Source organism: Streptomyces sp. NPDC051218, assembly GCF_044455475.1.
GTDB lineage: Bacteria > Actinomycetota > Actinomycetes > Streptomycetales > Streptomycetaceae > Streptomyces.
The window spans coordinates 510,261-622,489 of sequence record NZ_JBITEU010000001.1 but is presented as its reverse complement, the minus strand read 5'-3'; the positions used below and the strand labels follow the sequence as shown (position 1 = coordinate 622,489).

At 71.1% G+C, this 112,229-nt stretch carries 100 protein-coding genes, 1 other RNA gene and 1 pseudogene (1 of these 102 only partly in view); 47 read left to right on the top strand and 55 right to left on the bottom strand.

Annotated elements, in window-relative coordinates:
* Window positions 1-212 precede the first annotated feature (212 nt).
* From ACIBCK_RS02880 to ACIBCK_RS02850, 7 genes and pseudogenes are all read left to right on the top strand, one after another.
* Window positions 213-782 carry a Uma2 family endonuclease gene (locus ACIBCK_RS02880; RefSeq protein ID WP_399387209.1) on the top strand — a complete coding sequence of 190 codons (570 nt, stop codon included), beginning with the start codon at window positions 213-215 and terminating at the stop codon, window positions 780-782.
* Window positions 783-930: 148 nt separating this feature from the next.
* The gene (locus ACIBCK_RS02875; RefSeq protein WP_399387208.1) at window positions 931-1,815 is read left to right on the top strand and encodes an AraC family ligand binding domain-containing protein; all 885 of its coding nucleotides are present in this window, start codon (window positions 931-933) and stop codon (window positions 1,813-1,815) included.
* Between the two features lie 19 nt (window positions 1,816-1,834).
* Window positions 1,835-2,614: pseudogene (locus ACIBCK_RS02870) on the top strand (DMT family transporter); the annotation flags it as partial.
* A 130-nt stretch (window positions 2,615-2,744) separates the two neighbouring features.
* Window positions 2,745-3,154, top strand: an RNA gene (gene rnpB, locus ACIBCK_RS02865) — RNase P RNA component class A.
* Window positions 3,155-3,398: 244 nt separating this feature from the next.
* Complete coding sequence (locus tag ACIBCK_RS02860; RefSeq protein ID WP_399386283.1) at window positions 3,399-4,544, top strand: hypothetical protein; 1,146 nt, start codon at window positions 3,399-3,401, stop codon at window positions 4,542-4,544.
* Window positions 4,541-5,716, top strand: coding sequence for a hypothetical protein (locus ACIBCK_RS02855; RefSeq protein WP_399386282.1), 1,176 nt, complete (start codon window positions 4,541-4,543; stop codon window positions 5,714-5,716). The genes ACIBCK_RS02860 and ACIBCK_RS02855 overlap by 4 nt, the downstream gene beginning before the upstream one ends.
* 233 nt (window positions 5,717-5,949) lie before the next feature.
* Window positions 5,950-6,837 (top strand): hypothetical protein, encoded by an 888-nt coding sequence (locus ACIBCK_RS02850; protein ID WP_399386281.1) that lies wholly within the window; start codon window positions 5,950-5,952, stop codon window positions 6,835-6,837.
* A 281-nt stretch (window positions 6,838-7,118) separates the two neighbouring features.
* Here ACIBCK_RS02850 and ACIBCK_RS02845 read toward each other — a convergent pair whose 3' ends face one another.
* Entirely contained in the window at window positions 7,119-8,060 is a 942-nt protein-coding gene (locus ACIBCK_RS02845; RefSeq protein WP_399386280.1) for a glutaminase, read from the bottom strand.
* A 226-nt stretch (window positions 8,061-8,286) separates the two neighbouring features.
* Here ACIBCK_RS02845 and ACIBCK_RS02840 point away from each other — a divergent pair, with 226 nt between their 5' ends.
* Entirely contained in the window at window positions 8,287-8,781 is a 495-nt protein-coding gene (locus tag ACIBCK_RS02840) for a hypothetical protein (RefSeq protein WP_399386279.1), read from the top strand.
* 7 nt (window positions 8,782-8,788) lie between these two features.
* On the opposite strand, the gene ACIBCK_RS02835 is transcribed toward ACIBCK_RS02840, so the two are convergent.
* Window positions 8,789-9,523: a DUF883 C-terminal domain-containing protein gene (locus ACIBCK_RS02835; protein WP_399386278.1), complete on the bottom strand. Its 735-nt coding sequence runs from the start codon at window positions 9,521-9,523 to the stop codon at window positions 8,789-8,791.
* 172 nt (window positions 9,524-9,695) lie between these two features.
* On the opposite strand from ACIBCK_RS02835, the gene ACIBCK_RS02830 reads away from it, so the two are divergent.
* Window positions 9,696-10,706: an aminoglycoside phosphotransferase family protein gene (locus ACIBCK_RS02830; protein WP_399386277.1), complete on the top strand. Its 1,011-nt coding sequence runs from the start codon at window positions 9,696-9,698 to the stop codon at window positions 10,704-10,706.
* Here ACIBCK_RS02830 and ACIBCK_RS02825 read toward each other — a convergent pair.
* Both ACIBCK_RS02825 and ACIBCK_RS02820 read right to left on the bottom strand, forming a co-directional pair.
* Complete coding sequence (locus tag ACIBCK_RS02825) at window positions 10,679-11,449, bottom strand: SAM-dependent methyltransferase (RefSeq protein WP_399386276.1); 771 nt, start codon at window positions 11,447-11,449, stop codon at window positions 10,679-10,681. The genes ACIBCK_RS02830 and ACIBCK_RS02825 overlap by 28 nt on opposite strands.
* Window positions 11,450-11,516: 67 nt before the next feature.
* Window positions 11,517-12,074, bottom strand: coding sequence for a DoxX family protein (locus ACIBCK_RS02820; protein ID WP_399386275.1), 558 nt, complete (start codon window positions 12,072-12,074; stop codon window positions 11,517-11,519).
* A gap of 137 nt (window positions 12,075-12,211) precedes the next feature.
* Between ACIBCK_RS02820 and ACIBCK_RS02815 the strand changes: the two genes are divergently transcribed.
* Entirely contained in the window at window positions 12,212-12,535 is a 324-nt protein-coding gene (locus tag ACIBCK_RS02815) for a nuclear transport factor 2 family protein (RefSeq protein WP_399386274.1), read from the top strand.
* 433 nt (window positions 12,536-12,968) lie between these two features.
* Here ACIBCK_RS02815 and ACIBCK_RS02810 read toward each other — a convergent pair whose 3' ends face one another.
* The 3 genes from ACIBCK_RS02810 to ACIBCK_RS02800 form a co-directional block, all read right to left on the bottom strand.
* On the bottom strand, window positions 12,969-13,871 hold the full coding sequence (locus ACIBCK_RS02810; RefSeq protein WP_399386273.1) for a PhzF family phenazine biosynthesis protein: 903 nt from the start codon (window positions 13,869-13,871) through the stop codon (window positions 12,969-12,971).
* Between the two features lie 118 nt (window positions 13,872-13,989).
* Window positions 13,990-14,454: a lamin tail domain-containing protein gene (locus tag ACIBCK_RS02805; protein ID WP_399386272.1), complete on the bottom strand. Its 465-nt coding sequence runs from the start codon at window positions 14,452-14,454 to the stop codon at window positions 13,990-13,992.
* Between the two features lie 178 nt (window positions 14,455-14,632).
* Window positions 14,633-15,436, bottom strand: a complete 804-nt coding sequence (locus ACIBCK_RS02800) for an SDR family oxidoreductase (protein ID WP_399386271.1) — start codon at window positions 15,434-15,436, stop codon at window positions 14,633-14,635.
* Window positions 15,437-15,689: 253 nt separating this feature from the next.
* On the opposite strand from ACIBCK_RS02800, the gene ACIBCK_RS02795 reads away from it, so the two are divergent.
* Entirely contained in the window at window positions 15,690-17,324 is a 1,635-nt protein-coding gene (locus ACIBCK_RS02795; protein ID WP_399386270.1) for an alkaline phosphatase D family protein, read from the top strand.
* A gap of 49 nt (window positions 17,325-17,373) precedes the next feature.
* On the opposite strand, the gene ACIBCK_RS02790 is transcribed toward ACIBCK_RS02795, so the two are convergent.
* A complete protein-coding gene (locus ACIBCK_RS02790; RefSeq protein WP_399386269.1) occupies window positions 17,374-18,375 on the bottom strand; it encodes a Gfo/Idh/MocA family protein in 1,002 nt (333 codons plus the stop codon).
* A 117-nt stretch (window positions 18,376-18,492) separates the two neighbouring features.
* Between ACIBCK_RS02790 and ACIBCK_RS02785 the strand changes: the two genes are divergently transcribed.
* The 3 genes from ACIBCK_RS02785 (at window position 18,493) to ACIBCK_RS02775 (ending at window position 22,273) form a co-directional block, all read left to right on the top strand.
* Window positions 18,493-19,854, top strand: coding sequence for a Bcr/CflA family multidrug efflux MFS transporter (locus tag ACIBCK_RS02785; RefSeq protein WP_399386268.1), 1,362 nt, complete (start codon window positions 18,493-18,495; stop codon window positions 19,852-19,854).
* A gap of 59 nt (window positions 19,855-19,913) precedes the next feature.
* Window positions 19,914-20,978, top strand: a complete 1,065-nt coding sequence (locus ACIBCK_RS02780) for a serine hydrolase domain-containing protein (protein ID WP_399386267.1) — start codon at window positions 19,914-19,916, stop codon at window positions 20,976-20,978.
* A gap of 275 nt (window positions 20,979-21,253) precedes the next feature.
* A complete protein-coding gene (locus ACIBCK_RS02775; RefSeq protein ID WP_399386266.1) occupies window positions 21,254-22,273 on the top strand; it encodes a small ribosomal subunit Rsm22 family protein in 1,020 nt (339 codons plus the stop codon).
* Here ACIBCK_RS02775 and ddaH read toward each other — a convergent pair.
* Both ddaH and ACIBCK_RS02765 read right to left on the bottom strand, forming a co-directional pair.
* Complete coding sequence (gene ddaH / locus ACIBCK_RS02770; RefSeq protein ID WP_399386265.1) at window positions 22,262-23,086, bottom strand: dimethylargininase; 825 nt, start codon at window positions 23,084-23,086, stop codon at window positions 22,262-22,264. The two genes, ACIBCK_RS02775 and ddaH, sit on opposite strands and share 12 nt — an antisense overlap.
* A 163-nt stretch (window positions 23,087-23,249) precedes the next feature.
* Entirely contained in the window at window positions 23,250-23,432 is a 183-nt protein-coding gene (locus ACIBCK_RS02765) for a DUF6243 family protein (RefSeq protein WP_399386264.1), read from the bottom strand.
* A gap of 138 nt (window positions 23,433-23,570) precedes the next feature.
* Here ACIBCK_RS02765 and ACIBCK_RS02760 point away from each other — a divergent pair, with 138 nt between their 5' ends.
* Window positions 23,571-24,203 carry a TetR/AcrR family transcriptional regulator gene (locus ACIBCK_RS02760; protein ID WP_399386263.1) on the top strand — a complete coding sequence of 211 codons (633 nt, stop codon included), beginning with the start codon at window positions 23,571-23,573 and terminating at the stop codon, window positions 24,201-24,203.
* A gap of 40 nt (window positions 24,204-24,243) precedes the next feature.
* On the opposite strand, the gene ACIBCK_RS02755 is transcribed toward ACIBCK_RS02760, so the two are convergent.
* Window positions 24,244-25,146: a glycerophosphodiester phosphodiesterase gene (locus ACIBCK_RS02755; protein WP_399386262.1), complete on the bottom strand. Its 903-nt coding sequence runs from the start codon at window positions 25,144-25,146 to the stop codon at window positions 24,244-24,246.
* A gap of 170 nt (window positions 25,147-25,316) precedes the next feature.
* On the opposite strand from ACIBCK_RS02755, the gene ACIBCK_RS02750 reads away from it, so the two are divergent.
* Entirely contained in the window at window positions 25,317-26,060 is a 744-nt protein-coding gene (locus ACIBCK_RS02750) for a bifunctional DNA primase/polymerase (RefSeq protein ID WP_399386261.1), read from the top strand.
* 13 nt (window positions 26,061-26,073) lie between these two features.
* Here ACIBCK_RS02750 and ACIBCK_RS02745 read toward each other — a convergent pair whose 3' ends face one another.
* The 7 genes from ACIBCK_RS02745 to ACIBCK_RS02715 all read right to left on the bottom strand — a co-directional run bounded on the left by ACIBCK_RS02745 (window position 26,074) and on the right by ACIBCK_RS02715 (window position 33,483).
* The gene (locus tag ACIBCK_RS02745) at window positions 26,074-27,012 is read right to left on the bottom strand and encodes a hypothetical protein (protein WP_399387207.1); all 939 of its coding nucleotides are present in this window, start codon (window positions 27,010-27,012) and stop codon (window positions 26,074-26,076) included.
* Complete coding sequence (efeU, locus tag ACIBCK_RS02740) at window positions 26,915-27,913, bottom strand: iron uptake transporter permease EfeU (protein ID WP_399386260.1); 999 nt, start codon at window positions 27,911-27,913, stop codon at window positions 26,915-26,917. Before efeU ends, ACIBCK_RS02745 begins: the two co-directional genes overlap by 98 nt.
* A gap of 22 nt (window positions 27,914-27,935) precedes the next feature.
* Entirely contained in the window at window positions 27,936-29,222 is a 1,287-nt protein-coding gene (efeB, locus tag ACIBCK_RS02735) for an iron uptake transporter deferrochelatase/peroxidase subunit (protein ID WP_399386259.1), read from the bottom strand.
* 17 nt (window positions 29,223-29,239) lie between these two features.
* Window positions 29,240-30,409: an iron uptake system protein EfeO gene (gene efeO / locus ACIBCK_RS02730; RefSeq protein WP_399386258.1), complete on the bottom strand. Its 1,170-nt coding sequence runs from the start codon at window positions 30,407-30,409 to the stop codon at window positions 29,240-29,242.
* Window positions 30,410-30,530: 121 nt separating this feature from the next.
* A complete protein-coding gene (locus ACIBCK_RS02725) occupies window positions 30,531-31,379 on the bottom strand; it encodes a heme ABC transporter ATP-binding protein (RefSeq protein ID WP_399386257.1) in 849 nt (282 codons plus the stop codon).
* Complete coding sequence (locus ACIBCK_RS02720; RefSeq protein ID WP_399386256.1) at window positions 31,376-32,470, bottom strand: FecCD family ABC transporter permease; 1,095 nt, start codon at window positions 32,468-32,470, stop codon at window positions 31,376-31,378. Before ACIBCK_RS02720 ends, ACIBCK_RS02725 begins: the two co-directional genes overlap by 4 nt.
* A complete protein-coding gene (locus ACIBCK_RS02715; protein WP_399386255.1) occupies window positions 32,467-33,483 on the bottom strand; it encodes a hemin ABC transporter substrate-binding protein in 1,017 nt (338 codons plus the stop codon). Before ACIBCK_RS02715 ends, ACIBCK_RS02720 begins: the two co-directional genes overlap by 4 nt.
* A 155-nt stretch (window positions 33,484-33,638) precedes the next feature.
* On the opposite strand from ACIBCK_RS02715, the gene ACIBCK_RS02710 reads away from it, so the two are divergent.
* The 3 genes from ACIBCK_RS02710 (at window position 33,639) to ACIBCK_RS02700 (ending at window position 37,313) form a co-directional block, all read left to right on the top strand.
* The gene (locus ACIBCK_RS02710) at window positions 33,639-35,057 is read left to right on the top strand and encodes an HtaA domain-containing protein (protein WP_399386254.1); all 1,419 of its coding nucleotides are present in this window, start codon (window positions 33,639-33,641) and stop codon (window positions 35,055-35,057) included.
* A gap of 81 nt (window positions 35,058-35,138) precedes the next feature.
* Window positions 35,139-36,593: an HtaA domain-containing protein gene (locus ACIBCK_RS02705; RefSeq protein WP_399386253.1), complete on the top strand. Its 1,455-nt coding sequence runs from the start codon at window positions 35,139-35,141 to the stop codon at window positions 36,591-36,593.
* 60 nt (window positions 36,594-36,653) lie between these two features.
* Window positions 36,654-37,313, top strand: coding sequence for a PhzF family phenazine biosynthesis protein (locus tag ACIBCK_RS02700; protein ID WP_399386252.1), 660 nt, complete (start codon window positions 36,654-36,656; stop codon window positions 37,311-37,313).
* Between the two features lie 104 nt (window positions 37,314-37,417).
* Here ACIBCK_RS02700 and ACIBCK_RS02695 read toward each other — a convergent pair whose 3' ends face one another.
* Window positions 37,418-38,074 carry a heme oxygenase (biliverdin-producing) gene (locus tag ACIBCK_RS02695; protein WP_399386251.1) on the bottom strand — a complete coding sequence of 219 codons (657 nt, stop codon included), beginning with the start codon at window positions 38,072-38,074 and terminating at the stop codon, window positions 37,418-37,420.
* Window positions 38,075-38,212: 138 nt separating this feature from the next.
* Window positions 38,213-39,070, bottom strand: coding sequence for a type I methionyl aminopeptidase (map, locus tag ACIBCK_RS02690; protein ID WP_399386250.1), 858 nt, complete (start codon window positions 39,068-39,070; stop codon window positions 38,213-38,215).
* 60 nt (window positions 39,071-39,130) lie between these two features.
* Between map and ACIBCK_RS02685 the strand changes: the two genes are divergently transcribed.
* Window positions 39,131-39,364, top strand: a complete 234-nt coding sequence (locus ACIBCK_RS02685) for a hypothetical protein (protein WP_399386249.1) — start codon at window positions 39,131-39,133, stop codon at window positions 39,362-39,364.
* Between the two features lie 30 nt (window positions 39,365-39,394).
* Here the strand turns inward: ACIBCK_RS02685 and ACIBCK_RS02680 are convergent, their stop codons facing one another.
* Together ACIBCK_RS02680 and ACIBCK_RS02675 are read right to left on the bottom strand one after the other, a co-directional pair.
* Window positions 39,395-40,660, bottom strand: a complete 1,266-nt coding sequence (locus tag ACIBCK_RS02680; RefSeq protein WP_399386248.1) for an MFS transporter — start codon at window positions 40,658-40,660, stop codon at window positions 39,395-39,397.
* 73 nt (window positions 40,661-40,733) lie between these two features.
* Entirely contained in the window at window positions 40,734-41,354 is a 621-nt protein-coding gene (locus ACIBCK_RS02675) for a hypothetical protein (RefSeq protein ID WP_399386247.1), read from the bottom strand.
* 79 nt (window positions 41,355-41,433) lie between these two features.
* Between ACIBCK_RS02675 and ACIBCK_RS02670 the strand changes: the two genes are divergently transcribed.
* The 3 genes from ACIBCK_RS02670 to ACIBCK_RS02660 are packed head-to-tail and all read left to right on the top strand — an operon-like array spanning window position 41,434 to window position 43,540.
* On the top strand, window positions 41,434-42,510 hold the full coding sequence (locus ACIBCK_RS02670) for an exo-alpha-sialidase (protein WP_399386246.1): 1,077 nt from the start codon (window positions 41,434-41,436) through the stop codon (window positions 42,508-42,510).
* Window positions 42,511-42,547: 37 nt separating this feature from the next.
* Window positions 42,548-43,252 carry an NADPH-dependent F420 reductase gene (npdG, locus tag ACIBCK_RS02665; protein ID WP_399386245.1) on the top strand — a complete coding sequence of 235 codons (705 nt, stop codon included), beginning with the start codon at window positions 42,548-42,550 and terminating at the stop codon, window positions 43,250-43,252.
* 12 nt (window positions 43,253-43,264) lie between these two features.
* Complete coding sequence (locus tag ACIBCK_RS02660) at window positions 43,265-43,540, top strand: hypothetical protein (protein WP_399386244.1); 276 nt, start codon at window positions 43,265-43,267, stop codon at window positions 43,538-43,540.
* Here the strand turns inward: ACIBCK_RS02660 and ACIBCK_RS02655 are convergent.
* Window positions 43,530-44,333, bottom strand: a complete 804-nt coding sequence (locus ACIBCK_RS02655) for a site-2 protease family protein (protein WP_399386243.1) — start codon at window positions 44,331-44,333, stop codon at window positions 43,530-43,532. The genes ACIBCK_RS02660 and ACIBCK_RS02655 overlap by 11 nt on opposite strands.
* A 218-nt stretch (window positions 44,334-44,551) precedes the next feature.
* On the opposite strand from ACIBCK_RS02655, the gene ACIBCK_RS02650 reads away from it, so the two are divergent.
* On the top strand, window positions 44,552-47,941 hold the full coding sequence (locus tag ACIBCK_RS02650; protein WP_399386242.1) for an AfsR/SARP family transcriptional regulator: 3,390 nt from the start codon (window positions 44,552-44,554) through the stop codon (window positions 47,939-47,941).
* 23 nt (window positions 47,942-47,964) lie between these two features.
* On the opposite strand, the gene ACIBCK_RS02645 is transcribed toward ACIBCK_RS02650, so the two are convergent.
* The 3 genes from ACIBCK_RS02645 to panB form a co-directional block, all read right to left on the bottom strand.
* A complete protein-coding gene (locus ACIBCK_RS02645) occupies window positions 47,965-48,792 on the bottom strand; it encodes an ABC transporter permease (RefSeq protein WP_399386241.1) in 828 nt (275 codons plus the stop codon).
* A complete protein-coding gene (locus tag ACIBCK_RS02640) occupies window positions 48,789-49,808 on the bottom strand; it encodes an ATP-binding cassette domain-containing protein (protein WP_367041265.1) in 1,020 nt (339 codons plus the stop codon). Before ACIBCK_RS02640 ends, ACIBCK_RS02645 begins: the two co-directional genes overlap by 4 nt.
* Window positions 49,809-50,045: 237 nt before the next feature.
* Window positions 50,046-50,933 carry a 3-methyl-2-oxobutanoate hydroxymethyltransferase gene (gene panB, locus ACIBCK_RS02635; protein WP_399386240.1) on the bottom strand — a complete coding sequence of 296 codons (888 nt, stop codon included), beginning with the start codon at window positions 50,931-50,933 and terminating at the stop codon, window positions 50,046-50,048.
* 155 nt (window positions 50,934-51,088) lie between these two features.
* On the opposite strand from panB, the gene ACIBCK_RS02630 reads away from it, so the two are divergent.
* The 4 genes from ACIBCK_RS02630 (at window position 51,089) to ACIBCK_RS02615 (ending at window position 55,881) form a co-directional block, all read left to right on the top strand.
* Window positions 51,089-52,681, top strand: coding sequence for an MFS transporter (locus tag ACIBCK_RS02630; RefSeq protein WP_399386239.1), 1,593 nt, complete (start codon window positions 51,089-51,091; stop codon window positions 52,679-52,681).
* Between the two features lie 56 nt (window positions 52,682-52,737).
* Window positions 52,738-53,337 (top strand): TetR/AcrR family transcriptional regulator, encoded by a 600-nt coding sequence (locus ACIBCK_RS02625; protein ID WP_399386238.1) that lies wholly within the window; start codon window positions 52,738-52,740, stop codon window positions 53,335-53,337.
* Between the two features lie 174 nt (window positions 53,338-53,511).
* A complete protein-coding gene (locus ACIBCK_RS02620; RefSeq protein WP_399386237.1) occupies window positions 53,512-54,534 on the top strand; it encodes an endonuclease/exonuclease/phosphatase family protein in 1,023 nt (340 codons plus the stop codon).
* A 123-nt stretch (window positions 54,535-54,657) separates the two neighbouring features.
* The gene (locus ACIBCK_RS02615) at window positions 54,658-55,881 is read left to right on the top strand and encodes an MFS transporter (RefSeq protein WP_399387205.1); all 1,224 of its coding nucleotides are present in this window, start codon (window positions 54,658-54,660) and stop codon (window positions 55,879-55,881) included.
* A 72-nt stretch (window positions 55,882-55,953) separates the two neighbouring features.
* Here ACIBCK_RS02615 and ACIBCK_RS02610 read toward each other — a convergent pair whose 3' ends face one another.
* From ACIBCK_RS02610 to ACIBCK_RS02600, 3 genes are all read right to left on the bottom strand, one after another.
* The gene (locus ACIBCK_RS02610; RefSeq protein WP_399386236.1) at window positions 55,954-57,711 is read right to left on the bottom strand and encodes an NAD+ synthase; all 1,758 of its coding nucleotides are present in this window, start codon (window positions 57,709-57,711) and stop codon (window positions 55,954-55,956) included.
* A 113-nt stretch (window positions 57,712-57,824) separates the two neighbouring features.
* Window positions 57,825-59,492 carry a multicopper oxidase family protein gene (locus ACIBCK_RS02605; protein WP_399386235.1) on the bottom strand — a complete coding sequence of 556 codons (1,668 nt, stop codon included), beginning with the start codon at window positions 59,490-59,492 and terminating at the stop codon, window positions 57,825-57,827.
* A gap of 134 nt (window positions 59,493-59,626) precedes the next feature.
* On the bottom strand, window positions 59,627-60,082 hold the full coding sequence (locus ACIBCK_RS02600) for a DUF6153 family protein (protein ID WP_399387203.1): 456 nt from the start codon (window positions 60,080-60,082) through the stop codon (window positions 59,627-59,629).
* A gap of 185 nt (window positions 60,083-60,267) precedes the next feature.
* Between ACIBCK_RS02600 and ACIBCK_RS02595 the strand changes: the two genes are divergently transcribed.
* Together ACIBCK_RS02595 and ACIBCK_RS02590 are read left to right on the top strand one after the other, a co-directional pair.
* On the top strand, window positions 60,268-60,966 hold the full coding sequence (locus tag ACIBCK_RS02595; RefSeq protein ID WP_399387201.1) for a DUF998 domain-containing protein: 699 nt from the start codon (window positions 60,268-60,270) through the stop codon (window positions 60,964-60,966).
* Window positions 60,963-61,769 carry an alpha/beta fold hydrolase gene (locus tag ACIBCK_RS02590; protein ID WP_399386234.1) on the top strand — a complete coding sequence of 269 codons (807 nt, stop codon included), beginning with the start codon at window positions 60,963-60,965 and terminating at the stop codon, window positions 61,767-61,769. Before ACIBCK_RS02595 ends, ACIBCK_RS02590 begins: the two co-directional genes overlap by 4 nt.
* 62 nt (window positions 61,770-61,831) lie before the next feature.
* Here the strand turns inward: ACIBCK_RS02590 and ACIBCK_RS02585 are convergent, their stop codons facing one another.
* From ACIBCK_RS02585 to ACIBCK_RS02570, 4 genes are all read right to left on the bottom strand, one after another.
* On the bottom strand, window positions 61,832-62,896 hold the full coding sequence (locus tag ACIBCK_RS02585; RefSeq protein ID WP_399386233.1) for a LacI family DNA-binding transcriptional regulator: 1,065 nt from the start codon (window positions 62,894-62,896) through the stop codon (window positions 61,832-61,834).
* Between the two features lie 160 nt (window positions 62,897-63,056).
* Window positions 63,057-64,694 (bottom strand): sugar ABC transporter substrate-binding protein, encoded by a 1,638-nt coding sequence (locus ACIBCK_RS02580; protein ID WP_399386232.1) that lies wholly within the window; start codon window positions 64,692-64,694, stop codon window positions 63,057-63,059.
* Window positions 64,695-64,743: 49 nt separating this feature from the next.
* Window positions 64,744-65,607 (bottom strand): carbohydrate ABC transporter permease, encoded by an 864-nt coding sequence (locus ACIBCK_RS02575; protein ID WP_399387199.1) that lies wholly within the window; start codon window positions 65,605-65,607, stop codon window positions 64,744-64,746.
* A gap of 89 nt (window positions 65,608-65,696) precedes the next feature.
* Window positions 65,697-66,551, bottom strand: coding sequence for an ABC transporter permease subunit (locus ACIBCK_RS02570; RefSeq protein ID WP_363208375.1), 855 nt, complete (start codon window positions 66,549-66,551; stop codon window positions 65,697-65,699).
* Window positions 66,552-66,908: 357 nt separating this feature from the next.
* Here ACIBCK_RS02570 and ACIBCK_RS02565 point away from each other — a divergent pair, with 357 nt between their 5' ends.
* Complete coding sequence (locus ACIBCK_RS02565; protein ID WP_399387198.1) at window positions 66,909-67,880, top strand: hydroxyacid dehydrogenase; 972 nt, start codon at window positions 66,909-66,911, stop codon at window positions 67,878-67,880.
* A 126-nt stretch (window positions 67,881-68,006) separates the two neighbouring features.
* Here ACIBCK_RS02565 and ACIBCK_RS02560 read toward each other — a convergent pair whose 3' ends face one another.
* Together ACIBCK_RS02560 and ACIBCK_RS02555 are read right to left on the bottom strand one after the other, a co-directional pair.
* Window positions 68,007-68,630 (bottom strand): DUF305 domain-containing protein, encoded by a 624-nt coding sequence (locus ACIBCK_RS02560; protein ID WP_399386231.1) that lies wholly within the window; start codon window positions 68,628-68,630, stop codon window positions 68,007-68,009.
* Window positions 68,627-69,292, bottom strand: a complete 666-nt coding sequence (locus ACIBCK_RS02555) for a DUF3105 domain-containing protein (protein ID WP_399386230.1) — start codon at window positions 69,290-69,292, stop codon at window positions 68,627-68,629. Before ACIBCK_RS02555 ends, ACIBCK_RS02560 begins: the two co-directional genes overlap by 4 nt.
* A 295-nt stretch (window positions 69,293-69,587) precedes the next feature.
* Here ACIBCK_RS02555 and ACIBCK_RS02550 point away from each other — a divergent pair, with 295 nt between their 5' ends.
* Window positions 69,588-70,949 carry a glutamine synthetase family protein gene (locus tag ACIBCK_RS02550; RefSeq protein ID WP_190081258.1) on the top strand — a complete coding sequence of 454 codons (1,362 nt, stop codon included), beginning with the start codon at window positions 69,588-69,590 and terminating at the stop codon, window positions 70,947-70,949.
* A gap of 150 nt (window positions 70,950-71,099) precedes the next feature.
* Here ACIBCK_RS02550 and ACIBCK_RS02545 read toward each other — a convergent pair whose 3' ends face one another.
* The 3 genes from ACIBCK_RS02545 to ACIBCK_RS02535 are packed head-to-tail and all read right to left on the bottom strand — an operon-like array spanning window position 71,100 to window position 72,592.
* The gene (locus ACIBCK_RS02545) at window positions 71,100-71,534 is read right to left on the bottom strand and encodes a VOC family protein (RefSeq protein ID WP_367041241.1); all 435 of its coding nucleotides are present in this window, start codon (window positions 71,532-71,534) and stop codon (window positions 71,100-71,102) included.
* A 55-nt stretch (window positions 71,535-71,589) separates the two neighbouring features.
* Window positions 71,590-72,021: a VOC family protein gene (locus tag ACIBCK_RS02540; protein WP_399386229.1), complete on the bottom strand. Its 432-nt coding sequence runs from the start codon at window positions 72,019-72,021 to the stop codon at window positions 71,590-71,592.
* A 58-nt stretch (window positions 72,022-72,079) separates the two neighbouring features.
* Window positions 72,080-72,592: a pyridoxamine 5'-phosphate oxidase family protein gene (locus ACIBCK_RS02535; RefSeq protein WP_399386228.1), complete on the bottom strand. Its 513-nt coding sequence runs from the start codon at window positions 72,590-72,592 to the stop codon at window positions 72,080-72,082.
* Window positions 72,593-72,710: 118 nt separating this feature from the next.
* On the opposite strand from ACIBCK_RS02535, the gene ACIBCK_RS02530 reads away from it, so the two are divergent.
* Window positions 72,711-75,722, top strand: coding sequence for a bifunctional [glutamine synthetase] adenylyltransferase/[glutamine synthetase]-adenylyl-L-tyrosine phosphorylase (locus tag ACIBCK_RS02530; protein ID WP_399386227.1), 3,012 nt, complete (start codon window positions 72,711-72,713; stop codon window positions 75,720-75,722).
* Here ACIBCK_RS02530 and ACIBCK_RS02525 read toward each other — a convergent pair.
* A complete protein-coding gene (locus ACIBCK_RS02525; RefSeq protein ID WP_399386226.1) occupies window positions 75,710-76,336 on the bottom strand; it encodes a TetR/AcrR family transcriptional regulator in 627 nt (208 codons plus the stop codon). The two genes, ACIBCK_RS02530 and ACIBCK_RS02525, sit on opposite strands and share 13 nt — an antisense overlap.
* A gap of 434 nt (window positions 76,337-76,770) precedes the next feature.
* Here ACIBCK_RS02525 and ACIBCK_RS02520 point away from each other — a divergent pair, with 434 nt between their 5' ends.
* Window positions 76,771-78,219: an APC family permease gene (locus ACIBCK_RS02520; protein WP_399386225.1), complete on the top strand. Its 1,449-nt coding sequence runs from the start codon at window positions 76,771-76,773 to the stop codon at window positions 78,217-78,219.
* A 215-nt stretch (window positions 78,220-78,434) separates the two neighbouring features.
* On the top strand, window positions 78,435-80,015 hold the full coding sequence (locus tag ACIBCK_RS02515) for an amidohydrolase (RefSeq protein WP_399386224.1): 1,581 nt from the start codon (window positions 78,435-78,437) through the stop codon (window positions 80,013-80,015).
* A 21-nt stretch (window positions 80,016-80,036) separates the two neighbouring features.
* Here ACIBCK_RS02515 and ACIBCK_RS02510 read toward each other — a convergent pair whose 3' ends face one another.
* The 3 genes from ACIBCK_RS02510 to ACIBCK_RS02500 all read right to left on the bottom strand — a co-directional run bounded on the left by ACIBCK_RS02510 (window position 80,037) and on the right by ACIBCK_RS02500 (window position 83,712).
* Complete coding sequence (locus tag ACIBCK_RS02510; protein ID WP_399386223.1) at window positions 80,037-80,927, bottom strand: phosphatase PAP2 family protein; 891 nt, start codon at window positions 80,925-80,927, stop codon at window positions 80,037-80,039.
* A 75-nt stretch (window positions 80,928-81,002) separates the two neighbouring features.
* On the bottom strand, window positions 81,003-82,037 hold the full coding sequence (locus ACIBCK_RS02505) for a LacI family DNA-binding transcriptional regulator (protein WP_399386222.1): 1,035 nt from the start codon (window positions 82,035-82,037) through the stop codon (window positions 81,003-81,005).
* 25 nt (window positions 82,038-82,062) lie between these two features.
* Window positions 82,063-83,712 carry a glycoside hydrolase family 13 protein gene (locus ACIBCK_RS02500; RefSeq protein WP_399387196.1) on the bottom strand — a complete coding sequence of 550 codons (1,650 nt, stop codon included), beginning with the start codon at window positions 83,710-83,712 and terminating at the stop codon, window positions 82,063-82,065.
* A 218-nt stretch (window positions 83,713-83,930) separates the two neighbouring features.
* Between ACIBCK_RS02500 and ACIBCK_RS02495 the strand changes: the two genes are divergently transcribed.
* From ACIBCK_RS02495 to ACIBCK_RS02475, 5 genes are all read left to right on the top strand, one after another.
* Window positions 83,931-85,631: a SpoIIE family protein phosphatase gene (locus ACIBCK_RS02495; RefSeq protein WP_399386221.1), complete on the top strand. Its 1,701-nt coding sequence runs from the start codon at window positions 83,931-83,933 to the stop codon at window positions 85,629-85,631.
* 89 nt (window positions 85,632-85,720) lie between these two features.
* On the top strand, window positions 85,721-86,647 hold the full coding sequence (locus ACIBCK_RS02490) for a metal-dependent hydrolase (RefSeq protein ID WP_399386220.1): 927 nt from the start codon (window positions 85,721-85,723) through the stop codon (window positions 86,645-86,647).
* Between the two features lies 1 nt (window position 86,648).
* Window positions 86,649-87,719 (top strand): PDR/VanB family oxidoreductase, encoded by a 1,071-nt coding sequence (locus ACIBCK_RS02485; RefSeq protein WP_399386219.1) that lies wholly within the window; start codon window positions 86,649-86,651, stop codon window positions 87,717-87,719.
* Window positions 87,720-87,795: 76 nt separating this feature from the next.
* Window positions 87,796-88,500, top strand: coding sequence for a TetR/AcrR family transcriptional regulator (locus ACIBCK_RS02480; protein ID WP_399386218.1), 705 nt, complete (start codon window positions 87,796-87,798; stop codon window positions 88,498-88,500).
* Window positions 88,497-89,015 (top strand): GNAT family N-acetyltransferase, encoded by a 519-nt coding sequence (locus ACIBCK_RS02475; RefSeq protein WP_399386217.1) that lies wholly within the window; start codon window positions 88,497-88,499, stop codon window positions 89,013-89,015. The genes ACIBCK_RS02480 and ACIBCK_RS02475 overlap by 4 nt, the downstream gene beginning before the upstream one ends.
* Window positions 89,016-89,018: 3 nt before the next feature.
* Here the strand turns inward: ACIBCK_RS02475 and ACIBCK_RS02470 are convergent, their stop codons facing one another.
* The 3 genes from ACIBCK_RS02470 to ACIBCK_RS02460 all read right to left on the bottom strand — a co-directional run bounded on the left by ACIBCK_RS02470 (window position 89,019) and on the right by ACIBCK_RS02460 (window position 95,256).
* The gene (locus ACIBCK_RS02470; RefSeq protein WP_399386216.1) at window positions 89,019-90,935 is read right to left on the bottom strand and encodes a hypothetical protein; all 1,917 of its coding nucleotides are present in this window, start codon (window positions 90,933-90,935) and stop codon (window positions 89,019-89,021) included.
* A gap of 21 nt (window positions 90,936-90,956) precedes the next feature.
* Window positions 90,957-91,448: a tetratricopeptide repeat protein gene (locus ACIBCK_RS02465; protein WP_399386215.1), complete on the bottom strand. Its 492-nt coding sequence runs from the start codon at window positions 91,446-91,448 to the stop codon at window positions 90,957-90,959.
* Window positions 91,449-92,130: 682 nt separating this feature from the next.
* The gene (locus ACIBCK_RS02460) at window positions 92,131-95,256 is read right to left on the bottom strand and encodes an alpha-N-acetylglucosaminidase (RefSeq protein ID WP_399386214.1); all 3,126 of its coding nucleotides are present in this window, start codon (window positions 95,254-95,256) and stop codon (window positions 92,131-92,133) included.
* A 111-nt stretch (window positions 95,257-95,367) separates the two neighbouring features.
* Between ACIBCK_RS02460 and ACIBCK_RS02455 the strand changes: the two genes are divergently transcribed.
* The gene (locus tag ACIBCK_RS02455; RefSeq protein ID WP_399386213.1) at window positions 95,368-95,826 is read left to right on the top strand and encodes a hypothetical protein; all 459 of its coding nucleotides are present in this window, start codon (window positions 95,368-95,370) and stop codon (window positions 95,824-95,826) included.
* A 29-nt stretch (window positions 95,827-95,855) separates the two neighbouring features.
* Here the strand turns inward: ACIBCK_RS02455 and ACIBCK_RS02450 are convergent, their stop codons facing one another.
* The 3 genes from ACIBCK_RS02450 to ACIBCK_RS02440 form a co-directional block, all read right to left on the bottom strand.
* Complete coding sequence (locus tag ACIBCK_RS02450; RefSeq protein ID WP_399386212.1) at window positions 95,856-97,364, bottom strand: DUF1996 domain-containing protein; 1,509 nt, start codon at window positions 97,362-97,364, stop codon at window positions 95,856-95,858.
* Between the two features lie 101 nt (window positions 97,365-97,465).
* Complete coding sequence (locus tag ACIBCK_RS02445; RefSeq protein ID WP_399386211.1) at window positions 97,466-98,116, bottom strand: LuxR C-terminal-related transcriptional regulator; 651 nt, start codon at window positions 98,114-98,116, stop codon at window positions 97,466-97,468.
* Window positions 98,101-99,372, bottom strand: coding sequence for a sensor histidine kinase (locus ACIBCK_RS02440; protein ID WP_399386210.1), 1,272 nt, complete (start codon window positions 99,370-99,372; stop codon window positions 98,101-98,103). The genes ACIBCK_RS02445 and ACIBCK_RS02440 overlap by 16 nt, the downstream gene beginning before the upstream one ends.
* Window positions 99,373-99,602: 230 nt before the next feature.
* Between ACIBCK_RS02440 and ACIBCK_RS02435 the strand changes: the two genes are divergently transcribed.
* Complete coding sequence (locus tag ACIBCK_RS02435; RefSeq protein WP_399386209.1) at window positions 99,603-101,792, top strand: MMPL family transporter; 2,190 nt, start codon at window positions 99,603-99,605, stop codon at window positions 101,790-101,792.
* Between the two features lie 261 nt (window positions 101,793-102,053).
* On the opposite strand, the gene ACIBCK_RS02430 is transcribed toward ACIBCK_RS02435, so the two are convergent.
* The 6 genes from ACIBCK_RS02430 to ACIBCK_RS02405 form a co-directional block, all read right to left on the bottom strand.
* Window positions 102,054-103,043 carry an NAD-dependent epimerase/dehydratase family protein gene (locus ACIBCK_RS02430; RefSeq protein WP_399386208.1) on the bottom strand — a complete coding sequence of 330 codons (990 nt, stop codon included), beginning with the start codon at window positions 103,041-103,043 and terminating at the stop codon, window positions 102,054-102,056.
* A 102-nt stretch (window positions 103,044-103,145) separates the two neighbouring features.
* Window positions 103,146-103,742: a winged helix-turn-helix domain-containing protein gene (locus tag ACIBCK_RS02425; RefSeq protein ID WP_399386207.1), complete on the bottom strand. Its 597-nt coding sequence runs from the start codon at window positions 103,740-103,742 to the stop codon at window positions 103,146-103,148.
* A gap of 347 nt (window positions 103,743-104,089) precedes the next feature.
* Window positions 104,090-105,109 carry a glutamine synthetase gene (gene glnII / locus ACIBCK_RS02420; protein ID WP_399386206.1) on the bottom strand — a complete coding sequence of 340 codons (1,020 nt, stop codon included), beginning with the start codon at window positions 105,107-105,109 and terminating at the stop codon, window positions 104,090-104,092.
* Window positions 105,110-105,279: 170 nt separating this feature from the next.
* Complete coding sequence (locus ACIBCK_RS02415) at window positions 105,280-105,750, bottom strand: hypothetical protein (RefSeq protein ID WP_399386205.1); 471 nt, start codon at window positions 105,748-105,750, stop codon at window positions 105,280-105,282.
* 125 nt (window positions 105,751-105,875) lie between these two features.
* Window positions 105,876-106,244 (bottom strand): arsenate reductase family protein, encoded by a 369-nt coding sequence (locus ACIBCK_RS02410; protein WP_399386204.1) that lies wholly within the window; start codon window positions 106,242-106,244, stop codon window positions 105,876-105,878.
* 88 nt (window positions 106,245-106,332) lie between these two features.
* The gene (locus ACIBCK_RS02405; RefSeq protein WP_399386203.1) at window positions 106,333-106,677 is read right to left on the bottom strand and encodes a hypothetical protein; all 345 of its coding nucleotides are present in this window, start codon (window positions 106,675-106,677) and stop codon (window positions 106,333-106,335) included.
* 354 nt (window positions 106,678-107,031) lie between these two features.
* Between ACIBCK_RS02405 and ACIBCK_RS02400 the strand changes: the two genes are divergently transcribed.
* From ACIBCK_RS02400 to ACIBCK_RS02390, 3 genes are all read left to right on the top strand, one after another.
* A complete protein-coding gene (locus tag ACIBCK_RS02400) occupies window positions 107,032-107,337 on the top strand; it encodes a hypothetical protein (protein WP_399386202.1) in 306 nt (101 codons plus the stop codon).
* Between the two features lie 94 nt (window positions 107,338-107,431).
* Complete coding sequence (locus ACIBCK_RS02395) at window positions 107,432-108,379, top strand: alpha/beta fold hydrolase (RefSeq protein ID WP_399386201.1); 948 nt, start codon at window positions 107,432-107,434, stop codon at window positions 108,377-108,379.
* A gap of 186 nt (window positions 108,380-108,565) precedes the next feature.
* Window positions 108,566-109,909 (top strand): DUF2252 domain-containing protein, encoded by a 1,344-nt coding sequence (locus ACIBCK_RS02390; protein WP_399386200.1) that lies wholly within the window; start codon window positions 108,566-108,568, stop codon window positions 109,907-109,909.
* Here ACIBCK_RS02390 and ACIBCK_RS02385 read toward each other — a convergent pair.
* Window positions 109,906-111,048 (bottom strand): haloacid dehalogenase-like hydrolase, encoded by a 1,143-nt coding sequence (locus ACIBCK_RS02385; protein ID WP_399386199.1) that lies wholly within the window; start codon window positions 111,046-111,048, stop codon window positions 109,906-109,908. The genes ACIBCK_RS02390 and ACIBCK_RS02385 overlap by 4 nt on opposite strands.
* Window positions 111,049-111,267: 219 nt before the next feature.
* Here ACIBCK_RS02385 and ACIBCK_RS02380 point away from each other — a divergent pair, with 219 nt between their 5' ends.
* Both ACIBCK_RS02380 and ACIBCK_RS02375 read left to right on the top strand, forming a co-directional pair.
* Entirely contained in the window at window positions 111,268-112,134 is an 867-nt protein-coding gene (locus tag ACIBCK_RS02380) for a helix-turn-helix domain-containing protein (protein WP_399386198.1), read from the top strand.
* 5 nt (window positions 112,135-112,139) lie between these two features.
* Window positions 112,140-112,229, top strand: the 5' portion of a protein-coding gene (locus ACIBCK_RS02375) for a VOC family protein (protein WP_399386197.1). 375 nt of this gene lie beyond the right edge of the window; 90 of the gene's 465 nt are visible here — the first part of the coding sequence; its start codon is at window positions 112,140-112,142; its stop codon lies off the right edge, out of view.

The window sequence follows — 112,229 nt, the reverse complement described above, 5'->3', positions numbered from 1 at the left end:
CCGTTCGCATCCCGTTCATGAGGCCAGTAGAAACGTTGCCGCTGCGGCAAGGTCAAGCGACGAGAGGGCGGGACCCGCCGGGCGGCCGAACCCCGACCCCCACCCGTGATCCTGTGCCACGATCGAGGGAACAACTCCCGATCTCTTGGACGGCGGATCAAGCGATGTCCCAGTCTGACGAGCGACCGAGGAAGGGGCGTGACATGACTGCCATGGCACACGAGCCGCTCGCACAGGCAGAGGTCCTGCTCGAGGGCTTCCTGGCCCTGGACACCCCGGAGGGTTTCCGGGCGGAGCTGATCGAGGGGGAGATTGTCGTGACGCCGCCGCCGGACGGGGACCACGAGGACTACATCGGCCTGGTCGTGAACCAGGTGATCAGGCGCTCCAAAACCGACATGCAGTTCTCCGGGAACAAGGGGCTGCAGCTGAAGAGCGGGGGCGCCTGCCCGAAGAACCACGCGATCCCGGACGGTACCTTCGCCCCCATGGGGCTGCGGCTCTTCCGAGGCGCCGAGCCCTGGATGCCCTGTGACGGCGTAGCCCTGGTCGTCGAAGTAACCTCCACCAAGCCTCAGTCGGACCGCGAGGCCAAGCGGCGCTGCTACGCCCGCGGCGGTATCCCCCTCTACCTGCTCATCGACCGCGAAGGCTCTTCGGTGACGCTGTTCCGCGACCCGGAGGGCGACGACTACCGCGAGCACTGCACGCTCCCCTTCGGTAAAGCGGTGGCCCTCCCCGCACCGTTCGACTTCGAGCTGGAGACCGTGGAGTTCGACTGAGGACCTGCCCCTCCCCCCGGGCATGAAATCCGGCCGCGCAGGCGTTGCACCCCTGAGCGCGGCGACGAGGGGGAGCGGTATGGCGGGTGAGGGCGGGGCACCGCACGGTGGTCGTGAGCACGCGAGGCGCGGTGGTCTTGAGCAGGCGATGCGCGGCGGCCGTGAGCACGCGGCGCACGGTGGTCGTGAGTACGCGGGGCGCGGTGGTCGTGAGTACGCGGCCTGGGCCCGTGCTCGCCTCGAACCGTGTGCGCCGCCCCTGGATCTCCTCACCGCCCGCTTCGACCAGCATCGCTACGCCCCGCACTACCACGAGGAGTTCACCGTCGGCGTCTGCGTCGGGGGCTCCGAGATCATCGACTACCGGGGCGGACGGCTCGACGTGGGGCCGGGAACCATCGTCGTGCTCGCCCCGGGCGAGGTGCACACCGGCGGCCCGGGACGCCGGGGCGGATACGCGTACCGGGCGATGTACCCCGCGCCGCACCTCCTCGCCGACGGCACCCTGACCGCACCGAACTTCCGCGACCCGGTACTGAACGACCCCGAACTCGCCGCGGCCCTGCGCACGGCCCACACCGAACTCAGCGGCGGCTCCGGCCCGTTGGACCCGCTGGAGGCCGAGTCGCGGCTGCCCTGGCTGCTCACCGCCCTGGCCCGCAGGCACGGCAGCGCCCGGCTCCTGCCCGACACGGTGCCCGGCGCCGACCGCATCGCCCGTGCCGTACGCGACCGGCTCGCCGACGAACTCCTCGCCCCGCCGTCCCTCGCCGAACTCGCGGCGCCCCTCGGCCTCTCCCGCTACCAACTCCTGCGCGCCTTCCGTACGTCGACGGGGATGCCGCCCTACGCCTGGCTCGCCCAGCACCGCGTGACCCGGGCCCGTGCGCTCCTCGACGCGGGGCTGCGGCCCGCGCAGGCGGCCTCCCTGGTGGGCTTCGCCGATCAGGCGCACCTGACCCGGTGGTTCCGCCGGGTCCTCGGGGTGACCCCGGCGGCGTACCGCAACAGCGTTCAAGACAGCGGGCGCTGAGCGGCCGGAAACTGCCCGCATGACTGCACGCGGCTGGTTCCTCTTCTCCCTGATGGGCGTCCTCTGGGGCATCCCGTACCTGATGATCAAGGTGGCGGTCGAAGACCTCTCACCCTCGATGGTGGTCTTCACCCGCTGCGCGCTCGGCGCCGCGCTGCTGCTGCCGTTCGCCCTGCGGCAAGGGGGCCTCACCCGAGTCCTGCGCACCCACTGGAAGCCGATGCTGGCCTTCGCCTGCATCGAGATCCTCGGCCCCTGGTGGACCCTGACGGACGCCGAACGCCGCCTCTCCAGCTCCACGGCGGGCCTCCTGATCGCCGCCGTGCCGATCATCGGCGCCGTCCTGGCCCGCTTCTTCGGCGACACGGAACGCCTCGGCGCGCGCCGTCTCGCGGGCCTCGGCCTCGGTCTCGGGGGAGTGGCCGTCCTGACCGTCCCGCACCTCACCGGCGGCGACGCCTGGTCCCTCACGGAGGTCCTGCTGACGGCGCTCGGCTACGCGATCGCCCCGTTGATCGCGGCCCGGCACCTGAAGGACGTCCCGACGTTCCAGCTGATCGCCCTCTGCCTGGCCCTGGCGGCCGCGGTGTACGCCGTACCCGCGGCGATGACCTGGCCCTCCACCGTCCCGGACGCCAAGACCCTGGCCTCCCTGGCGGGCCTCGGCGTCATCTGCACGGCGCTGGCCTTCGTCGTCTTCCTGGAACTCATCCGCGAGGCGGGCCCGACGCGAGCGGTGGTCTTCACCTACGTCAACCCGGCGGTGGCGGTGGCGGCAGGCGTCGCCTTCCTCTCCGAACCCCTCACGGCGGGCATCGCGGCGGCCTTCACGCTCATCCTCGCGGGCTCGTTCCTGGCGACGGGGGCCGCGGGGGCGACTGCGGGGCGGAGTCCGGGCACACGCCAGGTAGCATGGTCGCTACGGCAGACGAGCCGGGCGGACGGCCGCGTGAAGCTCCCCTCACCAGGGGCTCTTCCCGAGGAACGTCCGGGCTTCACAGGGCAAGGTGGTGGCTAACGGCCACCCGGGGTGACCCGCGGGACAGTGCCACAGAAAACAGACCGCCGGAGGCTTCGGCCCCCGGTAAGGGTGAAACGGTGGTGTAAGAGACCACCAGCGCCTGAGGTGACTCAGGCGGCTAGGTAAACCCCACCTGGAGCAAGGTCAAGAGGGGCCCTGGAGACAGGGCCCTGCGCGGATGATCGAGGGCTGCCCGCCCGAGTCCGCGGGTAGACCGCACGAGGCCCGCAGCAATGCGGGCCCTAGATGGATGGCCGTCTCCCCGGCCGCCGCGAGGCGCCCGGGCGACAGAACCCGGCGTACAGCCCGACTCGTCTGCCGCTACGGCCCTGACCTGGGGTTATTCCTAGGGCAGGGCCGTTTTGTGTGGGGAGGGGCATGCCTGGCTGACCTGGGGTGGTCCCGGAAGGGTCCGGTCACCGTTGCGCGGGGCGCCTCGCAGCGATCCCGCCGGAGTGAGCGGCCCGTGCGGAGTGGCCGCCAGGCCTCGGTATGGGCGAGATGGACGAGTGAACTGCTCCTGGGGCGGGGGATACACTCCGCCGACGGAGGGGATCACGGGGTGAGTGAGACAGACGAGGCGCCCTCGGCGCCCGGCCGGTTGCGCCGTGTGCTGCCGCACGGCAGGCGTGGCCGGCTGCTGCTGATATCCGCGCTGGTGCTCGCGGTTGCGGGCGCCGGGCTCGGTACTTGGGCGGCCGATACCTGGCCGTGGCCGAAGGACCGCTACTGCTGGGGCGCTTGGGAAGAAGACGGCGGTCCGGGCTTCCTCGGCGACGAGGCCTTCGGTGACGATGACGACGGGTCACGCACCGCCGAGGAGACGGTGCCCAACCGCGAGCGGCCGACCGGCAGTTGCGAGGTCGCCATCGACAGCGACTACAAGAGCAGTTACGACGGCGACGACGTCTCCGTCGACCAGAAGGTGTCCGTCGAGTACGGCCCGGTCCCCAAGGCCGCGGAGGCCCGGCTCTCGATGGTGCAGGACCGTTTCCTGGGCGGTGACATGGTCCCGCTCCCGGACGGTCTGCCGGGCACGGTGAACGGACGTGGTGGCCTGCTGGTGCTGCCGAAGTCCTGCGATACGGACGACGGCCGGCCGACCATCGTCACTCTGGAGGCCTCCGGCAGGTACTCCAGCGGCCCCTCGTACACCCAGAACGATCCGCCCGACCTGGGCGGCGCCCGGGAGGCGGCCATGCTGCTGGTCGCGGCGGCCAACTCGGGGATGGCGGCGGCCGGTTGTGCGCCGGACCAGCCGCTGAGGGTCAGCTCGCCGGTCTATGACCTGCCGGGCAGGACGGAGAGCGTCCTCAGCCCTTCTGACGACGTCTGCGGCATCCGCGGCCTGCGTCCGGGCACGGAGGACGTCAAGGATCAGATCGGCGCGGTCACCCGCGACTTGCAGACGTGCAGCGTCCGCGGCGATCGCGACGACGTGCCGCACCTGGACCTGGCGATGGTCGCGCAGCCACGGCTGGCCGCGGTGTTCGACGGCATCGTGGGCGAGCGCCCTGCGGCCCGCGGCTGGCGCGGCACAGGCACCACAGGTGAGGAGCGCGTGATCGTACGGGCCGACTGTGCCGACCGGCCCCTCACCCTCCTGATGGGCGCCTCCAGCGACCGCGGCCATCTCGCCGCCTTCGCCAACGCGGTCGCGGCCCGCCTGGGCTGCGCCCCCATCGCACCGAAGGGAGCCGCCCGGTGAGCAGCACAGAGGACGAGCCGAACCGCTACGACCAGCCCCTGCCCGCCGATCGGCAGCTGCTCAGCGAGCGGAGTCGGCGTCGGCGCTCATGGCACTGGCGCCGGTTGCTGCGCGGCCGGGTCCGGCCGCTGTTGGCCGCGGGTCTCGCCGGGGTGCTGCTCGGCGTCGGCGGCATGGCCTGGCAGGCGCAGGCCGGGCCCTTCGCGCCGGACGAGGTGTGCTGGGGAGCGCTGTCCCGCGACGACCTTGCCCCGCTCTTTCGCGAGCCGCAGGACGTCGAAGCGGTCGAAGCGCCCGTGTTGCACGGTGCGCGCTCCCTGGACGGCCCCACCGGCAACTGCCAGTTGGCGAATAGCGACGGCGACGCGTGGGCGCTCACCGCGCGGGTGCATCGGCTGGACGACCGGGCGGGCGACGACGGCAAGTGGGCGGACGAGTTCCTTTCCGCCCGCCTCACACCGCTCGGCGGTGGCCTCCTCGGCATGGCTTCGGACAGCCGCGCCTGGCTCGCCATCCCGGACGGCTGTATAGGCCGGCCCGGCCACCTCGACGGGCCGACCGTCGTGGACATCGCCCAGGGCAGCTGGATCAGCGACATGGAGCCGCGTACCAAGGAGCGGGACGCGATGGCCCGCATGGTCGTGAAGCTCGTCAACAAGGTCAGCGCGGACCTGGGCTGCACCGGCACGATCGCCGATCCGGTCGACCGTCTGCCGAAGCCCGCCCGCTACACACGCACCGAGAAGCCGGACGCCTTGTGCGGCATCAAGGGCCTGACCGTGGGCGGGGAGCAGAAGCCGACCAAGTACCCCGTGATCACCGACGGGCGCGGTCCGGTGCGCACCTGCGACCGGGACATCACCGGCTCGCAGCCGAAACAGCGGATGATGACCGTCGAGGACTCGCGGCTGGCCGGGATCTTCATGAGGATGGCGCTGGACGAGGGCGACCGGGTGCACTCCGCTGTCGGCTACGGCAGCCTGGGCCCCAACCTCGGCGTCCTCCGGACCCGTTGCCAGACGGGCGAGACCGTGTTTCTCGTCCAGGCCAACGAGGGCGGGGCCGGCGCGGCCGTGCGTACCCTGTTCCCCCGCTACGTCGAGGCCGAGGCGGAGCGCCTCGGCTGTGGCCCGCTGAAGCTGAAACTGCCGCAGCCGGGCGGTAGCCGCTGACTCCCGCCCGGCCGCCGTGCACCGCTACTGCCGCTGTTTCCTGCGAGAGCGCCCTCTGGCTGTAAAACTTGCGGCTAAACATCGGCAGAAGTGCGTATTCCGCGCCTCATGTGCGTGGTGTCCGTTACATCCCCTATGGGGTTCTTTGATGCGAGATCCGTAACTTCGTAGATGTCGCCGCGGCCAAGCGGACGGCACACATCCTGGAACCGACCCGAGAGGGCCCCTGCATCATGCGTACCGCCCGTACCCTGCGCACCACCGCCATCGCCGTCGTCGCCGCAGCAGGCATCAGTCTCGGAGCCGCGTCCGGGGCGATGGCCGCCGTCGGCCCGCAGGCCCCGGCCGGCGTGGGTGTCAGTGCCGAGTCCGTCGCGCTCTCCCAGGCCAAGAAGCCGAACAAGGCCAAGACGGTCAAGCTGCGCGACGGCTCCACCGCCAAGGTCTACAAGCTCGGCAAGAACAAGGCCAAGGCCGTCGTCCTCGGCCCCAAGGGCGGCACCCTGATCGCCAACGGCAAGAACGCCTACGCCAACCACAACGGCCTGCACATCAAGCTCACCCCGGGCGGCTCGCTCACCTCCTGGATGGACAAGGCCAAGCCGAAGCCGAAGCCGAACCCGAACAAGCGCGTCCTCGTTGCCTCGCCCACGCTCGCCGACGGCTCCACCGCGAAGGTCTACAAGCTGTCGACCAACCACTACCAGGCCGACTTCTTCGGCGCCGGTGCCAAGCTCGGCTCCCTCGACGCGAACGGGCGCGCCGCCTACGGCCAGAACAACGGCCTGCATGTCGCGCTCCAGCCCGACGGCCAGCTCAAGTCCTGGCTCGACAAGGCCGGACAGGACGCACAGGACCCGCAGCCCGCCCCGGACGACGACGTGCAGCCCGACCCGCAGCCCACCCCGGACCCCGATGACGCACGTCCGGCCCCGCAGCCCCAGCCCGACACGGACACCTCGGCCGACACCGTGAAGCCCGACGAGCAGAAGCCGACGGACCAGCAGAAGCCGAAGGACGAGCAGAAGCCGAAGGCGGACGCGGGCGCCGGTGTCGATCAGGTCAAGCCCGGCGGCGACACCGCACAGGCGCCCGGCCCGGCTGCCCTCCCGGCCGTCTGACCCTCGGCCCGGCTCTCCCAGGGAAAGATCATGTTCACCCGCGTCCGCCCGCGAGCCGTCGTGATCGTGGTCGCAGCGCTTGCCGCCGTCGCTCTGCCGACGGCGGCAGCGTTCGCCGACACGGCCGAACTCCCGCAGCGCCCCCCCGACGCCCCGCACCTCACGCCACGCGAGTCGATCCAGCCGGCGGCGCACATCGTCGGCGAGATGGCGGTGAAGGGCGCCGAGCGCTCATCGGGCCAGCCGCTCGGCATGCTGCCCGAGCAGCCCGCGCCCGGCTCTCAGAACACCGAGAGTCCCGTCAGCGTCGTGAAGCGGTCCAGCGCCGCCACCCCCGATACCGAGTTGCCCCGCTCGTCGAGACCCGGACTCCAGACGCAGAGCGTGCAGTGGCCGGGCACGACGGCGATGATGCCGCCGCCCACGCCGCTCTTGCCGGGCAGGCCCACACGGTAGGCGAAGTCGCCCGCCGCGTCGTACGTCCCGCAGGTGAGCATGATCGCGTTGACCTGCTTGGCCTGGCTGCGGCTGAGCAGGCGGGTGCCGTCGGCGCGGATGCCGTGCCGGGCGAGGAAGCCGGTGGCCAGGGCGAGGTCGGCGCAGGACGCCTCGACGGAGCACTGGCGGAAGTACTGGTTCAGGAGGACGGGGACCGGGTTGTCGATGTTGCCGTACGACGCCATGAAGTGGCCGAGTGCGGCGTTGCGGTCCCCGTGGGCCGACTCGGACGCGGCGACGGCCTCGTTGATCGTGAGCCGGTCGTTCCCGCTCTCCGCACGCAGCAGGTCGAGGAGGGTGCCCGCCGCGTCCCCGGTCTGTGTCTGGAGGCGGTCGGTGACGACGAGGGCGCCCGCGTTGATGAAGGGATTGCGCGGGATGCCGTTCTCGTACTCCAGCTGCACGAGCGAGTTGAAGGGGTTGCCGGAAGGCTCGCGGCCCACGTGGTCCCACAGGTCGTCCCCTTCGCGCGCCAGGTCGAGCGCGAGGGTGAACACCTTGGTGATGGACTGCGCGGAGAACGGCTGCCGCCAGTCGCCCACCCCGTACACCGTGCCGTCCGGCTCCGCGACGGCCATCCCGAACCGGCGCGGGTCGCACGCGGCGAGCGCCGGGATGTAGTCGGCGGGGCTGCCGCGCCCCGGCGTCTTCTGGATCTCGGCCGCGATGCGGTCAAGGACCGGCTGGAAAGTCTGAGGCGTCCGGGGCGGGATCATGATCGCCATTTTGCACCTGTGCGGCCGGGGTGGCCGGTGACGCTCGCGGAAACGCGGCCGGAATTGGCCGTAGCATGTCAACAAGTGGGGGAGTGGCCCTTGTTGTCTCCAGGGGTCCGTGCCTCAATGCGGTAACGGGATACTGACTGGTCGTCAGTGAACGCAGCTAGAGCTGATATGTCATCAGGCATCCCGAAACCCCCCGCAATTCCCCCCACTTGAAGGCAGGAACTCCATGAGGCAGGGCATTCGTGCAGTAAGCAGGCGGCACCGCAGATTCGGTGCCGGGTCGGCGCTGGGCGTCGGACTGGTCGCCGTGGGCGCCATGGTGATGGCGCCCGCCGCCACCGCGGTCACCCCGGACACCGCGACCATCTCGTTCGACTGCGGTACCTGGGGCTCGGGTTCGGCGACGCTCAAGGCCACCCAGGACGGCACCGCCGCGACGATCAGCGTCTCCACGTCGGCGATCACCGCACCCATCGACATCGCGGCCAACTCCGTCGACTCGACGCTCACGCTCACCAAGAACGGTTCGGGCACCACCACCTTCACCGGCAGCTCCAACCCGGCCATTCCCGCCGGTGGCGAGGTGTCCACCGGGCCGCTCGACGGGACCGTCGCCACCGGCGACAGCCTGGAGGGCAAGTCGCTGCAGGTCGTGGTCCTCGGAATCAGCGTGACCTGCAACGCCACATCAGCACAGGCACCCGGCCCGTTCGTCTTCTGACGTTCGGCTACTGGCGCCCGTCGGCCTCCCTCGCCAGCGGGCGCCAGTACTGGTCCTTGCCCTCGTCCCGTACGACGTACCCCAGACCCCGCATCGTCTCGGCGAGGTCCCTGGCGTCCTCGGCCGCCTTGCTCTTCAGCGCGACCTTCCGTGCCGTGAGGACCGCGTGCGCTTCGGCGGGCAGACCCGGAGCGCCGGGAATCCAGCGGTGGAACAGGGCCGCGTGCGGATCGGCGTCCAGCCACGGGTAGCCGTGCGAGCGAAACGCCTCGGCCAGGGCCGGAGCCTTCGTCTTGTGGACGCCGCGCGTGAACTCGCACGACGAATCGTCCAGTACCACCAGTTCCTTGCCGTCGAGGAACACCGCAGAGACGCGGGCGCGTTCGATGCTCCGCTTCGTCTCGTGCAGGTCGGACACCAACTCCTGGTCGGTGAGCGTCAGCTTGAGGGTCTCGTCGTAGTCCGTGCCGGCGATGAGCAGCCCGGCGACCAGGCCGAGGCCCGCCGCGATCGCCGTCTGCCACGGCCTGTCCAGCGAACCGACGAACGTGATGCCGTCCCGCCAGGGCAGCACCGGCAGATCACTCAGCCACCGGGCCAGGGGCGGCAGGGCGATGCCGAGCAGAAGACCGAGGATCGGCATGCCGATGAGTACGGTCAACAGGTCACCGCGCGGGTAACCGAGGACCGTCGTCCTGTCCTTGCGGAGCGGGACGGGGCCGAGGCTCTCTTCGCTGGTCATGTTCCCGACGCTAGGCGAGCGGGTGTCCGCGGGGGAGCGGCCGAAAGTCGATGGGCGGCAGACTTCGGTCGGTATCGCGGGTGCGGACGTACGGACGCACGGGTGCGCGGGCGGCCGCCGGGCCCGTATAAATGCGTTGCCGTCGCCCTCGTCGCCTCCTAGCGTGCCGGTCATGCTGCCCCCTGTGGACACCGATGAGCAATGGGACCTTGTCGTTCCCGACGAAGCCGTCATACGGCCCGGAGTTGAGGATCTCTGTGGCAGGCTCGGCCTCGCCGGGGCGCCGCTCCACCGCTTCACGGAGGGCTCGCAGCCCGTCTACGCCGTCGGGGACGACCTCGTGCTCAAGCTCTTCCCCGGCGCCGCGGCCGACGACGCCGAGGCCGAGGCGCGGGTGTTGAGCCATCTGCAGGGACGGCTGCCCGTCCCCACACCGCGGGTGCACGCGTCCGGGGCGTACGAGAACGGCTGGCGGTACGTGCTGATGTCCCGGCTGCCCGGCGAAGACCTCGCCGTGGCCTGGCCGCGTCTCTCACGCGCTGACCGGGAGCGCCTGGTCACCGAGGCCGGTGAGGCGCTCGCCGCGCTGCACGCCCTGGACCCCGGGCCGCTCACCGACGTGCTCGGGCCCGGCGACTGGGGAGCCTTCATCGACGTACAGCGCGCCGGGGCCGCCGCACGGCAGCGCACATGCGGGCTGCCGGAGAGCTGGGCGGAGCAGATCCCGGGCTTCCTGGACGCGGTGCCGCTGCGTGCCGACGCGCCGCGCGTCCTCCTGCACACCGAGTTCATGCGCCAGCATCTGCTGGTCGACATCGACGGCTCCGACGGCTCCGACGGCTCCATCGATGGGGTGGGGCGGCCCCGCCTCACCGGGCTCTTCGACTTCGAGCCCGCCATGATCGGGGACAGGGCGTACGACTTCGTGGGTGTCGGCCTCTTCGTCACGCGCGCGGAGCCTGGCCTCCTCGGCCGCTTCATGCGCGCCTACGGCCACACCTTCGAGCCGCGTGAGCTCCTCGCCCACACCCTGCTGCACGTCTACAGCAACCTGCCCTGGTACCTGCGGGAACTGCCCGCCCCGCCGGAGCCGACGCTGGAGGCGCTGGCTCAGGCGTGGTTCGACACCGGGAGCGGTCAGCCCACCGGCATCAGTCAGCCCACCGGCATCAGGGTCAGATAGGCCAGACCGAGCACCTGGCGGTAGCCCCGCAGCCAGGTGTCGCGCTGGCGGTCCGCCTTGTCGCGGGTCTCGGCGGCCAGCGGGTGACCGGGGTGCGCGGCGAGCCACTCCTCCACGTCCGTGCGGTAGCCGGACTCGAACTCCTCCCACTCCTCCGCGCTCGCCGTCTCCACCCACAGGGGGCGGAAGCCCGCGGCGATCGCCGCGTCCACGAGGTCGCCCAGGAAGAGGTGCTCACCGGCGTGGGCGCCCGGCCACATCCCGGCGAGCTCGTCGGAGGTGGGCGTGCGCTGCCAGAATCCCTCGCCGAGCACCACGCGGCCGCCGGGGGTGACGAGGCGGCGCAGTGCGCGCAGGGCGGCTTCGGTGTGGCCGGGCGGTTCGGCGGAGCTGAGCGCGTGGCTCGCGCCCAGGCAGAGCACGAGGTCCGCCGGGCCGCGGGTGGTGTCCGTAGCCGACTCCTCGACGAAGGAGACGCGCTCGGCCAGGCCACGCTCCTTGGCGGCGGCGCGGCCCCTCGCGAGGTCCTCGGCCGACAGGTCCACGCCCACGCCGGTGGCGGCCGGGGCGGCTTCGAGTACGCGAAGCAGCAACTCGCCCCAGCCGCAGCCGAGATCGAGGACGGAGCCGGTGCCGGGCGCGACGCGCTCGACGAGGCGGCCGGCCCGTGCCTCGGAGAGCGGGCCGTGGAAGGTGAGGCGCGTGAGGCGGGGCGGCAGGTGCTGCGGGGTGGTGTCGGTCATGGGCGGGGACGCTATCCGGTCAACTCTCCTCCCCACCAACGACTTTCGCCGCGATGAGCCGGAGCCGTCACTCCTCGTCCGCCCCCGGCCCGCTCTCCTGCTCCCGTACGTTCTCCCGTACGTTCTTCGCCCGCGAGCCCACCGAGACGAGTACCCCGAGTGCCGTGCCCGCCAGGGCCGCCGGGACCATCCAGTTGCGGTTGAAGGAGTGGCCGAGCGCGTCGTCGACGGAGTAGGCGCCGGGGCCCGCGACGGCGAGGGTGGCGGCGACCGTGCCGAGGAACGCCGGGTACTCGTAGCCGCCGCCCTGGCTGAAGAAGCCGTTCGGGGCGTGCACCGCGGTCGCCCCGGCCATCGCGCCCGCCGCCGCGGAACCGGCTGCGGGGGTCGCGAGGCCGAGCGCGAGCAGCGTGCCGCCGCCCGCTTCGGCGAGCCCGGCGACGACCGCGTTCGCCTTGCCCGGCGCGAAGCCGATGGACTCCATGAAGGCGCCGGTGCCCTCGATGCCGTGGCCGCCGAACCAGCCGAAGAGCTTCTGGGTGCCGTGGGCGACGAGGACGCCGCCGGTGGTGACACGGAGCAGCAGAAGGCCCAGGTCGCGTCGGTCGAAGCAGGAACGGGTCATGGCGCTGTCTCCCGGGGTGGGGCCGGTGGGTGTCACTCCCACCGTCCGTCAGAGCCGCACCCCGCACCCCGCTCAGTCGGCCGTACGAGTGACGGTGTCCGGTGGCGGGGCGGGGCGGCCGGTGTGACCGTGGGCGCATGAGCATCCAGGTAAGCCGGCTCACCGACCCGACGGTCCGGGCCTTCGTCACCGCCGTGAACTCCCACGACCAAGCTGCTTTCCGAGCCGCCGTCACGCCCGACGTGACCATGTCCGACGACGGTACCGACCGGGACGTCACCGAGTGGACGGACCGGGAGATCTTCTCGTCGAACGGCCACATGGACGTGGAGAACGAGTCGGACGGCGGGCACGTCCTGATCGTCACCTACCGCAACGACACGTGGGGGGAGATGCGGACGAAGTGGCGGTTCACCATCGACGACGGAAAGATCTCCCGGTTCGAGACGGGCCAGGCGTGAAGTTCGGGGGCGGGTCAGGCGGAAGCGCCGAGGCGGGCCGGGCGGGAAGCGCCGAAGTGGGCCTTGCCTGAGCCCCGAGACGGGCCAGGCGTGAGCTTCGGAGCGGTTCAGGCGGGAGCCCCGAGGCGGGTTCAGGCGTCAGACTTCGAGGCAGGCAAGGCGTGAGCTTCGAGACGGTCGGGCGTGAGCGCCGGGGTGGGCTGGGCGGGAAGCGCTGGAGTGGGCGTGGCCTGAGCTCTGGGACAGGCCAGGCGTGAGCTTCGAGGCAGTTCAGGCGGGAGCGCCGAGGCGGGCCAGGTGGGAAGCGTAAAAGTGGGCCTGGCCTGAGCCCCGGGACGGGCCAGGCCTGAGCCCTGAGGCGGGGCGGCTGAGCCTGAGCCCTGAGACGGGGCGGCCAGGCCTGAGCCCCGAGGGGGTTCAGGGCTGAACGGTCCTACCCGCCGATCCGTACCGCCGTGCCGCTCACCCGTACCCTCGGGTCGCCCTCGCGCAGGCTGACCGTGAGTATGCCGGGGCGTCCCATGTCCGCGCCCTGGTGGAGGGTGAGATCCGACTCTGCTGGGACCAGGGACAGTTCGCGCGCGTATGCGCCGAACGCGGCAGCCGCCGCGCCCGTTGCGGGGTCCTCCACTACGCCGCCCACCGGGAACGGGTCGCGCGCGTGAAAGGTCAAGTCCGTCTCCCGCCAGACCAGTTGGACCGTGGTCAGGTCCAGGCGGCGCATCAGGGTCGCGAGGCGTTCGAAGTCGTACGACAGGTCGGCGAGGCGTTCGCGGGTCGCGGCGGCCAGGATCAGATGGCGGGCGCCCGCGTAGGCGATGCGGGGCGGCAGGGCGGGGTCGAGGTCGTCCGCGGGCCAGTCGAGCGCGGCCAGGGCTTCGGTCAGATCGGCCGCCGTGACGTCCTCGGTGTGCGGCTCGACGCTGGTGAGCGTGGCCCGCAGGGTGCCGTCCACGTCGGTCACGGTCACCGGCACCGTGCCCGCCTGCGTGAAGAAGACGAAGTCGCCCGCGCCATGGACCCGTTCGGCCAGAGCGACCGCCGCCGCCACCGTCGCGTGCCCGCAGAAGGAGACCTCGGCACGAGGGCTGAAGTAGCGCACGTCGAAGGCGTGGCCCGCGTCGTCGGAGCCGGGCGCCGGATTCGCCGGATTCGCCGGGGTCAGGAACGCCGACTCGCTGTACCCCACCTCCGCCGCGATCCCCAGCATCGCCGCCTCGTCGAGACCGGCGGCGTCCAGCACGATCCCGGCGGGGTTGCCGCCCGCCGGGTCGGTCGCGAACGCGGTGTAGCGCAGTACCGAGGAGGAGGGGGCGTCGGTTGATTTCGTCGTCATGTCGCAGGGCAACCGTTCCGCGGCCCCGACCATTCCCGCGGCCCCCCGGCGCGGGTCCCCGCCGGCCACCACGGAGCGGCTGCCCTGCACCCTCCCCTTCACAGTGGCATGTGAGCCGTCAGTGGCAGCTCTTGTACCCGGGGTTGCTGTTCGTCCAGGAGCAGGAGTCCTTGAGCGAACCGCTCGGCTTGATCAGGCGGGCCTTGTCGCTGGTGTTGTTCCAGACGTACGAGCCGCGGCCCCAGTAACGGACGCCGGACGCGTTGGTGCCCTTGCCCGTGCGGACCTTGACCGTCTTGCCGGCGCCGATCTTGTAGCTGCCGAAGGTGTACGTGTAGCCGGTGTTGTCCTTCAGCTTGTAGCCCTTGAGCTGGACCGCCGAGCCGGAGTTGTTGTGGATGTTCACCCACTCCGCGTTCAGCGAGGAGTTGGAACGGCTGTCCCGGCCCGGACTGTCGAACTGGATGTACCCGAGGTGCAGTCCGCCCTGGTGGGCCGCCGCGTTCGCGGGCGACGCGGCGAGCAGAGGGGCCGCGAGTGCGGCCGCGGCGAGAACGGCCGGGGCCGCGGAACGTATGCGCAAGGTGTGCTCCGAGTGTGCTCTGAATGTGGAGTTCTCGTGGAGGGCACGCCGAGCATACGGGGGGTGATGTGGGTAATTGACGCGGTATCAGGTATTCCGCTTGTGGGGATGTGGGCCGACCGTGAGCACCGGGTCACGGTCGGCCATGACAGGTCTCGGGGCCTGCCGGGCCGGTCGGTTAACCCCGCCCGATGAAGGGCATGTTCGTCGCCAGCACCGTCGCGAACTGCACGTTCGCCTCCAGGGGCAGCTCCGCCATATGGCGTACGGTCCGTGCCACGTCCGACACGTCCATCACCGGCTCGGGCGCCAACTCCCCGTTGGCCTGCAGGATTCCGGCCTGCATCCGCTCGGTCATGTCGGTGGCCGCGTTGCCGATGTCGATCTGACCGCAGGCGATCCGGTAGGGGCGCCCGTCCAGCGAGAGGGACTTCGTCAGGCCGGTCAGCGCGTGCTTCGTCGCCGTGTACGCGATGGAGCGCGGGCGCGGGACGTGCGCGGAGATGGAGCCGTTGTTGATGATCCGGCCGCCCTGCGGGTCCTGCTCCTTCATCTGCCGGAACGCCGCCTGTGCGCACAGGAACGCGCCGTTGAGGTTCGTGTCGACGACATGCCGCCACGCCTCGTACTCCAGTTCGTCGACGGACACACCGCCGGGGCCGAACGTACCGGCGTTGTTGAAGAGGAGGTCGAGACGGCCGAAGCGGTCGCGTACGGCCGAGAAGAGGGCGGCCACATCATCGGGCCGCGAGACGTCGGTGCGCACGCACAGGGCGTCGGTCTCGGCCGGGGCATTGGCCTCGGTGGCTCCCTCGGCGTGCGGCACGGGCCGCACCGCGGCGCCCTCCGACACCCCGGCGGCGATCGCCGCCGTCTCCTCCAGCGTCTCCTTGCGGCGCCCCGCGAGCGCCACGGACCATCCGGCCCGCAGCAGTTCCACCGCCACGGCCCTGCCGATCCCGGAGCCGGCGCCGGTCACCACGGCGGTCCTTCTCTGCCCGAGCGGTTGCCCGAGTGGCTGCCCGAGCGGTTGCCCGAGTGGCTGCCCGGTCGATTGGCCGGTCGAGTGTCCGGTCGGATGCCCAGTTGGCTCAGCGTTCATGGCCCCGCAGCGTACGTGAGGTGTGTCTATAGGGTCATCATCCGCCCGCCATTTGGGTGTTGTGTACGCGACAGTCGCGCGTCTTCCCCCGCCACTTGCATGCCCGGGACACCAATCGTCAGGGGAGGGCCACATGACACCCAAAGGCCAGCAGGACACAGCCGAACTACGAGCCGCCGCGCGCCACCTGGGCCGCCGGCGTTTCCTGACCGTCACAGGCGCCGCGGCAGCGCTCGCGTTCGCCACCAATCTGCCGACCGCGGGCGCGGCCGGCGCCGCCGAGATGGACGCGCGCAAGATCGCCGACGATCCGTTCACGCTCGGCGTCGCGTCCGGCGACCCGCAGCCCGAGTCGGTCCTGCTCTGGACCCGCCTCGCCCCGGCCCCGTACGAGCCGGGCAACGGGCTGCCGAACCAGCGCGTCGTCGTCGAATGGGAGCTGGCCCACGACGCCCGCTTCCAGCGGGTCGCGAGAAGCGGCTTCGAGATCACCCATCCTGAGTTCAACCACACACTGCACGTCGAGGTGAACTTCCTGGAGCCGGGGCGGACCTACTACTTCCGGTTCAAGACGGGGAAGTGGATCAGCGAGACGGGCCGGACCCGCACCGCGCCCGCGGCAGGCAGCAGCGTGAGCTCCCTGAAGTTCGCCGCGGTGTCCTGCCAGGCTTACCACGACGGTTACTTCACCGCGCACAAGCACCTGGCGCAGGACGACGTCGACGTCGTCTTCCACCTCGGCGACTACCTCTACGAGTACGCGGTCAACTCGGCCGGCGGCGCCCGCAAGTACACCGACCGCACCCTGCCCGCCATCTTCAACCGCGAGACGAAGACCCTGGAGGACTACCGCCTGCGGTACGCCCTCTACAAGTCCGACCCCGACCTGCGGGCCTCGCACGCGGCGCACCCGTTCGTCGTCACCTGGGACGACCACGAGACCGAGAACAACTACGCCGACGACCGCGACGAGAACGGCAGCGCGCCCGCCGACTTCCTGGTGCGCCGCGCCGCCGCCTACCGCGCGTACTGGGAGAACCAGCCGCTGCGCAGCCCCCAGCAGCCCATCGGCCCCGACCTGCAGCTCTACCGCCGCGTCCAGTGGGGACTGCTCGCCCAGTTCGACATCCTGGACACGCGGCAGTACCGCTCCGACCAGGTCTACGGCGACGGTGCCGACATCCCGGGGCCGGAGTCCAAGGACCCCAAGCGCAGCATCACCGGGGCCACCCAGGAGCGCTGGCTGATCGACGGCTGGAACAGCTCGAAGGCCGTGTGGAACGTCGTGCCGCAGCAGGTCAACTTCTCGCAGCGCAAGCTGGACCTCAACGCGGCGGCGAAGCTCAGCATGGACGCCTGGGACGGCTACTCGGCCTCCCGCGACCGTGTCCTGGCGGGCGCGGCGTCGGCCGGCATCGAGAACCTGATGGTGCTCACGGGCGACGTGCACGTCGGGTACGCCTACGACATCAAGGCCGACTTCGACGACCAGGCGTCCAAGACGGTCGGCACCGAGATCGTCGCCACGTCGATCGCCAGTGGCAAGGACGGCGCCGACAAGCCCGCGACCTGGGAGACGTTCACCAAGGCCAACCCGCACATGAAGTTCTACAACGGGCGGCGCGGCTACGTCACCGTGGACCTCGGCCTGAAGTCCGCGCGCGCCGACTTCAAGACGGTGTCGGCGGTGACCACGCCGGGAGCGCCGATCAGGACGGCGGCGTCGTTCGTGACGGAGGCGGGGAACCCGGGCCTGAAGCCCGCGTAACCCGGCGGTCCGCCGGAGCCGCGGAGGCCACGGGGGCCGCGGGGTGCGCTCACTCGCCCGGGTAGCGCACCCCGATCCGCTCGCGGACCGCGTCCAGGGTCCGCATCACCGCGAGGGTGCCGTCCAGCGGGACGACGGGGGACTCGGTGTCGCCGGCGCGCAGGCGGTGCATGACCTCGGCCGCCTCGTGCTTGAGGCTGTCGCGGGGGCCGTACTCGGGGGAGGCGGCGAACTCCTCGGTGTCGCGGCCGTCGCGGTGCAGCACGAACCGGTCCGGGAAGAAGAAGCCGTTCGGGATGTCGATGCGGCCTCGCGAACCGGTGACGGAGGCGGTGACGGGAGTGCCCGCGTTGATGGAGCAGTGCAACAAAGCGTGAGCACCGCTCTCCCACGAGAGCAGCATTCCCGTCTGGAGATCAACGCCCTCATCCGAGAGCGTCGCTCTCGCACTCACCCCCGAAGGCTCCCCGAGCAGCAGCTGCGCGAACGACACCGGGTACACCCCGAGATCGAGCAGCGAGCCGCCGCCCTGCGCGGGGTCACGCAGGCGGTGCGCCGGAGGGAAGGGCCCGGCGAGACCGAAGTCGGCCTGCACGGTCCGCACGTCACCTATCGCCCCGTCGTCGACCAGCGCCTTCATCCGCCGGATCAGCGGATGGCAGTACATCCACATGGCCTCCATCAGGAAGAGGCCGCGCCGCCGGGCGAGCGTCACCAGCTCAAGCGCCTCGCGCGCGTTCAGCGTGAACGCCTTCTCGCACAGCACCGCGCGGCCCGACTCCAGGCAGAGCCCCGCCGCCACCCGGTGCGCGGCGTGCGGCGTCGCGACGTACACGACGTCGACGTCCTCGTCGTCGGCGAGCGCGCCCCACTCCCCGTACGCGCGGGGTATCGCGAACCGCTCGGCGAACGCCTTCGCCGACGCGTCGGTCCGCGAGGCCACCGCGACCACCTCCGCGTCCGGCATGTCGAGGAGGTTCGCCGTGAACGACGCGGCGATCCCGCCCGTCGCGAGGATGCCCCAGCGCACGGGTTCACGGTTGTCTTCCACCACTGGGGCCCCTGTTCGTACGGCCGGAGAACCGCGGAGTCCCGCGGAAATGGTCTCAACCAGCACAGCTGAGCTGAGAGCATAGGTAATCGCACGCCTAATCGGGAGGGAATCCGCATGCCGGAGCACGGCAGCCGCACCACGAGTGGGTCCGAAAGCCCCCTCATACGGCAGTCACCGACGGTGGAGAAGGGCACGGCCCCCGCGGGCCCGGCGGGCCCCTCCCTCACCGCCCGGCGGCGCACCGGCCTCCTCGTCACCCTCGTGCTCGGCGGCCTCACCGCGGTGCCGCCGCTCTCCATGGACATGTACCTCCCCGCGCTCCCGGAGGTCACCCGCTCGCTGCACACCTCCGCCGCGACCGCGCAGCTCACCCTCACCGCCTGCCTCACCGGTATGGCGCTCGGGCAGCTCGTCGTCGGGCCGATGAGCGACAAGTGGGGGCGGCGCAGGCCGCTGCTCATCGGGCTCTTCGTCTACATCCTCGCCACCGCGATCTGCGCGTTCGCGCCCACCGCCGAACTCCTCATCGCCTTCCGCCTGGTGCAGGGCCTCGCGGGCGCCGCGGGCATCGTCATCGCCCGCGCCGTCGTCCGTGATCTCTACGACGGCGTGGAGATGGCCCGCTTCTTCTCCACCCTCATGCTGATCTCCGGGGTCGCCCCGGTCGTCGCCCCCGTCATCGGCGGGCAGGTCCTGCGCTTCACCGACTGGCGCGGCATCTTCGCCGTGCTCACGGTGGTCGGCATCGCGCTGACCGTGGTGGTCTGGCGGCGCCTGCCCGAGACGCTCGCCCCCCAGAACCGGCATGTCGGCGGCACCGTCGAGGCGCTGCGCACCATGAAGTCCCTCATCGCCGACCGCGTCTTCACCGGTTACATGATCGCGGGCGGCTTCGCGTTCGCCGCGCTGTTCGCGTACGTCTCCGCGTCGCCGTTCGTCATCCAGGAGATCTACGGGGCGTCGCCGCAGACCTTCAGCCTGCTCTTCGGCGTGAACTCCGTCGGCCTGATCGCCGTCGGCCAGATCAACGGCAAGATCCTCGTCGGCCGGGTCAGCCTCGACAAGGTGCTCACCTTCGGTCTGAGCGTCATCGTCCTCGCCGCCACCGCGCTGCTCCTCATGACATCGGGCGTCTTCGGAGACGTCGGCCTGTTCCCCGTCGCGGCCGGGCTCTTCGTCCTGATGTCCGCCATGGGCCTCGCGATGCCCAACACGAACGCCCTCGCCCTGATGCGCACCCCGCACGCCGCGGGCTCCGCGTCGGCGCTGCTCGGCACGTCATCGTTCCTCGTCGGCGCGATCGCGTCCCCGCTGGTGGGTATAGCGGGCGAGGCCACGGCCGTACCGATGGCCGTCGTGCAGCTGGTCTGCGGGCTTGCGGCCATCGGCTGCTTCTTGGGACTGTGCCGCCCCTGGCAGCACTCGCACTCGCACGCGTTCTCGGCGAGACCGACTCGGGAGGGGAACGACCACTGACCGCGCCACGCCTGCTGCGCGCCGGGACGCCGGACCGTGCGGGGCTCGACACGGATGAGATGGCCCACCTCGTACGCGAGGTGCGTGCGCTGACGCGCGGTGAGCGGCCCTGGTGTGCGGGGGCCGTCGTGCTCGCCGGGCGCGGGCCGGTGATCGCCGTCGAGGAGGCGGTGGGGCGGGCGGTGCGCTATGCCGCGTACGACCCCGAGAAGGACGCGGGCGTCGAACTGCCGCCCGCGGAACAGGTGTTGACCCGCAAAGGGACCCCCTTCGATCTGGCGTCGCTGACCAAGCTGTTCACGACGGTCGCCGCGATGCAGCAGCTGGAGCGGGGCACGCTCGGCATCGACGCGCTGGTCTCCGCGTACGTCCCCGAGTTCACCGCGGCGGCCGAGCACGGCATCACGGTGCGTCAGCTGCTCACGCACACCTCCGGGCTCCGTCCCGAACTCCCGCTGTACGACTGCCCGGACGACGTGGCGCGCCTCGCCGCCCTGCGTGCGGAGGCCCCGTCGGGCCCGCCGGGGGACCACCTCTACTCCGACCTGAACATGCTGCTCCTCCAGCACGTCCTGGAGCGCCTCACGCGCCGTCCGCTGGACGTCCTCATCCGTGAGGGCATCACCCGGCCGCTGGGCATGGCGGCCACCGGCTTCGGGCCGCGCCCCGACGCGGCGGCCACCGAGGACCAGCGCAGGCCCTGGGCGAAGGTGTCCCGGGGGATGCTGCGGGGTGAGGTGCACGACGAGAACGCCTGGGCGCTCGGCGGCGTCGCGGGCCACGCCGGGCTCTTCTCCACCGCACGTGACCTCGCGGTGTTCTGCCGGGCGCTGCTCTGCGGCGGCTCGTACGGCACGGCGCGCATCCTCGGCCCGGACTACGTGGAGCTGATGCTGACGCCGCCGGGGCTTGGCTTCGGGCTCGACCAGGCGTGGTTCATGGGGGAGCTCGCGGGGCGGGGGGCCGCGGGGCACACGGGGTTCACCGGGACGTCCCTGGTCATCGACCCGGCCACGGACACGTATCTGATCCTCCTGGCCAACACGGTCCACCCCCGGAGGGGGCGCGCCGACAGCGGCCCCCGGGCACGGGCCGCCACCCGGCTGGCCCGCGCGGCTCGCTAGCGCGGGGCTCGGCGGGGCTCGCTTGGGCGGGGCTGGGCGCGCTGTCACCTGCGGGCCCGGTGGGGGCTGATCGCGCAGTTCCCCGCGCCCCCTGACGGGGCGCTTCGTGTGCCCGCAGCGGTGCTCCTGCCGTGTGCGGCGCGCTGTCACCTGCGGGCCCGGTGGGGGCTGATCGCGCAGTTCCCCGCGCCCCTGACGGGGCCCGGTCGCGCCCGCGCGGCGGAGCCGCATATGTGTCAGCCCCGCGCCCCTGACGGGGCGCCTAGAATCGGCGGGTGAACGTCCCGACCTCCCCCCTCTCTCCTGCCGAGGCCCTCCGTGCCGCTCTCGCGGGGCTGCTCGGTGGGCTTCCGGCCAAGCAGGCCGCGCAGGCTGTCGAGCGGTTGATTGCCAGCTACCGGGGGCGTACTCCTACCGACGCCCCGATTCTGCGGGACCGTGCCGATGTCGCCGCGTACGCCGCGTACCGCATGCCCGCGACCTTCGAGGCGGTGAGTTCCGCTCTCGGGGCGCTGGCGGACGCGGCGCCCGTGGGGTGGGCGCCCGGCAGTCATGTGGACGTCGGCGGCGGGACCGGGGCCGCGACCTGGGCGGTGAGCGCCACCTGGGAGGGCGAGCGGCCCGTCACGGTTCTCGACTGGGCCGAGCCCGCCCTCGCCCTGGGACGTGAACTGGCCGCCGCCAACCCGTGGTTGAAGGGGGTGCGGTGGCAGCGCTCTCGTATCGGAACGGCGCTCAGCATCGAGAGCACCGATCTCGTCACCGTGTCCTATGTCCTCAAGGAGCTGACGGAGGACGACCGGCGGTCCCTCGTCGACGCGGCAGCGGCAGCCGCACAGCAGGCCGTCGTCATCGTCGAGCCCGGCACCCCCGACGGCTACGCCCGCGTCATCGAGGCCCGCGACCGCCTGATCGCCGCCGGCTTCCGCGTCGCCGCGCCCTGCCCGCACAGCTCCGCCTGCCCGATCGTGCCCGGCGACGACTGGTGCCACTTCTCCGCCCGCGTCAGCCGCTCCTCCCTGCACCGGCAGGTCAAGGGCGGTTCGCTGGCGTACGAGGACGAGAAGTTCAGCTATGTGGCGGCCGTCCGCTTCGACGCCGAACCGGCGCGCAAGCGCGTCGTGCGCAAGCCGCAGATCCGCAAGGGCCAGGTCCTGCTCGACCTGTGCGCCGCGGACGAGACGCTGCACCGCGAGACGGTGACCAAGCGCCACGGCCCGTTGTACCGCGCGGCCCGCGACGCGGAGTGGGGCGACACCTGGCCGCCCCACGACGGCGACGCGCTAGACGCGTAGCTCCTGTGTGCAGCACTTCACGCTGCCGCCGCCCTTGAGCAGCTCGCTCAGATCCATCGCGACCGGTTCGAAGCCACGCTCACGCAGCGGTGCGAAGAGGCCGACCGCGGCCTGCGGGAGCAGTACGTGCAGGCCGTCGGAGACCGCGTTGAGCCCGAGGGCCACCGCGTCCGGCTCCTCGGCGATCAGCGCCCCGGGGAACAGGCGCCGCAGAACCGCCTGGCTGCCCGGTGAGAACGCGGGCGGGTAGTACATGACCTCGTCCGCCGCGTCGTCGAGCACCGCGAGCGCCGTGTCCAGGTGGTAGTAGCGGGGGTCGACGAGATCGAGTCCGATGACCGGGCGGCCGAAGAACTCCTGCGCCTCCCCGTGCGACAGCGGGCTGGCCCGGAAGCCGCGCCCGGCAAGGACGTACGAGGAGGTGACGGCGAAGTCGCCCTCGCCCTCGTTGATGTGCGTGGGTTCGTGGAGGTCCGTGAAGCCGTGCTCCCGGAACCACTCCAGGTGGGCGACCGCCTCGTCGCCGCGCTCGGGGTGGGCGAACCGCGCGCCGAGCACACGGCCGTCGACGACGGTCGCGCCGTTCGCGGCGTAGACCATGTCCGGCAGGCCGGGACGCGGGGCGAGCTCCTCGACGGTGTGGCCGAGCGAGCGGTAGCGGTCGCGCAGGTCCTCCCACTGGGCGATGGCCAGCGGGACGTCGACCGGTTTCGAGGGGTCCATCCAGGGGTTGATGGAGTACGTGACCTTGAAGTGTGCGGGTGAGCACATCAGATAGCGCCGGGGTGTGGCGCGACGAGGAAAACGACTCAACGAGGGCTCCTCACGTACCGCGATGGTCAGTTACTGCCCATGGCGGGGCAGTTGCTGCCCATGGTGCGGTCTGAGGAGCCCTCGCGCTGTGATCTGAACGGGTGGTTCAGCGAGTGGTCCACCCGGGGCGGTGGACGGTCAAGGCGCCGTCCACGTCCCGTTCTCACGACTGGCCGCGCGCCGATCGGCCTTCCTGGAGCTTGCGCAGCAGCTCACGTTTCTGCGCCTGCGGACTGAGCCCGCCGCCGATCTGACCGCCGCGGCCCCCGCCGCGCAGCGCCTTGCGGGAGAGGTTGGTGCGCGTACCGCCCACGCCCAGCATGTTTCCTGCTCCACCTCGCGACATGTGCGTACCTCCGGATCGAGAGTGCTTCCGACGAGACGTATCGTCTCGCTCACGTGACCACTTTGAACGAGACGGTTCGTCTTGTCAAGGGATTACGAGACGGTACGTCTCGGCTCGTCCGCTGCTACATTCGACGGCATGGCCACGAAACCCGCCCCTGACTCCAAGCGCCGCAGCGAACGCTCGCGCCGCGCGATCTATGACGCCGCCCTCGAACTGGTCTCCGAGGTCGGGTACGGCAAGCTCACGATCGAGGCGATCGCCGCCCGCGCGGGCGTGGGCAAGCAGACGATCTACCGCTGGTGGCCGTCCAAGGGCGCCGTCCTGCTCGACGCCTTCGTGGACCTCGGCGAGCAGGCGCACCAGGAGGCGAGCGACAACGCGGGCCGCGACCTGACCCCGACCGAGATCCCGGACTCCGGGGATCTGGAGGCGGACCTCAAGCTCGTCATGCGGGCCACCATCGACGAGTTCAGGAATCCCAAGTACGACGCCCCGTGGCGGGCGCTCGCCGCCGAGGGCATGCTCAACTCCGAGCTCGGCGCCGAGTTCGTGGAGAAGCTCCTGGAGCCCGGCCTTCAGATGTACGTGCGGCGCATCGAGATCGCCCAGGAAGCCGGCCATGTCGCGGCCGACGTGGACCCCCGCATCGCCCTGGAGCTGTGGACGGGCCCGCTCGCCCAGCGCTGGATGCAGCGCACCGGCCCGCTCACGCACGAGTACGCCGACAAGCTCGTCGAGTACGCCCTCTACGGCATCGCGCCGCGCTGACCGCACCCGCGTCCGTGCCCGCCGATGGTCACCCCGGCGGTCACGCGGAGTTGACCGGCCACCCGTGCCGAAGACCGGTGGCGCTCACGCCCTTGGCCCCCTTCACCGGCGTCCGCGCGAGGAGCCCCGGGGTATCCGTGATCACGCCGTTGCAGCCGAGCCGCAGCGCGCGGTCGCGCTGACGCGGCGTGGTCACCGTGTGCGCCCACACCCGGGGGACCCCGGAGTGGACGGCGCGCAGGAGATCCACGTCCCGCGCCTTGTGATCCACGTCCAGGACGTCCACGAACCCGGCCCACCGCTCGGGCCGGTCCGTGCGCATCTGTGCCTTGGAGCGCCACAGCTGCGCGAGCAGGCCCATGCCGTGGGCGCGCGCGGCGACTCCTGGCTCATTGGAGTTCACGAACACCGAGCGCGTCAGGCCGCGGGCGCGGATCAGCGAGCCGAGCTTGCGCAGGCTGCTCGGGTCCTTCGCCTCCAGCATCAGCACGATCCGCCCGCCGAAACGGTCCAGGACCTCGGCGACCGTGGGCGGCCGCTCGGAGCGCCAGCTGCCGGGCAGACCGGGGCCCGGCCGCAGCCGCACCTTGCGCCACTCGCGCAGGGTCAGCGTGCGCACCGGGCCCTTCGACGTCGTCGTACGGTCCAGGGTCGCGTCGTGCATGGCCACGAGGGTGCCGTCCCGCAGTATCCGCGTATCGACGTCGATGACCTGCGACGTGCCGCGCTTGTACGCCGCCACCAGGCCCGACATGCTGTTCTCCGGCACCTCCAGGGCGCCCCCGCGGTGCGCGGTGTAGGTGATGCCGGGGAGGGCCTCCACCGTGAGGGGGCCGCCGCGGACCCATTCGAGCGGGGCGAGCGGTCCCGTGGGCGCCGCGAGAGCCAGTGTGGTGAGGCTCATGAGCCCCGAGAGTCCCGTGAGCACAGTCCTGGTGACCATGGCGAACACGGTAGGCGGGCAAATCACCGGTTAGTACGCAATGACGCGCGATGTCACCCTGCGCCTTGCATCACCCCCGCTACCCCGGATGTGGGCTCTGGCCCCCCGAGGAGCAGGATGGTGCGACCATGGGAGATGCTTCTCGGCACACATGCGAGGTGAGGGGATAGATGGGCGCGGAGTTCGGCCGCCGGTCCGGCGGGCAGAGCAGGATTTCCCAGTGGCTTCGCCGACGTCCCCGACCGGAGGACACGGCAGGTGAGGAGGCGGGCCGCGAGGCCCTGCTCGTCGCCGCCGCGGCGGCGGGTCTGCCACTCTCACCGGCCGCGCACCCCTCCGCGTACAGATGTTCCTGTGACCGCATCGGCTGTCCCACCCCCGCCAGGCACCCCATCTCCTTCGCCTGGCAGACGCAGTCCACCACCGACCGCGGGCAGATCGAGCGCTGGGCCAGGCACCAGCCGCAGGCCAACTTCATCACCGCGACCGGCATGGTCCACGACGTACTCGACGTACCGCTCGCCGCAGGCCGCGAGGCCCTCGGAAGGCTGCTCGCCGACGGCATCGACGTCGGCCCCGTCGCCGAGTCCGAGGGCCCCATGGACGAGGGGCGGATGCTCTTCTTCACGCTCACCCGCGGCACCCCCGAGGACGAGGACGAGTGGTGGCCCTGCGAGCTGGACTGCCACCCCGAGACCACGAACGAACACCCCGGCCTGCGCTGGCACTGCCGCGGTTCGTACGTCCTCGTGCCGCCCGCGCGGCTCCCCGGTGACCTGGCGGTCCACTGGATCCGCGGCCCCGAACACGAGCTTCCCGACCCGCTGACGCTCCTGGAGACGCTCACCGACGAGTGCGCCCGCGTCGCGGGCGAGCCCCAGCACGACGTCGCGGCCTGGCCGTTGCGGGGCTGACGCCTGCGCGCGGTTACTCGCCCTTCGCGCCCGTCAGGCCCTGGATGCGGCTCAGGAACGCCACCTTGCCCGAACCCGCCGGGTCGACGACGACCTGGTTGGAGACGCGCTCCAGCGTCACCGACTGCCTGACCTCGCCCTTGAGGAGAGGCTTCACCGCGGGCTCGACGGTGAGGTTCACGCCCTTCGCCGCGGTCTGCTTCTCGTAGTGGTGCGTCGAGAAGAAGACCATCGCCCCGCCGTCCTCGGTGCGCAGGCCCACCGGCGCGAACGTTCCCTCGTTCTGCGGCTCGTCGATGTACTGCACGGCGATGCCGCGGCGCTTGGTGTTCTTGTCGCGGAACGCCTTCCACGTCGACGTGTGGTCGCCCGGCGCGAACACGTCGCCGCCCGTTTTCAGATACGACGTGTACTCCTTGCCGAGGTTCTTCGGCGCCACCGCGAGGGCCTTGGAGTTCACCGCGACCGGTTCCGCCCAGCCGTCCTTGTCCTTCTTCAGCTCGGGCAGCTTCTGGGGCGACACCAGGTTCAGGTAGGAGGCCTCCCACAGCTGGTCGGCGCTGCCCTTCGTGAAGACGAACAGCCAGCGCATGTCCTCCCGGCGATTGGCATGCGTGTCGGCGACGAACCACCGCGGCCAGCCGGCCTTCTTGGGGATCGTGAACTTCGCGTCCGTCAGCTTCAGCGGCACCTGTCCGGGATTGCCGTCCGGGTGCTGGGCGCGGTTCGACTTCAGCCCCGCCTGATTGATGGCGCTCAGCGGTCCGGTGACCCGGGCCGCGTCCAGGGCCGGATCGTACGCCTTGTCCGCCTTGTTGTACGCGGTGAGGAAGTCCTTCAGCGCACGTTCGGCCTCAGCCTTCGTCGCCGACGGGACGACCTCCCGCTCCCCGTGCACCGTCACGCACCCGCTCGCCGTCACCGTCAGTACGGTCACCGTCGACGCCACCATCGCGTACCGGACCGGCCGTCGCGACCTGCCGTCCCGCATCGGAGTGCGCTGCCTTGGAAGCCTGCTCATGCGTTGCGTTCACCTTCCCCTTCCCGGGCCCGAACCCTACCGGGGCGAAGAAGAGCGCGAGCGTCGGGATCAGGTACAGCAGCCACACCGTGACCTGGACAACCGTCGGGTCGGGCTGGAAGTTGAAGACACCCTTCAAAAGCGTGCCGTACCAACTGTCCGGAGGGATCGTCGCGCTGATGTCGAACGCCTTGTTCCGCAGCCCGCCCAGGAACTCCGCCTCCTGCAGGTCATGGACGCCGTACGCCAGTACGCCCGCCGCCACGACCACCAGCATCGCGCCGGTCCAGGTGAAGAACTTCGCCAGGTTGATGCGGACCGTGCCCTTGTAGAACAGCCAGCCGAGAGCGATCGCCGTGGCCAGACCCAGGAGCACGCCGATCAGCGGTCCTGGCGTACCGTCGCCCGATGCCCGCACCGAGGCCCACACGAACAGCGCGGTCTCCAGGCCCTCCCGGCCCACGGCGAGGAATGCGGTCGCGACCAGGGCGCCCGTGCCCATCTGCAGGGCCGCGTCCAGCTTGCCGTGCAACTCCGCCTTGAGATGCCGGGCCGTACGCCGCATCCAGAAGACCATCCACGTCACCAGGGCGACGGCGACGATCGACAGCGAACCGCCCAGCGCCTCCTGCGCCTTGAACGTCAGCTCCTGCGAACCGAAGGTGAGCGCGCAGCCGAAGCCGAGCGCCAGGGCGCACGCGACGCCGATGCCGATCCAGATGGGCCTGAGGGCGTCGCGCCGCTCCGTCTTCACCAGATAGGCGATGAGGATGCAGACGACCAGGCTGGCCTCAAGACCTTCGCGCAGGCCGATCAGGTAATTGCCGAACATGTCTGTCAGACCCCCTCAGGCCTCAGCCGAACAGTGCCCGGCCCCACCAGTCGTCCTTGTTCCGGACGCCCGGCGGGATCGCGAAGACCGCTGAACCCACGTGCTGGATGTATTCGTTGAGAACGTCGGCGCGCGCCAGACTGCGCTGCACCGGGATGAAACCGGTGCGCACGTCCCGCTGGTACGCCAGGAAGAAGAGCCCCGCGTCCAGGCGGCCCAGGCCGTCGGTGCCGTCCGTGAAGGAGTAGCCGCGGCGCAGGATCGTCGCACCGTCGTTGGAGTCGGGGTGCGCGAGCCGGACGTGCGCATCGGGCTTCATCGCCTTCAGGAACGGCTCGTCGTGCTCCTTGGCCTTGCCGACCGGCGCGCCCACGCGCTTGTCGCGCCCGAAGATGTCCTCCTGCTCACCGAGCGGCGTCCGGTCCCAGGTCTCGACGTTCATGCGGATACGACGCGCGACGAGATACGAACCGCCCACCATCCACCCCGGCCCGTCCTTCTCGCCGACCCACACATGCTTCGCGAGCGCGGAGTCGTCCTCGCCCGACACATTGCGGGTGCCGTCCTTGAACCCGAAGAGGTTACGAGGGGTCTGCGCCCCCGGCGTCGTGGAGGACGTCTTCCCGAACCCGAGCTGCGACCAGCGCACCGCGACCTTGCCGAAGCCGATGCGGGCGAGGTTGCGGATGGCGTGCACGGCGACCTGCGGGTCGTCCGCGCAGGCCTGCACGCAGAGGTCGCCGCCACCGCGGGACGCGTCGAGATTGTCGCCGGGAAACTTCGGCAGGTCGACGAGGGCTTCGGGCCGCCGGTCCGCGAGCCCGAACTTCTCGAAGAGGCCCGGCCCGAAGCCGATGGTGAGGGTGAGCCGGGAGGGCTTGAGGCCGAGCGCCTCGCCCGTGTCGTCCGGCGGCGCCTCCGCGAGCCCGCCGAAGGCGCCCTCACCGACCTCGTGGCCCGCAGTCACCCGGGCGGCGGCCTTCGTCCAGTCCTTCAGGAGCTGTACGAACTCCTCCCGGTCATCCGTCTTCACGTCGAACGCGGCGAAGTGCAGCCGGTCCTGGACGGGCGTGGCGATGCCCGCCTGGTGCCTGCCGAGGAAGGCGACCGCGCCGCCCGCCGACGCGGCGGGCACGGCCTCGTCCCCGGACCGGGCCACCGCGACGGCGCCCCCGGTGACGGCGGCGCCGAGCGCGAGCCCGGCGCCACCCCAGCCGAGCAGCGAACGCCGGGAAGGTGACCCGGAGTTGCCGACGTCCCCGCCGTCGGTCTCGGTCTCGGCCTCGGTGTCGTGCGTGCTCTCAGCCATCGTGCGGTCCCCTGCTGCTACTTGCTGTTCACGACGGCGGCGGCCAGCTTCGACAGCGGCTCGGCGAGCGCGTTGACGCCGTCCTGGAGCTCCTTGCGGTCCGCCTTGCCGACCTTGTTGTACGACGTGAACTCATACGAGTCCTTGCCACCGCCTTCGCGGTACTTGCCGAGCAGCTTGTCCAGGGCCGCGAACTGCTTGTCGAGCTCCTTGGTCAGCGCCGGATCGTTCTCCGAGGCGACGGCCTTCAACAGCCCGTACGCCTTCTCCGCTCCCTCGACGTTCGCCTTGAAGTCGACGAGGTCGGTGTGCGAGTAGCGCTCCTCCTCGCCGGTGACCTTGCCGGTGGCGACCTCGTCGAGGAGCTCCTTGGCGCCATTGGCCATGGAGGTCGGAGTGATCTCCGCCTTGCCGACGCGGTTCTGCCAGTCCTTGAGGTCCTTGTCGAGCTGCGTGGCGAGCTCCTTGTCACGCGCGCCGAGCTTCTTGTCCTTCCACAGGGAGCGCTCCAGGCGGTGCCAGCCCGTCCAGTCCTTCTCCAGGTCCTGGCCGTCCTCGAGACCGTCCTCGCGCAGGTCGACCTTCGGGTCGATGTCACCGAAGGACTCGGCGACGGGCTCGGTGCGCTCCCAGCCGATGCGGGAGGTGGAGTACGCCTTCTTGGCGCCCTCGATGTCTTCCTCGCGGACGGCGTCGGTGAAGAGCTTCACCTTGGGGAGCGTGGCGTCGGCCTGCTCCTGCGCGTAGGCACGGTAGTCGGCGACGGCCTTGTCCAGGCGCGGGTCACGCTTGACGGCCTTGCCGCCGCTGACGGTGACCTTCTGGCGGATGCCGTCGCCCTTCATGCCGGGCTTGCAGGCGATCTGGTACGAACCGGACTTCACCTCGGCGGTGAGCTTCTGCTTCGTGCCGGGGCCGATGTTCTCGCGCTCGCTGACGATGCGGTCGTCGGGGAAGAGGAGATATACCTCGGTGACCTTGGAGCCCTTGTTCTCGATGGCGAGCTCGACGTGCCCCGAACTGAGCTTCGTCTTCGAGACCTCACAGGTGTCGTCGGTGGCGGTCACCTCGACGGTGTTGCCCCCACCCTTCGCGTCGCTCTTCTCGGTGCAGCCCGTGACGGCGGTGAGGGCCGCCACCGCGGCGATGGCGGTGGCAGTGGCGACAGGGAGTCTGGCGGGGCGCATAGGTGGCTCCAAGGCGGGGCACGGACTTACTCCGGCGTGCTGGTGAGGGGAACCTAACTTAACTGTGCCTTACCTGTGCGGAGGGCAAAGTGCAGGTCAAGGGTTTGGCGGGGGGCAATCCCTAACTTCGTACCGGAGCCACCAGCGGAGCCCCCGTTCGCGGGTGCGGGAAGACCTCGACCGGCTGCCGGTAGACCTCGGTGAGGAGGTCGCCGGTGAAGACCCCGGCCGGCGGCCCCTCCGCGGCGACGCGCCCGTCACACAGCACCGCCACCCGATCCGCATACGCCGCAGCCAGACCCAGGTCATGCAGGACCACCACCACCGCATCCCCCGCAGCGGCCCGCTCCCGGCAGATCCGCAGGACCAGCTCCTGGTGGCGGAGGTCGAGCGCCGCGGTCGGCTCGTCCAGGAGGAGCAAGGGCGCCCGCTGGGCAAGGACCCGCGCCAGCGCGACCCGCGCCCGCTCACCCCCGCTCAGCGCGGAGAAGGAACGGGCGGCGAAAGCACCCACCTCCGTCGCGGCCATCGACTCCCGCACGACACGGTCGTCGTCCTCCTCCCGCACCGTCCCCGCCCAGGGCGCACGCCCCATCCGTACGACATCCTCGACCGCGAAGGGGAAGGAGAGCGCGGCGGCCTGCGGCAACACCGCGCGCCGCAGGGCGAGTTCACGCGCGGGCCACGCCGTGACAGGACGCCCGCAGACCCGCACCACCCCCGCCTCCACCGGAACATCCGCGGCCAGCGCGGCCAACAGGGTCGATTTCCCCGCTCCGTTGGGCCCGACCAGGGCAAGCACCTCACCCGCCCGCGCGGTGAGGGACACCCCGGACAGGACCTCGCGCCCGCCGAGCCGCACCACCAGCTCCGACGCGTCGGCGAGTACGTCGCCGGGCGCGAAGCTCGCCGGCAGGGTGTCCCGCCCGCCGCCGGGTCCGAACAACCGACGTGCGATCCGCCCGATCATGCCCAACCCCCTTGCTTACGACGGGTCCTGCGCAGCAGCCAGAAGAAGAACGGGCTCCCGAAGAGCGCGGTGAGCACCCCCAGCGGCAGCTCCGCGGGAGCCGCCACCGTCCGCGCCGCGAGATCCGCGCCGACCAGGACGACCGCCCCGCCCAGCGCACTGCCCGGCACGAGGAACCGGTGGCCGGGCCCCGCCGCCATCCGCAGCAGATGCGGGACGAGCAGGCCGACGAACGTGATGATCCCGGCGACGGCCACGGCGGCGGCGGTCAGCAGCGCCACCACCAGGACGAGCACGAGCCGCAGCCGCTCGACGTCCACCCCCAGATGCCGCGCGGGCCGCTCGCCGAGCGCGAGCAGGTCCAACTTCCTTGCGTACAGCGGCGCCACGGCGAGCCCGGCCACCGCACACGGCAGCACGGCGAGCACCTTCGGCCACGTCGCCCCCGCCAGCGAGCCGAGCTGCCAGAACGTGATCTGGGTGATCTGCGCGTTGTCCGCGAAGAAGATGCAGAGCCCGATCAGCGCCCCCGCGAACGCGTTCACGGCGATCCCGGTGAGGATGAGCGTGACGACCTCCGTACGGCCGCCGTCGCGCGAAAGGACGTACACGAGAAGGACGGTGGCGAGACCGGCGACGAAAGCGCAGACCGTCACGGTCCAGTTGCCGAAGAAGCTGAGGCCGAGCGCGATCGACGCCACCGCGCCGACGGCCGCGCCCGCGGAGATCCCGATGACGCCGGGCTCGGCGAGCGGATTGCCGAACACGCCCTGCATGAGCGCCCCCGCGCAGCCGAGCGACCCGCCGACGAGCAGCGCGAGCGTCACGCGCGGCAGCCGCACGTTCCACAGGACGCTCTCGCCGACCCGGTCGAGCGCGTTTCCGCCGAGCCCGATCCGGTGCTGCACGGAACCGAGGACGTCCCCGAGGGGGATGTCGTACGCGCCGATGCCCGCGGAGAGCAAACAGAGAAGGACGAGGACGGCCGTGAGCCCGGCGGTCAGGGAGGTGGCCGCGCCGCGCCGGCTTCGGCGAGTCGCGGGCTCCCGCGTGCCGGGACCGGCGTCCGCCGCCTTGGTCAGGACGGTCACTTCTGACCGCCCCCGTACAACTGCTCCACCAAGGACTTCAGGACCTGGTCCGTACGCGGCCCGTAGTTGAGGAGCACTCCGTCGTCGACCGAGACGATGCGGCGGTCGAGGCCGGCCGGGGTCTCGGCGACCCCCGGGACCTTGAGCAGACCGTCCACGCCGTCGACCGATTCGAGCCCCTTGGACATGACCAGGATCGCGTCCGGCGCCGCCTTGGCCAGCGCCTCGCTGGTGATCGCGGTGAAGTCCTTCTTGAGCCCCGAGGCCTTGCCCGCGTCGACCGCGCCCGCCGCCTCCAGGAGTGAACTCGCGCCGGACTCGCGACCGCCGAGCAGATAGACGGAGGCGGAGCCGCGCAGGTAGAGGAAGGCGACGCGGGGCTTCTCGGTGCGGGCGGACGCCGGGATGCCCTCGCGCACCTTCGCGATGCGTTCCTGCGTACGGGACTTGAGCTCTTCGCCCGACTTCGCGACGCCCAGTGCCTTGGCCACCGCGTCGATCCGGGGGCCCACGTCGTCGAGGCCCTTCGCCGGGTCGAACACGACCAGCGGGATGCCCGCGTCACGTATCTGGCCGATCGCCTCCGCCGGCCCCGTCGTGGTGTCCGCGAGGACGACCGTCGGCTTCAGGGAGAGGACGCTCTCCGCCGAGACGTCGTGCGCACGTGTCACCACCGGCAGCTTCTTCGCCTGCTCGAAGGTGGCGGTGATGTCGCGGGCCACGACGTTCTCGCCGAGGCCGAGCGTGAAGACGATCTCGCTCAGGCTGCCGGTGAGGGGCACGATCCGGCTCGTGTCCTCGACGGTGACCTTCTTGCCGTCGGCCGACGTGACGGTGGTCGGGAGCGCGGGGTCGGGGCGCGACGCCAGGGGCTCGACCCGGTGGGGCGCCGAGGCCGCCGCCTTCGCCTTGGGTGATGCCCCGCCGCCGTCGTCCGACGACGAACCACAGCCCGTGAGGGCCAGGGCGAGAACGGCGGTCCACGCGCCGGCGATACGGAGTGAGCGCGGCATACGCACCGAAGTCCACCGTCCTGTCGTGCTGTTGAGGGCCCCGCCGGGGCTCCGCGGTGCGGTGCCCGGGTCCGGGTGGCCGGGATGGGGGTTCCAGCCGGAGTGATCGTAGTTTAGGTTAGCCTTACCTCATTAGCCACACCTGGAGGGTGCCCATGTCGTCGTCAAGACAGGCGCGAGCCATCGCCCGCGCCGGAGCCGTGGCCGTGCTCACCACACTCGTCGGAGCACTGCTTCCCGCGGCCACCGCGCACGCGGAGGACCGCACGGTCCAGGGCGGACGGCTCGACTGGGGCATCAAATCCTCCTTTCAGAGCTACGTCACCGGGCCCATCGCCCAGGGGAGTTCGACGCTCCAGGGCGGCGCCGCCACGGTCGGCGGCAGCCAGTTCCGCTTCCACTCGGCGAAGGGCTCGTACGACCCGGACAGCGGGGCCTTCAGCGCCGGGTTCTTGGGCGGGGTGCACTTCCTCGGGCACAAGAAGGGCGGCTCGTACGAGCTCGACCTCACCATCAGCCGCCCCACCGTCAAGATCTCCGGCGGCTCCGGCACGCTCTACGCCGACATGGTGAGCAAGCAGAAGGGCACGGGCAAGGTCACGACCAACGCCCAGGTGCCGCTCGCGACCCTCGGTATGTCCGGCGTCGACATGAAGGGCGGCTCGGGCCCGATCGCCCTCGACAACCTCCCCGCGACGCTCACTTCGCAGGGCGCGAAGGCCTTCGCCGGGTACTACACGGCGGGCACCGAGCTCGACCGGGTGAGCCTGTCCACCGACCTCGCGGCGAAGCCCGCCCCCGGCAAGCAGTCGAAGAAGCCCGCACCGAAGCCCTCGAAGTCCTCCGGTGAGAAGGCGAAGGCGGGCCGGATCGAGGACGCCGCCGTCGACTGGGGTGTGCGCCGCACCTTCCGCGAGTACGTCACCGGGTCCATCGCCAAGGGCGAGTGGAAACTGTCCGCCGGAGCCCAGGACGGCGGCGCGCTCTTCCGCTTCCCCCAGGGCGAGGGGACGTACGACAAGAAGAAGCAGACCCTCGACGCGGACTTCGCGGGCGCGGTGCGCTTCACCGGCGAACACGGCCTCGACCTCACGCTGAGCAAGGTCGCCGTCGAGGCCGAGGACGGCAAGGGCACGCTCTTCGCCTCCGTCCGGAGCAAGGGCTACAAGGGCGTCACGCTGAAGAAGGCGCCGCTGATCACCTTCGCCGCGGGGGAGTTGAAGCCCAAGGACGGGCTCGTCTCCCTCACCGAAGTGCCGTCGAAGCTCACCGCCGACGGCGCCAAGGCGTTCGGCGGCATGTACAAGGCGGGCTCCGCGATGGACCCGCTCTCGCTCGCCGTCGCCCTCGACGCGGACGCGAAGCTGCCCGCGCTGCCGGACCTCGGCTCCTCCGCGAGCCCGACGCCGCAGGCGAAGAAGGCCGCCGAGCCGAAGACCGAGAACGCCGCCGACTCCTCCGACTCCTCGTCACCCGCCCTGCCGATCGGCATCGGCGCGGGCGTGGCGGTGCTGCTCGCCGCGGCGGTCACGTTCGGAGTCGTACGCAAACGGCGCGGCGCCGACCAGGCCTGACGCAGCCGCATCGCCCTGCCCCGCCTTGCCTCGCACCCCCCAGCCACTTCACTTCGCCTCACTCCAAGGAGACCACTGACCATGGCAGCCATTCGCCGCCCCATAGCCCTCGCCTCGGCCGCCGCCACCGCTGTGGCGCTCGGTGCCACCGTCCTGGCGGCCGCCCCCGTGTCCGCGGCCGAAGTGCCGCTGAAGGACTACCGGCTGACGTGGGGCGTCAAGGAGAGCTACCGCAGCTATGTGACCGGCATAGCGGCCGGCAAGATCACCGTCGCCGGCGGCGCCGAACAGGCTGCCGGGAACGGGCCGTTGAGCTTCGTCGACGGGGCGGGGACCTACGACTCCGAGAAGCACACCGTCGACCTGGCCTTCAAGGGCAGCGTGAACTTCACCTCCGAGCTGCACCGCTTCGACGTCAAGCTCACGGACGTCCGCTTCGACAGCGCCAAGGCGAAGATCACGGCCGACGTCACCAGAGAAGGCGGTACGCCCAAGGAGGACGTGCCCCTTGCCGACGTCACCGTCACGCGCACCATGGCCGACATGAAGACCAAGCTGACGAAGGAGGCGGACGAGGCACTCGGCGGCGGTGGCCGGTACACGGGCGCGGACGGCGACCCGCTGACCGTCGCACAGAAGACGCCTCCGACGGGCACCCCGACCCCGACGCCCACGCCGACGCCCACGGACAAGCCGACCTCGACACCGAAGCCGACGGCCACCCCCACGCCGTCCGGCTCGACGACGGCCTCGCCCACCCCCGCTCCCACGTCGTCCACTTCGAAGCCCGCGCCCTCGCAGGAGGCGGGGAAGGTCCACGACGGGTCGCTCGCCTGGGGCGTGAAGGAGAGCTTCCGCCGCTACATCGAGTCCGGCGGCGACGCCACGCCCTCCGATGGCGCCGAGAAGAACGACAACGGCTACGACTTCCCGTACGCCAAGGGTGAGGTCGACAGCGACGCCAAGAAGCTGAACGCGTCCTTCGGCGGCGCCGTCCGCTTCCAGTACAAGGCGCACGGCATCGACATGAAGTTCAGCGACATCAAGGTGGCCGCGGACGGCACCAAGGGCACGCTGACGGTGGACGTCACCACGCCCAAGGGCACCGACAACGACGTGAAGTTCGCGACGCTCGACCTCTCCAAGGCGTCGTACGCGGCGAAGGACGATGTCGTCGTGCTCGACAAGGTGCCCGCTGCGTTCACCGCGGCCGGCGCGAAGCAGTTCGAGAGCGAGGACGCGCCGTCCAGTTACAAGGAGGGCGACGCGATCGACCCCGTGACGGTGGCGCTCTCGGTCGCCGACGGCGCGGAACTGCCGGGCGGCGGCGGCTCGACGGGCGGCTCTGCCGACTCCGGCTCCACCGGCGGGGGTTCGTCGGACCTCGGCGGTGGCGGCACGGTCGGCGGCGGTACGGGGGGTTCGCTGGCGTCCACCGGTGCGTCGGTGCCGACGGGTGCGGTGCTCGGGGCCGCGGGGGCGATTGCCGTCGCGGGCGCCGGAGCGGTCTACGTGGCTCGCCGCCGGTCGTCCTGACACAGCCGGGCGTCCTGAAATATCTGGGAGGCGCGAAGCCCGGGATGCTTGAATGCCGGGATGACGCAACTGCCTGACGGTCTCGATGTACTCCGGGTGTTCTGCGGGCCCGACGGTCGGCACGGCAATGAGCTGGGTGTCGTGCGTGACGGGGCCCGCGTTCCCGGGCGGGGTGAGCGGCAGGAGGTCGCGGCGAAGCTCGGCTTCAGCGAGACGGTGTTCGTCGATGACCCCGAGCGCGGGGTCATCGACATCTACACCCCCACCCTGCGGCTGCCCTTCGCCGGGCACCCCTGCGTGGGGGCGTCCTGGCTCCTCGACGTCCCTGAGCTGGTCACACCCGCCGGGGTCGTGGGGGCCCGCCAGGACGGGGAGTTCAGCTGGATCGCTGCGCGGGCGGAGTGGGCGCCGGGGCGCGTCCTTCGCTCGTACGCAACCCCGGCCGAGGTGGACGCCCTCACGGTGCCCCCGCCGGGGGAGTGGATCTACGCGTGGGCGTGGGAGGACGAGGCGGCGGGGAGGGTGCGGGCGCGGGCCTTCCCCGGGCGGGACGACGGCATCCGGGAGGACGAGGCTACGGGGGCGGCGGCGCTGCTCCTGACGGGGCGTCTTGGGCGGGCGCTCAACATCACGCAGGGACGCGGCTCACAGATCCTCACGGCGCCGGCGCCCGGGGGTTTGATCGAGGTGGGGGGTCGGGTGCGGCTGGGTGGGGGCTGAGGTCTGCCTCCGGCGGTCTTTTCCCCAACCCCGCCCCTTCCCGAAACCGGGGCTCCGCCCCGGACCCCGCTCCTCAAACGCCGGAGGGGCTGAATCTTCTGCTCTCACGCCGTCAGCGGGAACTCATCCCCCAGCTCGCGGAAAACCCCCGTATTCAAAGCGAAAGCGCGCTTGCACTCGTCCACGATCCGCTGGCGCTCGAGCTCGTCCGGGACCACTTCCCCCAACCCGTCGAGCAGCTCCCGATAGCCCCGCTTGAACGCGGCCGGGTTGGCGATGTTCTCGAAGACGTAGAAACGGACGCCGTCGCCCTTCCGGGCGAAGCCCCATGTCTGTTCCGCCTTGCCGCGGATGATCTGGCCGCCGGAGAGATCGCCGAGGTAGCGGGTGTAGTGGTGGGCGACGTAACCACCGGGCCACTCCTGGGCGCACTCCGCGACCCGCGCCGCGTACGCAGCCGTGGCGGGCAGGGGAGTGGCGGACGTCTTCCAGCCCGCGCCCCGCAGGTGCGCGAGGTCCCGCTCCAGCTCCGCGACGCGCAGCAGCTCGGGCTGTATGAACGGCCCCGCGACCGGATCGTCCTTCAGCGCAGCGGCGCCGTCCTCCAGGGCGCGGTACACGAACCACAGCTGTTCCGTGTAGCGCGCGTACGCGTCCACGCCGAGCCTGCCGCCGAGCAGGTCGCTCATGAACGTCGAGGTCTCCGCCTCCGTGTGCTGCTCGTGCGACGCGGTGCGGATGACCGTGGAGAACGGATCCATGAGGGACCTCCGAAGCGGGAGAGAGCCGAAGCCGAAGAAGGCGGGAACCAGTCGACCGCTACCGATCATCCAAGTTAGGCTTACCTAAGTCAACTGGTTCCCGACGTCCTGTCGGTAAAAAAGCTACCCGCTCGGAGCTCAGGGAAGCGTAAGGATCTCCGCCCCGCTGTCCGTCACCACGAGCGTGTGCTCGAACTGCGCGGTCCGCTTGCGGTCCTTCGTCACCACGGTCCAGCCGTCCTCCCACATGTCGTACTCATGCGTGCCGAGCGTCAGCATCGGCTCGATGGTGAACGTCATGCCGGGCTGGATCACCGTCGTGGCGTGCGGGCTGTCGTAGTGCGGGACGATCAGGCCGGAGTGGAAGGACGTGTTGATGCCGTGGCCGGTGAAGTCGCGGACGACGCCGTAGCCGAAGCGCTTGGCGTACGACTCGATGACGCGGCCGATGATGTTGATCTGGCGGCCGGGCTTGACCGCCTTGATGGCCCGCGCGAGTGACTCGCGGGTCCGCTCCACGAGGAGCGCCGACTCCTCGTCGACGTCACCGACCAGGTACGTGGCGTTGTTGTCGCCGTGCACCCCGCCGATGTACGCGGTCACGTCGAGGTTGATGATGTCGCCGTCGTTCAGGACGGTGGAGTCCGGGATGCCGTGGCAGATGACCTCGTTGACGGAGGTGCACAGCGACTTCTTGAAGCCGCGGTAGCCGAGCGTGGAGGGGTAGGCGCCGTGGTCGCACATGTACGCGTGGGCGACGCGGTCCAGCTCATCGGTGGTCACCCCGGGCGCGATGTGCTTGGCCGCCTCGGCCATCGCGCGGGCGGCGATGCGACCCGCGGTGCGCATCAGCTCGATGGTCTCGGGGGTCTGCACCTCGGGCCCCGTGTACGGGGTGGGCGCGGGTTTCCCCACGTACTCCGGGCGCCTGATGTTTCCCGGAACGGGGCGGATGGGAGAGAGCTCCCCTGGTACGAGCAGTGACTGGCCAGACATGCAAGCGAGTCTAACCAGCGGTGGTGGGGCAGCATGGCTGGAGAGAGAGGAGCAGATCACATGGCACTGTTCAAGAAGCGGACCGTCGGTAAACCGGGTGAGTGGTTCTACTGCCTGGAGCACAAGAAGGTCGAGGAGGGCCCCGACTGTCCGGGCAAGGACCGCTTCGGGCCGTACGCCTCCCGCGAGGAGGCCCAGCGGGCGATGGAGACCGCCGCCGAGCGGAACCTGGAGTGGGAGACCGACCCGAAGTGGCATGACAAGGACGCCCGGGGCGAGGGGGGCGGCGCCTGACCCCGCCGCCGGGACGGTCCGTCAGCCTCGTCAAGTCGCTGCGGACACCTCCCGGCGCCGGACCGCGTCCTCGTCCGTGTTCGCGTCGTAGGTGAGCAGCTTCGGCAGCACCGCCGTCAGGGCCGCGACCGAGGCCACGCAGGCCAGGCCGCCCGACCAGATGGCGCTGCGGGTGCCCGTCCATCCTGCGGCCGCCCCCGCGCGGACCTGGCCGAGCTGCGGGCCGACGCTGTAGGAGAGCACTTCGATGCCGGCGAGCCTGCCCCGCAGCTCGTCCGGGATCGTCTGGTTCCAGATGGTGGAGCGGCCGAGCCCGCTGACCATGTCGCCCGCGCCCGCCAGCGCCAGGCACACAAGGACGAGCCAGACGTTGCCGAACCACCCGGCCGCCGTGATCGCGAGCCCCCATCCCGCCGCCCCGAACACGACGAGCAGCCCGTGCCGCCGCACCCGTGACGTCCACCCGCTGGTCAGACTGAGCAGCAGCGAGCCGACCGCCCCGGCCGCGTACATCAGGCCGAGTGACCACTCCGCGTCGAGATCCTCCGCGAGGAACGGGAAGATCGTGTTCGGGAAGGCGAAGAACATCGCCGCCATGTCGATCGCGTACGTGCCGAGCAGCACCGGCCGCGACCACGCGAAGCGTGCGCCCTCCGCGAGGCCCCGCAGGGACGGCTTCTGCGCGTCGTGCGCGGGAGGCGCGGGCGCGAGGCGGACGCACAGGGCCACGGAGGCGGCGAACGAGACCACCGTCACCGCGTACGCGGGTGCGTGCCCGGCGTAGGCGACGACCAGGCCCGCGAGCGCGGGGGCCGCGATCGCGCCGACGTTCCAGCGCAGCGAGTTGAGCGCGGCGGCCGCGGTGAGCTGGTCGTGCGGCACGATGCGGGCCATCAGGGAGTCCAGCGCCGGGCGTTGCAGCCCCGCGAGCGCGGAGACGCCCGCCGCGACGACGTACAGCGGCCACAGCAGCGGCTGCGGAAGCAGCGCGTTCACCAGGAGCACCGCCGCCAGCAGGCCGAGCCCGGCCTCCGTCAGGAGAATCACCCGGCGCCGGTCGACCGCGTCGGCCAGCGCACCTCCGTACAGCCCGAAGACGATCAGCGGCACCAGCTCGACCGCGCCCATCGCGCCGACGGCGAGCGGGGAGTCGGTCAGGTCCTTGATCTGCAACGGCAGCGCGACCAGGGCCATGAAGCTGCCGAAGGTCGTGACGAGCCCCTGGACCCAGAGCAGCCGGAAGTCGCGCGTGGAGCGCCAGGGGGAGAGGTCGGGCAATATCGAGGAGATGGACACGAAAAGCCATGGTCAGTGCTGTTCATGAACCGCGGCAACCGAATTATCCGCCGCCGTGAGCGGCCATGTTCCCTCACCACCGTGCCGGAGGCGGCGACGTCAGCTGGTCGGCCAGGCGGGAGAGGCGGTCGCGCAGGCGGCGTCGGCCCCGCGCCGCGGGGAGCGAGTTCTCGCCGGCCGCCGCGCTCACCAGGTGCTGGACCATGTCCAGGTCGAGGTCGAGGTCGGGCGACTCCGGCACGGGCAGGGCCTCGTGCGCCATGGCCCGCAGGTCGCCGTGCCCCGAACCAAGGGACAGCACCGTCGCACCCGCGGCCCGCGCGTCGTGCACCCGTTCAAGGAGGTCCGCGCCCGGCGGGGCCGCGGGCGTGTCCGGCGCCACCACGAGCAGTGTCTCCCCGCGGCGCGCCGCCTCGATGCGGCCGAGCCCGGTCGACAGGTGCGCGGGATCACCCTCCCGCACCCGGTGGCGTACGAGTGTCGGCGTCAGTTCCGGCGTCCCGGACCATGCCGCCTCGTCCACGAGATGCGCCGCCAGATGCCACGGCTCGTACTCCTGCGTGCCCACCAGGAGGAGGCCCCCGCCATGCGGCACGACGGAGGAACGCAGCGTGCCCGCGAAGCGGCGCGTCGCGCCCACCCACTCGGTTCCCGCGAGCACCTCGCGCAGCAGCGCTACCCGTACGGCGTCCATGAGGTCGCATCCTGCCTCAACGAACGAGTCGTCAGGCGGAGTTCACCGGGAATTCGTCCGGGGTGGGGACTGACCGGGGATGGCTGATGAGACGTCTGTTCCCTTCCGCGCCGGACAAGAGGGTTACGCGAGCTTCCGTATCCCCGCCGTCGTGCGCTCCAACTCCGGTTCCCTGCTGGCCTTCTGCGAGGGGAGGGTCGGCTCGCAGGAGGACTTCGGCAACATCGACGTGGTGCTGAAGCGCTCCAGTGACGGCGGCCGCACCTGGGGGCCGCTCCAGGTCGTCGTCCAGAACGGCGCCGACCTCGCGGGCAACCCCGCCCCCGTCGTCCTCACCACCGGCCGGATCCTCCTCGTCCATGTCCGCAACGCCGCCGCCGCGACCGAGGACGCCATCCGCCGCGGCAAGGTGTCCGCCGCGAACGGGCGGCGGATCTGGGTGCGGCACTGCGACGACGACGGGCTGACCTGGTCCGCCGGGAGGGAGATCACCGGGCAGGTGAAGAAGGCGAGTTGGCGGTGGTACGCCACCACCCCCGGGCACGCCCTGCAGACCGGCACGGGCCGGATCGTCGTGCCCGCCAACCACTCCCTGCCGCCCACCGGCACCGACAACGGAACCGAGGGAAAGTACAACGGCGGCCACTGTCTGCTCAGCGACGACCTCGGCCAGACCTGGCGCATCGGTTACGCCGACGACAACACCGACGGCTACGTGAACGTGAACGAGACCACCGCCGCCGAACTCCCCGACGGGCGGCTCTACTTCAACACCCGCAACGACTCCCCGTCCCCCGGCACCCGCGCCGACGCCCACTCCCTCGACGGCGGCCAGAGCCTGGTCAAGCCCTTCCGGCCGCAGGCGGGGCTCGTCGGCCCGGTCGTCGAATGCAGCGTGCTGCACCTGCGTACGCCCGACGTGCTGCTGTTCTCCGGGCCCGCCGACCCCGGCTTCCGGGCCCTGATGACGGTGCGCCGCAGCCGCGACGCGGGCACCACGTGGCAGGACGCGTACACCGTGGACGGGCTGCCCGCCGCGTACTCCGACCTCGTCCGCGTCGACGACGGGACCGTCGGACTCCTCTACGAGACGGGAGACTTCAGCGCGTACGAGACCATCACGTTCCGGCGGATACCGGTGGCCGCGCTGGTCTGACGGTGGCGGCGGTGAACCGGTGAGTAAGGTCAGCGGCATGACCTCTAACGACAATGCGCAGAAGCCCCCGGCCAAGGACCCCTGGGAGCTGCCCGACGTCTCCGGGCTCGTCGTCGGCGTGCTCGGCGGCACCGGCGACCAGGGCCGCGGCCTCGCCTACCGCCTGGCCCGCGCGGGCCAGAAGGTGATCATCGGCTCCCGTGCCGCCGAGCGGGCGCAGGCCGCCGCCGATGAGCTCGGCCACGGCGTCGAGGGCGCCGAGAACGCGGAGTGCGCGCGGCGCAGCGACATCGTGATCGTCGCCGTGCCGTGGGACGGGCACGGCAAGACCCTTGAGGCGCTGCGCGAGGAGCTCAGCGGCAAGCTCGTCGTCGACTGCGTGAACCCGCTCGGCTTCGACAAGAAGGGCGCCTACGCCCTGAAGCCCGAGGAGGGCAGCGCGGCCGAGCAGGCCGCCGCCCTGCTTCCGGACTCCCGCGTCACGGCCGCCTTCCACCACCTGTCGGCGGTCCTGCTCCAGGACGCGGCCGTCGAGGAGATCGACACCGACGTGATGGTCCTCGGCGAGGTCCGCGCCGACACGGACCTCGTCCAGGCGCTCGCCGCGCGGATCCCGGGCATGCGGGGCGTCTTCGCGGGGCGGCTTCGCAATGCCCACCAGGTCGAGTCGCTCGTGGCCAACCTGATCTCCGTGAACCGGCGCTACAAGGCGCACGCGGGGCTGCGCGTGACCGACGTCTAGGACGTGGCGGGCATGGGGGACACTGGTTCGGGACGCCGTTTCGACGCGCCGTCCCGCACCCCACGGACCGAACCCCGACAGGAGCCGACCCCCATGCCCCGCCTCGCTCTCTACGCCCTCGCGGTCTGCGTCCTCGCCGTCGTGGCGGCCGTGGTCTCCTTCGTCCAGGGCTACTGGATCGGCGTCATCTGGGTGCTGCTCGCCGGACTCTCGTCGAACATGGCGTGGTACTACCTGCGCCGCGCGAGGGCCGAGCGGGACGCCGCGCGCACCGCCGCTACGGGCTGAGCGTGCAGTACTGGCTCGGGTCGCCGTCCCAGAAGCGGTAGAAGTCCTGGCCGCAGTACGTCTCCAGGTCGTGGACGCCGAGCCCGCGCAAGATCGCGTCGATCGCGTCGAAGAAGGCGCCGTTGACCTCGGGAATCCACAGGATGCCGAAGACGGCGAGCAGGCCGAACGGCGCGAAGGGCTCCACCTGGCGGCGGATCGTGTGCGAGAGCCAGGGCTCGATGACGCCGTACCCGTCCAGGCCCGGGATGGGCAGCGAGTTCAGGATCGCGGCCGTCACCTGGAGCAGGGCGAGGAAGGCGAGCGCGAAGCGGAAGGTGTCCGGGACGCCGGAGAGCGCGTCGAGCCAGAAGGGCGCGGTGCAGACGACCGCGAAGGCCACGTTCGTGAGCGGCCCCGCGGCCGAGATCAGAGAGTGCTTCCACTTGCCCTTGATGCGGCCGCGCTCGATGAAGACGGCGCCGCCGGGCAGGCCGATGCCACCCATGATCACGAAGAGCACCGGAAGGACGATGCTCAGGAGCGCGTGCGTGTACTTCAGCGGATTGAGGGTCAGATAGCCCTTCGCGCCGACGGAGATGTCGCCGCTGTGCAGGGCGGTGCGGGCGTGCGCGTACTCGTGCAGGCAGAGCGAGACGATCCAGGCCGCCGTGACGAAGAGGAAGACCGCGAGCCCGGTGTTGTCCGCGAAGCCCGTCCACGCGGCCCAGCCGGAGACCGCGGTGACGGCGGCGATCCCGAGGAAGACGGGGCTGATCCGCCGGTCGCTGCGTCGGGTGGGAGCGGTGGTCATGGGGCGGGGCTCCTGGGGGTGGCGGCCTGTTGTCGTACGGGACCGTACCCCGGCCCACCGCGAAAACGTCTCGCACTGGGCGGGGAGTTCCAGGGAGGGTGGGACCGAGTACATCCGGACCGTCCCGCATATGAGGGCAGACTCGGCGAAACAGGTACCAAGTGGTGCGTACAGCCCGGCGCAGCGTCCCGCGCCACCCCACACCTCGACCGGAGACAATGGACCCCGTGCGCTACCGCATTCTCGGCACCACCCAGGCATTTCGCGCCGACGGCACCCCCATCGCCATCGGCGGCACACGGCTGCGCGCTCTCCTGACGATCCTCGCCCTGCGCGCCCCCCGGCCCGTGCCGGCGCCCGTGCTCGTCGACGAGGTGTGGCACGGCGATCCGCCCGCCGACGCGACCGGCGCGCTACAGGCCCTGGTGGGCCGCCTGCGCCGGGCCGTCGGCGCCGGGGCGATCACCTCCACCGACGGCGGCTACCAGCTGTGCGCCACGCCGGACGACATCGACCTGTACCGCTTCGACCGCCTCGCCACTGAGGGGGCGAACGCCCTCGCCGACGGCGACGCCGCCAAGGCCGCGGTGATCCTGGACGACGCGCTGGCCCTCTGGCAGGGCCCCGCGCTCGCCGACCTGCCGGACCGCACGTCGGAGGCGGCCCGGTGGGAGTCCCGCCGCCTCGAAGCCCGCCGCGCCGCTCTCGCCGCGGCGCTCGCCCTCGGCCGTGCCGAGCAGGTGCTTCCCGAGCTCGCCGCCCTGTGCGAGGGGCACCCCCTCGACGAGCCGCTCCAGGCCTTGCGGCTGCGGGCGCTGCGCGACGCGGGCCGCCCCGCGCAGGCCCTCGACGAGTACGAGGGGGTACGCCGCCTCATCGCGGACCGCATCGGAGCCGACCCTGGGCCCGAACTCCGCGCCCTGCACGAGGAGTTGCTGCACGCCGACAGCTCGAAAGGCTCTTACGGTCCCGGCAGCTCCGGCAGCTCCGGCAGCTCCGGAAGCTCCGGAAGCTCGAAGCCGCCGCCCGCCGGGCCCCGCCCGCCACAGAGACCGCAGGGCAACCTGCGGGCCAGGCTCACCTCCTTCGTCGGCCGTGAGGGCGACATCGAGGCCATCCGGGGCGACCTGGCGCGGGCCCGCCTCGTCACGCTCCTCGGACCCGGCGGCGCCGGGAAGACGCGGCTCTCGCAGGAGGCCGCAGAGGCCCACGCCGGTGGCGTCCCCGACGGCGTATGGCTGGCCGAGCTCGCGCCCGTCGAGGATCCGGACGCGGTGCCCGAGGCGGTCCTCACCGCGCTCGGCGCGCGCGAGACGGTGCTGCGCGGCGCGGGCGCCGAAGAACTGCGGGCGGTGTCCGAGTGGCACGGCGACGACCCCGTCGTCCGCCTCACCGAGCACTGCGCCCCACGCAGCATGCTCCTGATCCTCGACAACTGCGAGCACGTCATCGACGCCGCGGCCCGCCTCGCCGACCGGCTGCTCGCGCACTGCCCCGGCCTCACGATCCTCGCCACGAGCCGTGAACCCCTGGGCGTTCCGGGGGAGTTGCTGCACCCGGTGGAGCCGCTGCCGGAGCCGACCGCGCTGCGCCTGCTCGCGGACCGCGGCGCCGCGGCACGGCCCGGCTTCCGCGTCGAGGACGACCGGTCGGCGTCGGCGGAGATCTGCCGGCGTCTCGACGGCCTGCCCCTGGCCATCGAACTGGCCGCGGCCCGCCTGCGCATGCTCACGCCCCGGCAGATCGCCGACCGCCTTGACGACCGCTTCCGCCTCCTGACGAATGGCGCCCGCACGGTCCTGCCCCGCCAGCAGACCCTGCGCGCGGTCGTCGACTGGTCCTGGGACCTCCTGGACACCGCCGAACGCACCGTCCTGCGCCGGCTGGCCGTCTTCGCGGGCGGCTGCGACCTGGCCGCCGCCGAAGCGGTGTGCGGGGCGCCCGACGAGTCGCCCACCGAGTCGCCCGACGTCGCCGACGCGCTCGGCTCGCTCGTCGACAAGTCCCTTGTCGTCGCCGCCCCTTCGTCGCAAGGCGTGATGCGCTACCGGCTGCTCGAAACCGTCGGCGAATACGCGGGGGAGCGGCTCGACGAGGCCGGCGACCGCCCCGCCGCCGAACGGGCCCACCTGGTGTACTTCCGGGAGCTGGCCCGGCTGACCGAACCGCGGCTGCGGGGCGCCGGACAGCGCGAGGCCGTCGAACGGCTCGAGGTCGAGTACGAGAATCTGCGCACCGCCCTGCGGCACGCCGTCGCCGCCGAGCAGGAGCAGGAAGCGCTCTGCCTGGTCCTCTCGCTCTCCTGGTTCTGGACGATCCGCGACCTGCGCATCGAGATCCGCAACTGGTCCCGCGACGTCATCGCCCTCGGCCCCGACCCCTTCGTACGCCCCGTCACCCCGGTGGAACCGCTCTACGAACGCTGCACGGACAACCCGCCGCCCATGCACCCCGAAGTGCTCGAAGAGGCTCGGCGCGGCGTCCATCTCATCCAGCTCTCCTGCATGGACATGAACCTGGAGGCCTGGCAGACACCCGAGGCCGCCGAGAAACTCGCCGGCATCAGGGAGGCGTACCGGCCGGGTCTGCCGCAGACCTGCTGGACGCCGGGGAGCCTGTGGTTCTTCGCGGTGCTGCTCCAGGGGGACATGGACCGGCTGCACGACATCATCGACGCGACCATCGCCACCTGCCGCGAGCGGGGGTACGACTGGGAGCTCGCCGCGTCCTTGCAGCAGCGCGCCAACATCCTCGCCAACCGCGCCGACTCGGCGGGCGACGCCCGCCGTGACGCCGACGAGTCCCTGGAGATCTTCACCCGGCTCGGCGATGTGTGGGGCATGGCCGAGGCGCTCTCCTCGCGCGGCGAGGCCCATGAGCGGCGGGGCCGGTTCGCCCTGGCCGCCGAGGACTTCGGCGCCGCCATCGAGCACGCGGAGCGGGTCGGCGCCCCCGCGCAGGTGAGCGTGCTCACCGCGCGCCTCGGCGCGGTGCTCGCCGAGGCGGGCGAACTGGCCAGGGGCGAGGAGCTGCTCTGGTCGGTCACGGAGCGCGCCGGCACGGCGGCGGCGAACTCCGGCGAGTCCCTGCCCGCCGCCCGCTTCTTCCTCGTCGACCTGCTCGCCCGCACCGGCCGCACCGGCGAGGCGCGCGAACAACTGCGGCTGCTCCAGGAGGAGTTCAAGGCCGTCGACTTCGTCATCTTCGAGGGGTTCATGCTGGGCGCGGAGGCCTGGATCGACACCGTGGAGGGCCGTCATGCCGAGTCCCTCGCCACGTCGCGCGCCGCGCTCGCCAAGTCCCTCGACCCGCTGAGCAAGTTGATGGCCCCGCAGATGACCTCCGTGCACCTCACCACCGCGGCCCGCGCCCTGGCCGCCCTCGACGGCGGCCGGTACGCCCATGACGCGGCGCGGCTGATCGCGGTGGCCGACCGTGAGCTGCCGCCGGGCCACTTCGCGCCCGCCGCCGAGCGCGAGATCCGCACGGCCGCCGTGGAGTCGGCGCGCGGGGCACTGGGTGACACCGCGTACGAGGCCGCGTACGCGGAAGGCGGCGGCCTCTCCATGGAGGAGGCCGCCGCCCTCTGCGACAGGTACATCGGCTAGGCCGCTGCCCGTCGGACCCGCGGTCAGCTCTTCGTGCGGAACTTGTGGATCGCGATCGGCGCCATCACCAGCGTGAGCACCACCGACCAGCCGACCGTCACCCAGACGTCGTGGGCGACCGGGCCGCCCACCATCAGGCCGCGCGCGGAGTCAGCGAGCGAGGACAGCGGGTTGTAGTCGGTGAAGCCCTGGAGCCAGCCCGGCATGGACTGGGTGGGGGCGAAGATCGACGAGCCGAACTGCAGCGGCATCAGGACCAGGAAGCCCATCGCCTGTACGGACTGGGCGCTCTTCATCGTGACGCCGAGCACCAGGAAGATCCACATGATCGACGAGCCGAAGAGCGCGGTGAGGCCCACGGCGGCCAGCAGACCGCCCCAGTTGGTGATGTCGAAGCCCACCAGAACACCGACGATCATCATGATCGTCGTCGCGATGAGCATCCGCATCAGCTCCACCACGATCTTGGCGAAGAGCACCGAACCCTGGCCGATCGGCAGGGTGCGGAAGCGGTCCATGATGCCGTTCTGGAAGTCCTGGTTGAAGCCGGTGCCGACGGCCATGGCGATGTTCATGCTCATCATCGCCATCATGCCGGGCACCACGTACTGCACGTAGGCGTCCTGGCCGCCGCCGAGCGCCTGCCCGATGGAGCCGCCGAAGACGTACACGAAGAGGAGCGTGAAGACGATCGGCATCAGGACCGCGTCGAACATCGACTCCGGGTCCTGGCGGATCCACAGGAGATTGCGGCGGACCAGGGCGCTGGTGTGGCGCACGTGGTCGCGCAGTCCGATACGGGCGTCGGCCTCTCCCTGGTGGAGGGGCGGCGCGAGAGTGGTGGTGCTCATACGGCAACCTCCTCGAGTTCGGGGCGGGCGTCCTGCGGGGCGCTGGCCTTGTGGCCGGTGATGGAGAGGAACACCTCGTCCAGGCTGGGCAGTTCGGTGGCGATCGAGCCTATGGTGATGCCGCGCGCGGTGATCGCGCCGACCACGGCGGTGAGCTGCTCGTCGCTGAGGATCGGCACCAGGACCGTGCCGGACTCGGCGTCCACGGTCGAGGTGGCGAGGCCGGTCAGGCCCATGTCGTCGAGCGCGCCGGCCAGCGGGCGCAGTTCCAGCGGGTCGGCCGGGCGGATGCGCAGGGTGCGGCCGCCGACCTTCGCCTTCAGCTCGTCGATGCCGCCGTTGGCGATGACCTTGCCGCGGTCGATGACCGTCAGCTCGGAGGCGAGCTGCTCGGCCTCCTCCATGTACTGGGTGGTGAGCAGCACGGTGACGCCGTCACCGACCATGCGCTTGACCTCGGCCCACACCTCGTTACGGGTGCGGGGGTCGAGGCCGGTGGTCGGCTCGTCCAGGTAGAGGACCGAGGGGCTGCCGATCATCGACGCCGCGAGGTCGAGGCGGCGGCGCATGCCGCCGGAGTACGTCTTGGCGGGGCGGTTGGCCGCTTCGGTGAGCGAGAACCGCTCCAGCAGGCCGTCGGCCCTGGACCTGGCCTCCTTGCGGGAGAGGTCGAGGAGCCGCCCGATCATGTACAGGTTCTCGCGTCCGGAGAGCTTCTCGTCCACGGATGCGTACTGGCCGGTGAGGCCTATGACCCTGCGGAGCTGGCGGGGCTGCTTCACGACGTCGTACCCGGCCACGAAGGCCGAGCCCGAGTCCGGGACGACGAGGGTGGAGAGGCAGCGGACGAGGGTGGTCTTGCCGGCGCCGTTCGGGCCGAGCACCCCGAGGACGGTGCCTTCGCGTACGTCGAGGTCCACGCCGTCCAGTGCTTTGGTCTCGCCGTAGTGCTTGACCAGTCCCCTCACGGTGACGGCACTTCCGGCGCCGCCGGGGGTGTTGTTGATTCGCGTCATGCCGGAAGAATGTCACCCCCCACCGACAAACCACCGACATCCCACCTACACCTGGCCCGGGGGCGGGGCCGCTGCGGGTGGGGGCCCCGGGGTAATCGGGTGGGTGGGCGGGAAACATCGCCGCGAAGCGGCGGACGAAAGAGCGAAAAAGGGGGCAGCCCGTCGACGGGGGAAGTTCGACGGGCTGCCGGTGGTGCCGCTATGGCTCAGGGGGGCGGGCGCGGGGCCCGGGAGGGGCTAGTGGACGGCGTGTTCCGGGGCGGGGAACGCGCCGCCCACCACGTCCTCCGCGAACGCCTTGGCCGCGCCACTCATCACGCCCCGCAGATCCGCGTACTGCTTCACGAAGCGCGGCATCTTGCCGCCGGTCAGGCCCAGCATGTCCGTCCAGACGAGGACCTGCGCGTCGCACGCGGCGCCCGCACCGATCCCGACCGTCGGGATGTGCAGGGAGCGGGTGACCTCGGCCGCCAGCTCCTCGGGGACCAGTTCGAGGACGACCGCGAACGCGCCCGCGTCCTGCGCTGCCTTGGCGTCGCGCAGCAGCCGGTGCGCCGCCTCGTCGCCCCGGCCCTGGACGCGGTAGCCCATGGTGTTCACGGACTGCGGCGTGAGGCCGAGGTGGGACATGACGGGGATGCCGGAGGAGACGAGCAGCTCGGTCTGGGGGAGCGAGCGCTCGCCGCCCTCCAGCTTCACCGCGCCGACCCCGGCCTCCTTGACCAGGCGGGTGGCCGAGCGCAGGGCCTGCACCGGGCCCTCCTGGTACGAGCCGAAGGGCAGGTCGCCGACGACCAGGGCACGCGACGTGCCCCGTACGACGGCGGCGGACAGCATCGTCATCTCGTCGAGGGTGACGGGCACGGTCGTCTCGTACCCGAGGTGGCAGTTGCCCGCCGAGTCGCCGACCAGCATCACGGGGATGCCGGCTTCGTCGAAGACGGACGCGGTCATCGCGTCGTACGCGGTGAGCATGGGCCACTTCTCGCCCCGCTCCTTGGCGGCGGCGATGTCCCGCACGGTGATGCGGCGGGTGCTCTTGCCTCCGTACAGCGCCTTGCTGCTGTCGGTGGACTGACCGGCGGGGCCCGCGGGCTGGTTCTGGGCAGCCGAAAGTTGCGTCATCGCAACGGCTCCTTCTGTTATCTCGAGGCGCCCTGACGGCGTCCCCGGATCCCCTCCATGGTGGCATCGCGTGCCGCCGTCGGCTAGTGGACCCTTCGGTAAAGTCTTTACAATACGAGACGGTCTCGTATCGGAATGGGCCTAGGCTGGATGCCATGACTACTCCCGCCGTCTCCACCCCACGCATACCGGAAGCCGTCCACCGGCGCCGGTGGGCGATCCTCGGCGCCCTGATGCTGAGCCTGCTCATCGTGGTGCTCGACAACTCGATCCTGAACGTCGCCATCAAGACGATCTCGACCCCGGAGCCCACGGGCCTCGGCGCCACCCAGGGCGACCTGGAGTGGGCCATCAACTCCTACACCCTGGTCTTCGCGGGACTCCTCTTCACGGCGGGCCTGCTCGGCGACCGGCTCGGCCGCAAGAAGATGCTGATCGCGGGCCTCGCCGTCTTCGGCGTCGGCTCCGCACTCGCCGCGGAGTCCGGCTCACCCGTCCAACTCATCATGTTCCGCGCGGTGATGGGCCTCGGCGCCGCCTTCGTGATGCCCGCCACCCTCGCCATCCTGATGAACGTCTTCGAGCGCGAGGAACAGCCCAAGGCCATCGGCATCTGGGCGGGCGGCGTCGGCCTCGCCATCGCGATCGGACCCATCACCGGCGGCGTGCTCCTCGACCACTTCTGGTGGGGCTCGGTCTTCCTGGTGAACGTGCCGATCGTGATCGTCGCGATCGGCCTGATGATCTGGCTCGTGCCCGAGTCGCGCGACCCGAAGCCCGGCCGGATCGACCTGGTGGGCGTGGGCCTGTCCATCGTCGGTCTCGTCCTGCTCGTCTACGGCATCATCAAGGGCGGCCAGCTCGCCGACTTCACCGACCCGGCCGTCCTCGGGACCGTCATCGCGGGCCTCGCCGTCCTCGTCGGCTTCGTGCTGTACGAGAAGCGCAGCGACCATCCGTCCATCGACATCTCGTACTTCAAGAACCGGGTCTTCTCGGCGGCGATCAGCTCCCTCGCGCTCGTCTTCTTCGCGCTGATGGGCGTGACGTTCTTCGCCGTCTTCTACACGCAGAGCGTGCGCGGCTACTCGCCGCTGCAGACCGGCCTCTTGATGCTGCCGCTCGCCGCGGCGCAGCTCATCTTCGCGCCGCGCGCCCGCCTCGTCGTCGACCGCTTCGGCGTCCGCGCCGTGTGCGGGGGCGGGCTGCTGCTCCTGGCCGCGATGCTCGCCGCCTTCACGATCCTGGAGGCCGATACGCCGATCTGGATCCTGGAGGTCATGTTCTTCCTGATGGGCACCGGCATGGCGCACATCATGACGCCCGCGAGCGTCGTCATCATGCAGGCGCTGCCCCGCGAGAAGGCGGGCTCCGCCTCCGCGCTGAGCAACACCTTCCGGCAGGTCGGCGGCGCACTCGGCATCGCGGTGCTCGGCTCCGTCCTCTCCGCGGCCTACCGCAACGGCGTCGAGGACAAGCTCACCCTGCTGCCCGCCGACGTACGGCACACCGCGGGCGAGTCCATCGAGGCCACCCTCGGCGTCGCCGCCAAGCTCGGCCCGCGCGGCGAGCCCCTGGTCACCGCGGCCCACGACTCCTTCCTGCACGCCATGCACATCACGGCCCTCTGCGGCGCGGGCGTCGCCCTGATCGGCGTCGTGGTCGTCGCCCTGTTCCTGCCGGGCCGCACGCCCAAGGAGCCGGAGGCCGAGCAGTCGAAGGCGGACCCCGTGGGCGCGGGGCGCTGACCGGGACAGGGAGAATCGGCGCGGCGGAGTGCCGGACGACGAGAGACGGAGTTGACGTGGGCCACAGCGCCAAAGGCGTCCGGGGGCGCCCCCGCAGCGAGGCCGTGGAGCGGTCGATCGTCGAGGGCGTCCTGAAGCTGATCGAGGACGGCGTGCCGCTCGCCGACCTCTCCATCGAACGGATCGCCCGCACGGCGGGTGTCGGCAAGGCCACCATCTACCGCCGCTGGAGCGGCAAGGAGGAGCTCTTCGTCGAGATCCTGCGCGGCATCGACGACCCCCCTCCCGAGTTGCCCGGGGAGTCCATGCGCGGCGACCTCATCGTCTGCCTGGAACACCTGCGCAGGCGCGGCGTGAACCTGCGCTCCTCCGCGCTGCTGCACAACGTGTTCGCGCAGATGAAGAGCCTGCCGAAGCTGTGGCAGGCGTATCAAGCGACCGTCATCGAACCCCAGCGTCGCGTCCTGCGCGAGGTGCTGCGCCGCGGCATGGAGAACGGCGAACTCCGCACCGACATCGACCTCGTGCTCGCCAACGACCTCTTCGTCGGCCCCATGCTCGTCCGCACCGTGCTGCGCTCCGACGATCCGCTCGACGAGGGCCTCGCCGAGCAGATCGTGGACTCGGTGCTCGCCGGGCTGCGGCCCACGGGGTGAATGTGCGCGTTTCGTCACAGCGGGCCCGTTGTGCGGGGAGATGCGGAACCCGCCGCGCCGCTCCGCTCGTCCTCGTCCCGTACGGCCGTCACGGACGGCGGGGAGGACACCCGATCATCGCCTAGGGTTTCAGGGGCGAGGACGGTTGCACGGCACCAGTGAGGCGACGAGCGTATGGCGCAGGCGTATGTGACGGAGACGGGCAGCGGCGGCTCGGAACCTGACCGCCAGGGGTCTCGGTTCCGGCGCCTGGCCGACGGCTGGCGCGGGGACCGAGGCATCTGGCGGCGCGGACTCGTCACGGCCGGGGTCGCCGTGCTGCTCGCCCTGGTGATGCTCTTCCACGCGCAGATCCCGAACGGCGTCGGTAACCTCGGCAGCCTCATCGAGACGTTCCTGCCCTGGCTCGGTGTCCTGATCCCGGTCCTGCTCATCGTCGGCTTCGTCCGCAGGTCCGCCACCGCGCTGATCGCCGTGCTGCTGCCCGCGGTCATCTGGGTCAGCTCCTTCGGCGGGCTGATCAGCGACAAGTCCGGCGCCGGCGGTGACCTGACGGTGGCCACCCACAACGTGAACGCGGAGAACGCCGACCCCTCGGGCACCGCCCGTGACGTCGCCGCTTCCGGCGCCGACGTCGTGGCCCTGGAGGAACTCACGGCGGACGCCGTCCCGACGTACGAGAAGGCCCTGGCCGGCACGTACAAGTACCACTCGGTGCAGGGCACGGTCGGCCTGTGGAGCAAGTACCCCCTGACCGGCACCGAGCCCGTCGACATCAAGCTGGGCTGGACGCGCGCGATGCGCACGACCGTCAACAGCCCCAAGGGCGAGGTCGCCGTCTACGTCGCCCACCTGCCGTCGGTCCGGGTCAAGCTGGACGCGGGCTTCACCGCCAACCAGCGTGACGACAGCGCCGACGCGCTCGGCGAGGCGATCGCCGACGAGCAGGTCTCCAAGGTCGTGCTGCTCGGTGACCTGAACGGCACGATGAACGACCGGGCTCTGAACGCCGTCACCTCGCAGATGCGCTCCACGCAGGGCGCCGCGGGCGACGGCTTCGGCTTCAGCTGGCCCGCGTCGTTCCCGATGGCGAGGATCGACCAGATCATGGTGAAGGGCGTCGAGCCGCTGTCGTCGTGGACGCTGCCGGAGACGGGCAGCGATCACCTGCCGATCGCCGCGCGCGTGGAGCTGTAGCCTCGGGCGCCACGCGCCGCACACCCGTTTGTCACCTCACGGAATACTGAGCCCGAGAGACTTTGTTCCGTACGTAAACTTACGGAACACCACTCCCTCATGCGCTCCCCCGGAAGGTTCTTCATGCCCCTGGCCCTGCTCGCCCTCGCCGTGGGCGCCTTCGGCATCGGCACGACCGAGTTCGTGATGATGGGCCTGCTGCCCAACGTCGCGGACGACCTGCACATATCCATCCCCACCGCAGGACACCTGGTCTCGGCGTACGCCCTCGGTGTCGTCATCGGCGCCCCGCTGCTCGCCGCGGTCACCGCGCGCATGCCGCGCCGGCGCGTCCTCATCGGTCTGATGGTGCTCTTCGTCGCGGGCAACGCCCTGTCGGCCGCGGCGCCCGACTACCACTGGCTGATGGCCGCCCGCTTCCTCAGCGGCCTGCCGCACGGCGCGTTCTTCGGCGTCGGCGCGGTCGTCGCCACCGGCCTGGTCGCTCCCGAGCGCAAGGCCCGCTCGGTCTCGCTCATGTTCCTCGGCCTGACCGTCGCCAACATCGTGGGCGTGCCCGTCGCCACCGCGATGGGACAGCAGCTCGGCTGGCGCGCGACGTTCCTCGCGGTCAGCGCGATCGGCATCGCCGCCATCGCCGCGCTCGCCCTCCTCGTCCCCGCCGACCACGGCCACGGCGAGAGCGGCGGCCTGCGCGGGGAGCTGCGGGCCCTGCGCAGCGTCCCGGTGTGGCTCGCGCTCGGCACGACCGTGGCGGGCTTCGGCGCGCTGTTCTCCGCGTACAGCTATGTGACGCCGATGCTGACCGACGCCGCGGGCTACGCCGAATCCAGCGTTACGTTGCTTCTGGCGCTGTTCGGTGTCGGCGCCACGGCGGGCAACCTGCTCGGCGGCCGGCTCGCCGACCACTCCCTGCGGGGCACGCTCTTCGGTGGACTCACCGCCCTGGTCGTGGTCCTCGCCCTGTTCCCGGTCCTCATGGGAACGGCGTGGAGCGCGGCGCTCGCGGTGACGCTGCTCGGCATGGCGGCGTTCACCACGGGCTCGCCCCTGCAGCTGATGGTCATGGAGAAGGCCTCGGCGGCCCCGTCCCTCGCCTCCTCCGCCAACCAGGCCGCGTTCAACCTCGCCAACGCGGGAGGCGCGTGGGTCGGCGGCCTCGCGCTTGCCGCGGGCCTCGGGGTCACCTCACCGGCGGTGACGGGCGCGGCCCTCGCCGTGCTGGGCCTCGGAGTGGCGGGCGTGGCGTATCTGGTGGACCTGCGGTCACCCGCGCCCGTGCCCGCGGCGGGCAACGAGCGGCTCGTGGCTTCGGGGGAGCCGGTCCGGGAAGCTTCCCGGAGGTGAGGGTGCGGGAAGCTTCCCGGAGGTGACGGGGGGCGAGGGCGGGGGCTGCTCGCCCCCACCCGGCCGGCACCGTCAGACGGACTTCTCCCGCCACTGATTGGTGATCGGCAGCCGTCGGTCCTTGCCGAACCCCTTCGCGGAGATCTTCGTGCCCGGCGGGTACTGACGCCGCTTGTACTCGGCGGTGTCCACCATCCGCAGCGTCTTCACGACCAGCTCCCGGTCATAACCGGCGGCGACGATCGTGTCCGCGCCCATGTCCCGGTCGACGTACATCTCCAGGATCGCGTCGAGGACCGGATAGTCCGGCAGCGAATCCGTGTCCACCTGGTCGGGCCGCAGCTCCGCGCTCGGCGGCTTGGTGATGGAGTTCTCGGGGATCGGCGGCGTCTGGCCGCGGTCGACGGCGGCGCGGTTGCGCCACTCGGCGAGCCGGAAGATCAGGGACTTGTAGACGTCCTTGATCGGGCCGTACGCCCCGACCGAGTCGCCGTAGAGCGTCGAATACCCCACCGCCAGCTCGGACTTGTTGCCCGGCGCGAGGACGATGTGCCCCTCCTGGTTGGAGAGGGCCATCAGCATCGTGCCGCGCAGCCGCGACTGGAGGTTCTCCTCGGCGAGCCCGGTGAGACCCAGGGACCCCATGTACGCGTCGAACATCGGGGCGATCGGCACGGTACGGAAGTTCAGCCCCGTACGCCGGGCAAGATCCTCCGCGTCACTGATCGAGTGGTCCGATGAGTAACGCGACGGCATGGCGACGCCGTACACGTTCTGCGCGCCGAGCGCGTCGCAGGCGATCGCGGCGGTGAGGGCGGAGTCGATGCCTCCGGAGAGGCCGATCAGGACGCTGCTGAATCCGTTCTTCGCGGTGTAGGCACGCAGCCCGACGACCAGCGCCGAGTACACCTCTTCCTCGTCGTCGAGCCGCTCGGCGTACCCACCGGTGAGTTCCGGCTCATATGCGGCGAGGGGCTCGTCCGAGATGGTGACGTGCTCGATGCGCAGGCCGTCGTCCACGACGCCCGACGGCGGTTCCGGAGCGGCGGCCGGCAGATCGAGATCGAGGACGATGCACCCCTCGGCGAACTGCGGGGCCCGCGCGATGACTTCACCGTCCCGGTCCACGACGACCGAGTCACCGTCGAAGACGATGTCGTCCTGCCCGCCGATCATGGCGAGGTAGGCGGTGGTGCAGCCGGCCTCCTGCGCGCGCTTGCGCACGAGCTCCAGGCGTACGTCGTCCTTGTTCTGCTCGTACGGCGACGCGTTGATGGAGAGCAGCAGACCCGCGCCCGCGGTGCGCGTCGCGGGGACACGGCCGCCGTCCTGCCAGAGGTCCTCGCAGATGGCGAGCGCGACGTCGACGCCGTGCACGCGCAGCATCGGCAGGGTCTCGCCCGGCACGAAGTAGCGGAACTCGTCGAAGACGCCGTAGTTCGGCAGGTGGTGCTTGGAGTACGTGAGGATGGCCTCGCCGCGGTGCAGCACGGCGGCGGCGTCGCGCGGGGCTCCCGCGGGCTGGCCGTACTTGGGCTTGGCCTCCTCGGTACGGTCGAGATAACCGACGACGACCGGCAGCTCGCCGTACCCCTCGTCGTTCAGCCGCGCGGCGAGCGCGCGCAGCGCCTCCCGCGAGGCGTCGACGAAGGACGACCGCAGGGCGAGGTCCTCGACGGGATAGCCGGTCAGCGCCATCTCGGGGAACGCGACCAGGTGCGCTCCCTGCTCGGCGGAGTGCCGGGTCCAATGGACGATCGCCTCGACGTTCCCGGCGAGATCGCCGACGGTCGAGTCGATCTGATTCAGGGCGAGGCGTAGTTGAGGCACGCGGCCCAGTGTAATCGTCAGAGCGACGCGATGCCTTGTGGGGCGGGTGTGGGGCACTCCACTGGGGGTGCCCCACGGGGAGACCGCCGGTCAGCCGCGGTGGCCGAGGGCGGTCAGTTGCGGTAGCCCAGGACCGTCATCATTCCTGCCTCCGAGTGATAGACGTTGTGGCAGTGGATCATCCACAGGCCCGGGTTGTCGGCGTCGAAGTCCACCGCCAGCGTGCCGTTCGGCAACAGGATCGCGGTGTCCTTGCGGGGGCCGTTCGGCGTGTTCGCCAGGGTGAACGTGTGGCCGTGCAGGTGGATCGGGTGCCACATCGTCGTCGAGTTGGCGAAGACCAGGCGGACGCGCTCGCCCGCGCGGACCGGGTGGCGGCGATCGGGGGAGTAGGGCTTCTTGTCGAAGGCCCAGTCGTACTTCGCCATGCCGCCGGTCAGTTGGAGCCTGATCGTACGGTCCGGCTTGCGGGACGGCAGGGCCACCGAGCGGGCCGCACGCAGCTTGTCCGCCGTCAGGAGGCGGCCCTTCAGCTCCCTGGGGCGGGTCGAGGGGGTGGGCGCCGCGCCGCCTCCCGTGCGCAGGACGGCCAGGGCTGCCGCCTTCTTTCCCTCGGCCGCCGCGGTCAGTGGGAACGCGCCGTCCTTGGCGGTGACCAGGACGTCATAGCGCTCGCCCATGCCGAGCAGCAGCGCGTCCGTCTTCGCGTGTTCCACCGGGAAGCCGTCCGTGTGCGTCACCGTCATCTCGTGGCCGCCGAGCGCCACCCGGAAGGCCGTGTCGCCGCCCGCGTTGATGATGCGCAGGCGAATGCGGTCGCCGGGGCGGGCCTTGAAGGAGGAAGGGGCGTCCGCGGTGCGGCCGTTGATCAGATAGTGCGGGTAGGCCACGTCGCCCGCGTCGCCGCCCAGCAGGTCGCTCCTGGCGCCCATCATCATGCGGGAGGGGCCGGGGGCGGCCGGGGTGGGCTTCGGGGACGCGGCTGCCCGCAGCGACATGTTCGACATGTCGTGGCCGCCGTGGTCCATGCCGCCCGAGCCCTCACCCTCGTGGCCGCCCATGCCCTTGCTGAGTTCGGCGAGCACGGAGTCCGGGGTGGAGCCGTCCACCCCGTCGACCCAGTCGTCCAGGACGACGACCCACTCCTTGTCGTACTCCAAGGGCTCCTTGGGGTCATCGACGATCAGTGGGGCGTACAGACCGCGGTCCTGCTGGGTGCCCGAGTGGGGATGGAACCAGTACGTCCCCGGGTGCGGCACCGCGAAGCGGTAGGTGAAGTCGGCGCCCGGCTTGATGCTCTTCTGGGTGAGGCCGGGAACGCCGTCCATGTCGTTGCGCAGGGCGAGGCCGTGCCAGTGCAGGGACGTGGCCTGGGGGAGGTGGTTGGCGAGCGTGAGGGCGAGGGTGTCGCCCGCGGTGACGCGGACTTCCTTGCCGGGGAGCCGGTCGCCGTACGCCCAGGTCTTGACCGTGCGGCCGCCGAGGTCGAGCTCGGCCGTCATGGCGGTGAGCTTCACCGCGCGGACCGAGCCGCCGCCGGCTCGCTTCTTCTCCGCGGCAGCGACTTCCTCGCCGGACGGGTCGACATAGCCCTCGGGGCCGGCCTCGGCTTCTGAGCCGCTGCCGTGGCCGGCGTGACCGGAGGATTTGGAGGAGCCGGAGGAGCCGGAGGAGCCGGAGTCGGAGCCGGCACAGGCCGTCAGGATTCCCGAACCGGCGACGGCGGTCGCGGCGCCGAGCAGCGCGCGGCGCGAAGGGGTGCGCAGGGGTTGAGTGCGCATGGCTGAGTACACCTCGTCGTAGTGGTGCGTGCAGATGGGCGCATCTGCTGCTTCTGATACACCGCTCGGCGCCCGGAGGTTCCCATCGAGGACCAGCCCGTGCGCGGGCAGCGTGAAGCAGCCGGTGCGTCGGCCTAAATGCGCAGCACCGAGAGGTGGGACAGGAGTATGCGGGGCGGCGGCGGATTGGGCCGCAGCCCGTCGAGCAGCCGGGCGGGTGCACGGGCGGGGACGGTGAAGCCGCCGGGCCGCAGCAGGACCGCCTTCAGGAGCAGTACGAGGGTGAGTGCGGCGAGGACGGCCAGGCAGACGGAGAGCGGGTCCATCCCGCCCATGCCGACGCCGGACGACTGGCTTGCCGCGTGATCTGGCGTCGAGTGAACCGTCGCCGAGTGGTTCGTCTTGTGGTGGGTCGTCGTCGGGCGGTCCGTCGCCGAGTGATCCGTCGCAGGGCTCGACGAGTGGTGGCCCGTCGCGGGGCCGGACGGCGAGTGCCCTGTCGGATGGCCCAGCGTATGCATCGTCACGATGCCGAAGAGCAGCGCGGCGAGCAGCAGGAGCTGCCTGCCGCCGAGCGCTGATCTCTTCATGGCCACCACGGGCGAAACCTTACCCCCGGCGGGTATCGCGCGACATGCGGGCCCCCGGCACTGCGCTGATCATGACCTCATGATGAATACGCACAAAACGGTGCGAACCGCTCCACGCGCTGAGCGCGCGCGGCCCTCATCGGGGGACACGCGTGTCGTCGCCGACTAGCGCCGTCCGCCCCGCCGTGCCGACCTCACCACCGACGGCGCCCCGTCCCGCCCGCGCTCGTACCGGCGCCGTCTCGGCCCTCCTGGTACTCGGCGCGCTCGCCTACAGCATGTGGCTCATCGAACCCTTCCTCGGTACGGGGCTCTCGCCGCTGAGTTCGTACGTCAGCGAACTCGCGGCCCGGGACCAGCCGTACGGCACGCTGTTCCGCACGACCGACCTGACCGCCGGGCTCCTGGTCCTCGCGGGCGCGGTGGGCGCGCTGCGGTGGCTGCCGCGTCGGTGGGGCACGGTCGTGGGGTGGGCGGGGCTCGCCCTGTTCGGGGCGGCCACCGCGGTCGACTCCCGGTTGCCGCTGAGCTGCGCGCCGACGGCTGATGCGGCGTGCGTGGCCAGGGAGGGTGCGGGGCTCGTGCCCGCGGCGCACACGGCGCATGCGGTGAGCAGCAGTGTCGCTGTGACGGGGGCGCTGGTGGGGATGGTGGCGCTGACGCTGGCGGCGCGCAGGCACGGTTCCCTGCTCTCCCGCGCATCCTCCTCCACCCTCCTCCTGACCCTCCTCGAACTGGCCGCCACCGCCTGGACCTTGGCCGCCGTCGCCGCCTTTGACGCGGGGCTCGGCACGTGGGGTCTCGGGGTAGGGCAGCGGTTGCAGGTGCTGCTGATCGCGGTGTGGCTCGGGCTGCTCGCGCGTGCGGTGGTGCGGCGCGGATGAGTTTCGTACGGATCGGGGGAGTTCCGCACCACGTGGAGGTGACGGGGAGCGGGCCGGTGTGCGTGCTGAGTGCGGGTCTAGGGCTCGCGTGGTTCGACTGGGACGCGGTGGTGGAGCGCCTCGCCCCGTGGCGCACGGTGGTCCGCTTCGACCGGCCGGGGTCGGGCCTGAGCGGGCACGCGCGCGTGGCGCCCACGCTTGCGGGCGAGGCCGAGCGGATCGCACAACTCCTGGACGCACTCCGCCTCCCCGGCCGTGCCACCGTGGCCGGCCACTCCCTGGCGGGCTTCCACTGCGAGGCGTTCGCCCGCCTCTTCCCGGAGCGCACGGTGGGCCTGGTCCTTGTCGACTCCAGCACCGAGGAGCGACCGAGGGGGAGGGCCCCGCGCGGGGTACGGGTAGGGGCGGCTCGGGCGAGCGGGGCGGTACTGGGCGGGGTGGGGCTGCCGCGGGCGGTGGGGCCCGCGCTGCGGAGGGTGGTGGTGCGGGGCGGCGATGCAGGGGCGGTGAGGCAGGTGTACGGGGCGAGCCGTGTCTGGCAGGGGGCACTACTGGAGTACGCGACGTACACCGACACCGCAAAGGAACTCACCGCCTTCCGGGCGGAGTTTCCCTTGCGGGAGGGCCTCCCGGTGACGGTCCTCGCCGGGTACGTACAGGGCTCGCCGAAGTGGCTCCTGCGTCAGCGGCGGTTGGCCGCCGAGCTCGGGGCGGCGTTCCGTGTGGCCTGCCCTTCGGGGCACCTGGTGATGCGGGACCGTCCCGGTGACGTGGCGGAGGTGTTGCTGGGCACTGCGGGGTGATCGGGTGGGTGGGTGGGAGAGGGCCGCCGCGCAGCGGCGGTTCAGGGGATGCCGCCGGGGCGCTAGGGAGTGGTGGCCCCGCGCTGGCGGAGGCCCCGTACGCTCTCGCGGATCACGATGTGCGTCCCCAGCAGATGCCTCTCCTGGCCAGCCCGAGGCGCCCCCGCCAGAGCGAGGCGGACCGCCGTCCGGCCCATTTCCTCCGCGGGGATGTGCACGGTCGTCAGGCCGGGAGTGATGTCCGCGGCCACCGGGTCGTCGTTGTAGCCGACCACCGAGATGTCATCCGGCACCCGCAGCCCGTACTCCCGCAAAGCGATCACCGTGGCCGCCGCCACCCTGTCGTCACCAGCGAACACCGCCGTGAAGTCCGGCTTACCGTCAGCCTTCTTGAGAAGGTCCATGATCGCCTCGTAACCGTGGTTCTGTCCGAAGCCGATGCCGTGCAGGATCGCCTCCTCGCGGGGCACCCCGTGGTCGGCGAGCGCCCGCAGGTAGCCGGTGACACGGTCCTCGCCCGTGGTGTGGCCCGGCTGGTAGCCGATCAGGGCTATCTTGCGGTGGCCCGCGCCCAGCAGGTGGCTCGTGATCGCGTACGCGCCCGCCTCGTTGTCGTACTCGACGACCAGCGCGGGCACGTCCGGCGCCGGCGCCGGACGCCCGCACAGGACGAGCCGTGAGCCCGCCGCGGCGAGCGCCTGCGCGTACCGCGCCATCCGCTCGCGGTACTCGTCGTCCTCGACGACCCCGCCCACCAACACCACCGCCTCGGCGGCCTGTTCGCGCATCATCTGCACCAGGGCGAGCTCCCGCGCCGGGTCACTGTTCGTCGACGCGACCAGCGTGAGCCTGCCCCGCTGGGCGGCCTCCAGCTCCACGCCCTGCGCGACGTTCGCGTAGAAGGAGCTCACCACGTCGAACATGAGCACAGCGATCGTCTTGCGCCCCGCGCCCGCCAACGCGCGCGCGTGCGCGTTGGCGACGTAGTCGAGGTCCTTGACGGCCCGCAGCACCTTCGCCCGCGACGCCGTCGACGTCGGGTAGTTGCCCGCGAGGACCCGCGAGACGGTCGCGACCGAGACGCCCGCCCGCGCCGCCACATCGCGGATGGTGACCCGTTCGCCCACTGTGTCTCCTCATCTAGCAGTAACCGCACCTGGCAGTATCCGCGTCGGGTAAGCACCGCACGCGTCACGCAGCGCCGCCGGCCTCAAGTAGCGGCGTCCGGGGCGGCGTTGCCCCCACGGCAGCCCCGCCCCGGACCATCATCCCGCGTCCGCCACCGGATCAGTGCGCGGCCTCGTACTCCTTCGCGAACTCCTCGCGTGCCTTCTCGCCGCCCTGTGTCTGCCACTTCTTGTAGACGGCGTCCCAGTCGGACAGCTTCTTGCGGCCGGAGACGATCGCGGTGACACCGTCCTCGATCACCTGCTGCATGGACGCGCCCTGCCGGTTGTACGTGTCCGACATCAGGCCCCAGTGATCGTCACGGACCAGGTGGGGCACCACCGCCTTCTCCCACGTGTGCAGCCGCTTGGTGAGGTCGGGGTAGCCCGGGAAGTACAGCGGCTGCGGCGCGTCCATGAGGTAGGCGAAGGGGAGGTTCGTCTTGTTCTCCACCAGGCCGAGCGAGGTGGGGATCGGGTCGCCGCTCTTGTCGTACTTGAAGTGTGTGCCCTCCACGCCCGAGTGCATCAGCTCGTACTCCTTGGAGCCGAACGGCGACGCCAGCCAGTCCAGGACCCGCAGCATCAGCTTGACGCGGTCCTTGGAGGCCTTCTTGATGACGGTGTAGCCGAAGCAGCCGCGGTTCTGCTGGTAGACGGGCGTCGCGCCCTCGACCACGTACGGCACGGCGGCGTCGAGCGTGAACTCGTTCTTGATGCCCTGTGCGTTGGAGATGACCGCGCCCCAGCCGTCCGTCATCGAGCGGACCGTGCCGTTGTAGAACTGCGTCTTGAGGTCGACCTGGGAGATCGAGGTGGCGTCGGAGTTGTACGAGCCCGCCTTGCGCATCTTGGACATGTACTCCAGGGCGGCCCTGAACTCGTCCGTCCCGAACATGTCGGTGACCTTGCCGTTCTTGATCTGCCACTGGTTCGGCGCACCGTGCCACATGGCGTGGTAGAGGTAACCGAAGAAGCCGACCGACGAGGCGCCGAGCGCCGACTTCTTGTTCCGCGAGGCCTCACGCGCCATCGCCTGGAAGTCGGCCGCCGCCATGCCCGGCTTGTAGCCCGCGTCCGCGAAGGCCTCCTTGTTGATGAACATCGCGCCGTGCACCTTGGCGCGCTCCACCGGCAGGCCGTAGATGCCGCCGGAGACGCGGCCCATGCCCTCCCAGGCGTACGTGGGGATGTTGGCGAGGTTCGGGTAGTCCTTGACCGCGTCTCCGGAGAGGTGCTCCGAGAGGTCGGCGCACCGCGACTTCACGAACTGCGACTCGCGCGGCAGCACATAACCACCACCGAAGTTGATCATGTCGGGCAGGTCGTCGCCGGACATCAGGGTGGACATCTTGGAGCGGAAGTCCGCGTCCGGCACCACGGAGAACTCGACCTCGACACCGAGGGCCTCATTCATGGCCTGCCAGTACTTGTTCGATCCGACCGGCTTCGGCGGGGTGCCGTAGGTGATGGTCATGACCTTGATCTTCTGCTTGCCGGTGCCCGGCTTCTCGGCCGTCGCGGCGACGAGCTTCTGCGGGTACTTGGTGAACCCGGGCTGCACGCCCTCGCTGCTGGGCGCGAGGTCGGGGGTGGGGCCCTTGGCGGGGGTGTACGTGGGCCAGGGCGTCGCCTTCTTGTTGGCGTTGCTGACCGAACCGCCGCCGCTCGAATCGGTGGAGCAGGCGGTGAGCAGGGAGGGGGCGGCGACCGCGGCCCCGCCGACGGCTATGGAGCGCAGCAGCGTACGACGCGACATCGAGGAACCGGACACAGTGTCAACCTTTCGGAGGTGCAGGGAAGTTGGCTCAGCTCTTGATGGCGCCCGTGAGCACGCCCTTGGTGAAGTACTTCTGCAGGAAGGGGTAGACGATCAGGATCGGCACGGTGGCGATCACCAGGACGGCCATCTGCATCGTCTGCGGGGCCGAGACGTTCGCGGCGTCGCTCAGGCCGGTGTCCGCGATCTGCGAGCCGCCCATGACGTACGTACGCAGGACCTGTTGGAGCGGCCAGTGGTCGGAGTTCAGATAGATCGAGGCGTGGAACCAGGCGTTCCAGTAACTCACCGCGTAGAAGAGGCCGACCACCGCGAGGGCCGCCTTGGAGAGCGGCAGTACGACCCGCCACAGGATCTGCCAGTCGTTCGCGCCGTCGAGGCGCGCCGCCTCGTACAGCTCCTCGGGAACGCCCTGGAAGAAGCCGCGCAGGACGACCAGATTGAAGACGTTGATGAGGACGGGCACGATCAGCGCGCTGTAACTCTCCAGCATCCCCATGCCCTTGACGAGCAGGAACGCGGGGATCATGCCGGGCGGGAAAAGGAACGTGAACAGGACGATCAGCAGGATCGGCTTCCCGCCGTACACCTTGGGGCGGCTCAGCGCGTACGCGAGGAACGTCGTGCACGCGAGCGAGGCGAGCGTGCCGATGATCGTGACGCCGGCGCTGACGCCGAGGGCCTTGGTGACGATGCCGCCCGCGAAGACCTGCTCGTAGGCGCGCAGGGTCGGATGCGTGGGCCACAGGACCCAGCCGCCGTTGGCGATGACCTCGCGGTTGGAGGCGAACGACGTCGAGACGATCACCAGGAACGGTACGAAGACCATGACCAGGATGGTGACGATCGCCAGGGCCTTGGCCACCTGGGTGACCGGCTTCGGCTTCTCCATCCAGGAGGGGCGCGGGGGGCGTGCGGGGCGGGCGCGACGCGCAGGCCGCCCGGGGCGTATCGCGGCGGCGGCGGTTTTCGTGCTCGTGCTCACTTGTAGACCCCCTGCTCGCCGAGGCGATGGGCGACCTTGTTGGCCGCGAAGACGAGAATCGCGCCGACCACGCCCTTGAACAGGCCCGCCGCCGCGGCATATCCGGTGTCGCCGCCGACGATGCCCTGCCAGAAGACGAAGGTGTCGAGCACCTCACCGGCCTCGGGTCCCACCGACTGGCGTTGCAGCAGCATCTGTTCGAAGCCGACGGAGAGGATGTCGCCGAGCCGCATGATCAGCAGCAGGATGACGACCGGACGGATCGACGGCAGCGTCACGTGCCAGAAGCGGCGCCAGGGCCCCGCCCCGTCGATGGCGGCGGCCTCGTACTGCTGCTCGTCCACCTGCATCAGCGCGGCGAGGAAGATGATCGTGCCCCAGCCGGCGTCCTTCCAGACGACCTGCGCGACGACGAGCGCCGGGTAGGCGTCCGGGTTGCCGATGATGTCGACGGAGTGCAGACCCGCCTGCCCGAGCACGGAGTTGAGCAGCCCGGTGTCGGCGAGCACCTGCTGGAACAGGGCGACGACGATGACCCACGACAGGAAGTGCGGCAGATAGACCACCGACTGCACGAAGCGCCGCGTCAGGTCCGAGGTCAGGCTGTGCAGGAGCAGGGCCAGGCCGAGCGGGACCGGGAAGAAGAAGACCAACTGGAGCACCGCGAGGAAGAGCGTGTTCCAGGTCGCGTGCCAGAAGTCCGGATCGCCGAACATCCGGTCGAAGTTCTCGAGGCCGACCCAGGGGCTGGCCCAGAGGCCGTCGAAGGGGACGTACTCCTTGAAGGCGACGGCGTTCCCGATGAACGCGCCGTAGTGGAACACCAGGAAGTACGCGACTCCCGGAACCATGAGCAACAGGAGGGTCCGCGAGGAGCGAAACCGTTTCCATCGCTCATCACGCTTGAGTTTGTTGCCATTTGGCCGGTTACTGCGCTCGCCGGGCGGCTTCACCGCCTCGGTTTCCGTCCGTTCCTTCGTCACCGCTGACACGGCAGCCCCTCCGTTGTCGGAACAAGGTGAAACAAGGTGACCGGAATCTAAAGCGGTTACTAACCCCGGTCAACCCCCTTGGCCCCGCGATCTCTTGACCGCCGTCCCGACTTCGGCCTAGCCTCCAGGCGCTGTTGGGTAACCGGTTACTACGAGGGATGGTCACGCGTGGCAGACCAGGCAGAGTTGACAGGCCGGCCGAACGCGGTGCTCGCCATGAGCGCCGACGTGGTGGACCGGGTGTTCGCCCCCGACCTCCGGGAACGGCTCGCCCGGAGCGTGGAGTTGGCGCCCGGCCTGCTCACCGGCTCGCTCACCGGAGCGGACGCGCGCGCGGTGCTCGCCGACACGCAGATCCTGGTCACCGGCTGGAACTGCCCGCCCATCTCGGCGGAGATCCTGGCCCACGCCCCGCGGCTCCGGGCCCTCGTGCATGCGGCCGGATCGGTGAAACCCGTGGTCACGGACGCGCTGTGGGACCGGGGCGTGGTGGTCTCATCGGCGGCCGACGCCAACGCCGGGCCCGTCGTGGCCTACACGCTCGCCGCGATCACCTTCGCGGCGAAGGGCGCGCTGTCGACCGCGGCGGGCTACGCGGCCGGGTGGCCGCCCTTCGCCGAGCGGACGGGCGCCGACGCCCGCACCGTCGGCATCATCGGCGCGTCCCGCATCGGACGGGGGGTCATCGCCGGGCTGCGCGCGTCCGACGCCCGGCTGCGCGTGCTGCTCACCGATCCGTACGTCACGAGGGAGGAGGCGGCCGGGCTCGGAGTGGAGCTCGTCGACCTCTCGGAACTGTGCCGCAGCAGCTCGATCGTCAGCGTCCACGCGCCCCAACTCCCCGAGACGCGGGGCATGGTGAGCGAGGAGATGCTGAAACTGATCCCCGACGGGGGCACCGTCATCAACACCGCGCGCGGCTCACTGGTCGACACGGAGGCGCTGGCCAGGGAGTGCGGGGCGGGGCGCCTCGACGCCTTCCTGGACGTGACGGACCCCGAACCGCTGCCGCCCGGCCACCCCCTGCTCACGCTCCCGAACGTCCTTGTCACCCCGCATGTCGCGGGGGCGCAGGGGAGCGAGGTGCGCAGGCTCGGGGAGTTCGCGGTGGGGGAGGTGGAGAGGTTTCTGGCGGGGGCGCCTTTGCGGGGGCAGCTTCGGCGGGAGGAGTTGTCCCGGCTGGCCTAGGGGCTGCCCCCCCCGGGGCCGGTAGGGCAGGAGATTCGGCAGGGCAGGGGATTCAGCCCGTCCGGCGTTCGAGGAGGAACTCGGCGAAGCCGGTGACGAACGGTGCGCAAGGCTCGCGCGCAGCCGTCACGGCTTGGCGCCTCGCGCCTTCAGCAAGTCCGTCATCAGCTCGATCTCCGACTCCTGCGACTCCACCATCCCCCGCGCGAGCCGCACCTCGGCCCCCACCTCGCACCGGTCGACGCACCCCTCGGCCATATGGACCCCGCCCTTGTGGTGCTTGATCATCAGCTGCAGATAGCGCACCTCAGCAGCCCGCCCCGGCAGCTTTCCGAGCTCCTTGAGCTCGGTGTTCGTCGCCATCCCCGGCATCAGGGCGCCGTCCTCGCCCGGCGGCATGTCGCCCATGCCCATCCACTCCATCGGAGCGCGCTCGGGCACCTTGGGCAGCTCCCACAGGTCGAGCCAGCCGAGCAGCATGCCCCGCTGGTTCGCCTGGGTCTGTGCGATGTCGTACGCGAGGCGGCGGATCTCCTCGTCCTTCGTGCGGTCGCGCACGATGTACGACATCTCCACGGCCTGCTGGTGATGTGTCGCCATGTCCCGGGCGAAGCCCGCGTCGGCCGACTCCGTGGAGGGGGATGACACGGAGGACGAGCCGTCCGACGAGGCGACCGCGACGGTGATCCCGCCGCCGGCCACGACAGCCGTCGCGACGGCCCCGACCACCCAGCAGGTGCGTCGCCTCACTGGGCCTTGCCGCCCGTGCAGGCGGCCCCCGGCTCAGGGGTCTGCTTGCCCTGGACGTACGTGGAGAAGAAGGAGGCGGCCTTCGGGTCGGACGCGCCGGTCACCGTGCGCTGGTGGCCCCAGGCCGTCAGCATGACCGGATCCTTCTGGTCCTTGACCGGACTCATCAGCGAGTACGGCGTCTGCTTGACCTTCTGTTCCAGCTTCTTCAGGTCAGCGGCCTTCGCCTTGTCGTTGTACGTCACCCAGACAGCGCCGTGCTCCAGCGAGTGCACGGCGTGGCGCTCCGGGATCTCGTCCTTGTAGACGTCGCCGTTGCAGTTCATCCACACCTGGTCGTGGTCGCCGCCCACCGGCGGGGTCATCGCGTAACTGACGTCCTTGGTGACGTGCGTACGGCCCAGCTTCTTGGCGTCCCATACCTTCTCGCCGTCCGCGGTCGTCTCGAACTTCGGCGTGGCGTTCCCGTCGGCGGCCGTGCCGGAGTCGTCGTCGGCCTGCTGGAAGAGGACGACACCGCCCACGGCGAGCGCGGCGACCACCACCGCGCTCAGCGTGATCGTGATGACGCGGCCACGGCGGTCGCGTGCGCGCTCCGCCCGGCGCATCTCATCTATCCGGGCCTTGCGGGACGAGCTGCTCGTGTTCTTGGCGGAACCCATGTTGTGTCCTTCGGCGATGCGGAGATACGACGGAAAGGGTGGGACGCGCGGGGCGGAACATGATGGAGCGGTTCGCTGATCGTAATGGGCGAGCGCGGCGGGCTGTAGGGGCAGACCGGGCCGCCCGCTGTTACGGCCGCGCCGATCAGCAGGCACTATGGGCACAGGGCGGCGCATGGCCCGCAACGTGCTCGAAACGGTGTGGTGGGATGCTCAGGTGCCCCGATGCGTCCCCAGGTCTGGGAACAGTGCGGACGCAGACGGCCTGACCAGCAAGGATGGGTGGAAGCGGAAGATGGACAAGCAGCAGGAATTCGTGCTCCGGACACTGGAGGAGCGCGACATCCGGTTCGTACGCCTGTGGTTCACGGATGTCCTCGGCTTCCTGAAATCGGTCGCGGTGGCTCCGGCCGAGCTGGAGCAGGCCTTCGACGAGGGCATCGGCTTCGACGGCTCGGCGATCGAGGGATTCGCCCGGGTGTACGAGTCGGACATGATCGCCAAGCCTGACCCGTCGACGTTCCAGGTCCTGCCCTGGCGCGCGGAGGCCCCCGGCACCGCCCGCATGTTCTGCGACATCCTCATGCCGGACGGCTCCCCGTCCTTCGCGGACCCCCGCTTCGTCCTCAAGCGCGCCCTGGCGAAGACCTCCGACCTCGGGTTCACCTTCTACACCCACCCCGAGATCGAGTTCTTCCTCCTGAAGGACAAGCCGCTTGACGGCTCGCGGCCCACCCCCGCCGACAACTCCGGCTACTTCGACCACACCCCGCAGAACGTCGGGATGGACTTCCGCCGCCAGGCCATCACGATGCTCGAATCGATGGGCATCTCGGTCGAGTTCAGCCACCACGAGGGCGCGCCGGGCCAGCAGGAGATCGACCTGCGGTACGCGGACGCGCTGTCCACGGCCGACAACATCATGACGTTCCGTCTGGTCATGAAGCAGGTCGCGCTGGAGCAGGGGGTCAACGCGACCTTCATGCCGAAACCGTTCTCCGAACACCCGGGCTCGGGCATGCACACGCACCTCTCCCTCTTCGAGGGCGACCGCAACGCCTTCTACGAGTCCGGCTCCGAGTACCAGCTTTCCAAGGTGGGCCGCTCCTTCATCGCCGGCCTCCTGAAGCACGCCGCCGAGATCTCCGCGGTCACCAACCAGTGGGTGAACTCCTACAAGCGCATCTGGGGCGGCTCGGAGCGCACGGCGGGCGCGGGGGGCGAGGCACCCTCGTACATCTGCTGGGGCCACAACAACCGCTCGGCGCTGATCCGTGTCCCGATGTACAAGCCCGGCAAGACCGGCTCGGCGCGGGTGGAGGTCCGCTCGATCGACTCGGGCGCGAACCCGTACCTGACGTACGCGGTCCTGCTCGCCGCGGGCCTCAAGGGCATCGAGGAGGGTTACGAACTCCCGCCGGGCGCCGACGACGACGTCTGGGCCCTCTCGGACGCGGAACGCCGCGCGATGGGCATCGAGCCGCTGCCGCAGAACCTGGGCGAGGCGATTGCTCTGATGGAGCGGTCGGAACTGGTCGCCGAGACGCTCGGCGAGCATGTGTACGACTTCTTCCTGCGCAACAAGAAGCAGGAGTGGGAGGAGTACCGCAGCGAGGTCACGGCCTTCGAGCTGAGGAAGAACCTGCCGGTGCTGTAAAGCGCCCCGTTAGGGGCGCGGGGAACTGCGCGAGCAACCACAAAAGAGCCGCAGTCGCTTCTGCCGAGCAACCCGGCAGACGCGAATGCGGCTCTTCGCGCGCTGAGCGCGCCCCGCGGCGGAGCCGCGAATCGATGCAGCCCCGCGCCCCTAGAGGGCGCTGACGATCGCGTCCCGCAGTGATGTCGTCGCCCGGACGCGATACTCCTGGATGGCCCAGCCATTGCCATCGGGGTCCTTGAAGTACATGAACGTGCCGCCGTCCTGCGGCGCATGCGCCACCGGCTCCGAGACGTCGAGGCCGCGTGCGGTCAGCTCGGCGTGGGCGGTCTTCGCGTCGGCGACGCACAGTTGCAGGCCCTGGTAGGAACCGGGGGCCGGGGTCGGGCCGTCCATCGTGTCCCAGAGGGTGTCGGCGAGGGCGATGGAACAGCCGGACCCCGGCGGGGTCAGCTGGACGATGCGCATGCCCGGCATGACCTCCTGGTCGATGTCCACGTGGAAGCCCAGCTTGTCGCGGTAGAACTCCATGGCCCGGTCGACGTCACTGACGGGGAGCGGGATCACCTCGAGTGTGTATTCCATGGGCCGAGTACATCAGGGCGCGATGGCCCTGTCAGCGCGAACGCCGCACCCCGTGTCACCGCTCCGAAAGCGGACTCGGGGCCTCCTGCACCGCCCAGCCGTTGCCGTCCGGATCCTTGAAGAAGCAGAAGCCGTTCCAGGTTTCACCCGTTCCCTCGGCCCAGCCGTCGGGGCCCACGTGCAGTACGGGCGTCACGTCCACGCCGCGCTCCGCGAGCTCGGCCCGCGCGGCCACGATGTCCGTGACGCACAGCTGCAGGCCGTGCTGCGAGCCCGGTGTCATCTCCGAGGTGCCGGGAGCGGGCGGCATGCCGGTCATCATGGCGAACGAGCAGCGTGAGCCGGGCGGGGTGAACTGGATGATGCGGATGCCGGGGGCGACCGTGCTGTCCAGGTCCGCCTTGAAGCCGCACTTGTGCTCGTAGAAGTCCTTGGCGCGGTCCATGTCGGCGACGGGGATCGTCACCACTTCGAGTGTCCAGTCCATCAGGTGGTCTCCTCGGGGTGTCCGTGTCCGTGTCCGTCTCCGCGGCCGTCTCCGGGTCTCACGTGAAGCGCCAGCGCGTCTGGCTGAACGGCTCGCCCTTGCCGAAGCCGAAGGCGGTGCGGGGTGCCACCTCGAAGACGTACGCGTGGCCCGCCCCGTGGTGGAAGCAGCCGTCCCGCACCTCGTAGTGCCAGAACCTGCCGTACTTCTCCTCCCACGCCGCCGCCAGGCGCCGCAGCCTGTCCTCGTCGGTGATGCGGACCGCGGTGCCCTCGACGACCATGTCGTGCCCCTTGTCCCAGCGGTTGACGCCGGTGGTCAGCACGACCTCGGGGTTGTCCGCCACGTTCCGTGCCTTGCGCTCCTCGGGGCCCGTGCAGAAGTGCAGGGCGCCGTCCAGCCAGACCGCGGGCAGGGGTGTGACGTGCGGGCGTCCGTCGGGGCGTACGGAAGTGATCCAGAAGAGCTCGGCCGCCTTGAGCTGCCGCACGGCGTCCGCCCACGGGGTCGCGGTCGCCCCGGCACTGCTGTACCGGGAATCCAGTTCCGTACGCGGTTCCTTGCTCGGCATGGTCCGCCTCCTGACGCCGACACCAATGCTCCCGTCCAAGGATGGACTCCGCACGCGGGCAGAACTCATCGGTCAGGCCGTAGGCTCGGGCCAGGAGTGATCGAACGGAGGCGCGAGGATGACGGTGCCGCAAGGGCGCAGAAGCAGTACGTTCACGCGGCTGCTGCGGCATGGCTTCACGGATCCGTCCGCCGCCGAGCGGCTCCTGGGCGCCCCTGAGCTGTCAGCGGTGCGGACCGACCCGGTGCTTCTTGACGCCCTCGGCGCCGCCGCCGACCCGGACCTGGCGCTCCTCGGCCTCGTACGCCTGGTCGAGGGGCAGCCCGATGAGAACGGCCGCCGGGAGCTGCTCGACACCCTGGTCAGCGCCAAGCCGCTGCGCGACCGGCTGCTCGGTGTGCTCGGCGCCTCCGAGGCCCTCGCCGACCACCTGGCCCGGCATCCCCGCGACTGGCGGGCCCTGGTCACGTACGAACTGGCCGACCTGCACCCCGGCGTCGAGGAGTTCGAGCGCGGCCTCGCCGACGCCACCGACCCCGTTTCGCTGCGTGTCTCCTACCGCCGCTGCCTGCTCGCCATAGCGGCCAGGGACGTCTGCGGCACGACGGACCTGGCCGAGGCCGCCGCCGAGCTCGCGGACCTGGCGACGGCGACCCTGCGTGCCGCGCTCTCCATGGCCGAGCAGGCGGCGCCCGAGGACGCCGCGCAGTGCAGGCTCGCCGTCATCGCGATGGGCAAGTGCGGTGGCCACGAGCTGAATTACGTGTCGGACGTCGACGTCATCTTCGTGGGCGAGCCCGCGGAGGGTCCGGGTGGCACGGGCACCGCCGACGAGGGCAAGGCGATCCAGGCCGCGACCCGGCTCGCCTCGCACATGATGCGTATCTGCTCGGAGACGACGGTCGAGGGCACGATCTGGCCGGTCGACGCCAATCTCCGCCCCGAGGGCCGCAACGGCCCCCTCGTGCGCACCCTCAGCAGCCACCTCGCCTACTACCAACGCTGGGCCAAGACCTGGGAGTTCCAGGCGCTGCTCAAGGCCCGCCCGGTGGCCGGGGACCTGGACCTCGGCCAGGAGTACGTGGACACTCTCGCGCCCCTCGTCTGGCAGGCAGCCGAGCGCGAGAACTTCGTGCCCGACGTGCAGAAGATGCGCCGCCGCGTCGTGGAGAACATCCCGGCGGGCGAGGTCGACCGCGAGCTGAAGCTGGGGCCAGGCGGGCTGCGGGACGTCGAATTCGCCGTCCAGCTCCTGCAGTTGGTGCACGGGCGCGGCGACACCTCGATCCGCAGCGGTTCGACCCTCGCGGCCCTGGAGGCGCTCGCCGCCGGCGGCTATGTGGGGCGCGTGGACGCGGTACAGCTCGACGACGCCTACCGCTTCCTGCGCTCCCTGGAGCACCGCATCCAGCTGTTCAAGATGCGGCGTACCCACCTGATCCCCGAGGACGACGCCGACCTGCGGCGCATCGGCCGCTCCCTGGGCATGCGCACGGAGCCGATCACCGAGCTGAACCGCGCGCTGAAGCGGCACACCTCGGTCGTGCGCCGCCTGCACGAGAAGCTGTTCTACCGCCCGCTCCTCGATGCCGTGGCTCAACTCGCCCCCGTAGAGACCCGGTTGAGCACGGAGGCCGCGCGTGAACGTCTGGTGGCCCTCGGCTACCACGACCCCGCCGCGGCCCTGCGTCATCTGGAGGCCCTCGCGTCCGGCGTCACCCGCAAGGCGGCCATCCAGCGCACCCTGCTCCCCGTACTCCTGGGCTGGTTCGCGGACTCGGCGGACCCCGACGCGGGCCTCCTGAACTTCCGCAAGGTGTCGGACGCCCTGGGCAAGACCCCCTGGTATCTGAGGCTCCTGCGCGACGAGGGCGCCGCGGCGGAGAATCTCGCCCGCGTCCTGTCCGCCGGGCGCCTGGCCCCCGACCTGCTGCTGCGTGCCCCCGAAGCGGTGGCCCTGCTCGGCGACCAGCGTGGCCTCGAACCGCGCGACCACGCCCACCTGGAGCAGGAGGCTTTGGCCGCGGTGGGCCGCGCGGACGGCGCCGAACAGGCCGTGACGGCGGCGCGAGGCGTCCGCCGCCGCGAGCTGTTCCGCACGACGGCGGCGGACATCATCGGCTCGTACGGCACCGAGGAGAGCCCCGTGGCGGCCGATCCCGGCGCGCTGCTCGACCGGGTGGGCGACGCGGTCTCCGACCTCACGGCGGTCACGATCGCGGGGACGCTGCGCGCGGTGGTCCGCGAGGGCTGGGGCGATACGCTGCCGGTGCGGTTCGCGGTGATCGGCATGGGCCGCTTCGGCGGCCACGAACTGGGCTACGGCTCGGACGCGGACGTCCTCTTCGTCCACGAGCCGCGCGAGGGCGTCGGCGAGCACGAGGCGGCGAAGGCGGCCTCGCAGGTGGTCTCCGAGATGCGCAGGCTCCTCCAACTGCCCAGCTCCGACCCGCCGTTGCTGATCGACGCGGATCTGCGCCCGGAGGGCAAGAGCGGCCCGCTGGTGCGGACCCTCGCCTCGTACGAGGCCTACTACCGCCGCTGGTCACTGGTCTGGGAGTCCCAGGCACTGCTCCGTGCCGAACCGGTCGCCGGGGACGCCGAGTTGGGCCGCGCCTTCATCGACCTCGTCGACCCGCTGCGTTACCCGGCGGAGGGTCTCGGCGACGACGCCGTCCGCGAGATCCGCCGCCTGAAGGCGCGCATGGAGGCGGAACGCATGCCGCGCGGCGCCGACCCCACCCTGCACACCAAGCTGGGGCGCGGCGGTCTCTCGGACGTCGAATGGACCGTCCAGCTCATGCAGTTGACCCATGGGTGGGTCGAACCGGGCCTGCGTACGACCCGCACCCGCGAGGCGCTCGCCGCGGCCTGCGCGGCCGAGCTGATCCCGACCGAGGACGCGGCGATCCTGGACGAGGCGTGGGTCCTGGCCGCGCGGGTGCGCAACGCGGTGATGCTGGTACGCGGCAGGGCGGGGGACACGTTCCCCTCGGATGGCCGTGAACTGGCGGCGGTGGGACGGTACTTGGGCTACGACCCCGGGCACGTGGGGGACATGCTGGACGACTACCGGCGGACCACGCGCAGGGCGCGGGCCGTGATGGAGGAGCGGTTCTACGGGGCGTAGGGCGCCCGGTGGACGAGCAGGGTCCGCGCATGGGCGAGGAACCCCGTGAGCGCCAGCTCGAAGGCACGGTCGGCCCGGCCCGGGGGCGTCGCGTCAAGGGCCCGCGCGAGGGCGGGCGTCGACGCCTCGTCCGGCAGCTCCCACATGGCCTCGGGCGCCGCCAGGTCGAGGGCCGAGCCGAGCACCAGGTTCTCCAGGGCGATGATCACCGGCATGACGTCGGCGAGGCCGAACCCCGCGTCGATCAGGAGCGTCACCGCGCACTCGTACTGCTCGAGCACGCGGGGCGCGCGCACCGGTGAGGTCATCAGGAGCGGGATGACCCTGGGATGGGCCGCGAAGGCGGCGCGGTAGGAGCGCGCCCAGGCGGACATCGACGCGTCCCAGGGGCGTCGCGGGTCAAGGGTGCCGGGGTCGATCGCCTCGCACACGCGCTCGCGCAGCAGTTCCACGATGCCGTCGCGGCCGTCCACGTGGTGGTAGACGGAACCGGTCTGCGCGCCGAGGCGCTTGGCGATCTGCGGGACGCTGAAGTCGCCCTTCTCGTCGACGAGGGCAAGCGCGGTGGTGGTGATGCGCTCCCGGTCGAGCAGGGGTGTGCGCGGCCGTCCCATGATTCCAGTCCCCTCACCAAGTCTCCGGGGAGCCAGGGTCTCCCGGGAGCCAGGGTCTCACCGGAGTCAGGGTCTCACTGGTCCAGGTCTGCCCGGCGTGACGTCGGCTCGGCCCAGGGTCTCACCGACCCAGGTCGGACCGGCGTGAGGTCTGCGCGGCTCCAGGTCTGAGGGCCTCGGGTCTGCCCGGCTCCAGGCCTCCCCGGCCCCAGGTCTGCCCGGCCGCAAACCTCCCCGGCCTCAGGCCCCCCTCGGCTTCAGGCCTCCCCGCACCAGGCCCTTCCCGAAGCCAGGGTCTTCCCGTGTGCCCATGCCGGAGGCTACATTGCGGAAACCGAAAGCCTTTAGGTTTCGGGGTCCGGCGGTTACTACTCCCCACCGCCGTGGTCCCTGCCCCCGCCTGCCCGCCTGCCGCAGAAGGGCTTCTCCTCCGCATGTCCGTGACCACCCCGACCCCGCCCGCCGAAACCGGCCCCACGCTCCGCGGCGGCTCCCTCGGCACCGCCGACATCGCCTTCTTCGTCATCTCCGCCGCCGCCCCACTCACCGTCATGGCGGGCGTCGCCCCCATCGCCATCTCCCTGGGCGGCATCGGCGCGCCCGTCGGCTATCTGCTCGCCGGGATCACGCTCGCCGTGTTCGCCGTCGGGTTCACCGCGATGAGCCGCCACGTCCGCAGCGGCGGCGCCTTCTACGCGTACATCACGCGCGGCCTCGGCCGCCCCGCCGGGATCGCCGCCGCGCTGCTCGCCATGCTGGGCTACAACGGCATGGAGATAGGCGTCTACGGCCTCCTCGGCACCGCCACCCAGGACACCGCCCTCGCCCTGTTCGGCGCGGACATCCCCTGGCTACCGGTGTCCCTCGCCGGGCTGCTCCTGATCTGGTACGCCGGCTACCGCTCGATCGACTTCGGCGCGAAACTGCTCGGCGTGCTCCTCGTCGCCGAGACGGGCATCCTGGTGCTGCTCGCGGCCGGCGTCCTCATCAAGGGAGGCGGCCCGGAAGGGCTGAGCCTGGACGGCTTCGCCCCCGGGAACGTCTTCGTCCCCGGCACGGCCGCCGTCCTGGCCTTCGCCTTCGCCGCGTTCACCGGCTTCGAGTCGACCGTCATCTACCGGCGTGAGGCGCGGAATCCGGACCGTACGGTGCCGCGCGCGACGTACATCGCGGTGGCGTTCCTCGGGCTCTTCTACGCCTTCGTCGTCTGGACCGTGATCCAGGCCTTCGGTGACGAGCGGGTGGTGGAGGCGGCCGGGTCGGACCCGGCGGGCCTCTTCTTCTCCGCCATCACGACGTATGTGGGCGGCTGGGCAGCCGACTTGATGCACGTGCTGATCGTGACGAGCGTGCTGGCCTCGCTCCTCGCCTTCCACAACGCGATCAACCGGTACGGGCTCGGGCTCGCGGAGGAGGGGGTGTTGCCGAAGGTGCTCGGGCGTGTGCACGGGCGGCATCGGTCGCCGTATGTTGCGGGGGCGGCGCAGACGGTCCTTGGGGCGGGGGTGGTGCTCGCCTTCGCTGCGGCGGGCGCGGATCCTTATGATCAGCTGCTGCTGTGGGTCAACACCCCAGGGATGATAGGCCTGTTGGCGCTCCAGCTGATCGCTGCGGTCGCCGTACCCTGCTACTTCCGTCGGATCAGCCATGGGGAGGGTGTGCTGCGGACGGTGGTCGCGCCGGGGGTGGCGACGGTGCTGTTGAGCGTGGCGCTGGTCCTGGTCGCCACGCACATAGACGTCTTCACGGGCGCGAGCTCCTTCGTCAACACCATCCTGGTGGGGGTCGCGCCTGCGGTGTTCGTCCTCGGGCTTGCCCTGGCGCTGTGGCTGCGCCGCCGCCGGCCTGAGGTGTACGAGGGCTTTGCCGACGAGCCGAACTGATCAGTCCCCAACCCCGCCCCTTCCCGGCTGCATCTATTGGCGGCTCCGCCGCGCAGGGGGCTCCGCCCCCAGACCCCCGCTCCTCAAACGCCGGAGGGGCTGAACCAATCAGCCCGTCCGGCGTTTGAGGACGAACTCGGCGAAGCCGGTGATGACGGCAACCAAGGCCCCCGCGCAACACGTTCCTACCCACCCGCACCCGAACGGAGTTCCCCGTGCCCCCCGCCGACCTCATCCTCACCGGCGCCCACATCCGCACCCTCGACCCCACGAACCCCCAAGCCACCGCCCTCGCCGTCCGCGAAGGACACATCGCGGCGGTCGGCGACGAAGCAGACGTACGCGACTGGCAAGGCCCCCGCACCGAAACCGTCCACCTCGGCGGAGCCACCCTCACCCCCGGCCTCGTCGACTCCCACAGTCACCCCGTGTGGGGCTTGGAGATGGCGACCGGGCTCGACCTCTCCGCCGTAGCCGACCTCGACCAGCTCCGCGCCGCCCTGCGCACAGCAGACCGCGTCGACGGGTGGGTCATCGCCTGGGGGCTCGACCACAACGTCTTCGGCGGGCGGCCGGTGCACCGTGAACTCATCGAGGACGCCCTCGACGGCGCACCCGCCTTCATCCGCCTCTACGACGGGCACTCCGCCCTGGCCAACGCCGCCGCCCTCCGCGCCGCGGGCGTCGAAGGGCCCCGCTCCTTCGCCCAGCGCGCCACCGTCGTCTGTGACGACGAAGGGCGCCCCACCGGCCACCTCATCGAGCACGCCGCCATGGACCTCCTCACCCCCGTCTTGCCCCGGCCCTCCCGCGCCCAGCGCCGCACCCGCCTCGTCGAGCTGCTCTCCGCGATGGCGGCCACGGGTCTTACCGGCGCCCATGTCATGGACCTCGGCGGCGACGACGTACCCGGACTGCTCGGCGGGGTCGAGAGCGAGACGCACCTTCCCCTCCGGCTGCGGCTCGCCCCCTGGTGCATGCCCGGCGTCGACGCGGAGGGCCTGGCCGAGCTGATCGCCCTGCAGTCGCGCGCGGGCCGGCACTGGCGGGTCGGCGGGGTCAAGTTCTTCATGGACGGCACCGTCGAGGGCGGCACCGCCTGGCTGGAGCACGCGGACTGCCACGGGCAGGGCACCGACGCCTTCTGGCCGGACCCGGAGGCCTACGCCGACGCCGTGCGGCACCTGCACGCGGCCGGCGTGCGCACGGCGACCCACGCCATCGGGGACGCCGCCGTACGGCACGTGCTCGACACCGTGGCCTCACTGGGCCCCGGAGGCCGTCTGGCGCACCGGATCGAGCACATCGAGACCGTCCCGGACGACACGGTCCCGCGCTTCGCGGAGCTGGGCGTGATCGCCTCGATGCAGCCGCCGCACACCGCGTACACACGCGCCGACCACAGCGACGAGTGGTCCAGGCGGCTGGGGGACGAGCGGGCCGCGCGGGCCTGGCGGACCCGGGATCTGCGGGATGCGGGCGCTGTCGTGGCACTTGGCTCCGACTGGCCCATCGCGCACTACGACGCCCGTGAGGTCCTGGCCACCGCGCGAGCGCCCCGTGGAGCGGCGGGGCAGGCACAGGGGCTGACCGGACTCCAGGCCCTGGAGGGCTGCACCTCGCACGCGGCGATCGCCGCCGGAGACTCCGACGTCGCGGGGCGCATCGCGCCCGGGTTCCGGGCCGACCTCACCGCCTTCGGGCTCGACCCCGTGCAGGCCCCCGCCGACGAGGTGGCGCAGGCGGCGATCCGGCTCACCGTGTCCGGAGGGCACATCACCCACCGTCACCCGTGACAGCCGGCGACCGGGCTCGCCTCAGGCCCTGAACCGCGCCCTGACCTTGGCCGGCAGGAGCGGAGCCCGGTCCTCGCGCGACGCCACCTCACGCGGCAGCCTGTGCGGCATCGTCCCGTACCAGGCCCAGGCCACCGCGAAGCCGAACGCCAGGCAGATCATGCCGCCCACCGCGTCCAGCCAGAAGTGGTTGGCGGTGGCCACGATGACGATCAGGGTCGCCGTGGGGTAGAGCAGGCCGAGCACCTTCACCCACGGCACCGAGGCCAGGGCGAAGATCGTCAGACCGCACCACAGGGACCAGCCGATGTGCATGGACGGCATCGCCGCGTACTGGTTCGACATGTGCTTGAGGTCGCCGGATGCCATCGAGCCCCAGGTCTGGTGGACCAGGACCGTGTCGATGAAATCGTGGCCGTTCATCAGGCGCGGGGGTGCGAGCGGATACAGGTAGTAGCCGAGGAGGGCCACCCCCGTCGTCGCGAAGAGCACCATGCGCGTGGCCGCGTAACGCCCCGGATGCCATCGGAACAGCCAGACCAGGACGCCGAGCGTCACCACGAAGTGCAGCGTCGCGTAGTAGTAGTTCATGCCGACGATGAGCCATGTCACCGAATTCACCGCGTGGTTGACGCTCTCCTCCACGGCGATTCCGAGATGCTGCTCCGCCCGCCAGATCCAGTCGGCGTTGCGCAGGGCCTGCGACTTCTGTTCCGGTACGGCGTTGCGGATCAGGGAGTACGTCCAGTAACTCAACGCGATCAGCAGGATCTCGAACCAGAGCCTGGGACGTCGGGGGGTGCGAAGACGGCGCAGGAAAATCCGCCCATTGCGGTCCTCGTGCTCGCCCGCGATGGGTGATGTGGTGGGCCGCTGCTGGCCTTCCAGTGTCGTCACAGTCATCTCACCCATAGGCACAGAGTCTGCCAGATACCGACCCTCCGACCGATCATCCCAAGGTCTGGTTCAGGTCGCATTCTCTACGCCCTACGGACGAGCGCGTCCCCGAGGGGCAGAAGCCGTTGAACCCCGAACCACCAGCTCCGGCATGAAGACGAATTCGCTGTGCGGGGCGGGGGTGCCGCCGATCTCCTCGAGGAGTGTACGCACCGCCGCCTGCCCCATCGAGGGCACGGGTTTACGCACCGTGGTCAGGGGCGGATCGGTGAACGCGATCAGCGGGGAATCGTCGAATCCCACCACGGAGATGTCGTCCGGGACCTCGAATCCGCGCTGCCGCGCCGTCCGTATCGCCCCCAGGGCCATCATGTCGCTGGCGCACACCACAGCCGTGCAGCCGCGGTCCAGGAGCGCGGACGCCGCGGCCTGCCCGCCCTCCAGCGTGTACAGCGAATGCTGGACGAACTCCGACTCGATCTCCTCGGGGGACAGTGCCAGCTGGTCCTGCACGGTGCGCACGAAGCCCTCGATCTTCCGCTGTACGGGCACGAACCGCTTGGGGCCCAGGGCGAGCCCGATCCGTGTATGACCCAGGGAGACGAGGTGGGTCACCGCGAGGCGCATCGCGGCCCGGTCGTCCGGCGAGATGAAGGGCGCCTGCACCTTGGGGGAGAAGCCGTCGACGAGCACGAACGGCACACCCTGTGCCCGCAGCTGTTCGTAGCGCTGCGTGTCGGCGGAGGTGTCCGCGTGCAGGCCGGAGACGAAGATGATGCCGCTGACGCCGCGGTCCACGAGCATCTCCGTCAGCTCGTCCTCCGTGGAGCCGCCCGGCGTCTGGGTGGCGAGGACGGGCGTGTAGCCCTGCCGGGTCAGGGCCTGGCCGATGACCTGGGCGAGCGCGGGGAATATCGGGTTCTCGAGCTCCGGCGTGATCAGCCCGATGAGGCCGGCGCTGCGTCGGCGCAGCCGCACCGGGCGTTCGTAGCCGAGCACGTCGAGTGCGGCAAGCACTGACTGGCGGGTGGCCCCGGCGACTCCGGGCTTGCCGTTGAGCACCCGGCTGACCGTCGCCTCGCTGACCCCCGCCTGCGCTGCGATGTCGGCCAGTCGCGCGGTCACAGGATTGGACTGTACCGGTCACATCTCAGGCTGCCCACCAGACCGTTGAATCCGCGGGCAGGACCGTCCCGTCCGCGCCGGGCGTCGTGCCGGCGCTCGACAGGAGCACCGTGCCGGGGGAGGGGACCGTGACAGGGGCGGCGGTGAGGTTCACCGTGCAGACCATCGAACCCCCGGGGCTCGTACGGCGGAAGGACAGGACTCCCTCGGGCGCGTCGAGCCACTCCACGTCGCTGCCCGCGCCGAGCGCCGGGTGCTCGCGGCGCACCGCGAGCGCCCTGCGGTAGAACTCCAGGGTCGACGCGGGGTCGCCGTCCTGGGCCTCGACCGTGAGGTCCTTCCAGCCGGCGGGCTGCGGCAGCCAGCTCGGTCCGCCATCGACGGGCCCGAAGCCGAACGGCGCCCGGTCCCCTGACCACGGCAGCGGAACCCGGCAGCCGTCCCGCGTCCCGTCCTGCCCCGTGCTGCGGAAGAACGCCGGGTCCTGGCGCACCTCGTCCGGCAGCTCCGTCACCTCGGGCAGGCCGAGCTCCTCACCCTGGTAGATGTACGCCGAGCCGGGCAGCGCCAGCATCAGGAGCGTGGCCGCCTTCGCCCGGCGCAGGCCGCGCGCCGCGTCGCCTTCGGCGAGGCGGGTGGAGTGGCGTACGACGTCGTGGTTGGAGAGCACCCAGGTGGCGGGCGCCCCCACGGCGTTCATCGCGTCGAGGGAGCGGTCGATGACGGCGCGCAGCGCGGGCGCGTCCCAAGCGGACGTCAGATACTCGAAGTTGAAGGCCTGGTGCAGCTCGCCGGGGCGCAGGTAGCGCGCGCTGCGTTCCACCGTCGGCGTCCACGCCTCGGCGACGGCGATGCGCTCGCCGGGGTACTCCTGGAGGATCCGCCGCCAGCTGCGGTAGATCTCGTGCACGCCGTCCTGGTCGAAGTAGGGGACGGACTGCTTGCCGAGCAGCTTCACCTGCTCCTCGTGGCCGATGTCGGGCAGGCCCGCCGCCTTCACCAGGCCGTGGGCCACGTCGATGCGGAAACCGTCGATGCCGAGGTCGAGCCAGTAGCGCAGGATGGAGCGGAACTCCTCGTGCACCGCCGGGTGGTCCCAGTTGAAGTCGGGCTGCTCGGGCGCGAAGAGATGGAGGTACCACTCGCCGTCCGCGACACGCGTCCAGGCGGGCCCGCCGAAGACGGACTCCCAGTCGTTGGGCGGCAGTTGCCCGTCCTCGCCCTTGCCGGGCCGGAAGTGGAAGCGTTCGCGCACTGGGGAACCCTCGCCCTCGCGCACCGCCTGCTTGAACCACGCGTGCTGGTCCGAGCAGTGGTTGGGCACCAGGTCGACGAGCACCCGCAGCCCGAGCGCGTGCGCTTCCCGTACGAGTGCGTCGGCGTCCGGCAGGGTGCCGAACATGGGGTCGACCGCACGGTAGTCGGCCACGTCGTACCCGGCGTCGGCCTGCGGGGACGCGTAGAAGGGCGAGAGCCAGACGGCGTCGACACCGAGCCGCTTCAGGTAGGGCAGGCGGGCCGTGACGCCGGGCAGGTCGCCCATGCCGTCGCCGTTGCCGTCGGCGAAGCTGCGCGGATACACCTGGTAGATGACGGCGTCGCGCCACCACTCACGGGGAGCGGAGCCGTCGGCCGGTGCGTCTGCGGGAAGGGCGGCGGTGACGTGCTGGGTCATGAAGTCCCTCAGGAGTGCGGGGGTGGGCGGCACTCCCTTGAACGTCCCGCGGAAGGCGAAGGTCACGAGGGTGTCCCCCTCGCTCGGTCCCCGAACAGGACGAAGTCGAAAATTCTACTGTCGGGCTTGTCGCACGTGAGGTGAGTTCGACGACCTCCACCGTTCCGGGCGTCCTGCCGCCGACTTGCCCCCGGGGGGTGTCCCGGCGCGCTAACTTGATGGGGCAGGCACGAGTCGGCCTGCCCCCGTTCTGCGCCGAGGGGCTGTCCCGCGTGAGCGTCAAGGGCAAGGCAGTGAACACAGTCAGCACGGTCCTGATCGTCGACGACGTGCCTGCGAGCAGGTACGCGCTGAGTGCCGTGCTGCGCAGGGACGGCCATCGGGTCCTGCTCGCCGCGAGCGCCAGCGAGGCGCTGATCGAACTCGACGTGCGGATGCGGGCCGGTGACCTGCCGGACGTGGCGCTGGTCGACGTCGGCCTGCCCGACATGAGCGGTTACGAACTCTGCCGCCGCATCAAACAGTTACCGCCCATCGCCAGCCTGCCCGTCATCCACTTCTCTGCGGCGGCCCGCCCGCCCGCCGACCGGTGCAGGGGGCTCGACGCGGGTGGCGAGTCCTATCTGACGGTGCCCGCAGAACCGGAGGAGATCCAGGCGGTCGTACGGGCCGCCGCGCGCGGGGCACGCTCCCGCAGTGACGCCCAACTACGGGCGGGCCGACTCGCGTTGCTCGCCGGGACGATCCTGTCCGTGCAGTCCGCGCGCTGCCTCGGCGAGCTCGCGGACGCGGCGGCCACGGGCACGGAGCGGCTGACCGAGGCCCCTGCGACGGTGTTCGTGCTCGGCGGGGACGGGGAGATCCACCGGGGGCTCTCCCGGCGCAGGGCCGCCGCTTCGCTGCCGGATCCCGGGGCGCACGAGGCGGTGGCCCGCCTGATGCGGCGCGTCATGTCGGGGCGTACGGGCGTGCGGCACACGGTCGTGCCCGCCCCGCTGTGGCCCGCGGGGTTCTTCCGCTCGGTGGGGGGCGCCGGACAGTGGAGCGACGGGACGCCGGAGGAGGCCGACCTCGTCCTGGCGCGCCTGACCGAGGGGCGCACACTGGTGTGCCTCGCGACACCCGCGTACCGCGAGGGCCTCTCCGACGAGACGGGGCACCTCGTCGAGCGGCTCGCCCACGCCACCGCGCTGGCCGCCGAACCGCTCCTGATGTACGAGGAGGAGCGCCATGTCGCGCTGACCCTTCAGCGCAGCTTCCTGCCGTCGAAGCTGCCCGAGCTGCCCGGCGCGGACGTCGTCGTCCGTTACGAACCCGCCTCGCGCCAGACGGAGATCGGCGGGGACTTCTACGCGGCGCTTCCGGTGCCCGGCGGTGTCCTGACCGGCATCGGTGACGTCGTCGGGCACTCGCTGGAGGCGGCCACGGTGATGGTCGAGATCCGGCACGCGCTGCGGGCGTACTGCGTCGAGGACCCCGACCCCGGCGCGCTCGCCGGGCGCCTGGACCGGATGCTGCAGCACTACCACCCGGGCGTGACGGCCACGATGTGCCTGAGCCTGGTCGATCCGGCGACCGGGCACACCCGGATCGCCAACGCGGGGCACATCCCGCCGCTCGTGGTGCGGGACGAGGGCACGGCCGCGTACGTCGACGTGCGGGGGCCGCTCCTCGGTCTCGGCCTCGCCCGGCCGCAGCCGAGTGTGGTGACCCTGGAGCGCAACGAGCGTCTGCTGATGGTCACGGACGGGCTCATCGAGACGCGGGGCATGGACCTCGCGGTGTCGATGGAGCAGCTGCGGATCGCGGCGGCGGGCGCGCCGCGCGGCGTCGCGGACCTGTGCGACACGCTCCTCGCGTGCTTCGGGCACGAACGCGACGACGACATCGCTCTCCTCGCGCTGCGCAGGACGATCTGACCCGCACGCGCGTACCGCTCGAAATCACTGCCGAATTAACCGACGCACGGACCTGTACCCACACGCCTACCCGTCAGTACATTGACGCCATGTCTAATACGCAGAGCCGGGAGCCGAAGCCCGTCGCGTCCGAGCACATACCGCTCAAGGCACGCAAAGTCTCCTTCTCCTGGGAGGACACCCCGCTGCACTGGGTGCCGGGCGATCCCTTCGCCACGCACACGATCAACGTGCTGCATCTGCTTCTCCCGGCGGGCGAACGCTGGTTCGTCCACGTGTACAAGCAGGTCCTGCCGTACATCCGTGACGACCGGCTCCGCGAGGACGTGATCGGCTTCATCGGCCAGGAGGCGATGCACGCGCAGGCCCACGACGAGGTCCTGCCGCACCTCAAGGAGCAGGGACTCGACCCCACGCCCTACACCGCCCAGGTCGACTGGCTCTTCGAGAAGATGCTCGGCGACAGGACGCTGCCGCCGGGCAAGGCCCGCAAGTGGTGGCTGATGGAACGCGTCGCGATGATCGCGGCCATCGAGCACTACACCGCCTTCCTCGGCAACTGGGTCCTGAACGCCGACGAGTTGGACCGCAGGGGCGCCGACCCCACGATGCTGGACCTGCTGCGCTGGCACGGCGCCGAAGAGGTCGAGCACCGCTCCGTCGCCTTCGAGCTCTTCATGCACGTCGACGGCAGCTACCGCCGCCGCGCTCGCACCTGGGCCACGGCGTTCACCGCCCTGGTCTTCCTGTGGCAGCGCGGCGCGCGCTTCTTCATGGAGAACGACCCGACACTCATCGGCGGCAAGGCGTCGTTCAAGGACTTCTACCAAGGCGGCAAGCAGGGCACGCTGCCCACGACGCAGGACATGATCCGCTCCATCCCGCGCTATCTGAGCCGCGCCTACCACCCCTCCCACGAGGGCAGCACCGCCCAGGCCGTCGCCTACCTCGCCTCGTCCCCGGCGGCCACCGCCGCCGAGACCGCGACCCAATCGCTGCCGAAGGGGGCGCGCTGACATGCCCCGCATGCGCACCGTCCTGCTCGTCACGGGGGCCGCCCTGCTCGCCAAGCGGGCCATGCGGCGCCGCATCGACGCCTCCCCGCTCTGGCCGCTGCCCGCCCTGGAGGAGCCGGTCTCGGGCCGCCCGCGCTCCCGGGCGCTGCGCCTCCTCGTCACCCGGCGCGAGACGGTCGCCGAAGGGGTCGTGCAACTGCGCCTCGAAGGTGACCACTTGCCCGTCTGGGAGCCGGGTGCCCACCTGGACCTGGTCCTCCCTTCCGGCCTCGTGCGCCAGTACTCGCTGTGCGGGGACCCGGAGGACACCTCCTCCTACACCGTCGCGACCCGCCTCATCGGTGCGGAACAGGGCGGCCGGGGCGGCTCGCGCGAGGTGCACGAGCAGCTCCGGGAGGGCATGGAGGTCGAGGTGCGCGGCCCGCGCAACCGCTTCCCGCTGGCCGACGCCGACGCGTACGTCTTCGTGGCGGGCGGCATCGGCATCACCCCGATCCTCCCCATGCTGCGGGCAGTTGAGGCCGCCGGCCACACATGGCGGCTCCTGTACGGGGGTCGCTCCCGGGCCTCGATGCCGTTCCTGGAGGACGTGGAGAAACTGGCGGGCACGACGGCGGGCAGGCTCACCGTCGTCGCCGATGACGAGGGCGGCCGCCCCGACCTCGCCGCCTTCCTCACGGACCTGGCGCCCTCCACCGCGGTCCACGTCTGCGGCCCCGAGGGTCTGATGGAGGCGGTGGCGGCGGCGCTCCCGGAAGGGGTCGCGCTGCACCTGGAACGCTTCACGCCGCACACGTCCACACAGGGCAACGGCGCCTTCGAGGTGGAGCTGCGCCGCAGCGGGCGGACCCTCACCGTGGCCGCGGACACCACGGTCCTGACCGCGGTGCGCGCCGAGCTGCCCAACACCGCGTACTCCTGCGAGCAGGGATTCTGCGGAACGTGCCAACAGCGGGTCCTGGAAGGGGAGATCGACCACCGGGACGAACTGCTCGACGACGCCGAGCGGGCCGACTCCATGCTGATCTGTGTGTCGAGGTCGAGTGGTGACCGAATCGTCCTCGACATGTGAGGCCGGAGCGAGAGATGTGAACGGTTCGGGTGGACCGGCCCCTTGGACGGCCGGATCTGCTCGGTAAGGTGTTCGCATGACTACCGGGGTGCGCCGCAGAATGGGTGTCGAGGAGCGGCGGCAGCAGTTGATCGGGGTCGCGCTCGACCTGTTCAGCCACCGCTCGCCCGACGATGTGTCCATCGACGAGATAGCGGCGGCCGCGGGCATCTCGCGACCGCTGGTCTACCACTACTTCCCGGGCAAACTCAGCCTGTACGAAGCGGCGTTGCAGCGGGCTGCGGACGACCTCGCCGAACGCTTCGTGGAACCGAGGGAAGGCCCGCTGGGCGTGCGGCTGCTGCGGGTGATGGGCCGCTTCCTGGACTTCGTGGACGGCCACGGCCCTGGATTCTCGGCGCTGATGCGCGGTGGCCCCGCCGTCGGGTCCTCCACCACCAACGCGCTGATCGACTCGGTGCGGCAGGCGGCGTACATCCAGATCCTCACGCACCTGAACATCACGGACCCGCCCGCCAGGCTGGAGCTGGTGGTGCGCTCCTGGATCTCGCTCGCCGAGTCCACGGCGCTCATCTGGCTCGACGGACGCCGCATCCCGCGCGCGGAGCTCGAACTGCAACTGGTGCACGACTTCGCGGCGCTCGCGGCCGTGAGCGCCGCGTACGACGACGAGATGGCCGCGATCCTGCGCCGCATCCTCGCCGAGGAGCCGCCGGACGGCCCCTTCGCCGAGCTCGTCACCCGCCTGATCGGCCTCGCACCCCAGGAGCAGAACAGTTGACCCACCGCCTCGCAGGCGAAGAGGACATCCCGACCCTCGTCGCCCTCTACGATGCTGCCGCGCACTGGATGCAGGGCCGGGGGATCGACCAGTGGAAGCCGGGCGAGAAGGGCGCGGAGCACTTCCGGGGGCGGATCGCGTCGGACGAGGTCTGGATCGCGTACGACGGTGAGGCGGTCACCGGGGCCTACGAGGTGTGGTGGGCGGATGAGCCCGCCTGGGGTGAACAGCCGCCCGTCGCGGGCTACGTGCACCGCCTGATGACGCGGCGCGGCGCCCCCGCCGGAACGGGCCGCGCGATGCTGGCCCGCGCGGAGCGGCGCATCGCGGCGGCGGGCCGTGGGCGCTGCCGCCTCGACTGCGTGTCGACCAACCCGCGCCTGCGGGAGTACTACGAGGCGGCGGGTTACACGGTCGTGGGGGAGCTGCCGGGGAAGGTGGCGGCGGACGGGAGCACGTACGGCGTGCTGCTCCTGGAGAAGGATCTGCGGGAGCCGCGCCCGTCCGACGCCTGAGGATCAACGCAGGGTCGACACCTTCGAGCCGTCCGCGAGGCGCCCGGTGAGCCCGGTGCGAGTGCCCCGCTGCATGGGCGCGGCCACGGTGTTGCCGGGGGTCTGGGACCCGCCGGACGCCCGGAGCGAGACGACGTCCTTGCTGCCGCCTCCCAGCAGGTACCAGTTCCCGCCCCGGGACTTCCACCGCACCCCCGCGAGCACCGAGGGCTCCCGCGGCCCGCACGCCGCGGAGTCCTGCGCCTTCGCCGCCACGGCCGCCGAACCCGCGGCCTGGAACTGCGCGAGGGCCAGGCCGCCGTCACCCCGCCATGTGTCGGCCCGGGTGCAGAGCCAGGCGGCCGGGCCGTTCGCCTCGGGCAGCGCCTGGCGCGCGTACTGCCAGGAGTTCACCGACCGCACGCCGTTCGAGCGCGCCGCGGCCAGCGAGCAGGCTGCCGACGACCAGTTCGCGGCCGTGGCCTCGCGCGGGGCCTGCGGGCGGCCCGCGGTGAGATGGGCGGGGACGAGTTCGCCGAGGTCGGTGGAGAGACGGTTCACCCCGCTGTCGTCCCGCAGCTGGAGAACGTTCCACGAGGTGCACGCGCGGGCCTGCGCCGGACTCGCGAGCGGCTCCGTGACACCGTCGCCGTCCCGCTTCAGGGCATCGGCGCCTTCCTGGGGCTTCAGCAGATCGCGTACGGCGACGCCGCCCACCCAAGGCGCGGTCAGATAACGGACGTTGCCGTCGACCCGGTTCACCACCAGGGCTCCGGCCTCGGCGCTGGTGGCGCCGTCCACGCGGGCGAAGTCGAGCGCGGCGGCGCTGGTGCCCTCCTTGGGCTCGGCGTACCGCACGACGCGCAGTCCGTCGTACAGCAGCACGACCCGGGCCGCGTCGACCTCTCCGGCGAAGAGCAGCTGCGCGGGGCCGGGAGGCGCCCCTGCCGCGGTGCCCGGGGTGGCGGAGACCTGCACCGACTCACCGGGCCGCGCCCAGACGGCCAGGGCCCGCCGCAGCAGGGCGTCGTCGTCGACGAGCGCGCCCCTGGCGGGCCACACGGAGAAGTCCGCGCGGGCGGACTTCTTCCACGCACCGCCCGCGACCTTCGTCACCTGCCCGGGGTCGAGAGCGGCCTGCCCCGCGGGGTTCTGCGCGTAGGCGGGCGCGGCGGCGCCGTCGGGCCCCCACCCGTCGCCCGGCAGGCCGAGCAGCGCCCCGCACACCAGGGCGGCGGCCAGCGCGACGCCGGCGGCCTTCATGTGCTGCCTGCGGCGCATCAGATCGGTGGGCCGCGCCTGGAGCGAGCAGGGGTCGAACTCGGGTGACCTGAGCAGTTCGTACGCCGCGTCGACGCCGTCCGCCTCCGCGAGCGCGTCCGCCGGCTCTCCGACACCGGCGGCGGCGAGCACCTTGGTGACATCGCCGTCGGCGAGGCGCTCGAGGCCGCGCAGCACGTACGCGGCGCGGGCGGGTCCCGAGAGCGCCGAGAGCCGCTGGTCCAGGGCGAGTTCGTCGGCGCCTCCCGACCGCGGGAAGAGCCTCAGCCCCCAGACGTGCGGCAGCAGCGGCGGCAGCTGGGCGCGCTTGGGCCAGGCCTTGCGCTTGAGCGGAAGTCCCGCGTCGAGGGCGGTGGCGACGACGCGCAGCCGTACGTACGCGTACCCGGGGTCGCCGCCCCGCCCGTCGCCCGAACGCTGCTCCGGGATGACCTCCGCGTCACCCGACCTGCGGCTGCGGGGCAGCGCGCGCTGGGTCAGGGCGTGGGCGGTCAGGACCCGCCGGTTGCGCCCGAGGCTGGGCGGAAGGACCAGGTAGGCGAGCCGTACCAGGCGCGGGTAGTGCTCGACGAGGGCGGCTTCGGCCTGCTCGACATCGACGACGCCGGAGAGTTCATGCGGCGGGGAGGGGGACTTCACATTCGACGACACGTTCAGCAAAACGAGCGAATCGTCGGATGGTCACCTCTCTGTGAGCTGTCGAGCATAGTTGCCCATCGACCGCTGGTAGCGCGGGAGGTGGGGCGCGAGGGCGCCGAGCACCAGGGCCAGGCCTTCTCTCTCCCGCCCGAGACTGGCGAGGCAGAGAGCAAGGGTGGCACGCACGGCATCGTCCAATTCATCGCTCGGGGCATCGAGTTCGGCTTCGAGCAGAGCGACGCCTTCCTCTGCCTTCCCAATGTTCCGCAGAGAGCTGCTGAGTTGAATGAGAGTGCGCCGCCGCCGGTACCCGTCGAGCCCTTTCTCCAGCGCTTCCCTGTACAAGGGCACGGCGCGATCGGAGTGACCGGTGGAGTCGAAGGCGCAGGCCCGTTCGAAGGGCGCGAGGGGACTGCCGTCCGGCAACTCCTCGACGAGGGCGTCAATGATCCCCCGGAACTCCTCGCCCCGTCCGTCGTACGCCTCCACCGAGGCCCAAGCCTCGGCCACACGCCGCTCCCACGCAATATCCATGGCCACACTGTCGCACGCCGCGACGAAGCGGGGCGGGCCCCCCAAACAACCTCTCCCACCCACCCACCCACCCGAACCCCCGCATCCACCTCGCACCGAACAAGCCTTTCCCGCCCACCTGCCCGATTACCCCGCGGTGACGGGGTGGGGAGGGGAGAAGGCGGATGGGTGGGTTAGGGGGACGGCCCGGCGGGGCGAGTGGGGGACATTAGTGGGTGGCGTGGTGGGGCAGTGCCACCCGGCCGCAGTCGGCAGTGAGACGGGAGGGGACGTGTCGGTATGTCTGCCCGGAGCACGGTTCGCGGCGCTCCGGGGCCGAAGCAACCCAGCGCCCACCGGACGATAGCGAGGACGGACATACCGGCGCGGCCCCGCACCCATACACCGGCAGGCTCCGAAGTCCTACGCACCCGGAGTCGGCAGCGCACGGGAGGGGACGTGTCGGTATGTCTGCCCGGAGCACGGTTCGCGGCGCTCCGGAGCCGAAGCAGCCCAACGGCCACCGGACGATAGCGAGGACGGACATACCGGCGCGGCCCCGCACCCATACACGGACAGGATCCGAAGCCGCACGCCCCCGCAGTCGGCAACGCTCGCGAGAGGACGTGCCGGTTTCATACCGGCGGCCCCGCCCCACGAGAGTGCCGCCCCGCCCAGCCCGCAGGGAACCCGCAGACCCCCCTCAAGACACCCCCCACCCGCTGAACTCCACCGTCCCCCGCCCCCCGCCGCCCCCATTGGTCGCGCTCATGAACAGCCCCACATCCTGCGCCGCCGCAACCCCCGCCACCGGCACACTCGCCACCACCCGCCAGTTGGCCCCGGCGTCCGTCGAGAAGGAACCCGTGAGCGTCTCGCCCTCTCGCGTCAGACGCAGCAGCACCGGCGCCTTGATCCCCGTGACGCGCTGGTACGTGTCCAGGGTTCCGTCGCCGTTCGTGTCGTAGGAGAGGACCACCCCGTTCGCCGGGGTGACCGCCAAGTTGACGAAGCCCGGGGAGCCGGCCACCCCCATCGCGTTGCGTGCGACGAGGCCCGCCCTGGCCCAAGGGCCCGTCACCGCCTGGGAATCCACCCCGACCGTCACCGTGACCCCGTCCCGCAGCGCGCCCTCCCGGTACAGCGTGCCGAACTCCGTCGTGCCCTTCCACAGGTCCGCGCCCGCTCCGTTGATCGCGTAGCGGTCGTTCAACTCCCCGAAGACCGCCGCGTTGTTGGTGTAGCGGCGCCAGCCCGCCCCCACCGGACCCGCCTCGAACAGCACCCCCTCGTGCACGGCCTCGATCCTCCGCTCGCCCGCAGGGCCGTACCGCACAGTGATCTCGTACGGAAGCGGCCGCAACGGACGGTCCAGCGGCGTACCCGGCGCGTTCACGCGCCACGCCACCTTCCCCGTGCCCGCCGGAGCGACCCGCGGCAGCGACACCGGGCCGGAAGGCTCCGCGTCGATCCCCGTCAGCCGGAAGTCGACGCGGCCCGTGGCCCGCAGGCCGTTGACGTTGCGGAAGGCCGTCTCCAGGCGCGCGTGCCCGCCGGGCGGCAGCGACGGCGGGTCGGCGACGACCTCCAGAGACCCTTGGTAGGGAGCTCGGGCCAGCACGTCGCGTACCCGTGAAGCCGTGCGGTACGGGTCGCCCGTTCCCCGCAGGGGGTAGTCCTTGCGCTCCCGGGTCCACGGCTCCTCCACCGCGAACCAGTCCACCGCCCGCGGCTCACGCCCCGCGGCCAACGCGTCGGCCAGCTCGTCGAGCCACTTCTGCCAGCGGGGCACGTAGAAGTCGGCCATCAGGCCCGCCCATTCGCGGTTCCCGTACTCGTGCAGCTTGCCGCCGTCGGACGTCGCCCGGTCGCCCCACACCGTGATGAGTACCTTCGCGGTCCGCTCGAACTCCGCCCGTTCGGCATCACTCGTGCCCATCCGTCTGGCCGACTCCACCCAAGGGCCCAGCAGGAACGCGGAGTTGGTGCCCGTCACCTCGTCCGAGAGCCGCATCAACCGCAGCCACAGCGTCGACAGCGCGCGGAACGTGTCCGCGTCCTCCCGCCCGTACGCCGCCCGAAGCTGCGGCAGCAACTGCCGGCTCCGGTGCGCCAGCGCCTGCCGGGCCACGTCCACGAGGTCGTACCGGTACGCGGCGCTGCCCCGCAGCGCCCCACGGACCCCGAGCAGCCCGGCGAACGCCGCGTCGAAGCGGCCAGGGTCGTACGTCAGGGCGCTCGGCGCGTACTCGGCGGCGCGGTTCGCCGCCAAATCGGGGCGGGCCGCGAAGAGTGAGTCGTGCGGGTCGCTCCGCTCGATGGCGGTGTGCCGATAGGCGGTGTCGTGCAACGCCCGCCACGCGCCGCGCGCATCGGCGTCACGGCCGCCGTAGCGAAAGCCCGCGTACCCGTCGAACCACGACTTCAGGTCCAACTTCGAGCCTGACCAGGCGAGTTCGGAGAAGAGCTCGAATGCTGCCGGGTCCCGGTCCGTCGCCTCCGGCATGAAGGCCGTGCCCGCGAGCGCGCTGCCGCCCTTGTCCCGCCATGCGAAGAACTTGTCGTTCCAGATGTGCGCGCGGGCGCCGATCGTCGTACGGCCCCCGAAGTTCGGGATGGTCCCGAACGCGTAAGGCGTGCCGCCCCAGTCCTTCTCGCGGTCGGTGACGCTCGCGTACCGGTCGGATACCCCGTCCACGATCAGCATCCGCCGCCGGTCGATCGCGTCGAGCAGCTCGGGCAGCGGGTTCTCCTGCCAGCCGAGGATCACCCAGGTCGCGCCGGGCCGCGCCGTGCGCAGGGCCGTCTCGACTCCGCGCGCCGCGTCCGGCACCGGGACGTCCCCCGCGGTGCCGCCCTCGTGCAGCAGGTCCATCTTGAAGTGGTCGGCCGCCCCGAAGAGCTGCTCCTGGTGCCGGTAGAAGGAAGCGGCGACCTTCGCGAAGGACGAGGTCCTCGGGTCGAGCCAGTCGGGCCGCTTGAACCCGTGCCAGGTGCCCTGCGGCACCACCCGCGCGTCCCCGCCGTTGCGTGCCACGAACCCGTCGGGGACGTGCCCGTAGTAGCCGGGCAGCACCGGCGCCATCCCCAGCGAACGCAGCCGGCCCACGATTTTGCGCCCCAAGTCAGCCCGGTCCGCGATGACTTCGGGTGACAGTGGGCCCCCGTAACCGGACAGGTTCTGCAGCAGCCACCACGCCTGGTGCGAGGGTGCCGGCAGCCACGCGCGTGCCTCGGCGTCGCTGTAGCCGAAGTCCTGGAGCACCCGGTGGTAGACGGCCTCCGCCCCCGCGATCACGAGGACCTCGTTGCAGCCGTGCAGGGCGAGCACGTCGATCATCCGCTCCCAGTACGCCCAGTCGGCGTACGGCGCGGTGTACCCGTCGTTCGTGTCGTTCAGGGCGAACCGGTGCGGGAGCGAGGTGGAGCGCTCCAGCGGGCGCGAGGGTGCGGGAAGGCGGCGCGGCAGGTCCAACTGGTCGCCGTTCCAGGCGATATGGGCCCCGCAGACGTACTTGAGGTACCAGTGGACCCCGGTGAGCAGCACGGCGGGCGTCGTACCGGACACATCGACACGCCCCGTCGTGCCCGAAACCCGGAAACGGTCCGCGCCGCCCTTCGCGGGGACGAGTCTGAGACGGAACTGTTCCGCGTGATGCGGCAGAAGTCTGTTGAGTGCTGAGCGCGCGGAATCCGTATCGAGGGCGAAGGCGGGGCCCTGGACGGGCCTCTCGGCGGCGTGGGACGGAACCGCCACCCCGCTGACGGCACCGCCGAGGCCGATGGCCCCGGCGGTGCCGAGCACGGAACGTCGGGACGGATCGGTCATGTGTACCCCCTGGGTCGAATGGTGCGGCGCACGGTATCCGCGCGGCGCCCTGCGCTCAACGGTGCGTACGGAGATGGCGAGTTCACCTCGCCCGAAGGGACTGGTGGGACGATGAAGGCAGCGCGAAGGACGCTTGCGGGCATCGGCGCGGGACTGCTGCTGATGCTCGTGGCGTGCGGCTCGGACGGCGACGACGCGGTGCCGGACACGGCGAGCGGCAGCCTGGAGCAGCTGGCGGCCAAGGCGCGATGCGAGCCGGACATCCAGACGGACGCGGCGGAACTGCGGCAGGCCACCTGTGACAAAGGTGCCCGCCGCTACGTCCTGGTGACCTTTACGAACGCCCGTGGCCAGGCCGAATGGTTCGACGAGGCGACCGATTACGGCGGTACGTACCTCGTCGGCAAGAAGTGGATCGCGGTCGGCGACGAGAAAGTGGTCATGCGGCTGCGCGGCCGGCTCGGTGGGACGGTGGAGAAGTCCTCGCACCACTCGGGGAGTAGCGGTGGTGGGGATCACGAGGACAAGAGCCCGGGGCACTCGGGCCACTCCGGTCACCACACGAGCTGACCGCGCAGCGGTACGGGGGGCAGCTCGGCTCAGTTGCAGCGCTGGCCGCTGTTGATGCACTTGGCCATGCGGTTCATCAGCCCTTCGTCGAAGACGTTGATGAAGTCACCGTGGTCGGTGATGGGCTTGTGCAGCTGCTCGGGGAACGAGTCGACGGCGAACCCCGGGCCCGGCGGCACGTCGTACACGATGCGCTGGACCAGCTGCGGGATGGCCTTGAACCCCTGCGGGCAGGCGCCGCTCTCCTCGTCGGCGAAGGCCACGTGCGTACGGTGGTTGGCGCTGTCGGTGTTCTGGCCGTCCCAGCAGCTCTGGAAGTTGAACGTCCGGACGACCTGGCTGCCCTCGGGGCAGATCGGGTACTTGTCCTTCAGCTGGCGGTCCTCGAAGCCGGTGCAGCTCCACGACGCGTTGGCGTTCGCGTCGCCGTTGGTCAGCGACTTGGCGTCACCGGTGATGATGCGCAGGAAGCGCGGCATCGCGACGACCTTGCCCGTCGGGTTACCGGCGAATTTCAGCGTGACCGACGTCGGTGTCTGGATCTGGCCGACGTTCTGGTCCTTGCCGCCGCCGTCCGCTTCGGCGTCGTTCTCGGCTTCCCCGTTCTGCAGCCTCAGGACCGGCCAGTAATAGGTTGACTTGTCCCCCTGATTCCGGCACGTGGTGTCGCCGTTCGCGAGATCGTCGTCACCGGAGAAAGCGTCCGTGGCCTGATTTCCGACGTAATCGTGCATATGGTGTGCGCCATTGCTCACGCCGGGCGCAGCGATGACATTGTCCGGATTGAACTTGCCGTTCTCGTTCGTCCCGCATTTCGTGGTGAAGCTGCCGCGCGAGGCACCGCGCTGTTGGTCGGGGCGGTTGACGTTGGGCTGGACCGAGTTGATGTCCACGAAGTCGGCGGCCTCGGGACCGTTGCCGTTCTGCTGGCCCGGCGGCTGCTCCTGTTCGCCGCCGTCACCCGGGGGCTGCTCCTGGCCGCCGCCGTCCTGCGGAGGCTGCTGCTCGTCGCCGCCGTCGCCCCCGTCCTGTGGAGGCTGCTGCTGGCCGGCCGCGTCGTCGGCCCGCATGGTGCACGGCGCCATGCCGTCGATCCCCTGGGGCGGCTGTCCGCCCGCCTGGTCGATCGACGAGCCGATGCCCTCGATGGTCGGCCGCCGCTGCTGCTCCAAGGGGTCGAGCACGGCCTCGGCCTGCTCGGTGTTCCGCGCGTCGGCGAACTTCTCGTACGCGGCGGTGATCTGGCTGTCCAGCTCCGCGAGCCGCCGGTCCACGTCCTCGCGGGCGCCGTCCGGCACGTCCGAGAGCTGGGTGCCGACGTCCGGGCAGCTGATGGTGGCCATTCCCACCCCCGGACCGCCGCCCTGCTCGCCGGCCTGGGTTCTGGCGGACGGCGAACCGGAGCTTTCCCCGGCGTTCGCGTAGACATTCACCGCGACCATTCCGCCGCCGCCCAGGATTAGCGCCGCCGAGGCGGCGATCGCGCGCCCGGCGAGTTTTGATCGTTTTCGTGATGTGCGTCGTGGTGTGCGTCCCATGAGACTACGTACGCAACAGCAGGCGGCCCCGTTCAAGCACGCGCGGAATTCCTCCCGCGATTTCGCGGGCGATCTTCGGAGTTCCGCTCGGCGCGCTCGATTCAGCGCCCTTGATCCAGATAGGCGAGTACGGCGAGAACGCGCCGGTTGTCGTCGTCCGAGACCGAAAGGTCCAGCTTCCCGAAGATGTTGGACGTGTGCTTGGCGATCGCCCGCTCCGTCACGACGAGTTCCGCGGCGATCGCCGCGTTCGACCGCCCCTGCGCCATGAGTTCGAGCACCTCGCGCTCGCGCGGCGTCAGCTTGCCCAGCGGCTGGTCCGCCGAGCGCCGCGACAGGAGCTGCTGGATCACCTGCGGGTCCATCGCGGTGCCGCCCGCCGCGACCCGGCGTACGGCGTCGATGAACTGGTCGGCGTCGAAGACCCGGTCCTTGAGGAGATAGCCGACTCCGCCGTTCCCGTCGGCGAGCAGCTCGCGCGCGTACAGCTGCTCCACGTGCTGCGAGAGCACGAGCACGGGCAGTCCCGGCCGCGCCCGTCGCGCGGCGAGCGCGCACTGGAGTCCCTCGTCCGTGTGGGACGGCGGAAGCCGGACGTCCACGACGGCGACGTCCGGCTCCAACTCGGCCAGGGCCTTGGTGAGTTCGGGCCCGGTCTCGACCGCGGCGGCGATCTCGAAGTCGAATGCCTCCAGCATCCGGACCAGGCCGTCACGCAGCAGGAAGAGATCTTCGGCTAGGACAACTCGCAAGGGATCTCCATGGTCACCATGGTCGGGCCGCCCGCGGGACTGCTGACGGCCAGTACGCCGTCGAATGTACCGAGTCGGCGTTCGATCCCGCTCAGCCCGGACCCCGCCCCGATGGCCGCGCCGCCCTTGCCGTTGTCGGTGACCGCGATGCGCAGCATGCCCTCCGCGTGGTGGATGTCCACCCAGACGCGGTCCGCGCCCGCGTGCTTGATGGTGTTGGTCAGTGCCTCGCTCACCGCGAAGTACGCCGCCGACTCCACCGGCTCGTCGGCCCGGCCGAACAGCTCCACGTCCACATCGGTCTGCACCGGAAGCCGCAGCGCGAGGGCCTTCACCGCGTCGCCGAGTCCGCGCTCGGCGAGCACCGGCGGGTGGATGCCGCGGACCAGGTCGCGCAGTTCGGTCAGTGCCTCGCCGGAGTTCTGCCGGGCCTTGGCGATCATTTCCTTGGCCTTCGCCGGGTCCTTCTCGATCATCGCCTCGATGGTGCCGAGGTCCATGCCCATCGCGACCAGGCGGGCCTGCGCCCCGTCGTGCAGGTCGCGCTCGATGCGGCGCAGCTCGGCCGCGGACGAGTCCACGGCGTCGTGCCGGGTCTCGGTCAACCGGTCCACGCGCCGGGCCAGTTCACGCTCCCGCATGGAGGAGGTGGGCGCGAGCAGCGTGCGGCTCAGGAGGAAGTGGGCGCGGAGGATGACCGGACTGGTGAGGATGCCGATGACGCCGAGCGCGGTGCCGAGCAGGGCCGCCATGTTGGCGGAGCCCTGCGAGGTGACGTGGATGAAGCCGTACCATTCGCCGCCGCCCGCGTCGTAGATCGGCTTCCAGACGCCGAGCGCGAGGACGTAGCCGTACAGCGGGTAGAGCAGCAGCGCCGGCGCGAAGATCACCGTCACGTACCCGGCCGTCATGTCGACGAGGAGCCACTGCAGATCCCGCCAGGTCGCCGGGTCCTTCAGCATCAGCGAGGTGCGCTCCACCTGCCCGGTGACGCCACCGCGCAGGTTGGTGGGGAGGGGGCGGTAGGGACGCGGGATGTGTACGTCCGACCACGCGCCGGCCTGGGCGCGGCGCAGGTCGGCCCACTTGCGTACGCCGGTCAGTACCAGCGGAGTCGTGAAGACGCCGATCCCCAGCGTGATGAAGGAAATGGACAGGACCGACAGCACGAAGAGGGTGATCGAACCGGCGAGCATGATGACCGACAGGAAGAGCCCACGGGCTCCCGCGATCACGGATTCTCGGACCCTCGTCATTTTCTGTTCCCCATCTCTCCCAGCGGCATGACCACATTCTCGCCGCAGGGATCGGCGCCGGTCATTGGGTCCGGCACCCGAGCCGGGGGTGTACCTGACGACACCCCCGTGCCTCGCCCTGTGCTTCGGACAGTGGGGGCTTCGGCGGCTGGGCGGGCGGGCCCCGGATTTCTAGCGTTGACCACGTCATCAACCGCTTATCCAACGCTTACTTATGGGGGCGAAGCGCCATGAGGCCAAACCTCGCGGCTCGACTCGGGGTGTGGAGCGCACACCATCGCAAGACGGCCATCCTCGGCTGGCTGCTGTTCGTCGTGCTCGCCACGACCATCGGCGGGGCCTCCGGCATGGTCACCGCGTCCGACGACGAGATGGGGGTCGGCGACTCGGGCCGGGCCGCCGCGATCCTCGACGAGGCGGGCGTCGAAGAGCCCGCCGGCGAGCTCGTCATGGTCAGTTCCAGGTCGGCGGACGGCTGGCGGGACGCGGCGAGCGACCTCTCCAAGGCGCTGACCGCGACCGGTGAGACGCGCGGGATGCAGGCGCCGCTGCCCTCCGAGGACGGCAAGGACGCGCTGCTCCGCTTCGAGATGAAGGGCGCGTCCGACGACGCGGCCGACCGGGTTCAGCCGGTGCTCGACGCGGTGCAGAAGGCGAAGGACGCGGGTGCGGGGGAGGGCATCTCCGTCTACCAGTTCGGCGACGCGAGCTCCGAGAAGCACCTCGGCGATCTGCTCTCCGACGACCTCACCAGGGCCGAGTTCACCGCGGTGCCGCTGGCCCTCGGCATTCTCCTGGTCGCCTTCGGCGCCGTGGTCGCGGCGCTCCTTCCGGTGGGGCTCGCGCTGACCGCGTGCGTGGCGGCCTTCGGCCTGCTCTCCCTGGCCAGCCACCAGCTGCACCTCTTCGAGACGACGTACTCGGTGATGTTCCTGATGGGGCTCGCGGTCGGCGTCGACTACTGCCTGTTCTACCTGCGGCGCGAACGGGACGAGCGGGCCGCGGGACGTGACGCGGAGACCGCGCTGCGGATCGCGGCGGCCACCAGCGGGCGGGCCGTCCTTGTCTCGGGCCTCACGGTGATGGTCGCGATGGCGGGCATGTTCCTGTCCGGTCTGCTGCTCTTCAAGGGCTTCGCGGTCGCCACGATCCTGGTGGTGTGCGTGGCGATGCTGGGCTCGGTGACGGTGCTTCCGGCGCTGCTCTCCGCGCTCGGCGACCGGATCAACGCGGGGCGCATCCCGTTCCTGAACCGCAAGGGCAAGAAGGGCGCGCACGCGAGCGGCGGCATCGCGGGCAAGCTCCTGCACCCCGTACTCGCCAAGCCGAAGTTCTTCGCCATCGGCTCCGCGGTCCTGCTCCTCGCGCTCGCGGCGCCCGCGCTCGGCATGAAGACCGAACAGCTGGGCCTGGAGAAGCAGTTCGGCTCCGACGCCGCGCTGTCGGTCTCGTTCCGGGAGATCACCCAGGAGTTCCCGGGTGGCCCCGCGCCGGCCCAGATCGTGGTCAGGACCGCCGACGCGGACGACATCGGGTCGAAGCAGCTGCGGGACGCGCTGGCCGCGGTGGTCAGGGACGCGGGCAAGGGGGCCGAACTCACCGTCCACAAGGGCGCGGGCGTGGCCGAGATCGACGTACCGCTGCCCGGCGACGGCAGTGACGCGGAGTCGAAGAAGGCGCTCGGGGAGCTCAGGGACGACGTGGTGCCCGCGGCCTTCGACGGCCTGGACGCGGAGGCGTACGTCGGCGGTGACCTCGCGTCGTCCGAGGACTTCAGCGACCAGCTCAGCAAGGGCATCCTGCCGGTGTTCGCCTTCATCGCGGCGGTGACGTTCCTGCTGATGCTCTTCAGCTTCCGCTCGGTGGTCATCGCCGTGACGTCCATCGCCCTCAACCTCCTTTCGGTGGGCGCCGCTTACGGCGTGATGACCGCGGTCTTCCAGCACGGCTGGGGCGCGGAACTGATCGGCTCCGAGCAGGTGGGGGCGATCGAGAACTGGATGCCGCTGTTCGTGCTCGTGGTCCTGTTCGGCCTGTCGATGGACTACCACGTGTTCGTGGTCTCGCGGATCCGTGAGGCGCGGGACCGTGGCCTGGACAACCGCGCGGCGATCCGCGAGGGCATCACGCGGACCGCGGGCGCGGTGACCGGCGCGGCCGTGATCATGGTGGCGGTCTTCGCGGTCTTCGGCACGCTGTCCATGCAGGACATGCAGCAGATGGGCGTGGGCCTGGGCGTGGCGGTCCTGCTGGACGCGACGGTCGTACGGATGGTGCTGCTGCCGTCCCTGATGACACTCTTGGGCGAGCGGAACTGGCGGACGCCGCGGTATCTCTCTTGGCTGCCTACGATCTCGCACGGGGCGCCTGTGGCACCTGAACAGCCTGCCACGCGGCCGGTTCCGTCGGCCACGGTGTAGGTGCGGTGTTTTGGCTGCGGGGTGGTGGGGGCTGGTCGCGCAGTTCCCCGCGCCCCTGGTGGGGTGGTGGTCTGGCTGGATCTGCTGGTCGGGCCTCCGCCCTGCTCCCGGGCTGGTTCCGTGGCCGCGGTGTAGATGCTCCGCTGCGGAAGTGCGGTGTTTTGCTGCGGGGTGGTGGGGGCTGGTCGCGCAGTTCCCCGCGCCCCTGACGGGGCGGTGGCTGAGCTGGAACTTCAGCTCAGCCACCGCCCCGTTCCCCCGCTACAGGCCCAGCGCCTTCGCCTCCACCTCTGGGTCCAGTCCCTTCGCCCCCCGTTCGGGCCGTTCGGGGGCCGCTCCGGTGAGGGACTTGAGCCAGGTCCACGTGTCCGCGACCGTGTCCGTCACGGGCCGCGCCCTGAGCCCCGTGGCCACCGCCTTCTCCGTCGACGTGCGGTGCATCGTGTCGTGCAGTTCGCCCGGCGGGAGCCACACCGGGAGCTGCGACCACGGTTCGATGCCGTGCTCCGCGATCACCGAGGGGTCCGTCCACCGCAGCTCTGCGTCAGGCGAGCCCGCCACGGCCACGCACGCCTGGAGGAACTCCTCCATCGTGGTGTGCGCGATGGGCGAGACGATGTTGTACGGGCCGTGCAGACCCGCGACGGCGGCGTCGAGGACCCACTCCGCGAGGTCCCGCACGTCGATGTACTGAAGGTCCAACTCCCTTGGCCCAGGGGCCAGTACGGGTCCGCCCCGCGCGACCCGGTGCAGCCACCACGGCAGCCGCCCGACGTTCTCGTACGGGCCGAGGATCAGGCCGGCGCGGGCCAGCACCGTGCGCTCGGCCCCGAATTCCGCCACGGCCGCGAGCTCCCCGCCCCGCTTGTCCTCGGCGTACGCCACCGCATCCGCGTCGGGATCTCCCTCGACCAGCGGGTAGCTCTCGTCCGAACCCGCCTCGCCCGGATACCGGTACACGGACCCGCTCGACACATACACATAGCGCCCCGCCCGCCCCGCGAGCAGCTTCGCGGACTCCCGGACGACACGCGGCGCCCCCGACCAGGTGTCGACGACGACGTCCCATTCGCCTTCGGCGAGCGCGTCCAAGCCGCCCCGCGCCGTACGGTCACCGAGCAGCGACACCACACCGGCGGGTGCCTCACGGGTCCCGCGATGGAAAACGGTCACCTCCCAGCCCCGCGCCAGCGCCGCCTCGACGACGCCCCGCCCCACGAACTGCGTACCACCCAGCATCAGAAGTCTCATGCCGACGACTCTGCACGCCACGCCCCGCCGGGGGAACCGGGTTCTGCTAGCGGCAGAGCCCGGCCCCGCCCGGGAACCCGGAGGTCAGCGGGGCGCCGGAGGTCAGCGGGACGACGGAGGTGCGTACTTGTAGCCCACCCGCCGCACCGTCTGGATCGTGCGGCGGTGCTCGGCCCCCAGCTTGCGCCTGAGCCGGGCGATGTGGACGTCCACGGTGCGCCCGTCGCCCACGTGCCCGTACCCCCACACCGTCGTCACCAACTGGTCGCGCGTGTGCACCCGGTGGGGATGGGCGACGAGATGCGCGAGCAGCTCGAACTCCAGATACGTGAGGTCCAGCGCGCGACCGGCGACCTGCGCCGCACGCTGCACGGCGTCGATCCGCACGGGCCCGCCGGAGCCCGGCTGAGGGTCCGGCTGCGGCTCGGGTGCGGCGGCGGCCACCGGCTCCTGCCCGGCCGGTACGAGGACCAGGTAGCCGATCATCGGCGGCTGGCCTGGCAGCGCGGGCAGCGTGTGCGGCGGCGCCGGCAGCCAGGTCGCGCCCGGCGGCAGGAAGTCCGTGAGCTGCGCCACCTCGTCGGGGGCGACGGCTCGCAGCCGCCCCCGGCCGGGCATGGCAGGCGGCGCCACGGTGGCGGTGGACGCAGTGGATGCGGTGGAGGCAGAGGATGCCGAGAAGGAACGGGAGTTCGCCATGGAAGTCAGCTCTTTCGCGCGGAGGAGTCGTCAGTCGTCTCGGTCGTCGAGGACGTACGTACGTCGTGCGCGTCAGGCGAAGGCCGGGTGAACGGCTTTAGAGGGCCTGCGCGTTCATCGCGCGGCAACACACCCGGTCGAAGTCATGGTGCTGGCGGGAAGGCCAGAACGGCTCGAGGTCGTGATGACGACCCGTCGCTGTGTTCTCGTTGCTGCCCATGACCATGTCCCCATTGAAGCAGATGGAAGTGACATCCGGGCAGGCAAGCCGAAGGGGGCGCCCACCGGTTCGGCGGGCGCCCCCTTCAGGGACGTGCTGATGCACGGGATCGGACCTGGCCGGCCTTCTAGACCTGGCCGGCCTTCTCCAGGGCGGCGCAGCAGGTGTCGACGATCAGCCGCGTCACGACGTACGGGTCGACGTTCGCGTTCGGGCGGCGGTCCTCGATGTAGCCCTTCTGCTCCACCTCGACCTGCCACGGGATGCGGACCGACGCGCCGCGGTCGGAGACGCCGTAGCTGTACTCGTTCCACGGGGCGGTCTCGTGCAGGCCGGTGAGACGGTCGTCGATGCCCGCGCCGTAGTTCTTGACGTGGTCCATCGGCTTCGAGCCCTCGCCGAGGGACTCGCAGGCGGTGAGGATGGGCGCGTAGCTCTCGCGCATCGTCTTCGTCGAGAAGTTCGTGTGCGCACCGGCGCCGTTCCAGTCGCCCTTGACCGGCTTCGGGTCGAGGGTCGCGGAGACGTTGAAGTCCTCGGCGGTGCGGTAGAGCAGCCAACGGGCGATCCACAGCTGGTCGGAGACCTCGAGCGGCGCGAGCGGGCCGACCTGGAACTCCCACTGGCCCGGCATGACCTCGGCGTTGATGCCGGAGATGCCGAGGCCCGCCTTGAGGCAGTTCTCCAGGTGTGCCTCGACGATGTCACGGCCGAAGATCTCGTCCGCGCCGACGCCGCAGTAGTAGCCGCCCTGCGCCGCGGGGAAACCGCCGACGGGGAAGCCGAGCGGGCGGTCGCCCTCGAAGAAGGTGTACTCCTGCTCGATGCCGAAGATGGGCTCCTGCGAGCCGAAGCGCTCCTCGATCTCGGCGAGCGCGGCACGCGTGTTGGACTCGTGCGGCGTCATGTCCGTGTTGAGGACCTCGCACAGGACGAGTACGTCGTCGCCGCCGCGGATCGGGTCCGGGCAGGTGAAGACCGGCTTGAGGACGCGGTCGGATGCGTGACCCTTGGCCTGGTTGGTGCTGGATCCGTCGAAGCCCCAGTTCGGGAGCTCGGCGCCGTCCGTCATGATCTTCGTCTTCGAACGGAGCTTGGCGGTCGGCTCGGTGCCGTCGATCCAGATGTACTCAGCCTTGAAGGTCACGGGGGCCCATCCTTAAACGCTCGGTACGGCGCAGAACGTGCGGGTGCTGCGGTGCCGTGGTGATGCCGCGAAGCTTGCCAACGTGCGATTTCCCGTCCGTTGCTCGAATGTGAACCCCGTGTTACCTGCGGTGCGTGTGGCCCACTTCATGCTCCGCTCGCCGTCCCGCCTCACTTGATGACGGCGTTGGCGGCCGCGATGAGCAGTCCGATGGTTGCGTCCGCCATGCCGAGCAGCACGGCCGAGCGCCGCCGGTAGCCGGCCCGGAGTGCGGCGAAGGTGCCCCAGCAGAGGAGGAGCGCGGCGTTCAGCAGGAGCGCGGAGTAGGTGACGGGTGCCTCGGGCCAGTCGAAGACCCCGGCGAGCGCGAGCAGCCCCACGGTGGGCCAGCAGGCGACGATCACCGGCCACTCGTCCATGAGCTCCCAGACCAGTTGCCGCCACCGGTGCAGGCCTGAACCCGGCCGGTGCGTGGACATGTGGTGCGCGTATCCGTGCGCGAGAGCGGCCGTGCCCGCGGTCACCATGACCCAGGCGGCGTCGTAGTAGGGCGTGTAGGCCTGCTGCCCCGAGTGCAGCGCCGCGACGAGCGCACTGGCGAGGATGGTGCCGTACACACCTCCGAACATCAGGTTCCGCACAGGGGCACTCCATTCCGGCCGGCGGCAATGTGGAGTGCTCAACGCTATGGAGGCATATGTAACGTTTGACCGGAGATAACCCAACATTCGCCAGTCATCTACTACTACGCCGCGCCCGGCGGTGCCTACCGCGCCATCGCGTCCCGCACGGCCTCCTCGGTACGCCCCACCACGGCGGTGCCGTCGTCGGCGGTGATGATGGGCCGCTGGATGAGCTTGGGGTGCTGGGCGAGCGCGGCGATCCAGCGATCACGACCGGAGGCGTCACGCGGCCAGGCCTCGCGGTCCTTGAGCCCCAGCTCCTTGGCGGCGTCCTCCTGGGTGCGGGTGATGTCCCACGGCTCAAGCCCGAGCCGCTCCAGGACGGCCCGGATCTCATCCTCGGTGGGAACGTCGTCGAGGTAGCGCCGCACGGTGTAGTCGGCGCCCTCCGCATCAAGCAACGTAAGCGCGCTTCGGCACTTGGAACATGCGGGATTGATCCAGATCTCCATACGTCACACGCTACCCGCGCCCACCACCCACACCCCCCTCAAAAGCCCTCTGGCCAGCGAGGATTGCCTGCCGGTAGAAGACCCGCCACTACAAGAACTGACGCCCCTCCGGCTGCGCGACGTCGACCGCGTCGTACTTCGTGCCCGGCTGGTCGAACACCGTGAACAGCAGCATCACGGCCGCGACGACGATCAGGACAATCGCGTACGCACCCAGCCACGGATCACCGGGACCGTCGGACGAGAGCCCCGACCACACGGCCAGGATGACCGTGGCGACCGCGAATGCCACGAAGGTGGCCCAGTCGCCGCGTCTGCCTCGCCGGATGCCTACATACAAGAACGGCACCCATGACAGCAGCCCCAACGTGACGGCCACCAGCAAACTCCACGCGGCCTTCTGTCCCCAGCCGGCTTCCAGTCGTCTGTCCATGACGCCCCCAAGTGGTGGCGCTCCCAGGCCCGTTCGGGAGCGCGGGGCGCCAGGTTAGTCCCGCAGCTGCCCGGGGGTGCTGGGGTTGCGGGGAGTGGCACCCGTACGAGGGACGCGGCCGTTCCCGTGCCGCGGAAGCGGCTGGCCGCCCCGTCCACAGGAATGAGGATGTTCGAATAGTTTGGCGCCCCACGGGTACCTCCCGGAGCTGGCGTGACACGGTGGTAATTACCGTGCTCACCTGGTCATTTGGTGCGCCTTGCGGGCTCCCTGGATGTCAGTGCCGGGCGGTAAACTGTAAGCAGTGTTCGAGGGTTCCCGACGGGGGTTCCTGATCGCGACAGGAGGATGCCTGTGCCCGCTGCCGCACTCACATCTACGTCGAAGAGCAAGGCTTCCCGGCCCGTGTTGATCGACCTGACCTACGCACCACTGGAGAAGCGACCGCTCCCGGCCGGCCGGCCGCGGGAGTGGTACGTCACGCACAACCGGCGCCTGAAGGCCATGCGCCTGGCGATAGCCCTGCTCGACTCGGGTGTCTATCTGCCGAACCAAGCCGACAACACCAGGATCCGGAGCATGGCGGAGGACGTGGGAATCCACCCGCCGTCCGACATCACCTGCCATATGGTGCGCGCCCTGATGCGGTACAGCCGCTGAGCTGTCGCGCGAACGCGAACGCGAACGCGCAAGCGCACGCGTACGGGTGGGGGCCCAGCGGCCTCCGCCCGTACGCGTGCCTCATGCTGGGCGCATGACTCAGCCGGAATCCGCCCCCGCCCAGCAGGAGCCCGCGGACGAGCTGCCGCTGCTCGTCACCGCCCAACTCCCGGACGGGGCGCGGTTTCCCGTCCGCGGGATGAGGGGGAGCGAGGCCTCGCCCCGTCCCGCGCCGGCCGTCCTGATCCTTCCCGCGATGGGCACCCCCGCCCGCTACTACCGCGCGTTCGCGCGCCAGTTGCACGCCGAGGGCCTCACCGCCCTGACCGTGGACATGCGAGGGCAGGGGGAGAGCACCCCGCGGGTGACGGACGCGGATGCCGTCGACCACGGCTACCGCACGATCGTGGAGCAGGATCTCGCCGCCGTCGTCGAGGCGATACGCGCCGAACTGGGCCCGAGCAACCCGCTCTACCTCCTCGGCCACAGCATGGGCGGTCAACTCGGCCTCATACACGCCTCGTTGCCCGTCGGCCCCTGCGTCAGCGGCGCCAACGGCGCCAACGGCGTCGACGGCGTCGTCCTCGTCGCCTCCGGCTCCGTCTGGTACCGAGCGTACGGCCCCCTGCGCGGGCCCCTGCTGCTCATCGGCGAACTGTTCGCCGCGGCCACGTCGACGCTGCTCGGCCGCTGGCCCGGCACCCGGCTCGGCTTCGGCGGTAACCAGCCCAAGGGCGTCATGCGGGACTGGGCACGTCAGGGCCGTAAGGGCCGCTACTCGTCCCCCGGCTCCCCGCACGACTACGAGGCGGCCCTGCGCACCCTCACCCTGCCCGTCCTCGCGGTCTCCGTGGAGGGCGACACCTGGGCCCCGGCAGCCGCCCTCGACCACCTCGTCGGCAAGGTGCCCGCGGCCCGCGTCACCCGCCTGCGGTACTCCGTGCGGGAAGCGGGCGCCCGCCTCGACCACTTCGTGTGGACGCGGGCGGGCGGGGCGCTGGCCAAGAGGGTGGCGGCGTGGGCGGTCGCGGGCGGAAGCTGAGGTCGGGCACACCTCGTGCCGGGCCACCAGGGGGGCACTAGGGGCCCGCCAGGGTCCCCAGGGGGCCACCAGCGTCACCCGTTCGGCGTACCCCGCATGCGTACGCGCCGGTCGCGGCATTGGCTGCTCCTGAGGGGAGGCTGTAGCCGGGGGCCGCCGACGGGCCGACGGAGAGGGGCGAGGGCGATGACCACTCCGGACGAGCGCGCCCGCCAGGGCAGGGCCGCCCGCAAGCGCGCCTCCCGCTCCTCGCACGGCGCGTGGATACCCTCCGCCGACCGCGCCGACCCGGTGGCCGTCCTCGAACGGCAGGGCGCGGACCGCGTCCAGGAGCTGCTGCCCATCCGGTACGCCCGCATGGCAGCCTCACCTCTCGCCTTCCTGCGGGGCGCCGCCGCCGTCATGGCGGGGGACCTCGCCGTCCAGTGGAACACCGGCCTCACCGTCCAACTCTGCGGCGACGCCCACCTGCTGAACTTCGGCCTGTTCGCCTCCCCGGAACGCGCCCTGCTCTTCGACCTCGACGACTTCGACGAGACCTGCCCCGGCCCCTTCGAATGGGACGTCAAACGCCTGGCCGCCAGCATCGCCGTCGCGTCCCGCGACAACGGCCACCCGGGACGCGGCACACGCGAGTCGTGCCTCGCGGCGGTGGCGGCGTACCGCTCGTCGATGAGGCGTCTGGCCGGACTCGGCGAGCTGGCGGTCTGGTACGAACGGACCGACACGCACGACCTGTTGCCCCTCATCCGCGCCACCCGCCGCCGCAAGCGCGCCGCGGCCACCCTGGACCGGGCCCGCCGCCGCACACACCTGCAGGCGCTCGGCAAGCTGACCGAAACCGTGGACGGCGTCCGCCGCATCATCCACGACCCGCCGCTCATCGAACCCGCGGCCGCCCCGGAACTCGCCGCGGTCCGCAAGATCTTCGGCGACTACCGCTCCACGCTCTCCGAGGAACGCCGACTCCTCCTGGACCGCTACCACTTCGTCGACGCGGCCCGCAAAGTCGTGGGAGTGGGCAGCGTCGGCACCCGCTGCTTCATCGTGCTCCTCGCCGGGCGCGACGCCGACGACCCGCTCTTCCTCCAGATCAAGGAGGCGGCCCGCTCGGTCCTGGAGGAGCACCTCCCGCCAGGACCGTACGTCCACCCCGGCCACCGCGTGGTCGCGGGCCAGCGCCTCCTCCAGGCCGCGAGCGACATCTTCCTCGGCTGGATGACGGGTCCCCAGGGCCGCGCCTTCTACTGGCGCCAACTGCGCGACATGAAGGGCTCCGCGGACGTGGAGACCATGTCCCCCGCGCAGCTGCGCTCCTACGCACGCCTCTGCGGCACGGCCCTGGCCCGTGCCCACGCCCGCTCCGGGGACCGCGTGGCCATAGCCGCCTACTTGGGCGGCTCCGACACGTTCGACCGGGCGATCGCGGACTTCGCGCTGCGCTACGCCGCGCAGAACGCCCGGGACCACGCGGCCCTGACCGAGGCGATCTCCTCGGGCCTGGTCGACGCGGCCACCGGGACCGGCTAGCGGATCTCGTCCGGGACCACCGTCAGCCACCGCTTGTCCGCGGTGACCTGCTGGCCGAGCTCCCGCTGCCGGTCGGCGTTCTCGCGCTTCATCCCGTCGAGTTCCTTCATGTAGTCGTCCTTGCGGTTGACCCACACCCGCGCCCCGCCGTGCTTCACGTCCGCCGAGTGGAACAGCATCGGACCGTCGCTCTTCGGGGTGTCGCCCGCCACCAGAACCGGCTTCTTCCACGCGTCGATGTACGTGCTGATGGCCGCGGGCTTGCCCTGGTACCAGGTCAGCGGCGCCCACAGGTTCGGCGTCAGCTCATGCCCCGCGAGCTTCTTCTCGTCGAAGCGGCCCTCCGCGACCTCCTTGCGGGAGCTGGTGACCTCGCCGGTCTTGCGGTCCTTGAGCTGCAGGCCGACACCGATGACGTTCTCGGGCTTCACGTCGTAGCCGTACTTGGGGTCGGACAGGACCATGCGTACGAGGTCCTCGCTGGCCGCGCTGACGACGTAGACCTCGATGCCGTGCCCCCGCAGCGACTTGTAGAGCTCCTGCATGCCGGTGAAGAACTCGGGCGTCTTGACCTCGGTCTTCGTCAGCTTCCCGTCCTCGTAGTACTCGGCGGGGATCGGCTTGTCGTGGGCGAGGAGCTCGTCGACGTACCCCTTGAGCTCCTTCAGCGTGAAGCCGGAGAAGATCTGCGCGGCCCACGGGTAGCAGACCTGGTCGTCGACCTCGCAGAGCCGGTTGTAGTAGCTGTAGAGGCTCTCCTTGTGCTTCGCCGTGTCCTTGAAGGGGATGATCTTCAGCGACGGGTTCATCGACTTGCGGGTCAGCACCCCCTTCATCTCCAGGAAGGGCAGGAGGGACTCCTCCAGGTCGTTGCGGTACGTCGTGTTGTCCGCGTCGAAGACGGCGTACGCGCCCTTGTCCTCGTTCTTCGCGATGACCTTGCCCAGCTTCTTCGCGACCGGCTTGGGCCAGTGCTTCAGCTCGGCCGATGCCTTGGCCGCGGCCTTGGCCGTCGTCGCGGAGGCGTCCGCCGCCGTCGCGTCCGCGTTCGGCCAGAGCGCCGTACCCGCGAGTACGGCCGCGGTGAGCGCGCCCGCCGTGCCGATGACGGCCAGCTTGCCCTTTGCCTTTACTGCCATGGTTCCGTGCCCCCTGAGAGCGGTCTGCGCCCCGTCCGGAGCGGCGGGTCATCGTATGAGGTCAGGCGGCGGATTCCCATGATCGGTATCACTGGGCGGAACGGGCATGGGACGCCCGTGCGCGGGTAGCCGAGTCGGACGTCCGGCAGGGTTCCGGGCCGGACGCCCGGCAGGCTTCCGGGCCTGCTTCGGAGCGAGGCCCATCGCATACTGGGAGGCATGGAGAGCGTCTCCCGGGAGTTCGTCCGGGCCGCCCCGCGGCTCGACGGCATGGTGGTGTCCGCCGTCGGCTACCGCACGCGGGGCGAGCTGCCCGGCCTGCACCGCGGCCTGCCGTCCCCGTACCTGACGCTGATCTTCTCGCTGGACGGCCCCGTCGTCACCGGCCACACCCCCGAACAGGCGGCCGGCCGCCACGCCACCCGCACGGACATCGTCGTCGGCGGCCTGCACCAGTCCCCGGCGTACGTCGTCAGGCCCGAGCACGAGGCGGGCATCCAGCTCGCCGTGCACCCGCTCGCCGCCCGCGCCCTGTTCGGCGTACCGGCCGCGGAACTGGCCGGCGAGCTGGTGACGCCGGGCGCGGAGGTGATGGGGCGCCGCGCCGCCGACGTACGGGAGCTGCTGTGCGAGCAGGGCAGTTGGGAGGAGCGGTTCGCCTCCCTGTCCGGCTACTTGAGGCAGCGCGCGGCCACCGAGGCGTCCGGCGGCTCCGTACGCCCCGAGGTCGCGGAGGCATGGGCCTGGCTCGCCCGGCATCGCGGTGTCGGCACCCTGCGCGGCCTCTCCCGGCACGTCGCGCTCAGCGAACGCCGCCTCACCACGCTCTTCCGCGCCGAGACGGGCCTGAGCCCCAAACAGGCGGGCCGCCTGATGCGCTTCCAGCGCGCACGCAACGCCGTCGTACGCCCGGTCGCGACGGGCGGCGCCCCCGACCTGGCCCGCGTCGCCGCGGACTGCGGGTACTACGACCACTCCCACCTGGTGCGGGACTTCCAGCAGTACACCGGGGTGAGCCCCAGCGGCTGGCTGGCCGAAGAGTGCCGGAATATCCAAGCCGGGAGCCATGGCGGGGGCGAAGGGTAGGGGGCATGAACACCACCGAGAAGCAGAACCAGCAGCCGCAGTCCGCTACCGCGCCCGCATCCGCCGGGCGCGCTCCCAGCGTCTGGCCGTCCCTC

Bases quoted from the DNA above. Each gene is read 5' to 3' on its own strand.
- ACIBCK_RS02830 (WP_399386277.1), top strand. From the start codon at position 9,696: ATGCTGCCCCCTGTGGACACCGATGAGCAATGGGACCTTGTCGTTCCC.
- ACIBCK_RS02600 (WP_399387203.1), bottom strand. From the start codon at position 60,082: ATGAAGAGATCAGCGCTCGGCGGCAGGCAGCTCCTGCTGCTCGCCGCG.
- ACIBCK_RS02685 (WP_399386249.1), top strand. From the start codon at position 39,131: ATGGCACTGTTCAAGAAGCGGACCGTCGGTAAACCGGGTGAGTGGTTC.
- ACIBCK_RS02555 (WP_399386230.1), bottom strand. From the start codon at position 69,292: ATGGGTTCCGCCAAGAACACGAGCAGCTCGTCCCGCAAGGCCCGGATA.
- ACIBCK_RS02650 (WP_399386242.1), top strand. From the start codon at position 44,552: ATGGACCCCGTGCGCTACCGCATTCTCGGCACCACCCAGGCATTTCGC.
- ACIBCK_RS02545 (WP_367041241.1), bottom strand. From the start codon at position 71,534: ATGGAATACACACTCGAGGTGATCCCGCTCCCCGTCAGTGACGTCGAC.
- ACIBCK_RS02570 (WP_363208375.1), bottom strand. From the start codon at position 66,551: ATGGTTCCGGGAGTCGCGTACTTCCTGGTGTTCCACTACGGCGCGTTC.
- ACIBCK_RS02715 (WP_399386255.1), bottom strand. From the start codon at position 33,483: ATGCCGCGCTCACTCCGTATCGCCGGCGCGTGGACCGCCGTTCTCGCC.
- ACIBCK_RS02395 (WP_399386201.1), top strand. From the start codon at position 107,432: ATGACTCAGCCGGAATCCGCCCCCGCCCAGCAGGAGCCCGCGGACGAG.
- ACIBCK_RS02825 (WP_399386276.1), bottom strand. From the start codon at position 11,449: ATGACCGACACCACCCCGCAGCACCTGCCGCCCCGCCTCACGCGCCTC.
- ACIBCK_RS02510 (WP_399386223.1), bottom strand. From the start codon at position 80,927: ATGGGTGAGATGACTGTGACGACACTGGAAGGCCAGCAGCGGCCCACC.
- ACIBCK_RS02760 (WP_399386263.1), top strand. From the start codon at position 23,571: ATGGCCACGAAACCCGCCCCTGACTCCAAGCGCCGCAGCGAACGCTCG.
- ACIBCK_RS02550 (WP_190081258.1), top strand. From the start codon at position 69,588: ATGGACAAGCAGCAGGAATTCGTGCTCCGGACACTGGAGGAGCGCGAC.
- ACIBCK_RS02520 (WP_399386225.1), top strand. From the start codon at position 76,771: ATGTCCGTGACCACCCCGACCCCGCCCGCCGAAACCGGCCCCACGCTC.
- ACIBCK_RS02435 (WP_399386209.1), top strand. From the start codon at position 99,603: ATGAGGCCAAACCTCGCGGCTCGACTCGGGGTGTGGAGCGCACACCAT.
- ACIBCK_RS02450 (WP_399386212.1), bottom strand. From the start codon at position 97,364: ATGGGACGCACACCACGACGCACATCACGAAAACGATCAAAACTCGCC.
- ACIBCK_RS02660 (WP_399386244.1), top strand. From the start codon at position 43,265: ATGGGGGACACTGGTTCGGGACGCCGTTTCGACGCGCCGTCCCGCACC.
- ACIBCK_RS02840 (WP_399386279.1), top strand. From the start codon at position 8,287: ATGAGGCAGGGCATTCGTGCAGTAAGCAGGCGGCACCGCAGATTCGGT.
- ACIBCK_RS02455 (WP_399386213.1), top strand. From the start codon at position 95,368: ATGAAGGCAGCGCGAAGGACGCTTGCGGGCATCGGCGCGGGACTGCTG.
- ACIBCK_RS02565 (WP_399387198.1), top strand. From the start codon at position 66,909: ATGAGCGCCGACGTGGTGGACCGGGTGTTCGCCCCCGACCTCCGGGAA.
- ACIBCK_RS02835 (WP_399386278.1), bottom strand. From the start codon at position 9,523: ATGACCAGCGAAGAGAGCCTCGGCCCCGTCCCGCTCCGCAAGGACAGG.
- ACIBCK_RS02605 (WP_399386235.1), bottom strand. From the start codon at position 59,492: ATGCGCACTCAACCCCTGCGCACCCCTTCGCGCCGCGCGCTGCTCGGC.
- ACIBCK_RS02645 (WP_399386241.1), bottom strand. From the start codon at position 48,792: ATGAGCACCACCACTCTCGCGCCGCCCCTCCACCAGGGAGAGGCCGAC.
- ACIBCK_RS02385 (WP_399386199.1), bottom strand. From the start codon at position 111,048: ATGGCAGTAAAGGCAAAGGGCAAGCTGGCCGTCATCGGCACGGCGGGC.
- ACIBCK_RS02695 (WP_399386251.1), bottom strand. From the start codon at position 38,074: ATGGATCCGTTCTCCACGGTCATCCGCACCGCGTCGCACGAGCAGCAC.
- ACIBCK_RS02500 (WP_399387196.1), bottom strand. From the start codon at position 83,712: ATGACCCAGCACGTCACCGCCGCCCTTCCCGCAGACGCACCGGCCGAC.
- ACIBCK_RS02745 (WP_399387207.1), bottom strand. From the start codon at position 27,012: ATGGTGGCGTCGACGGTGACCGTACTGACGGTGACGGCGAGCGGGTGC.
- ACIBCK_RS02875 (WP_399387208.1), top strand. From the start codon at position 931: ATGCGCGGCGGCCGTGAGCACGCGGCGCACGGTGGTCGTGAGTACGCG.
- map (WP_399386250.1), bottom strand. From the start codon at position 39,070: ATGTCTGGCCAGTCACTGCTCGTACCAGGGGAGCTCTCTCCCATCCGC.
- ACIBCK_RS02580 (WP_399386232.1), bottom strand. From the start codon at position 64,694: ATGTCGCGTCGTACGCTGCTGCGCTCCATAGCCGTCGGCGGGGCCGCG.
- efeU (WP_399386260.1), bottom strand. From the start codon at position 27,913: ATGTTCGGCAATTACCTGATCGGCCTGCGCGAAGGTCTTGAGGCCAGC.
- ACIBCK_RS02440 (WP_399386210.1), bottom strand. From the start codon at position 99,372: ATGACGAGGGTCCGAGAATCCGTGATCGCGGGAGCCCGTGGGCTCTTC.
- ACIBCK_RS02425 (WP_399386207.1), bottom strand. From the start codon at position 103,742: ATGGCGAACTCCCGTTCCTTCTCGGCATCCTCTGCCTCCACCGCATCC.
- ACIBCK_RS02640 (WP_367041265.1), bottom strand. From the start codon at position 49,808: ATGACGCGAATCAACAACACCCCCGGCGGCGCCGGAAGTGCCGTCACC.
- ACIBCK_RS02880 (WP_399387209.1), top strand. From the start codon at position 213: ATGGCACACGAGCCGCTCGCACAGGCAGAGGTCCTGCTCGAGGGCTTC.
- ACIBCK_RS02785 (WP_399386268.1), top strand. From the start codon at position 18,493: ATGCCGGAGCACGGCAGCCGCACCACGAGTGGGTCCGAAAGCCCCCTC.
- ACIBCK_RS02540 (WP_399386229.1), bottom strand. From the start codon at position 72,021: ATGGACTGGACACTCGAAGTGGTGACGATCCCCGTCGCCGACATGGAC.
- ACIBCK_RS02485 (WP_399386219.1), top strand. From the start codon at position 86,649: ATGCCCCGCATGCGCACCGTCCTGCTCGTCACGGGGGCCGCCCTGCTC.
- ACIBCK_RS02410 (WP_399386204.1), bottom strand. From the start codon at position 106,244: ATGGAGATCTGGATCAATCCCGCATGTTCCAAGTGCCGAAGCGCGCTT.
- ACIBCK_RS02615 (WP_399387205.1), top strand. From the start codon at position 54,658: ATGCCCCTGGCCCTGCTCGCCCTCGCCGTGGGCGCCTTCGGCATCGGC.
- ACIBCK_RS02405 (WP_399386203.1), bottom strand. From the start codon at position 106,677: ATGGACAGACGACTGGAAGCCGGCTGGGGACAGAAGGCCGCGTGGAGT.
- efeO (WP_399386258.1), bottom strand. From the start codon at position 30,409: ATGCGCCCCGCCAGACTCCCTGTCGCCACTGCCACCGCCATCGCCGCG.
- ACIBCK_RS02530 (WP_399386227.1), top strand. From the start codon at position 72,711: ATGACGGTGCCGCAAGGGCGCAGAAGCAGTACGTTCACGCGGCTGCTG.
- ACIBCK_RS02590 (WP_399386234.1), top strand. From the start codon at position 60,963: ATGAGTTTCGTACGGATCGGGGGAGTTCCGCACCACGTGGAGGTGACG.
- ACIBCK_RS02460 (WP_399386214.1), bottom strand. From the start codon at position 95,256: ATGACCGATCCGTCCCGACGTTCCGTGCTCGGCACCGCCGGGGCCATC.
- ACIBCK_RS02670 (WP_399386246.1), top strand. From the start codon at position 41,434: ATGGCTGATGAGACGTCTGTTCCCTTCCGCGCCGGACAAGAGGGTTAC.
- ACIBCK_RS02710 (WP_399386254.1), top strand. From the start codon at position 33,639: ATGTCGTCGTCAAGACAGGCGCGAGCCATCGCCCGCGCCGGAGCCGTG.
- ACIBCK_RS02430 (WP_399386208.1), bottom strand. From the start codon at position 103,043: ATGAGACTTCTGATGCTGGGTGGTACGCAGTTCGTGGGGCGGGGCGTC.
- ACIBCK_RS02750 (WP_399386261.1), top strand. From the start codon at position 25,317: ATGGGCGCGGAGTTCGGCCGCCGGTCCGGCGGGCAGAGCAGGATTTCC.
- ACIBCK_RS02845 (WP_399386280.1), bottom strand. From the start codon at position 8,060: ATGGCGATCATGATCCCGCCCCGGACGCCTCAGACTTTCCAGCCGGTC.
- panB (WP_399386240.1), bottom strand. From the start codon at position 50,933: ATGACGCAACTTTCGGCTGCCCAGAACCAGCCCGCGGGCCCCGCCGGT.
- ACIBCK_RS02705 (WP_399386253.1), top strand. From the start codon at position 35,139: ATGGCAGCCATTCGCCGCCCCATAGCCCTCGCCTCGGCCGCCGCCACC.
- ACIBCK_RS02795 (WP_399386270.1), top strand. From the start codon at position 15,690: ATGACACCCAAAGGCCAGCAGGACACAGCCGAACTACGAGCCGCCGCG.
- ACIBCK_RS02390 (WP_399386200.1), top strand. From the start codon at position 108,566: ATGACCACTCCGGACGAGCGCGCCCGCCAGGGCAGGGCCGCCCGCAAG.
- npdG (WP_399386245.1), top strand. From the start codon at position 42,548: ATGACCTCTAACGACAATGCGCAGAAGCCCCCGGCCAAGGACCCCTGG.
- ACIBCK_RS02675 (WP_399386247.1), bottom strand. From the start codon at position 41,354: ATGGACGCCGTACGGGTAGCGCTGCTGCGCGAGGTGCTCGCGGGAACC.
- ACIBCK_RS02810 (WP_399386273.1), bottom strand. From the start codon at position 13,871: ATGACGACGAAATCAACCGACGCCCCCTCCTCCTCGGTACTGCGCTAC.
- ACIBCK_RS02725 (WP_399386257.1), bottom strand. From the start codon at position 31,379: ATGATCGGGCGGATCGCACGTCGGTTGTTCGGACCCGGCGGCGGGCGG.
- ACIBCK_RS02820 (WP_399386275.1), bottom strand. From the start codon at position 12,074: ATGACCCGTTCCTGCTTCGACCGACGCGACCTGGGCCTTCTGCTGCTC.
- ACIBCK_RS02480 (WP_399386218.1), top strand. From the start codon at position 87,796: ATGACTACCGGGGTGCGCCGCAGAATGGGTGTCGAGGAGCGGCGGCAG.
- ACIBCK_RS02465 (WP_399386215.1), bottom strand. From the start codon at position 91,448: ATGGATATTGCGTGGGAGCGGCGTGTGGCCGAGGCTTGGGCCTCGGTG.
- ACIBCK_RS02815 (WP_399386274.1), top strand. From the start codon at position 12,212: ATGAGCATCCAGGTAAGCCGGCTCACCGACCCGACGGTCCGGGCCTTC.
- ACIBCK_RS02850 (WP_399386281.1), top strand. From the start codon at position 5,950: ATGCGTACCGCCCGTACCCTGCGCACCACCGCCATCGCCGTCGTCGCC.
- ACIBCK_RS02700 (WP_399386252.1), top strand. From the start codon at position 36,654: ATGACGCAACTGCCTGACGGTCTCGATGTACTCCGGGTGTTCTGCGGG.
- efeB (WP_399386259.1), bottom strand. From the start codon at position 29,222: ATGGCTGAGAGCACGCACGACACCGAGGCCGAGACCGAGACCGACGGC.
- ACIBCK_RS02380 (WP_399386198.1), top strand. From the start codon at position 111,268: ATGGAGAGCGTCTCCCGGGAGTTCGTCCGGGCCGCCCCGCGGCTCGAC.
- ACIBCK_RS02620 (WP_399386237.1), top strand. From the start codon at position 53,512: ATGGCGCAGGCGTATGTGACGGAGACGGGCAGCGGCGGCTCGGAACCT.
- ACIBCK_RS02630 (WP_399386239.1), top strand. From the start codon at position 51,089: ATGACTACTCCCGCCGTCTCCACCCCACGCATACCGGAAGCCGTCCAC.
- ACIBCK_RS02765 (WP_399386264.1), bottom strand. From the start codon at position 23,432: ATGTCGCGAGGTGGAGCAGGAAACATGCTGGGCGTGGGCGGTACGCGC.
- ACIBCK_RS02780 (WP_399386267.1), top strand. From the start codon at position 19,914: ATGGCCCACCTCGTACGCGAGGTGCGTGCGCTGACGCGCGGTGAGCGG.
- ACIBCK_RS02525 (WP_399386226.1), bottom strand. From the start codon at position 76,336: ATGGGACGGCCGCGCACACCCCTGCTCGACCGGGAGCGCATCACCACC.
- ACIBCK_RS02490 (WP_399386220.1), top strand. From the start codon at position 85,721: ATGTCTAATACGCAGAGCCGGGAGCCGAAGCCCGTCGCGTCCGAGCAC.
- ACIBCK_RS02495 (WP_399386221.1), top strand. From the start codon at position 83,931: ATGGGGCAGGCACGAGTCGGCCTGCCCCCGTTCTGCGCCGAGGGGCTG.
- ACIBCK_RS02575 (WP_399387199.1), bottom strand. From the start codon at position 65,607: ATGGAGAAGCCGAAGCCGGTCACCCAGGTGGCCAAGGCCCTGGCGATC.
- ACIBCK_RS02755 (WP_399386262.1), bottom strand. From the start codon at position 25,146: ATGGTCACCAGGACTGTGCTCACGGGACTCTCGGGGCTCATGAGCCTC.
- ACIBCK_RS02655 (WP_399386243.1), bottom strand. From the start codon at position 44,333: ATGACCACCGCTCCCACCCGACGCAGCGACCGGCGGATCAGCCCCGTC.
- ACIBCK_RS02535 (WP_399386228.1), bottom strand. From the start codon at position 72,592: ATGCCGAGCAAGGAACCGCGTACGGAACTGGATTCCCGGTACAGCAGT.